The sequence below is a fragment of the Actinokineospora sp. PR83 genome, from assembly GCF_021056305.1.
Classification (GTDB): Bacteria; Actinomycetota; Actinomycetes; order Mycobacteriales; family Pseudonocardiaceae; genus Actinokineospora; species Actinokineospora spheciospongiae.
The window spans coordinates 1-115343 of record NZ_JAJCXD010000016.1; the positions used below are offsets into that span (position 1 = coordinate 1).

Sequence of the window (115343 nt, forward strand, 5' to 3'; positions counted from 1 at the left end):
GACCGCGGCGGCGAGCCTGCGCCGACCGCGGCCCGACAGGCCGGCCCGCCGGGCCGGGACCTCCCGCTCGCCCGCGAGCACGCGGGTGGCCTCGGCCGCGGTGGGGCGCTCGGCCGGGTCGACGCGCAGCAGGGCGGTGAGCACCGGGCGGAGCCGGTCGGCGTTGCGGAAGGGGTCGACCCGGCCCGCGGCGGCGCGGCGCATCTGCACGAACGGGCCGTCTTCCCCGGTGCCCCAGGGTGAATGCCCCTCCACGGCCGCGTACAGCGTCGCCCCGAGGGAGAACACGTCCGCGGCCGGTCCGGCGTCGTGGCCGTCGGCCACCTCGGGGGCCACGTAGCCGACGGTCCCGGTGAGCTGCGCGCCGCCGGTGCGGGTGACCTCCGCCCAGCGGGCGATGCCGAGGTCGGTCAGCTTCGCGGTGCCGTCCCCGGTCACCAGGACGTTGCCCGGCTTGACGTCGCGGTGCACGATCCCGCGCGCGTGCATGGCCGCCAGCGCGTCCGCCAGTTGCGCGCCGATGCGCGCCACCAGGTCCTCCGGCAGCGGCCCGTCGGCCTCGATCACCTGCTCCAGGCTGCGGGCGGGCAGGTACTCGGTGATCAGCCAGCGCTCGTCGCCGTCGACGACCGTGTCGAAGACGGTGACCACGTTCTGGTGCAGCAGCCCGGCGCCGATGCGCGCCTCGCGGCGGATCTGCCCGGTGTCGCCGTCCCGGGACCGCTTCAGCGCGACCGCGCGGCCCAGTTCCAGGTCGGTCGCGCACCAGACGACCCCCATCCCGCCCTCGCCGAGTTCTTCGTCCAGGCGGTAGCGGTTGGCGATGACGTGGTCGGCTCGCACCGGCCCAGTCTAGGCAGCGCCGGTACCCGGCGCGGTCGGGCCCGTGCCGGGGCACCTGAACGGACCACCGGGCACCGGGGACCGGTCCCGCGCGCCATGGGTAGAACCGGGGCGACGCCGGGAGTGCCTGCGTCGGAACAGGAGTGGTGATGCGGACACGAGCTTGCGCGTTGGCGCTGGTGGCGGTGGTGGTGCTGCCGGGCACCGGCTGGGCGACGACGGCGGTCGGGCGGGTCCTCTCGGTCGGTCCGGGCGCTCGGTACGCCACGCCGCAGGAGGCCGCCGACGTCGTGCGCCCCGGTGACACCGTCCGCATCGCCGCGGGCACCTACCCGGGCGGGCTCACCATCCGCACCGACGGCACCCCGCGCCGCCCCATCACCTTCACCGGCGTCGGCGGCCCCGCCGTCATCACCGGTGAAGGTGGGCCCGACGGGCTGCTCGCGGTGGGGAGCCACTCCTGGCAGCGGTTCCTGAACCTGACGGTGTCCGGCTCGCAGGGGTTCGGCGCCCACGCCGACGGCGGCCACGACCTGGTGTTCGGCGGCTTCACCGTCGACGGCTCCCTCGACGGCGGGCTGGTCCTGCTCGACACCTCCCGCGTCCTGGTGCACTCCTGCGACATTCACGGCACGAACGCGCGGGGCACCTCCGCCGATCACGAGGCGCTGAGCATCGCGTCCGGTTCCCGCGACGTCGAGGTCCGGCACTGCCGGGTCCACGACAACGGGGAGGAGGGCATCGACGTGAAGTACACCGAGCACGCCAGGGTGAGGATCCACGACAACGTGGTCACCGACAACCGCGGCCCCAACATCTACGTGGACTCCGCGACCGAGGTCGACGTCTACAACAACGTCGCCTCCGGGGCGAAGAACGACACCAAGTCCGGCATCGCCCTGGCCGTGGAGGACTACTCGAACACCAGGCGGCTGGCGAAGGTGCGGGTGTTCAACAACGTCTCCACCGGCAACGCCCAGGCCGGGCTGAGCCTGTGGGTGGAATCCACCGGCACGATGTCCGACGTCGAGATCGTCAACAACACCTTCGCCGGGAACCAGTACGGCTCGGTGGTCATCGACGCGGACCGCTTCCGCGGCCGCAACGTGCTGCGCAACAACATCTTCGCCGAGGGACCCGTCGACGCGGGCCCGTTCACCAGCGACCACAACACCACCGGCGACCCCGGCTTCGCCGACCCGGCCCGGGGCGACTTCCACCTCACCGCGGGCTCGGCGGCCGTCGACGCCGGTTCACCCCACCTGGCCCCCGCCTTCGACCTCGACGGCAAGCGCCGACCGGCGGGAGCAGGACACGACGCCGGTGCGTACGAGCTGGGCCGGGCAACCGGCCCGAGGTAGCCCTCGGGGCGCCTCCGGTTGTCCTCGTGGCCCAACCGCTGCGAGACCCGGCCTCCAGGTCTCGCAGCGGGCCCGCGCGGTCAGGTGGCAGCCGGTGGGTGGTGTTGCGGGCGGTGCCGACGAGCAGTTCCGCACCGTACTCGTCGTGGATGGTGCCCAGCACCGCGAGGTAGGCGGCTTGGGCGTGGTCGATGCGGGCGTGGTCGGCCTCGTCGCGGGTCGCGCCGGGAACGCCGTCGAGGTTGCCGACCCACTCCGGGTGCCCGTCGATGATCTGCTGCCGCTCGGCCTCCGACAGCGAGTCCCACCACCCGCGTTGTCGTGGGGCGAACCGTTCTCCGGCGGGCCGGTCGTCGACAGCCCGCCCCGGCGTCCACCGCCGCCTGGAGCGTGGTGGCCCCGCCGTCACCGCTCTCCCCGCGCTCGGCCCGGCGCTACCTCGTAGCCCACGGGCACACCGTGTTCTCCGCACGCGGGTGCCGCCGGGCGGTCAGGGGGCGTTCGGGTCGTCCACGAGGTCGAGGTCGAGCGGGACCAGCGTGGTGGAGGAGATCAGCTCGCGCAGCAGGTTGACCGTCAGGGTGAGACCGACCGGTTCGCCGACCTCCTCGCGCAGCAGCCCGTGCACACCGCTCGCGGCGAGGCGTCCGCGGACACCGGCGACGATGTGTTCGACGCGCTTGATCGTCCAGTTGGCCGCGGGCCGCAGTTCGCGGAGCTGGTCCGCGGCCTGCTGTCGGGCCAGCGGCTGCGGGTGCGGGTCGTGCAGCAGGTAGCGCTGGCCGAGGACGACCAGGGCGAGGCGTTCCTCCTCGGTGAGCCGCCAGCGCTTGGGCGGCTGGGTGATGTCGTTGGGGCGCGGGGAGAGCTGGCTCCCGGCCGCGTCGGCGACGTACAGCTCCACCAGGTGTTCGCGGCCCCGGGAACCGCGCAGGAACAGCGGCGTGTACCCGGGGGCGAGGGGGAGCGGTTCGCCGTCGCGGTGCAGCAGCAGGGAAGCGGGCAGGCGGATGGGGGAGCGACCGGTGTTGGTCACCCACCAGCGGCCGCCGCGGTGGTCGAGCACGCCGTGTTCGCGGCTGACGGACACGTCGTTCTCCCCGACGCACACCTCCACCCGCGGCCGGTTCCGGCCGAACCGGACCCGGTGGCCTTCGCGCGGCTCGACGGTGACCCCACCGGTCAGCGTGAGCGCGGACAGCCCTCCGGGCGGGACCCGTGCCGCGCCGAGTACCAGGCTCCGCGCGGCGATCGGTTCCACGGGCGCGAATGACATGGTGACCTCCCCAGGTGGTGCGTATTCCGACCACGATATTCCCGTTGCCCCGGGACCGGTCCCGAGTGGTGGACCGGTCGTGTGGAACCGTGACAGCCCAAGGCCAGTGCCCCTCGACCTGGTGGTGTCTGCTGTTACCTTTCGCTCATGCAGCGTGGGGACATGATCGCGGGGCGTTACCGGTTGGAGGAGCAGATCGGCGCCGGGGGGATGGGCGTCGTCTGGCGGGCCACCGACTCCGAACTGCGGCGGGTGGTGGCGCTCAAGCGCTCCACCGGCGGGGACGACGCGCAGTTGCGGCGGGAGGCGCAGGTGGCCGCCGGGTTGCAGCACCCGAACGTGGTCAGCATGTACGACGTGGTCGTCCACGGTGCCGACCGGTGGCTGGTCATGGAGTACTTCCCGGCGCGCAGCATCGCCGCCACCCTCGCCGCCACCGGCCCGCTGACGCCGCGGGCGGCGGCCGGGGTGGGCGCGCAGATCGCCGCCGCGCTCGTGGCCATGCACGACCGGCGGATGGTCCACCGCGACGTCACCCCGGGCAACGTGCTCGTGGCCGAGGACGGCACCGCGAAGCTGACCGACTTCGGCATCGCCCACTGGGCCGAGCTGACCAACACCGGCGACGCCCGGGTCGTCGGCACCCCCGCCTACATGGCGCCCGAGGTGGCCAACGGCACCCCGGGCGGACCGGCCGCCGACGTGTTCTCCCTGGGGGCCACCCTGTTCGCCGCGGTGGAGGGCCACTCCCCGTGGGGAGCGCCGACCCACGACCCCCACGACCAACAGCGGCGGGCGATGGTGGGCGACCGCTGCCCCACCACCCGCGCCGGGGAGCTCGAACCGCTGCTGTCGGACCTGCTGGCCCACCACCCCGACGTCCGCCCGACCCTGCGCGCGGCCAAGGTGCAACTGGAGATGATCTCCGGGATCACCATCCCGATCAACCCGGTGGCGGGCACGACCGGCGACGCGACCACCCCGGTCGGCCCGCCACCGCGCAAGCGGGGTGTCCTGCTCGGGTCGGCACTCCTGGCCGCGGCGGTGCTGGCGGGAGCGGTCGTCTACGCGAACAGCGGCTCGACCTCCCTCGCGTCCCCGCTGGTCGGGATGGGCAACGTGGGCAACGAGCGCACCGCCGACCCGTGCTCCCTGCTCGACACGAACTCACTCGGCCGGTTCGGCAACCGGGTCGTGCAGAAGGACACCGAGTACGGCGAGTTCAACCGGTGCGGCATGACCGTGCGGCTGGGCGAGGAGGACGACAACGTCGGCGAGGTGTGGGTCCAGATCCTCCACCCTTCCGAGTACGAGTCCGAACCCCACCCCAAGGGGGAACTCGGGCCACCCCAGTACCCCCTTGAGAACAAGGGCAAGTGCGAGCGCCCGATCCCGCTCCCGGACGGCAACCGGGTTGTCGTCACCGCCCGCAACAAGGGTGGGTACCCGTCCGAGCTGTGCTCCATGGCTTCCGAGGTGGCGGGAAGCGTGCTGGCCAAGCTCGGTCAAGCGGCGCAGATTCCCCGCCGCGCCAAGCCGTTCGATCCGCGGTCGCTGGCGAACGCCGACGCGTGCGCCACCCTCCAAAAAGAAGAGCTCGCCGCGGTGTTCACCACCCCGGTGACGCCGGAACCCGACTTCGGCCACTGGACCTGCTACTGGCAGACCGACTCCGTCGACCTCACGCTCGTGTTCAGCCGGGAGTGGCCCGAGAGCGCCGATGAGGGCGAAAACACCGTCTCCACCGGGGTCGGAGTGGGGTACGTCGGCCCCGAATCCGATGAGAGCAAAGGCAGCACGGGCTGCGAGATCGAACTCATCCACCGCACGTACGGCGAGCACACCGCGATCAACGACGACTGGATGGAGGTCGCCACGCTCACCCTGACCAGCCTGGACGGGAGCGTCCCGGAGGAAGCCCTGTGCGAGAAGGTGACCGCGCTCGGCCGGTTGATCGCTCCCCGGTTGCCCGGCCACTGAGCCACCCGGCAGCTCCGCCACCCCGATCGGGAGCAACGGCACCGAGAACGCGGCCACCCGGGTCAGCGCCACGTTCTCGGTGCCGGAGCCACGGACCGCTCGCGCCCGTCAGGAGTTGCCGACGACCTTGATCTGGTTCTGGTCGGCTTCGAGGTGGGCGCCCTGGCGGACGAGCTGGTCGGCGCCCTCCGCGGTGTCGATGCCCTCCGCGGCGGGGAAGTCCGCCCCGTGGGCGGTGACCCGGCCGGTGAGGTCGATCAACTGGCCCGGCCGCACCGTGACCGGGGATTCGGCGCCGGGGACGACGTCGGCGGGCAGGAGCTGCACCCAGACCCGGTCGGTCTCACCGGTGCCGACCCAGAAGCCCTCGTCGGCGGGCACCGACTGCACCGGCACCGCGGTGCCGGTGGCGGTCTGGCCCACCACCGAGGTCAGGGCGGCGCCGGGGTCGGCGACCACGCCGAACAGCGACGTGGTGCCCGCGACCAGCGTGCCCGGGGTGCCCGCGGCGGCGGACGGGACGCCCGTGCCCCCGTCGGCGGCGGCGCCGGGCGCCGGGGCGTTCGAGGTCGGGGCCGCGGGCGGGGCCGCCTGGTCCTGCGAACTGGTGCCGCACTGCGTCAGCGCCCAGATCAGCAGGCCCAGGATGATCAGCCCGGCCAGGGCCAGCAGGAGCCAACGCCCCCCGGGCTTGGGGTTGTCGGGACTGGTCGCACCGTGCGGTCCGGTGGTCTGCTGCCGACCCGCCCCCGCCCCCGTCGCCTTCCCGGTGCCGCTGCTCGTCACGTGGTCCTGTCCCGGACGGCTCATCTCCTGGCCACCTTCCCGTTCGCGTGTTCGTGGTGTGCTGAACAGGGGGCATACCCGGATGATCGCCGCGCAGCCGCGTTTCCCCGGGAACCGCCCTACCGGGCACTTCTCGCTCGTCCGCGGCCACTCGCATGTGCACTGTCCGATGTCGAACATTCGATCGTGTTCGCCGCGCCACCCCATGGTGACCAGAAGCGGAGTTGCGTCGCTACTGCGGGTTCAGGCCCGAACGGGGATTCGCCCGGCGCGATGCGGCAGGTGTCCGCTGGGGGGATTCGTCTCCGCGCGACGGTGACGGTGTAACGGAACGGCGGGTCCGGGCAATACCGGTGGCATGGGGGATGACTTCCGACCGGCGAACAAGTCCGGTCTCTTCGCACGCCACGGGAACACGATCATCATTTCCGTCCTCGCTGCGGTCACGCTGGTGGTGGGTGTGCTGTCCGTGCGGCAGACCCACCCGGAACTGCTGTCCGGGTTGTTCGGCACCGGTCCGGGCCCCGCGGTCGCCGCGGTGCCCGTGCCGCTGACGCCCACCGTCGACCTGGCCCACCCGTTCGCGGGCACCGCCGTGGAGGGCTGGGCCGATGGTGAGGCCGGGATCGTGGCGCCCACCGCGGCGCCGCTCGCCGGGTTCACCCGGGCGCAGGTCGCCGACGCGCTCGACCGGGCCCGCCGGGCGCTGATCAGCGCCCGGATCGACCCCCGGGTCCTGCACGGCACCGACGTGGGCCTGCTGGTCGACCAGTTCGCCGCACCGAAGCGGGCCGAGGTCCTCGCCTCCCCGCACCTGCGCACCGCGATCGCCGAGGGCAGCACCCTGCTGGAGGGGGTGCCGGTCAAGGCCACCGGCACCATGTCCGTCCACGCGGGCCGCCGCGGTGAGCTGATCATCGACATGAACCACTCGTTCGCCTACGCCTTCACCCCGCGCGACCGCGCGGTGCCAGCCGGGCCCATGCAGATCATCAGCGTCGTCCGGGCCCAGTCCCAGTACGGCTTCTACGGCCTGGCCGACTGGCCGGGCGTCGGGCGGGGGCTGATCCCCCTGGACCACTCGCGGTTCTTCTACTCGATGAGCTGCTCGGCCGCGGTCCGGGGCTACCTGGCCCCGGCGGACGCCGAGCGGGTCAACCCGGGCGGCGCCACCCCCGAGGAGGACCGCAAGCGGATCTTCGACCCCTCGCTGCCGATGCCCGACCCGAAGGGCACCTGCTGACCCACCGGCGGGTCGAAGCCACCCGGGTCCGGACGCGCCCCGTGCCCGGTGGTGACTGGTCACCACCGGGCACCGGATCGGCACGCCCCCCGCTGTCGCGGATCGCCTGCTGCGACCCGTCAGGCGCCGATCTGCTGTCGGATCCAGCCCAGGTTCGCCGCGATGCCGGTGTAGAGGGTGGTCGTGGCGCACTCGCCGCCGTTGTCGCCGGGGCCGTGGGTTTCGCCGACCAGGGTCCAGTTGCCCCGGGTGCCCACGACGGCCGGGCCGCCGGAGTCGCCGTGGCAGGCCGAGTGGGCGCGGTCTCCGGAGACGCAGATGTCGGTGGACGTGCCGCCACCGGCGGCGCACCGACCGGCGGGCAGCAGGGTCAGGTCGATCTCCTGCAGCGTGGTCGGCGTGGCGCAGGACGGCCAGCTCAGGCAGCCCCAGCCCAGCAGGCGCACCGCGCCGCCGGGGGCCGGGTTGGCGGTGGCCATCCGCACCGGCGCCTGGCGCGAGGCGGTGGGCAGGTGCATCAGCGTCAGGTCGGTCCCGGCCCGGTTGACCCGCCGGTCGACGCGCAGCAGCTCACCGCCGGAGTTCTTGTTGATCGAACCCACCCTGGCCTGGCTCGCGCTGCCGCAGTGGGTGGCGGTGACGATCCACTGCGGGGCCACCAGGCTGCCGCCGCATCCGTTGCTCAGCGAGACCATCCAGGAGTAGGTCTCGGTCGCGTTGTGCCCGCCGATGACGTTCGGCTGCACCCCGCCCGACGGTTCGGCCGAGGCCGAGCCCGCGATCGAGAGCACCGCCGCACCGGCGACGGCCAGGGCCGCGAGGAATCTGCGCATGAGAGCCTTCCAATCGGCGTGGGAACGCCGTGCAGGGGATGGACGAGGACAATTCGCGAAATGCCGGTCCAGTGGAAGTGGAATCACCCCGGGTGATCTCGCCTTCCGAATATGCACCCGTGCGCGATCCGGGCGCAAGGCCGTCAATCCCATTGCGTGGGAAGGATTTTCCCAGTTGGTCCGGGTGTTCGTCGAACTTATGGCACACCCTTATGGCTGGCGCGGCGGTCGGATTATCCGGTTCGATCGGCGATGTCGTCCACCCGGCGAAAGTAGTGTCGACACGTGCCCGGATGTGCACCGGAGCGCCTGTCCGCGGTGTGCCGATCCGCCTTTTCCGCACCACCTCTTTTGTGGATGTCGTTCGCGCCGATCACGCCGTCGTCGACGTCGCCCGGCCGAACCGCCTGCCCGCGATTACTGTGCAGGCATGCCCGCTCCCGACCAGTCGCCGTCTCCCGCCGCGTGCTCGTGGCCTGCGCCGAGGGGGGACCGCTGAGGTGGCCGGTGTCGTGGTGGTGGGGGCGGGGATGGGCGGGCTCGCCGCGGCCGCGCGCCTGGCCGCGCTGGGACACCGGGTGACGGTGGTGGAGCAGGGCGACACCCACGGCGGCAAGCTGGGCACCCTGCACCGGGACGGCTACACCTTCGACACCGGTCCGTCGCTGCTGACCATGCCGCAGGTCTACCGCGACCTGTTCGCCGCGACCGGGGCGCCCCTCGACACCGTGGTGGACGTGGTGCCGGTGGACCCGGTGTGCCACTACCGCTTCGCCGACGGCACCGAGGTCGGCCTGCCGCACGCCGAGGAGGACGTGCCCGCCGCCCTGGCGGCCGCGTTCGGCGAGCGGTCGGCCGCGCAGTGGCGCCGGGTCATGGCGGATGCCGCGCACCTGTGGGGCCTGGTGGGCGAGTCGGTGCTGCAACGCCCCCTGGGCGGGCTCGGCGACCTGGTGCGCCGCTCGGCCAACCCGCGGGACCTGGCCGCGATCGCGCCGTGGCGGACGCTGCGGGCGCTCGGGCGGGCCCGGTTCGACGACCCCCGGCTGCGGGTGCTGCTGGACCGCTACGCCACCTACAGCGGGTCGGACCCGCGCCGGATCCCGGCCGTGCTGAGCGTGGTGCCCTACGTCGAGCAGCACTTCGGCGGCTGGTACGTGCGCGGTGGCCTGCGGGTGCTGGGCGACGCGCTGGCCGACCGGTGCCGCGAACTGGGGGTGCGGTTGCGCTTCAACGCCCCGGTCGTCGGCATCGACGCCACCTCCGCGGGGGTCAGCGGCGTGCGGCTGGGCGACGGGGAGCGGATCGCCGCGGACGTCGTCGTGTCCGATGTGGACGCCGAGGTGCTCTACCGCGACCTGCTGCCCGCCCGGTCGGCGCGCCGCCCCCGGCGGGCGCTGCGGCGCGCGGTGCCCTCGCTGTCCGGGTTCGTGCTGCTGCTGGCCCTGCGCGGGCGCACCCCCGGCCCGCGCCACCACCACCGCGTGCTGTTCCCCGCGGACTACGACGCCGAGTTCGACGCGATCTTCGGCCGCGCGCCGCGGCCCGTGCCCGACCCCGCGGTCTACATCTGCTCACCCGACGACCCCGCCGTGGCGCCCGAGGGTGACGAGGCGTGGTTCGTCCTGGTCAACGCCCCGCGCCAGGGTCCGGTGGACTGGCGGGCGCCCGGACTGGCCGACGACTACGCCGACCGGGTCCTGCGGGTGCTCGCCGACCGCGGGCTGGACGTGCGCGACCGCGTCCGCTGGCGGGAGGTGCGCACCCCGGCCGACTGGGAGCGCGACACCGGCTCGGTCGGCGGCTCGATCTACGGCACGTCGTCCAACGGGCCCCGCGCCGCGCTGCTGCGCCCGCGCAACCGCGGCCCCGTGCCCGGCCTGTTCCTCGTCGGCGGGTCGGCCCACCCGGGCGGCGGCCTGCCGCTGGTGGCGATGTCGGCCGCCATCGTCGCCGGGCTCATCGGACCGGCCTGACCCGCCCGCGCCTCGCCCTGGCCGACCTCGGTGTCCAGTTCGGCCGGTCGGTCACCACCCTGCGCGAAGCCGTCGCGCTCCGGCGCGAACCGCACCGCGCCACCCGGACGAGTGAATCCTCTTCGGTCAACGGCCATCGCCCGGGAAAGCCTGCGGTTCTGTCGGTGGTGTGGTGCATCCTGGTTTTCCAGCTCAATCGGGGGAGTGAGATGTCCGCAATCGTCGAACAGCAGGCACAGCATCGAAAATGGATGCAGGCAGTGGCGTTCGCCGTGCTGGCGCTCGTGCTGCTGCCTGCGCGGGCGCCTGCCGCGTCCACTGCGGACAGGGCACCCGCCTACGACCACAGCCGGGCGAAGACGACCCGCGCGGCAGTTCCCGCAGACCCCTCCGCCACCGAGGTCGCCGTCAAGTTCCGCGCCGACCGCGCCGTGCGCATCCGGGACCGGCAACCGGTGGCCGGGGACCCGGGGGACGCCTCGGCCGTGCGGGCCGTGCTGAGCCGCCACCCCGGTGCGTCGATGCGCCCGCTGACGCCACTCCCGGAAGACGTCGTCACCGGGGAACGCCTCCGGCTGGAGCAGCGCGCCGACCGCGAACTGCCCGACCTCAACTCGTGGTTCACCGTCACCGCGCCCAGCGGCGCCGGGGCACTGGCGGACGACCTCAACGCCCTGCCCGCGGTCGAGATCGCCTACGCCCCGCTGCCGATCCGGTCACCCGCGGTCGACCCGTTCCGCCCGAACCAGGTCTACCGCAACACCGTCGGCGCGACCGCGGGCACCGGGATCGGCGCGGACGCGGCCAACGCGCGGCCCGGCGGCAAGGGCGAGAACGTCACGGTGACCGACATCGAGGCCGGGCACGCCGACCGGGTCGCGGTCCGCCCCGGCGCGATCGCGGCCGGGCGAACCCACTCGCTGGCGGTGATCAGCGACGCCGACGTGCCCGCGGCCGACCGCACGGTCCGCGCCTGGGGGGCGAACGGGAGCGGCCAGCTCGGCACCGGCACGACAACCGGCAGCCCGGTCTTCACGCAGGTCCCGGGCCTCGCGGGCGTCGAATCGGTGGCGGCGGGCGCCGATTTCTCCGTCGCGCTCAAGGCCGACGGCACGGTGTGGACCTGGGGGGCCAACGACCTCGGCCAGCTCGGCCTCGGCGACACGACGGCCAGGCTGACACCCGCGCCGGTCCCCGGGCTCGCAGGCGTCACGAGCGTCAGCGCGACCAACGCCCACGTGCTCGCCGTCCGCTCCGACGGCACGGTCCGCGCCTGGGGCAGCAACTCCCACGGCCAGCTCGGCGCACCGCCCAGCAGGGTGCCGTTCAGCACGACCCCGATCGCGGTCGGGGGCCTCTCCGGCGTCTCGACCCGGCCGGGCGGGATCGCCGCGGGCCGCGACCACTCACTGGCGCTGCTGGACGACGGCACCGTGCGCGCCTGGGGCGCCAACGGCAGCGGCCAACTCGGCGACAACTCCACCACCGGCAGCGCCACACCGGTCACGGTGGAGGGCCTGGGCACCGTCGCCCAGGTCGGCGCGGGCGGCGGGCACAGCGTCGCACGGCTGCTCGACGGGGCGCTGATGGCCTGGGGCGACAACTCCCACGGCCAAGTCGGTGACGGGACCACCACCGCTCGGCTCACCCCAGCCCATGTCGACGACCTCGACTCGGCGACCGGCGTGGCCGCGGGCGACCAGCACACCGTCGCCGTCGACGAGGACGGCGCGCTGTGGGCGTGGGGCGCGAACGGCAGCGGCCAACTCGGCACCGGCGGCACCTCGGACGCGTCCTCCCCGTCCGAGGTGCGGTTCCCACCGGGAGACACGGCGTCCCGGTCGCTGGTGAGCGCGGGCACGGAGTTCAGCCTGGGCGTCGGCGCAGACGGCGCGCTGTGGAGCTGGGGGGCCAACGGCAGCGGCCAACTCGGCGACGGGAGCACCACCGGCAGCCCGGTGCAGAAGCGCGCGGCGAACCTGCGCAACCTGTGGAACACCTGCCACGAGGACCTGGCAGGCCGCCCAGCACCGGTGCGCCTGCAGACGATGGTCTCCTCGCCGTGCACGCCCGCGGGCGCGCACGGCACCGCGGTCATCGGGGTCGTGTCGGCCCAGGCGGACAACGGCCTCGGCGTCGCCGGAATCCTGCCGCGGGCGCGGTTGCAGCTCGCCAGCGGCGCCGAACCCGGTTCGATGACCCTCGCCAGGCAGAACTCCGAACCCGGCGACGTGATCCTCGTCGAGATCTCGTCCTACGACCGCGAGACCGGCGGCTGGTACCCGTGGGAGGTGGACCCGGCGGTCTACGACGAGGTCGTCCTGGCCACCGCGGCGGGCATCACCGTCGTCGAGGCCGCGGGCAACGGCGGCAACGACCTCGACGACCCCGCCGACCCACTGGCCCGCACGATCATGGACCGCCCGGACTCCGGTGCCACCGTCGTCGGGGCCGGGGAGCCGCCCGACATCCCCGGTACGGCCGAGTGCGTGCCCGGCAGGCCCGCCGAGCGCACCTCGATGCCCTTCTCGACCCACGGATCGCGGGTGGACCTCCAGGCGTACGGCAGGTGCGTCGCCACCCTCGGCGGCGGTCTCGACCCGCCCCGGGACCTGACCCCGACCGAGACCGACCCGAACAGGGTGTACTGGAGCAACATGAACGGCACCTCGGGCGCCTGCCCCATCGTCGTCGGCGCGGTGGGCGCGGTGCAGAGCATCGCCCAGGAGTCCGGGCCCCCGCTGACGCCGGTACGGGTCCGCCAACTCCTCAAGTCCACCGGCGCCGCGCAACCGGCCGCCGACCCGCGCCACATCGGCCCGCAGCCGAACCTGGAGGCCGCCATCGCCGCCATGTAACCGGTGTCCACACTGGACAGTGAACACTCACGCCCGGGCATCCGCTCGCGGCCTGCCGTCCGAGGTGTCGTGCGGGGTCGAGCGCGATCCCGATCGCGTCCTCGCCCGTGGGCGGAGCGGCCTCGGGACGGTCACGCGCCAGGCGTGGTTTCGGTGCGGACCCCGTGGGGAATTCCGCCCGGCTCCCGGCCGTGCCCCGACGCCTTCGCGCGGGGGAGGACTCTGGCCGAGGCAGCGAAGGGCGTAGTCGAACGCCGCGTGCGGCTGGACAGCGGGGGAGTGGCCTGCGGAAGACCGAGACCCATCCCGGTACCAGCGAGTACCAGGGCGGCGCCACCCACTGGAGTGGGCCGCCGCGTCGAGGTGGCCACCATCGGTGTCCTGCAACAGTGCGCCATCGGCAACTCCGAGCTGCTCACGAGCAGTTGCAGACCGCGCTCGACAGCCGGGTCGTCGAACAGGCCGAGGGCATGCTCGCCGTCCACAGCGACACCACGACACCGGAACAGGCCTTCACCGCCCTGCGCTCCTGCGGCCGGGCCCGGCATCTGCGGTTGTCCGACCTGGCCAGGGGCATCGTCGACGGCACCACCGACCGCACGCCATCATCGCCGACGGCGCCACCTGAGCCCACGACGACCGGCACCCGACACCGCCAGGTCGATCGCGCCGACCAGGATCACCGCCAGGGCATTCCGGGCCGGGGCCGTTCAACACCACTGTTCAACACCACGGGGTCCCGTCATGTGAAAAGAACTCCGAACCCGACATGAATCGATCTTGGAGAAGTTCGCGGTGCTGTCCGGTCCCCGATGAAACCCCCCGATCGTGGTATCGGAAAATGAAAACATGTCCCTGTCTGCCTGGGATTGAGGGTGCGCAGACCGGGGTACACCACTGGCACAGAACCGGCGGACGGAATTGATCCCCCTCCGTCGACTCGCTTTCTCCACGACACTGGAAAGGAACCTGCGATGTCCGAAGCCGACGTCATGCCCCTGCGCACCGCCTTGGCCAAGGTTCGTGTCGCGAAGCCGCAGGACAAGCCGAAGGCGGCGTCAGACGCGGGCAGGCTCGCGATCGACGTGGTGCGGGAGATCGACGACAGGCGGGTCGCCAAGCAGTTCGTCGACCTGTTCGAACACGACCTCCGGGAGGTCGTCGAGGAGGACGGGATCGCGGGAGCGCCCAGGGCTACGGCCTGACCCCAGTGGTGTTCCCGCGGGTGGACGGAAATCTGGTTCGCGAAGGGGACCACCGAACGGAACTCGGATACAGGCCCCGATGTGCTTCTTCGTCATTGTGCTGAGAAGACTTTTCCTCGTCACGTCATCGGCTGTTCAGCAATCGTCGTAGGCGAGGTTGCCGAGGCGGCGGAGTTCCGCGTGCAGGCTGTACGGGGCGGTTTCGAGCAGTTGTCGGATCGTCTCCGCGGCGAGCGGGGAGTAGCGGAGCACGTCCTCGGCTGTGCGCTCCAGTTTCAGCAGCATCAGCAGCGCGGGCACGTGGTCCTGGCGGCAGGCTCGCGCGTGGGCCACCGCCAGGTGCAGGTCGGCCTGTTCGTCGGCCGGGTGCTGGTCGTCCACCCCGATCCTCTCGGCGAGGTCGACGGCGAGGTCGACGTGGCCGAGGCGGAGCATCGAGCGCACCTCGCTGATCTGCGTGGAGACCGGGCCGAACACCGGGTGGCTCGTCAAGACCTGCCGCTCGGCCATCTTCTCGGCCCTCCGCAGCATCTCCTGGCAGGTGTGCACGTCGTTGGCCTGGGCGGCGGCCTCGGCCGCCAGCAGGTGCAGCGCGCCTTCGACGGCGTAGCGCTGCCGGGCGGGCACCGGGGCGCAGGCGAGCGCTTCCAGCGAGGCCAGCGCCAGTCGCTCGGCGTCGGCGGCGAAGCCGAGGCCGAGCAGGGAGCGGGCCGCGCCGTGCTCGCCGACACCGGTCAGGACGGCGTCCTCGGCAGGCACGGTGAGCGCCAGGCACTGCGCCGCCGCGACGTGGGACAGCCAGTGCTCGTTGGTGCGGCTGAGTACCACGCGCGCGAGTTGCAGGGCCTGCCCGTGGGCCCGCCGCGCGCCGGGCAGCTCGCGCGGTTGTCTCCCGGCGCACCACGTCATGGCGTCGCGCGTCCCGTTCAGCAGCGAGGCGACGTCGTGCGCGATCGCCCCCAGGTTCCGGCCCGGCGCGTGCCACCGCGACCAGACACCGGTGACCCGGCGGTCGAGGACGGCCACGCCCACCCGGGGAGGCCCCGGGGTCCGCGGTCCTCCCTCCCGCACGCCGAGGAGCGACCGCCAGAGCAGGTGGACGAAGTCCGGGCGCCCGGCCGGTCGGGCGTCGAGGTCGAGGCCGGTCGGCAGGTCGACCAGGTCCGACCAGTTCTCCACCCGCAGCGCCTCGGCGATGCGACCCAGCGTCTGCAGGCTGTCCAGCGGGCGTATTCCCTTTTCGATCTGCCGGAGCCATTCCTGGCTCCGCCCGATCAAGCCGGCCAGCGTTCTCCTCGACAGTCCTTTCGACCGGCGACGCTGCTCGATCTTCCTGCCATTCGGCACAACGCGCATGGGAATGGGCCAACCCTCTACGGCGAGTGGGCGAGTTCGGTCGGAAAATCATCCTCCGCTGATCCGATGGTGCAGGCTAGCGCCCTAACGGGTGTCATCCTCGACTTATGGCCGACCCTGTCTCGCACTCGAACGCATAAAACGCGACGGTGAAGTATGAGGGAATGACAAGAGCGGGGTTTCCGATTTTAAACCTGTAACTCACCTCACAGCCTGCACTGATGTGCGAGCGCGGATCAATGCGCCAGCGGGGCCACCGAGCCCATTTTCGGTGCCCGGCGGCGTTCCCCGCCCGGGATCAGCCCGCCTGCCACAGCGCCGGGTCGTGGCGGAGGATCTCGGTCATCCGCCTGCGCAGCGCGGGGGAGGGTTCCAGACCCAGTTCCCGCGAGATGCGCTCGCGGTGGCCGTGGAACGCCTGGACGGCTTCGACCTGCCGCCCGCAGCGGTACAGGGCGACCATGAGCTGCTCGTGGAACTTCTCCCGGAACGGGAAGACCATCGTCAGCTCGCGCAGCTCGGCGACGACCTCCTGGTGCCTGCCGCTGGTCAGCGCGGTGTCGACCAGCGCCTCGAACAACGCCATCCGCGACTCCTGGAGCCGGGCACGCGCGAGGTGGCCGCGCAGCCCCAGGTCCAGCCCCTCGAAGGGTTCGCCGCGCCACAGCCGCAGGGCGGCCCTGGCCAGTTCCGGGACCTCGCTCGCGGCGGTGCGCCGCCGCCGGTGGGCGGTCGCGGCCAACCCCTCGTACTCCTCGACGTCGAGACCGATGCCGGTCATCCGGAGCCGGTAGCCGCCCTGCTCGGCCGCGACGTCGATGCGGTCACCGACGCCCCAGCGGGCCAGGTCCCGGCGCAGCCTGCTGACGTGCGCGTGCAACGAGCCCATCGCCCCCGCCGGGGGGTCGCTCGGCCACACCTCGTCGACCAGGCACTCCCGGGAGACGAGGTCGCCCGCGTTGACCACCAGCGCCACGAGCACCCTGGCCCGCAGGGACGACCGCACGACGACCTCCCGCCGCCCGGTCTCGATCACCATCGGGCCGAGACACCGGACCTGCATGGACACCCTCCTCCGCCTGCCCACCCGACCTCATCGTGGCGCGGTCCGCTGCCGTGGTGAGCCAGCACCGCGGCGGTGGTCGGCGGCAAGTGGACGTGGAACGAGATCCCAACGGCGCGGGTGTTCCATCACGGACAGTCGCCAGTTTCGCCCGCCTGTTCCCCCGTTCGCGCAGGTGAGAGGATGTCTGTCACCGAACGTGCCTGTCGGCGACGTGTCAGCGGGTGCGTCCGGATTTCGTCGGTCCGCCGTCGGAACCGTTCCCTAGCGTCGGAGCACGACCCCGACCGGAGTGCACCACCGGTGATCCGCGCGTTCGGGACGTCCCCGGACACCCGGGTGGCGCCGGACGCGACCGAGAGCGAAAGGACCCGACCGGGCATGAGCACGGATTCCACGCCACCCCCGCCCGCGCACCACCGCTCGGGCCACGGGCACCCCGTCGTGCTGATCCACGGCCTCGGCGGGACGTGGCCGATCTGGCGCCCCGTCCTGCGGCTGATCGAGGAGCACTGCGACGTCCTGGCGCCGACGGCGGCGGGGCACTGGGGAGCCCGGTGGCACGGCCCCGTGCGCTCGCCGATGCCGGAGGTCATGGCCGACGAGGTGGAGGCATGGATGGACCTGGCCGGGTTCCGGCAGGCGCACGTCGTGGGCCACTCCCTGGGCTCGTGGGTGGCGCTGGAACTCACCCGCCGCGGCCGGGCGCTGTCCACGACCCTCCTGTGCCCACCGGTGGCCTGGCAGGCGGCCTGGCACCGGGCGCGGCTGGTGGCCCAGCTCACGGCGATCTTCCTCACCGCCCACCTGACGATCCCGTACGCGCCGTTCCTGATGCGCTGGGCACCCGTGCGCCACGGCGTGTTCCGCGCGGTGGTGGAACGAGTGGACACGCTGTCCGCGGACGACGCGGTGGAGGTGCTGCGCGGGTTCGTCCGAGCCGACGCGTACTGGCCCGCCATCCGGGGGCTGGTCGGGTCGGCGGGCGTGCACCCGGTCGACGGCCGCGCCCACGACGTCCACGCCGCCTGGGCGCTGGAAGACAGGATGGCGCCCGCGGCGGTCTACGCCAAGCCGCTCATCGACCGGGTCGGGGTCATGACGCACAGCGTCATCCCGAGGAGCGGTCACCTGGCCCTGTGGGAGAACCCGCGCGCCGTCGCCGACCTGATCCTGGAGCGCGTGGGTGCGGTGTCACGGCGACCGCCGCCACTGCGCGGACGATGACCCCCGCCCGAGAACGACACGGGCCCACCGCGTTCACCCCCCACTGGCCGAAGGAGCGGACGTGCGCAGCAACCACAGCAGGAACGTCGTCGACAGCGGGAAAGTCGTCGACAGCAGGATGTTCGTCGACGAGGTCCCCCCGAGCGCGGACTCCGGGATGACCGGCATGGAGGCGGTCATGTGGCGCACGGGGCGCGAACCCCTGCTGCGCTCGCCCATCGTGCTGGTGCACGTCCTCGACTCGCTGCCCGACTGGTCCCGCCTGGTCGAGGAGTGGACCAGGCTGACCGTCCAGGTCCCCCGGCTGCGGGAGCGGGTGGTCGAGCCCGCGGGCGGGATCGGCACGCCGCGCTGGGCACCCGACCCGCACTTCGAGTTCGACCACCACCTGCACCGGGTCCGGCTGCCCGCCCCCGGCGACCTCCGGCAGCTGCTGGACCTGGCCCAGCTCATGGAGCACACCCCGTTCGACCCCTCCCGCCCGCTGTGGGAGGCGGTGCTGGTCGAGGGGCTCGACGGCGACCGGTCCGGGTTCCTCCTCAAGCTGCACCACAGCAGCATGGACGGCCTGAGCGTGCAGCGGATGCTGTCCCTGGTCTTCGGGCGCGCACCGGACGAGCGACCGGGACCCGGACGGCTCCGGGTGCTCGAACCGCTGGACGGCGAGGACCGCGAGCGGCACGGCCTGCTGGGGCGTTCGGCGGCCGTGCTGGACGAGGGGCGCAGGCTGGTCGGGCGGGCGCTGCGACAACCTTTCGGCACGCTCCTGCAAGCGCAGCGGCTGGTCGAGTCGGCGTTCCGCGTCCTGCTCCCCGGCCTGGGCGAGACCTCCCCGCTGCTGGCCCGGCGGAGCACCTCCCGGCGGTTCGACGTGCTCGAGGTCCCCCTGGAGGTGATGCGGGAGACCGCCGCGCACCACGGGGTGTCGGTCAACGACGTGTTCGTCGCCACGGTGCTCGGCGGGATACGGCGCTACCACGAGGGGCACGGCGTCCCCGTCGACACGCTCCCCGTGGCGATCCCCATCGCACTGCACAACGGCGCCCGGTCCAGCGGGAACAACTTCACCGTCAGCCGATTCTCCGCGCCGGTGGGGGAAACCGACAACGCCCAGCGGATGCGCGTGGTGAGCGACCTGATCGCCGCCGCCCGCGCCGAGGAGGCGGCAGCGGCCCCGGTGCACCTGGCCGAACTGCTCGTCCCGCTTCCCGCCCCGGCCGTCATCCCGCTGTTCCGCCGCGTGGCGGGTGCGCACGACGTGCAGCTCAGCAGCATGAACGCGTTCACCGAGCCGGTGTACCTCGCCGGGGCGCGGGTCCTGCGGCTGTACCCGTTCGGCCCGCTCCCCGGCGGCGCGATCTCGGTGACGATGGTCTGGTTCGACGGCAACTGCTGCATCGGGGTCAACCTCGACCCGGCGTCCGTCGCCGAGGCCGAGATGCTCGTCCGCTGCCTGGAAGTGGAGTTCGAGGCGGTGGTCGACGCGGTGCGCAAGACCGGGCGGTGACCCCACCACCCGCGTGAGCGGTTCCCGTCCACCCCGGCCGGGAACCGGAACGAGCCAGACCGATACGAGAGGTGCGGTGTGATGGCACAGTTCGACACAGGTGGGCGCACTCGCTGGGGGCGCTTCGCCGCGGTGTTCGGTTCGGGGCTGGTCGGGGCGGCGGTGCTGGTGCTCGGGATGGCCCAGGGCGCGGTCGCGGCGTCGTTCGCGGTGTCCGGCGTCAGCTTCAAGGTGAGCGCAGACAAGCTCGTCGGCGACGGGTTCGTCCAGCTCGTCGGGGTGGACCAGGGGTCGGGTGCCGCGCACCCGGTCGCTGTGAGCGGTTTCCGCAGCGCGGTGCTGGACAACTTCTGCCAGTCGGTGCTCCTGCGCTCGGTCCCCGTGGTCGGGGACATCACCCTGGTCATGGTCTCCGGTGGCCCGGGCGGGATGGCGGCCACGGACATGGTCATCGGCGTCGCCGGGCTCAGCGGCGACCTCACCCTGGTCAACCCGCAACTCGGTGTCGACGCGGCTCGCCTGGACAGGGGACCGGTCAAGGGCGCCGCGGGCAGCTTCGGCCTCCAGGCCGACCGGGCCACGATCGTGGGGCTGCGCCAGACGTCCTGGAGCACCAGCGCGCAGACGATCCGGTTGAAGAACATCGACCTCTCGCTGCGCAAGGGTGACCAGGGATGCTTCTGACCGGCGCGTGGACCCTCGCGGGACTGCGCCCGACCGCCCGCCGCTGGATCGCGGCGGCGGGCGGGCAGCGCAGCAGGTTCGCCCGCCGGCGACGGGAACGACCGTTCCGCGCGGGGGTGTTCCTGCTCGTGTCGGCGGTGGCCATCGCGGTACCGCCGTACGCCACCTTCCGCTTGGGCGACGCCGTGATCTCCATCAGGACCCTCGGCGGTGTCTCGGCGCTGCTGATCGGCGCCCTCATGGCGATCTGCGGCCTGTCGCTGTGGGTGCGACCGCAGTACCGGATCGCCGCGGGCACCACCGCGGCCCTGCTCTCGCTCATCGCGCTGGTGACCAGCAACCTGGGCGGGTTCCTGGTCGGCACCCTCAGCGGCCTCGTCGGCAGCGCCCTCGCCCTGGCCTGGACCGACCGGCCACGAGCGGCACGGGCGGCGGCCGGGCGGCGGTCGTCGGTGCCCAGCGCGCCGGAAGAGGACTGAGACCCACCCCCGTGCGAGGCGGGCGGTGAAGCGTCACAGAGTGCTGCGGCACAACGCGGCGTCGACTACGGTCAGTGCGTCAGGCTCGTGCCTGTGGTGTGCCGGGAAGCCTGGTCGGCGCCTGGATGACCGCACCCCTGGAGACGCCCGTGGCCGACGAGAACCCCACGCCCGAACCCGCGCCGGAGCGCCCGCACGCATCCGGTGCCACAGCCCGCGCGCTCGACCGGCGGTCCTGGCCCGAAGCCAGCCGCGCCGCCGACATCCTCCGCAAGGAGACCGTCGGCGGGGTGCTGCTGCTCATCGGTGCGCTCGTCGCCCTGGTCTGGGCGAACTCCGCGTGGGCCGACTCCTACACCGCCCTGCGCGAGCTGCGGGTGGGACCGGCGGCCTGGCACCTGAACCTGTCCCTGGGGACGTGGGCGGCGGACGGGCTGCTGGCGATCTTCTTCTTCGTCGCCGGGCTGGAGCTCAAGCGCGAGTTCGTCTCCGGCGACCTGCGCGACCCGCGCCGGGCGATCGTGCCGGTGGCCGCCGCGGTCGGCGGCGTCCTCGTCCCCGCCGCCGTCTACGCCCTGGTCAACCTCGGGAACCCGGGGGCACTCGGCGGCTGGGCGATCCCGACCGCCACCGACATCGCGTTCGCACTGGCCGTGCTCGCGGTCATCGGGCACAGCCTGCCCTCCGCGCTGCGCACCTTCCTGCTCACCCTCGCCGTCGTCGACGACCTGATCGCGATCGTCATCATCGCCGTGTTCTACACCGACGACCTGTCGGTCGGGCCGCTGCTGCTCGCCCTCGTCCCGCTCGCGGCGTTCACCGCGGCGGTGCAGCGGCGCATCCGCTCCTGGTGGCTGCTGCTGCCGCTGGCCGCCGCGACCTGGGCCCTGGTGCACGCCTCCGGTGTGCACGCCACGGTGTCCGGGGTGCTGCTCGGGTTCGCGGTGCCGGTGATCCGCCGCCGGGCCGGGACGGGACCGGGGCTGGCCGAGCACTTCGAGCACCGCCTGCGCCCCCTGTCGGCGGGCCTGGCGGTGCCGGTGTTCGCGTTCTTCGCCGCCGGGGTCACCGTCGGCGGGGTGAGCGGGCTGGTGTCGGCCGTGACCGACCCGGTCGCCCTCGGCGTCATCCTGGGGCTGGTGGCGGGCAAGGCGGTGGGCATCACCCTGGCCACCTACGCTGCGGTGCGCTTCACCCGCGCCGAACTCGACAGCGACCTGCGGTGGCTCGACGTGGTCGCGGTGGCGGTGCTCGGCGGCATCGGGTTCACCGTGTCCCTGCTCATCGGGGAACTCGCCTTCGGGCTGGGCACCCCGCGCGACGACGTCGCCAAGATCGCCGTGCTGACGGGGTCGGTGGTGGCCGCGCTGTTCGCCACGGTGCTGCTGCGCCTGCGGGTGCGGGCACACCGCCGGATCTGCGAAGAGGAATCCGTCGACGCCGACCACGACGGCGTACCCGACGTCTACCAGCGAGGCGACTGACCCCGGCCCGGGTTCCGTTCAGGCGCCCAACCACCGGTAGCGCAACCGAGGTCCGCCGACGGTCCCGTAATAGGGGACGACCAGCACCCGGACCGGTGCCGCGAGGCCGGGCACATGGTTCGACATTGTCGTCCCTATCAATTGTTAGGTCGACAATGTCGAACTGAATGTTGATTTGAGGAAACCGGTCCGATGTCCTTCACCATGGGCAAATCCCTGATCGCCCTCGCCTCCGCCGCCGCGGTGGGAGCGGGTGCCCTGACCGTCACGACCGGGGCGGAGGCGGCACCCGTCGCCGTCGCTCCCGCCGCCGTGCCCGTCCACGGTGTCGACCCCACGGATGCGAACCTGCGCAGGCCGGTCGGTGACCTGGCCTTCAGCAAGGTCACCATCGCGGATTCGCAGACCACCGGCTTCGGCGCGGCCACCATCCCGCGAGCGCGCACTGGTCGACGTCCAAGGTGCCGACCACGGCACCTTCTCCGGGAGAACGCCACGATCGGCAAGTACGCCACCGCCTGGCTCAAGCGCTTCGTCGACGAGGACACCCGCTACGACAAGTTCCTCTGCCCCGCCCCCACCGGAGGCGGACTGACCGAATACACCGCCTCCTGCCCCAACATCTGATCCCGCCGACGGCGGAGCGCACTGCCCGCCGTCAAGCGGAAGCGGGCCGGATCCGGAGATTCCAGTTGCTCGCGATGTCGGGTTGTCGGTCGCAGCCGAAGGAACAGCGGGGACCTCCGCACCCCGCCTGCACGACGGCGGGCGGAGTCGCCGTCCGCGACCGGTCGGGAAGGGTGCTCGCAAGCCGAACACGTGCCCTCGGCGTCGGACCCGTGTGGCCGGGGGCGGCGAGTTGCGCCTGCGCGCTCACCGACCCCGGCCGACCGGTGGACCTGTTGTGCTGCCAGGGATGTCCCGTGGTCACTTGCTGTCGTCGCCGTTCCCGCCACCACCGCTCATGGCCGATCACCTCCACCCGGACATGGACGGTCCGGGCGGTCGTGGTCGGCGGGAGGTGTACCGGGGCGCGGGTGGCCTCAGCCGGGAGAACCGAGCGCGCTGAGCCGTGCGCGCAGGTCGACGACCGCGGACCGGTGGTCGGAGTGCTCGACGGCGCTGCCCGAGGTCTGCTCCAACCACCGCTCGACCAGGCATACCAGTTCGTCCGCTCGACCGGTGTCCGCCCCGGGGTCCTCCGCGATCCCGTGCTCGACCGCCTGCAACAGGACCGGGGCGGCCCGCAGCGCGAACAGGCAGTCGTCCAGCGTGGGCCGCGGGTGGTGCACCTGGTGCAGCGGGTCGGCCAGCACCTGGTGCAGCCAGTTGTGGGCCCGGCGGACCCACTGCGCCGCCTCCGCGTGCTCGCCGCGGTCCGTCAGCAGGGAAGCGAGGCCGGAAGCGGCGTCCGCGGCGAGGTACCGGCTGCGGGCCAGCGGCCGGATGTCGCGGTCCCGGTTGTACAGCCGGGTCCGGCCCGGGATGACCGATGTGGTGAACAGGTGGAGGGCGGCGCGCAGGTCCTCGGCGCTGTCCTTGTTGGCGCCCAGGAAGGCCGCGTAGTTGTGCAACTGGAAACTGAGTCCGCTGTGGTCGGCACCGGGCGCGAACAGATCGATCTCGACGGTGGTCGCGAACGCGGCCCAGTACCGGCGCAGCGCAGCGCCGATGCCCCTGTGGCGCAGGCCGGTCGACCGCAGCGCGTTGAGCTCGATGCAGGCCACCACCAGCAGGTCGGCGAGCAGCCCGGGGTCGATCCGGTTCGCCGCCCCCGCGTCCAGGCAGGCGTCGGCGGCGGCCACCACCGCCGCCGCGGACCCGGGCGTGGTGCGCCCGGCGTGCCGCTCGGCGGCCGCCCGCTGCACCGCCAACCGCAGCCGGGCGTCCACCACGACCGGGTCGTCCGGGTCGAAGGCCTGGTCGAGCAGGTCGGACAGGGTGCCGACCAGGTCGGCGAACCCCGCCCCGGTCAGCCACGTCGAGGGGGCCAGCAGGCCCATCTGCCGGATGATCCCCATCGCCGCCAGCACGAACGCGCGCCGGGCGAGCAGAGGCACCGCGGCCAGCTCCGCGGGCGGGGGCAGCCGGAACGGCACCGCCATCGCCTCGGCCAGCGCGTCCCCGAACCCGTCCCGCCCCGGCAGTGGGCTCCGCCCGTGCGCCCAGGTCTCGACGAGTTCGCGGACCAGCCCGGACGACGGGACCATGGCGCACACCATCTCCTGGCCCGCGACCCGCTCGGTCACCCAGATGTGCGCGACCCCGTCGGGGGTCCCCATCTCCACCAGCAACTCGATCAACTGCTCGACCACCCGGTCTCCGACGCCGGTGCCCGAGCCCGCGGGCTCCTCGGTGCCCGCTCCCGGGAGCACCCCGGTGGCGTTGAGCCGGGCGGCGGCGATCCCGTCGAGGAACTCCAGGTCCCTCGGGCGCGTCACGGGGTCGGGGGTGCGCTCGGCCGCGACAGCGCCGATCTCGCACCGGGCCCGCGGCTGCCTGGCGATCCGCGGCGCCAGCGGGAAGCGCGGCGCGGCGAGCGACGCGCGCTGGATCACCCGCGCGGTCAGTGCCGCGGACACCAGGGCGGGCTGCGACCGGTACACCTCGACCGCCGCCGCGGACCACGCCGCGATCCACTGCACGGGCGGGAGTTCGCCGCCGTCGGTGGTGCGCAGCAGCCCCAGCCCGGTCCGGATGGCGTCGGCGGCCGGGGCGAGCAGCACGTTCGTCGCGGTCAGCACGACCGCAGCCTTGGTGTCCGGGCCGAACCGGTTGACCGTCGCCGGAACGATCTCGTTGGGCAGCGCCCCGCGGTCACCGGGGAGGACCGCGCGGTCGTGGACGGACCACTCGCCCTCGTGCTCCTGCCCACGCAGTCGGGCCGCCGCGGCCCTGGTCGGCAGCGGGGCGCCGCGCGCGATCTCCGAGACGGTGATCGCGGTGAAGTCGCAGACCCAGGTCAGCGGTCGGAACGGGTTGTGCTCGGAGGGAACGCCGAACAGCGGCGCGACCTTGCGGGCCAACCGGGCGGGCACCAGTTCCGAGCGCTTCTCGACCAACTGGGGCACTACCGCGGGCAGCAACACCATCCTGCTCTCCACCTCCGCTGGGCCAATGGTGTCACAGCGGGTGGTGGCGCCTGTGTGCCGAGCGGGCACCGTCATCCCATCTGTCACGGTTGTGTTGCTTCTTCGAATATAATCTTCTGCGAGTGTAGAAAACTCGACATGACCTCGACCTCACCTCTCCTCCGGTCCTCCGAACTGCCCACCGATGTGGTCCGCGCGGCCTTCGACGAGCTGCGCGAGATCCGGCAGCGGCTGCACGCCAGCCACCTCGTCGCCCACTGCGACCTGGGCCTGGTCCTGCGCGAGCTGCGCTGCGGCCCGGCTCCGCGCCGGGAGCCGGAGCCGCCCACCGGCCTCGTGCTCTCCGGGGAATGCCTGTGCCGGGACCTCGTGGCCGACGTCCTGCACGTCGTCACCACCTTCCTGACGGAGCACGGCGCCTCGATCACCAACCCGCCCGGCGCGGTGCGCGTCCACGTGCGCAAACGCGTCCACGACGTGCTGCGCTCCTACCGCTGCGCGCGCGGGGCCCAGGCCAAGCCCAAGCAGGCGCGCGGCAACCGGTACGGGCGGGCGCTGCCCGACGACGAGCACCGGGCGGTACTCGGGCACCTGGTCGACGAGGCGGGCTACTCCGCGCCGCTGCCGGGGGGCGGCTACCTGGTGCGCAGGCTGGCCGAGCGGTGCGCGGCCGAGTTCGGCAAACCCGTGCCGTACTACCTCGAACGGGTGCCCGCGATGGTGGACACCATCCGACGCGTGTGCAGCGCGGGCGCGCGGGTCAACGTCGGCACCCGCACCGCCCCCGAGTACACCACCTGGTACGACGCCTACATCGACCGCCCGCTGGGGCGCAGGCCCGACACGGCGGTCACATCCCTGTCCGGTGGCGGCACCGCGCTGTGGGGGAGCGACCACGTCGCCGACCCCGGCGCCGAGTCCGCGTTCACCGCCGTGGAGGTGTGGGACGCCGATCGCGACCCCGACTCGGTGGTCGTCGACACCGTCGTCGCCCGGTTGGCCGCCGTCCCGCCGAGCGCGCAGCAGGCGGGTCTGCGGTCGGCGCTGCTGGGGCTGGCCGACAGCGGTCTCCTGCCCCGGCAGCGGGCGGAGTCCCTGCTGTCCGACCCGGACGGGATGGACGACGTGGTGTCCCGGGTCCGGGCAGTCATCGAGACCAGGGAGGCGGAGGTGGACCGTGGCTGACACGCCCACCGCGATCCAGGACGCGACCCGCCTCGCCGCGCTGATTCGGCAGGACCCGGACCGCCTCGACCCCGCGACCGCGGCCGAGGCGGGGGTCGAACTCCTCACCGCGCTCGGCACCGGCACCGACGTCGAGGCCATGCGCCTGGTGGCCCACCTGGTCGGGTTCGCCGTCCGCGCCGCGCCCCACCACCCGTCGGCCCCGCAGTGGTGGGACGCCCTCGGCTTCGCGCACGGCAGGCTGGCGGAGGAGACCGACTCCACAGCCGAGTACGGCGTGGCGATCGCCTGCTCGCTCACCGCGGTGTCCTCGCCGCAGGCGCCCCCGGCGGTGGCCGAGCGGGCCGCGGTGGAGGCCGCGCACCTGACCGGTTCCCTGCTGTACCTGGGGATCGAGGAGCAGACCGTCACCGCCGGGCGCGCTCGGCAGCTGACGGAGGCGCTCGACGCGATCTCGCTGTCCTGGGACGACGCGGTGAACGCCACCCACTTCGCGGTCGAGCGGGCGCGGGCGCTGCGCTGGTCCCACCCGCTGACCGGCGACGTCACCGACCTCGAACGCGCCGCGACCCTCCTGCGCCGGGTGCTGGCCGAACCGGTTGCCGAGGAGGGGGGAGAAGACCGCGTCAACGCGTGGGAGCTGCTCTCCATCGTCCTCGCGGAGCTGTACGCCCTGGGTGGTGACCTCGACCTGCTGGCGGAAGCGCTCGCCGCCGCGGTGGAGGTGTGCGAGCTGCTGCCCGAGGACCACGAGTGGCTGCCCGAGGCGCACGGCTCCGCAGCGGCGATGGCCGCCGAGGTCTTCTGGAACAGCGACGGCGAAACCGGCGCGGTCCTGAACACGGCGCTCACGTCCTTCGCCGCCAAGCGCGCCGCGGTCGGCCTGAACGATGAGGAGGCCGTCTTCTACGCGCTGCTGCTCCAGGCCCGCGGCTGTGGACCCGAGGACGTCCCCGCCCTGACCGCGGCGGTGGAGGTCCTCGCGACGCCCGAGCGGGCGCCGGGGGCGGAGGTGGCGCTCGCGGGCCTGTACGAGATGCTGATCCACCTCGAGGACCCGCGGCACGCCTGGGACGCCCTCGACTGGGCGACCCGCGCGCTGTCGCGCACCGACCTGGACCCCGGGGTCGTCGTCCCCCTGCACGGCAGCAGGCTCATCGGGCTCGCGGCAGCGCTGGAGGCGTTCGGCGGCGAGGCGGTCGCGGCCCGGTGCGACGTCGACGCCGTCCTGGCCGGGGCCCGGATCGAGGCGCTGGCGGACGAGGACGTCGCGCGGGCGGAACTGGGGCTGCGGGCCGCCCAGCTGCGCGGCCGGTGGGCGGCCGACCGGTTCCCGGTGGACATCGACCTGTTCGCGGCCACCTCCGCGGAGGTGGCCGACGCCATGCTCCGGATGCGGGACCACGCCGACGGGGAGCGCGGGCCCAAGCTGGCCGCGGCCGCCTCCGTGCTCCGGGACATGGTCCCGGTGATCACGGGTGACCGGGACCCCGGGCCGCTCCGCGCCGCACTGCGGGACGAGAGCCTGCGGGACCTGGTCGACGTCGCTGGTCTGCTGAGGTTGGTGGAGCAGCGCAGCGCCCTGAAGGCGCTGGTCGACAGCGGCCAGCCGGTCGGGGTGCAGCTCCGGGAGCTGCTGGCCGACCTCGGCGCTGAGGCGGGGGACTCGGGGCGGGGGAGCGGGGTGGGTGCCCTCGCTCCCCTGATGAGCGCACTCGTCGAAACGGTCGACGTGGTGGAGACCGGTGATTCGTCCGCCCGGGCGGACGCCTATCGGAAGGGCATCCGGATGTGCGACGACCTGCCGGACGACATGGCGTCGAGCCCGTTCGTCCGGAGCATCCGGGGCTTCCTGGCCGCCCAGTTGGCCGTCGGTGGTCACGACCCCGACCAGGCGGGGCCCGCCATCGAGGACCTGGAGCGCGCGCTGGACCGCCCGGGAGGCCGTGCCGATCCCCAGATCGCCCAACGCCTCGGCCTGCTCCTGCGCGGGCGCGGCGGCCCCGGGGACGCCGAGCGCAGCAGGGAGGTGGGCCTGCGCGCGCTGGTCCGGCAGGTGTGGGACGTGTTGACCCACCCGGACCGGGCCCACGACCCGACGGCCTCCTCGCTCGTCCGCGAGGTCGGCGACTGGTGCGGGGAAGACGGTGCCCACGATGACCTCGTGCGGGTCGTGGAGGCTGAGCGCGGTGTGGCGCTGGCGCGCGGCGCCGGGGTCGAGTTGCTCCGGGCCCACCTCGTCGACACCGGCCGCGCGGCTCTCGCCGAGGAGTGGGCGGCCGCTCGCGGGGCCGGTGGCTCCTGGGCTGGGCGCCGCCTGGCCCCGGGGGCCTTCCTGTCCGAAGAGGACAGGCGGGCGCTGGCCGAGCCGTTGGGGCCGGAGGAGATCCGACCCCTGCTGCGCGACCGGGGCCTGGACGCCCTCGTGTACCTCGTGCCCGGCCGCCCGACGGCGGGCGGGGTGGTGGTCGTCGTCCCGGTCGAGGGCGCGGTGACCAGTGCCCGGCTCCCGCTGCTGACCGGGGAGTGGTTCACCAGGAACCCCACCGCCGACCCGGCCGCGCTGGACGCCTTCGGTGGCTGGGCGTGGCTCGCCGGTGGTGCGGCCGTGCTGGCAGCCGCCCAGGCCGCCGCGCCGGGGCGGGTTCCCCGCGTCGCACTTGCACCGGCAGGCGTGCTGGGTTCGGTGCCGTGGGCGGCGGCGTGGCGGGAGACCGGAACCGGTCGCAGGCACCTGGTGGAGGACGTCGAGATCACCCTCGTCCCCTCGGCGCGCCTGCTCGCCCGCACACCGCGGGCGGACGCGGAACCGGTGCTCCTGACCGGGTGCCCGGACCGCATGCCCGGGCCGGATTACGACGAGGCGCTCGAACCGTCGAGCACCTTCCTCGTGGAGGGCGCCCGCGCGGTGGTGCGCGGGGTGTGGCCGGTCGCGGACAGCTCGGCGCTGTTCTCGCTGGTGCGGCACCACCTCCGCGAGAACCCGGCGAATCCGGCAGCCGCGCTCCGCGAGGCGCAGCTACGGATGCTTCGCTCACCGCGGGTGCTCCCCGCCGGTGGTCGGGAGGACCCGACCGGCATCGCCTGTTGGGGCGGGTTCGCGCACCTGGGGGCCTGACCGGGACGGCTGTCCGTCAGACGGGGGTGTGGGGTGGAACACCGACGGGTTCGGGTGGATCGCGGCGGCGACCGCCGTGGCCGCGCTGCTGCTCGTTGGCGCGGCCAGGGCCGCCGCCGCGATCAGGCTCCGGCGGCACCGGGACCTGATCGCGGACGCGCTGGAGCGCATGTGCGACCAGGCGCCGGGCACCCGGCCGCGGCTGCGCGGCCTGGCCCACGACGTGGTCGCGGTGCTGGCGCGGCAGGACGGCGCGGCGGGGGCAGTGCGCGCGGGGGACACCCCGGCGGCGAGCGGAGCGGAGGACCTGGCCTTGTTGATCGCGGCGGACGCGGCGACCACGGCGGTCGAGTCGATGCGCGCGGACCAACCGGACGACAGCACCTGGGAGGAGGCCGCCGTGGCCCCACGCCTGCGCGAGCACCCACGACTTCGGGAGGTCACCGAGCAGATGGGACGCAGTTGCACCCGGCTGATCGCTGTGGGCCGGATGGTCCTCGGTGAGGGTGAGCGATTCGGACTCCCCGAGGGGGGCGCCAAGGAGTCGCTCGCGGCGGCGCTGGAGCGGGCGCGGCTCGCCGTGCGCGACGCCGAGCGCTTGGCCGAGGGCGGTGATCCGCTGGTCGTGCTCACCGCGCTGACAGCACTCGACATCCCCGTACCGGAATCGGGTTTCCCGGGTCAGGCGGTGGCGGATGAGCTGCGCACCCAGGTGAACGCCCTGGCCCGGTTGGGGCTCCGGCACCGCACCGCCCTGTCGGACCGGGGAGAGGTCGACACCCAGGAGGAACGGCGATGAACAGCCCCACCCGGGCAGAGGTCTACGGCAGCCGCGACCGGCGCACCGACAGGCGGCGCGGCCGCCGCGACGGTAAGCGGCGCATTCCCGCTTACAACGACGCGCACGCCATGGTCACCCGGGAAGGCGCGGTCACCGCGCCCTACCCCAGGCACCTCCAGAGCATCGCCCTGGACGACATGGCCGAGCAGTTGGCCGACTTCGTCAGGCGCACCAAACCGCGCCTGGAGGACCTCGAAGTGCTGCGCGGGCAATACGCCGACACCGCGGGCGACCTCGACCGCGCCACCGACGACGCCACCGCAGCGGAGATCCCGCTCACCGAGGAGGAACTGCTGCCGCGCAGCCGGGCCGAGGCCCGACCCGACCAGGCGGTCGTGCTGCGCAGCAGGCGGGAAGCCGCGCGGGCCAGGCGGATCGCGGCCGCGCACGGCGGGGAAGCCGCGATGCGCGACCGACTGGGCGAGCTGGGTGGTCGGATCGCCGCCGCGGAGCAGGCGATCCGCTCCGACTTCGTGCTCGCCCAGACCAGGGCCAAGCAGATCAGCGCCCGCAGCGCGATGCGGGTCAGCGCCTACTGGGAGCACCTGGTCCTCGCGCACGCCGAGGGGGCCTACCTGGCCCCGATGATCAGGTACACCGGTCAGGTCCTGCCCTCGTGGGTGTTCGAGCCCGCGACCGGTGAACCGAAGACCCTCGGGCAGGGCGACTACGAGCTGCTGCACGTCGTCGAGCGCCTCCACCCGTCGGGGCGGGAACCCGAAACCCGACACGATCCCGGCACCGGGCCGGGGGAGTACGAGGAATCCGCATGAGGATCTGGAAGCCCCGGCCGGAACGCGTCCCGCGTTGGATCGAGCAGCGGGTGCGGGACCTGGGGAAGCGGGCGGCACCGGCCATCGCGGTGGCGGGCCTGACGAAGGACATCGGCCGGAAGGCGGAGGTGTTCGGGCACGGGGTCGACCCGGCCGCGAGCATCGACGCCTACGTCACGGCGCACAAGGCCGAGTGGGCGCTGCGGGTCAAGGCCGAGCACAACGAGCTGCTGGCCGAACTCGGGGGCGTGGCGGCCGAGGCCCACGCGCTCGTCGCGTACCGCCGCGTCCTCTGCGAGGACCAGCGTGACCTGGTGGACGACTTGGACGTCGCGGTCGCGCACGCCCTGGAGCGGGTGACCGACCCGGACGCGCCGTACCACGAGCCGATCCGCAGGAGCGAGCGCAGAGGCGGGAAGCGATGACCGAGCCCAGGCGACCGGTGGCGGTCCTGTCGCAGCGCAGGCGGGTGATCCGCGGCGACGCCTCGCTCATCGTCGGCCTGCCGTGGACCACCGGGTTGCAGTACGTCGTGCTGCTGGCTGCCGCGGTGGTGGACGTCGTCGCGTTCAACCAGGTGCTGACGCAGGCGATCGACGAGTACGAGTGGGTGCTGTGGGGGTTCGTCGGTGGGTTCACCGTCGTGTGCCTCGCGCTCTCGCACACCGCGGGCAAGCAGTGGAAGGAGGTGTCGGTCCAGCGCCACGCGCCCAACGCGCGCTCCATCGCCGCGGTGTGCGCCGGGGTCTGGCTGGCACTGGGCCTGGCGGCCTTCTTCTTCCGCTGGCTCTACGTCGAACCCGCCGCCGCGGGCACCACCGTCGAGGTCGAGGACCAGGCGCAGGCGCAGGTGTCCGACAGCGCCGCTCAGGGCGACCACATGTCCGCGATCCTGTTCCTGGTGCTGTACCTGGGGACCGGGGTCCTGTCCGGTGCCGTGGCCTACAAGCTGCACAACCCGGCCGCCCAGCAGTGGGTGCGGGCGGTGGCCAAGCGCGCCAGGGCCGCCGCCCGGCTGGCCGAACTGGAGGCGGGGCTGGTGGCGGCGGAGAAGCTCACCGAGCGGGTCGAGGACATGCGGGTGCGGGCCGAGGAGGACATGGCGCTGTTCCTGGCCCTGCCGGACAGCCTGGCGGCCAAGGTCGTCGCCGACGCGGAGCTGATGATGCTCGGCCGCGGGACGGCCGTGAATGGGAACCGGCAGCAAATCCCCGGTGCCGACGAGGACGACCAGAACGGGAAGGACCAACGATGACCACTCTCCGGTTCCGCGGAGGCGGCGGACGCCCGCTCCGCGTCGTGGTGGCGGTCACCGCCGCCGCCCTGCTGACCGCGTGCGAGGCGGAGACCACCGCCGCCAGGGGGAGCGGTCCCCAGGTGGGCGAGTGCGTGCCCGCCGTGGACAAGCCGGTCAGCCTGGTCGTGGGTGCGCGGATGGGCAGCCAGCGGCCGGGCATCCCCGCGGAGGTGAAGGAGCTGATCTCCGGCGCGGTGCGGAACCAGCAGGACATCCAGGTGTTCCGGGTCGACGGCGAGCCGTCGCGCGCGATCAAGATCACCTCCGTGGTCGACGGCAAGAACGAGTCCCAGCGCGAGCAGCAGGTCGCGGCCGCCGTCCAGCAGATCACCACCGCCGTCAGCGGCCTCGGTCCGAAGAAGCCCGAGGCGGATGACCTGGCCGCGCTGTCCCAGGCGGGCAAGCTCACCGACGGCGGCGGCACGGTGGTGTTCATGGACTCCGGGCTCTCCACCGCGGGCGCGGTGTCGTTCCTCAACAAAGGCATGTTCGACGCCGACCCCGGCGAGGTGGCCGACTTCCTCGCGGGCAAGCAACTCTTGCCCGACCTGCGCGACAAGTCGGTGCTCCTGGTCGGGCTCGGCCTGACCGCCGAGCCGCAGCCCGCCCTCGACGACAACCTGCGGAAGCGGGTCACCGCGCTGTGGGAGGCCATCATCGCCAAGGCGGGCACCAGGTGTTCGGCGGTGGTGGAGGTCCCCAGCAGGCGCGAGGCGGTCAAGGCCGACCAGCCGGTCTCGCGGGTCGAGCTGCCTGCGCCGCCGGTCTTCCGACCGTGCGGTACGACGGTGTTGCAGGACAGCGGGGCGGTCGGCTTCCGCCCCAACACCGCCGAGCTGAGAGACGAGAACGCCGCGCGCAACACCCTGGGGGAGCTGGTCTCGCAGCTGAGCGGCGGTTCGCAGAAGGTGAAGCTGATCGGCAACACCGCCACCTACGGCTCACCCGAGGACAGCGTAACCCTGTCCAAGCAGCGGGCCGAGGCGGTGAAGGCGCTGCTGGTGCGAGCCGGTGTCGCGGCCGACCGCATCAGCACCGTCGGCGCCGGGCAGACCGGCGATCACCGCAAGCCCGACCTCGGGCCGGATGGGACGCTCGACCCGGTCGCCGCCGCGCAGAACCGTTCCGTGGTGGTGGAGTTGTCGTGCGCCGGGTAAAGCCCGGGGTGGTGCTGGGGTGACCACACCGGACGGTGCCCCGCCCACGGTATTCGACCCGGGGCGGGGCCCGGCGGCGGGGCCGGGTGGCCCGCCGACGGAACTGGACCCCGGCCGCGTCCCGCTGGACCGCGGCGCGCCGACCGAGGTCGAGCCCGGTCGCACCCGGCCGCACAGCCCGTCGCGGGGCCTGCCGCCCCGGCTCGCCGAGCGGTTCAAGGTGGTGCTCGACATCACCGGGTCCGGCAACCAGGGCGACGTGTACCACGTGGTCCGGCGCTCGGACGACGCGCAGCGGGTGCTCAAGGTCCACCGGCCCGGCTGGCGCCCGGACGACCGGGTCGTCGAATTCCTGCGGCGGGAGTGCCCGGAGCACGTCGTCGGCCACGAGGAGACCGGGGTGGACGACGACCGGTTCTACGAGGTCATGCCCCACCTGACCGGCGGCAACCTGCTGGACATGCGCGACCGGCACCCCTCCGGGATCGCACCGGACGTCCTCACCGAGGTGGTCCGCCAGCTCGCGGCCGGTCTGGTCGCGGTGCACCGGGCGGGCGTGGTGCACCGCGACGTCAAGCCCGCCAACCTCCTGGTCGGCGAGCAGGAGCCGCTGACGGTCGCGATCGCCGACTTCGGCATCGCCGTGTCCGTGCCCGCGGGCGAGGTCTACGCCGACAACCCCCGGGTCGGCACCCTGCCCTACACCCCACCGGAGTTCGTCGTCGGCCAGGTGCGCCCGGCGTTCGACTGGTGGTCCCTGGGCGTCTGCGTGCTGGAACTCGCCACGGGGCAGGCGTTGTTCCCCGGCATCGACGAGGCACACATCATCCGGTCCCGGATCATCTCCCGCCCCCTGGACACCGGCGCGGTCGCCGACGACGCCCTCCGGCTGCTGTGCGACGGCCTGCTGACGATCGACGTGGAAGCGCGCTGGGGCGCCGAGGAGGTGACCGCTTGGTTGCGCGGCGAACGCCCCGAGGTCAGCACGGCGGTCCCGACCGCGCAAACCCCCCGGGCGACGCGGTCCTACGCCTTCGCCGGACGTGACCACTGGGACCGGCGCGAACTCGCCGCGGACCTGATCAAGGACTGGGGGCTGTCCCTCGCCGTGCTGTGCGGGGATGACCGCGAACCGCGGGACCGGCTGCTCGCGTGGCTGGAGACCTTCCCCGACAACGGGATCCGCATCCCACCACCGCCGCGCCGCGCTCCCGCCGACGTGCGCCTGCTGCACCTCATCCGGATGACGGACCCGACGTTCCCGCCCTGGTACCGCAGGTGGAACATCACGCCCGGCCGCCTCGTGGAACTGGCGCGGGAGGGGTACGAGGGGACCATCCCGAGCGCGGAGGTCGTCACCGAGCTGTGGGACCACAACCTGTTCGAGCTGCTCAGCACCGGTGGTGCGACCGCGGACCTGACGAGCGGGCTCGGGCTCGTCGAGGTCCGCACCCGGTGGCAGCGGGAGCGGGAGCGGCTGCCGGCGCGCGTGGGCGCCGTCGAGGACACCGACGCGCGGCGGGCCGCCGAGGACTTCCTGCGCGAGGAACGGGGGCGGGCGCTGTCCCTGGCGCTGCTCGCCGCCACGGCCACCACCGAGACCAGGCGGGAGATCCGGCGCGGGCTCGACGAGCGGGCCCGCGCCTTCGGCCTTGGCTGGTTCTCCGCGCTCGTCGCCGATCCGGACAACCACTGGGTGGCCATGGCCCTCACCCCCCACGCGGAAGTGGAATCGGCGCGGCTCGCCGACGAGGAGCGGGCCCGGCGGGCGCACGAGGACTGGTTGCGCCGCACCGAGCGCCTGCGCGACTGGTCCCGCAGGCAGAACCGCCCCCAGGCGCTCAGCCACGCCGCCGCCGGGGTCGCCGCGGTCGCCGCCGTCCTGTTCGCCCTGGTCGGGTTCGGCGACGTCGTCGACGCGGCCTCCGACGCCCAGGTCGTCGACGCCTGGGTGGGTGTGGTGGCCGCGCTGCTGCTCGGGCTGGTGTCGGAGGGCGTGCTGGCCTGGGACAGCGGTGGCCGGTTCCACCCGGCGTACTCCCTGCTCGGCGCGGGCCGGGTGGTGCTGGGCAGGCTGGCGAGGAGCATCACCGCCCGCCGGATCGCCGGTCCCGCCTTCCTGGCCGCGCTGACCGCGCTGGCCGTCCTCACCGTCTTCGCACCCGTCGCCGCCCCGTTCCTGGTCGCGTTCCTCCTGCTCCCGTGGGCGGTCCAGCGGCACCTGGCGTGGCGGGCGCAGGACCGCCACGAGCGGGAGATCCTGGCGCGCCCCCGCGAGGACCGTCCGTCACCTACCCGTTGAGGAGGTAGCCATGAGTTCTGGAACGTTGGTCATCGCACCCGCCGGTCTCCCGATCGTCGCGGCCGGAGCAGTGGTGGCGGGAGCGCTCGCGGTGACAGCCGGGGCCGTGCTGGTGGCCAGGGCGGTCAACTCCGCCGCCGAGGGCGCGGTCCGCGCGATCGGCGAGTCCGGTGCCCGCCTGGAGGCCGACATCGCCGCGATCGAGGCGGCGCAGGAGGCCGGGCAGTGGCGCAGGCGCGCGGTGGCCGACGTCGTGGCGGTCAACGCCCGGCTGCGCCTGGTCCGCGAACGCGCCGGGGCGGCCGGGGTCGCGCTGCCCATCCCGCGCCCGCTCGCGCTCTCCGCTGAGGTCGACCCGGGCCGCGCGGTGCGCTGGGTGTCCGAGGTGGAGCTTGAGATCGCCCGGTTGAACAGGCAGTTGGACGCGGCCGCGCCGCCGCTGCTGGTCGCCGCCACCGGGAAGACCAGCCTGGCGGGCACCGACCTGTCGGCCGAACTGGACCGCCACCGCCGCGCCGCGGCCGACCGGCACACCAGGCGCCCCGCCGCGGTCGCCGCCTCGTCGATCATCGAGGTGATCGGCCTGCTCGACCCGGACGCGACCGCGCGGGAACGCGACGAGGTGCTGGCCCAGGCTGCCGCCATCCCGGGTCGCGGCGAGCAGTCCATGTACCTCAGCAGCCTGCGGTCGAAGGTCGTGGACAAGGTCAACCCCGGCGTCCGGCGGCGCAGGCTGGCCGCCACCTGGGTGTCCGCACTGGAGGACGGCCCGCTCGCCGAGGTCGTCGCCGACACCGACCCGCCCGCCCCGCTGCGCGGCACGGCCGAGGCCCTGCGCGAAGTGGTCGCGGGCACCCGGGAGCTGACCCCCGAACTGGCTGCCGAGGGCACCCGCCTGATGGCGTGGGCCGAGGACGTCGCCGGGCGCGCGTTCGTGCGCGACCTGGTCCGCAAGTGCCTGACCGAGGGGGGCCACGAGGTGCTGGAGACGTTCGAGGGCGAGGAGTTCACCGGGCTGCGCCTGGCCCACCCCGAGTGGGGCGACGAGCACTCCACGGTCGTCAGGGTGCGGGACGGCAACGTCATCGAGCACCACCTCGAAGCCACCCGCGCGCCCGTGGGCGACGGCGAGGAACTGATCGGCGAGGAGCGCTGCGCCGCCGCGAACGCGAGCATGCGGGCCGTGGCGGACGCGGCCGCCGCCGCCGGGGTGCGGGTGCGGCTCGCCGAGACAGCGCCGCAGGTGTCCGACCAGGCCACGGGGACCGAGGCCGCCCTCGCGGCCCCGCTGTACCGGCGCAAGGACGGCCGATGAGCACCGGACCCGCTCCGCAGCGAGGGGTCCCGGCCTTCGCGGGCGAGATCGCGGGCACGCTCGCCGTGCACTCGCAGTACGTGCTGCACGGCAACATCCGCGACTCCTTCCTGGTCGGCGACGGCGGCGCGGTGCAGGTCATGCCGGTGATCCGGCTGCTGTGGCACGTGTTGCGCCCGGTCGGGTTCGACGCGCTCGTCACCTACGACACCGTGTCCGGCCTCGGTGTCCACCCGGCCACGAACGAGGCGTGCCGGGCCGTGGAGCAGGTGCTGGGCAACAACGTGGTGGGCAGGCGCCCGTCCCCGGAACGGCTCCGCGCGCACCTGGCCAAGGTGGTGGGGGCGGCCGAGCAGCCACCCCCGGAAACCGACAGCGCCCGCCCCGCGGCGGGGGCGCGGGCCGCGGCGGCCTGCCGGCCCGCGGCCAGGGTGGCCTTCGTCGTCGACCACGCCTCCCGGCTGGTCCGCTCGCCCACCCAGCTCGACCAGGCCGAGCGCGACCTGTTCCTGTTCTTCCAGAAGCTCGCGCTCACCGCTCCCCGGTACGAGTACCCGGAACGGCCGCGAGCCCTGCACAACCCGGTCATCTGGCTGGTGGAGGGGGAGCGGGACCTGCCGGTCTGGTTCACCGCCGGGATCGAGGCCATCCGCACGGTGGCCGCCCCCATGCCCACCCTCGACGACCGCCAGGCCATGGCCCGGTTGCTGATCCCGGTGCTGCCGGAGGCAGGACCGGGACCGGGGCGGGTCCCGCCCGAGGACGAGTTCGCGGGCCTCACCGAGGGGATGACGCTCGCCTCCATGCTCAAGATCACCAGGCTGGCTGTGGACCGCGGGCTGGGTGCGGACCGCATCGCCGACGCGACCAGAATCTTCAAGCTCGGCATCGACGACAACCTGTGGCGGCGGACCAGCGTCCGCGAGCAGATCACCAGGGGCCAGGAGGTCATCGCGGAACGGGTCCTGGGGCAGGACCGCGCGGTCGGGAAGACCCTGGACATCCTCAAGCGCGCGGCCTTGGGCCTGTCCGGTGCCCAGGCGAGCACCTCCGGGCACCGGCCGCGCGGTGTGCTGTTCTTCGCGGGTCCCACCGGTGTCGGCAAGACCGAGCTGGCCAAGCAGGTCGCCGAGCTGCTCTTCGGCGACGCCCAGGCCTACCTGCGGTTCGACATGAGCGAGTTCGCCGCCGAGCAGGCCGCCGACCGGCTCATCGGCGCACCCCCCGGCTACGTGGGCTTCGAGGCGGGTGGTGAGCTGACCGGTGCGGTGCGCCGCAGGCCGTTCCAGGTGGTGCTGTTCGACGAGATCGAGAAGGCGCACCCGCTGGTGCTGGACAAGTTCCTGCAAATCCTCGAAGACGGCAGGCTCACCGATGGCCAGGGCGTGACCACCTACTTCTCCGAGTGCGTGCTGGTGTTCACCTCCAACCTGGGCATCATGAAGACCGACCCGGAGACCCGCACCACCTACCGCCTGGTCGAGCCCGGCACCCCGTACCCGGAGCTGGAGCGCAGCGTCCGCAACGAGATCCGGCACCACTTCACCACCGAGCTCAAGCGCCCCGAGCTGCTCAACCGGTTCGGCGACAACATCGTCGTCTTCGACTACATCAGCCCGGCGGTCGCCGTTCGGATCTTCGAGCTGCAACTGCGCAACGTGATCACCAAGGTGCGCGCCGAGCTGGGCGTCCGGCTGGAACTGGTGCCCGCGGCGCACGCGCACCTGGCCCGGTTGTGCTCCTCGGACCTGGAGAACGGCGGTCGCGGCGTCGGCAACCTGCTGGAGAGCAACCTGGTGAACCCGTTGGCCAGGGAACTGTTCGACGTGAACGCCGGGCAGGGCGACCTGGTCGAGGTCCTCGGGTTCCAGCCCGGCGACGGGGACCGGGGTCCCACCCTGACCGCGCGAACCACGTCGGGCGGTGCCCGGTGAGCCGGGTCTGCTCCGAGGACAGCTCCGAGGTCTTCGGCGACGAGGTCTCCCTGTGCCCCGAGCACCTGTGCCCCCTGGTGGAGGCGACCGTCGAGGTGCAGGTGCCGTCCGCGCCCGACCCGACGCCCAACCGGGTGCCCGATCGCGCGGGGGTGCCCGGCCCGGGCACCGAGCGGCGGCAGGCGTGGAGCCGTGACGTGTGCTGGCACTGCGGGCGGGAGGCCGCCGCGGGCAACACGCGGTGCGCGAACGCGGTCTGCGGTCGTGCGCTGACCCCGCCCGCCCTGCACATGAGGTTCGCCCGTGGTGAGGTCGAGCTGTCGGAGGGCGACCGCGTCGAACTCGGCAGGTCGGGCGCCCACCAGCGCGTCTTCCGCGACCACCCGAACGTCTCCCGCGCCCACGCGGTCGTGCGGGTCGACCCCGACGGGTCGGCCTGGGTCGAGCCGCTCGCCACCCCGAACGGGACCTTCCTGAACGACGTCGAGATCCAGCCCGCGCTGAGCAGGCGCCTGGCCTCGGGCGACCGGGTCAGGTTCGCCCGCGACGCCGAGGGCTCGATCACCCTCTACGAGCGCTGACCAGGAGTGCACGCTGTGACCCATCCCCCGCAGAGCCCGCTCCGGGCGTGGGTGCCCGGACGCCGCGGGCCGGTCGCCGAGCCCGAGCCGCGGCTGCCCGTCCCCATCGAGGAGCCGCGCACCCCGGCCGCGGTGCTGATCGCCGAGGCGAGGGCGCGCGGGGAGGCGGACGCCCGCGGGCACGTGCGCGACGGGTGGTCGTTCACCGACCCCTTCGCCGCCGCCCAGGACGCCGAAGCGGGCAGGGAGGACTACGTGAACGTCCTGCGCCTGCGCTGCGCGGCCGCGGTCGCGTCGGCGCGGGACCGCCACCTCGCGGTGGTGCAGCAGACCGCGCCGCTGCGGGAGCGGCGGGAGGAGGCGCGGCAGCGGATGGCGGCCGCGCAACGGATGATGGGCCTGCTGGCGGGACGGGAGGCGTGGCTGCGGGAACCCGACCTGGACCGGCCGCCCGCCGCCGAGGGCGAACAGCCCACCGAGGAGGTGCCCGCCGACGACCCGGTCTGGGAGGGGGAGACCACCGCACTCGGACTCCCGTGGCGCGCGCTCATCCTCGCCGGGCTGGTCGCCGTGCTCGGCCCGCTGCACTTCCTGGTCTTCCACCACTTCCTGAGCGGCACCCTGCCCCCGGTGGCGACCTGGGCGCTGGGGCTGTCGTCGGCGGTGCTGATGGTGCTGGGACCGCACGTCACCGCGCTCATGCTGCGCTCGGGCCGGGCCACCGGCAGCGACCGAGCGCTCAAGCCCGCTGCGGTGGTCCTGGCCGTCGCGTGGGCCACGATGGCGGTCTTCCTGGGCATGGTCGCGGCTGCCGTCGTCGGCGTCGACCGCGTCCGCCTGTCGTCCCTGGACATCACCGGCACCACGCTGGTGCTGGTGTTCATCGCCGGGCTGCTGGTCGGCGGGTCCGTCTCGTTCATGATCGGCTTGGCCCGCAGGCACCCGTTCCAGGAGGCGTACGCCCAGGGCAGGGAGCGGTTCGAGGAACTGGACGCGCGGTTGCAGGCCACGACCCTGCGGCTGGACCCGGGCTTCGCGGACTTCGCCGCGGTCATCCCGGAGAACGGCGACCGCCAACCCGAGACCCTGATCGAGGCCATTCGTTCCGCCTACCGCGCGGCGGAGCACGCCTACTTCGACGCCCTGTCCGCCACGATGGGCGACCCGACGTTCACCGAGGCCGTCGAACACCGGCTGGTCCTGCTGCGCCGGGAGGGCGTCACATGAGCGCGCGGTTGCGGATCAGCCGGACGCACTACCCCGTCCACGCCCTGGGGCCGGGGAATCGGCTGGTCGTGTGGGTGCAGGGCTGCACCCTGGCCTGCAAGGGGTGCATGTCGCGGGACACGTGGCCCGCCGAGGGCGGTACCGAGGTGCCGGTCGGGGACCTGGTCGAGCTGTGGCGGTCCGCGGTCGAGCGCGGTGCCGACGGGTTGACGGTGAGCGGTGGGGAGCCGTTGCAGCAGCCGGAAGGTCTGGCCGCCTTCCTCACCGCCGCGGACGAGGTCCGCCGAGGCGCGGACCGGGAGCTCGACTTCCTCGTCTACACCGGTTACGACGAGGCCGAGCTGGACCGGTCCCACTGGGACGCGGTCGTCCACGCCGACGTCGTGGTCTTCGGCCGGTTCGACGTCACCGAGCCGACCGACCTGGTGTGGCGGGGCTCGGCGAACCAGCGGATGACCCCCAGGTCCGACCTGGGCAGGCGCCGCTACGCCGACCTCGTCGACCACGCACCCGAGCGGGGACCGCTCCAGGTGGAGGTGCGCGGCGGCGACCCCTGGATCATCGGCACACCCCGCGTGGGAGCCCTGCGCGACCTCGACCGGTCGATGAGGGGTCTCGGGCTCCGGGTCACCGATGTCACCTGGCGGCCCTGAACCGGTCCGGTCGCACACCGGTCCATTCCACGGCACCGAGGCGGTCCACCGCCGTACCGGGGTAGTCGGTTGTCATCATTTCCCGGTCGGTCCATCGAAAGCGCAGAAAACGGCTCCTAGCTTCGGGTTCACCGAAGCAATCCTGACGTGCAGGAGCCTCCCCATGACTGATGACGACTTCTTCCGCACCACTCCCGAGCAGGTCCGGCAGCTGGCGAGCCGGGGAGAACTGGCCGACCGCGCGGCCGAGGCCCGAGGGAACGCCCGCCGGAGCCTGCGGGCCTCGGTCTTCGAGATCGCCCAGCCGATCGTGTTCTGGAACCTCACCAGGAAGCTGGAGCTCAAGCGCGGCCACTACCGCTGCGCCACCGCGGTCCGCCACCTCGACGACCAGTGCCTGGACCGGTTCCACGACGACATGGACGCCGTCGTCGACGACGTGTTCCGCAACGCCCGCGTCCCCATCACCTCCCTGGAGGGCTGGCTCCGCAGCCGCCTGACCCACGCCACTGTCGACGGCTACCGCCGCAGGCGCAGCGAGCGCGGCGCCCTGCAACGCCCCAGGGTTCCCCGCTGGCTGGCCGCCGAACTGGGCGACGACCCCGCGCTGCTGGCGCTCGCCGTTGACGTGCTGGACTTCGTCGGCACCGACACCGCCCTGGGCCCGGGGATCTGGCCCACCGAGCAGTGGGTCGAGCGCCGGGTGGCCTGCGGCGCCGACCCCGCGACCGCCCACCGGGTGATCGCGCGCGAGACCGAACTGGTGCTGTCGGCCATGCGCGTGCGGCCCAAGTGGTACGCGGACTACGTGGAGCGGCCACTGGGGCACAAGCGGCAACTGCCGGTCCCGCTGCCGCGCTCCTCGTCGGAGAACGGCGCGGACCTCTTGGAACCGGTCTTCCGCCAGGAGGAGCCCGACCCGCTGGTGGAGCGGGCGGCCGTCGCGGTGGCGGCGATCGGCAGTCGGATCGCCGGGGGAGAGGAGCCCGAAGCCGTCGTGGTGGACGTGGTGTCGTCGGTGTTCGACGACGAGCCGTGGTCCACCGAGCCCGCGGCGGTGGACCGCATCCTCGCGGCCCTGACCGCCCACTGAGGAGCCGCCCGTCCGTCAGGAAAGAGCAGGACACGGTCGAGGAGGTGGCGGTGGAGCAGGAAGTCGACGTCCCGGGGGTCGTCAGACGGTGCCGGAAGGTGCTCGACGGGGTGGCCGCGGGCGCGGTGGAGCCGCACGACGTGTCGTCCTTCCTCTCCGACCTGGGCGAGTTGCCGCCCGGACACCCCCGGCGCGGGGAGTTCGCGGCCACGATGGTGACACTGCTGACCCGCGGTGGCGGCGCACCACCGATGGCGGTCATGGGCGACCTCGGCGCACTGCTGGACATGGTGGACACCGCCCCTCCGCACCTGCTCGCCTGGCCGCGGGCACGGGATGCGGCCCGCGCCTTCCAGTTGACGGTCGAGGTGCAGGAGCGGGCGATCACCGCCGCCTCGGCCACCGCCGAGTTGGACGAGCTGGCGACCCGGCACCCGGACTTCCCGCCGACCCTGGCCGCGATCGAGACCGCCCGCATGGGGGTGCAGCTCAGCACCGCCTTCCAGCGCGATGACTGGAGCAGCATGATCGGCCTGACCGGGCTGATGGGGCAGATGGCCGACAGCTTGGGCGATGCGCCTGCGTCCGGGCCCCTGCGGGATCTGAGTGCCGCGATGCGGGAGTTTTTGCGGGCTCAGCAGACCAAAGACTTCGGTGTGGTGCCGGACCTGCTCGACCGGATGCGCGACTCCGCGGTCGCGGCGGGCGTGAACCCGGCCGCCTTCTCGGTGCCTACGGAGGGTGAGCCGCTGCTGCGGCTGCTGACCGACCCCGAACCCGGATCGGGTGGATTGTCCACCGACGAAATCATTCGGACGTACGCGGGCGGTGACACGGGGGTCTCGGGCAAGCTCGCCGCCAGTTACGTCCTGATGGACGCAGGCTTGGAGACCGACCTCGACCGCATCGACCGCGCCGTGGAGCTGACCAGGGAAGCAGCCGCTGAGCCCGGTCCCATGCAGGACATCGCCCGCAACGCCCTCGCCATCTACCTGTGGCGGCGGGCGGAGGTCCTCGGCACCACCGAAGGACTCGACACCGTACAGCGGGTGCTCGAGGACCTCGTCGGCGACCTGCGCGGGCGCGGTGGTTCGGCGCACCCGCTGTGGACCGACGTCAACAGCCTGCTGGCGCAGGTCAAGCGGCGGGTGGGCGACCAGCACGGGTCGGGCGCTGCCGGTTCGGAGGCCATGTTCCGGTTCGCCCACCAGGCCCTGATGGAGTCCGATCCGGCGACCGCCCGGACCAGCCTGCGCGAGGCCGCCGCACTGGGCATGGACTTCGCCCGCCACCGCGTGCTGGCCGGGGACTACACCGGTGTGCTGGAGGCACTGGACACCGGTCGCGGCCTGATGCTCTTCGCCGAGGTCGAAGTGCTCGACCTCGCGCCCAGGCTGCGGGCGGCAGGCCGCGACGACCTGGCCCGCAGGTGGGAGGCGGAGGGGCCGACGACGCCGGGGCTGCGCGCCGAGGCCATCGAGGTGCTGGTGGCCGCCGAGGGGGGGATCGGCCGGCTGCTCAGGCTGCCGTCCCCGGCGGACATCCGGGCCGCGCTGGGCACCGTGGACGCCGACGCCCTCGTCTACCTCGTGCCCGCCGACCAGCAACAGCCCGGGATGGCCCTGGTGGTGCCGCGCGAGGGGCCGATGGCCTACCTCCCGCTGACCCACCTGAGCGTGCGCCAGGAGGCCGGGGTCGAGGGGTACCTGGCCGCCCTGTCGCACCTGTCCCGGGAGCTGGCCCCGGCCGCGCGGGCCCCCTTCGCCGACCGCCTGGACGACTTGTGCGAGTGGGCCTGGCGGGTGGCCATCGGCCCGCTCCTGGACCGCTACTTCGCCCGGGGTGCGCGGGAGCGCGGCCGGGTGCCGCGGATCGTGCTCATCCCGATGGCGGAGCTGGCGGCCATCCCCTGGCAGGCCGCGCGCAACCGCGAGGGCACCTACGCCGTGGAACTGGCCGCCTTCTCCCAGGCGGTGTCGGCGCGCGAGTTCTGCGTCAACGCCGCACGGCCCCCGGTGCGGCTGACCTCGACCGGTCTGGTCGTCGGGGACCCGCACACGCAGGGCCCCGCGCAGGACCTGCCCGCCGCGCGCTTGGAGGCGTTCGAGGTCCACCGGGCGTTCCTGCGCTCGGCGAAGTACGTGGGCCGCCGCCCGAACGGCTCGGTGAGCCCGTCGGGAGCGGGCACCGCCGAGCAGGTGCGGGCCTGGTTGACCGCCGACGGGCCGCACGCGGGCGCGGTGCTGCACCTGGCCTGCCACGGCCAGTTCACCTCCGACGAGCAGTCGGCGAAGGCGTGCCTGCTGCTGGCACCCGACGCCGCGGGCACCCCGGGGGAGCTGGCCGCGGACGAGATCGTGCGCCTGCTGCACAGCACCCCGGACCGGCGGATCGGCCTGGTGGTCATGGCCGCCTGCCACACCGGTCGGTCCATCCACGGCTACGACGAGGCGTACAGCCTCGGCACGGCCTTCCTGGCAGGCGGTGCCCGCACGGTCCTCTCCACGCAGTGGGCGGTCCCGGACGGTGCCACCTCGATGCTGATGTACCTGTTCCACCACTACCTGCGCGCGGAGAAGCTGCCGCCGTGGCAGGCGTTGCGCACCGCCCAGCTCCACATGCTCCACCCGGACACGCCCCTGCCGGACAGCCTGCCCGCCCACCTGCGCGAACTCGTCGGCGACCGTGAGCACGCAGGCGTCGTCGGGTGGGCTGGATTCGTCCACGGCGGCCACTGACCACCTCGACCGGAGGAGAGACAACCGGATGCCCCAGAGCACCGAGACCATCGACGAGTTGCGCGCCCGGCTGGCGGGCCTCACCGGCCCGGCCAGGGTGGAGCCGCTGAGCAGCCTGGCGCAGAAGCTGTTCCACCGCGTGACGACCACACCGCTGGAGTCGCCCTCGGCACGGGCCGACCTCGACGAGGCGATCCGGTGCACCGACGAGGTCTACGGACACCACCGCGACGGCGACCCGCAGCGCCCGCAGGTCGCGGCCCTCCTGGGATTCATGCTCAGTCTCCGCGAGATGCAGGTCCGAAGCGGCGATGACCGGTCGAGGGCCGTCGCGCTGATGGAGGAGGCCCTCGCGCACGGGAAGTTCGCTGCCTCTTACCTGTCGGTGCTGCGCGTGCTGCTGGCGATGCTGCTGGTCGCAGGCATGCAGGACCGGCTGATGGGCATGGTCTCCCTGTCGCCGATCGACATGATGGCGGGCAGGCGCGCACCGGCGGCGGTGCCGGACCTCGGCCGGGCCGAACAGCTCCTGCGGACCGTGGGTGAGACCCCCGGGGTGTCGACCGACGTCGCCGACATGGCGGACCTGATGTTGCAGATGTGCGACCTGATGAAGACCATGCTCGGCCTGGGCACCAGGCCCATGGACCTGTCCTCGATGCAGGGCCTGTTCACTCGGCTCGCCACCCTGCAGAGGCGGTTCAACGCCGGTGGCGCGGGGGTCTTCGGGTGGATGCGCACCGCGCTGGAGCCGGGGGCGGGGATTCTCGACGTGCCGCGCGCGGAGGTGCCGGTGGTCATCATCGAGGAGGACACCGCGGGGCACGTCGACGCACCGCGCGAGCAGGTCGCGGTCGCCGCCCCGCCGCAGCCCACGCAGAGCGACCTGCTGCGTTCCCTGGTGGAGTTGCTGTCCCTGGAGCGCAACGGCCACAGCGCCTGGGACACCGCTGCCCGGCTCCTGCTGCCGGACTCGGAGGCGCCCGACGTGGAGACCGTCGACACCGCGATCGCCCTGGCAGGCGAGGTGCTGGAGAGCGACGACCCCGACCTGTCCGACGAGGACACCGCCCTGGCCCACTTCGTCTACGCCACCGCACTGTGCCTGCGGCACCGCGCGGACCCCACCGAGGACGGCGCCGACTGCGAGTTCGGCGCGCAAGCCCTGCTGTCCGCCGTGCGCGCGCTCCCGGCCGACCACCCCGACCAGCCCGTCGTGCTGCGTTCGCTGGGCGCGTTCCTCGTCCCCCAGCGGCCGCTGGCCGGGCTGGACGCGCTCGCCGCCGGGTTCACCGGGCGCCTCGACGCCCTGCTGGCCACCGGCAACCTGCCCGAGGACCGCAGGGCGGAGCTGCACGCCCTGCGCTGCGCCTGCCGGGCGGCGTTCGCCGCGAGCGAGCTGCGCAAGGCGGTCGCGGCGTTGCCCGCTGACTACCCTTGGCCCGTGTCGCTGAAAGCCGCGGCCCAGCTGCTCGACTGAGCGACCACGGCAGGGAGGGGGCACCGCGGTGGTGAACGGGTTCTTCGGCCGGGTCGCCGAACTCAGCCTGCTCGCGGAGCTGCTGGCGGGCGCGGCGCGGGGGCTGCCCGCGGCCGTGGTGCTCGACGGCGAGGCGGGCACCGGCAAGACGCGGCTGCTGCGGGAGTTCGCCCGCACCGCCAGGGAATCCGGCGCGTTCGTGCTGGCGGGCGGCTGCCTGGAGCTGGCGGGCGACGGCATCCCGTACGGACCGCTGACCGAGGCGCTGCGGGGCCTGGTCCGCGCCGAGGGGGAGCAGCGGGCCCGGGAGCTGGCCGGACCGGCCTGGTCGGAACTGGCGGACCTGATCTCCGACTTCACCGCCGGTCCCGGACCCGCGCCGGGGTACGGCGCCCAGACCCGGGTGTTCGGCGCGGTCTCCCGCTTGCTCGACCACCTCGGTGGCCGCAAGCCGCTGCTGCTGGTGTTCGAGGACGTGCACTGGGCCGACACCGCAACCCTCGACCTCATCGCCTACCTGGTGCTCACCAAGACCGACGAGCGGCTGATGCTCGTGTGCAGCCACCGCTCGGGGCTGCGCACCGGGCACCCGCTGCGGGTCCGGCTGACCGAGCCGGAATTCGTCCGCCGGACCAGGAGGGTGACGCTGCAACCGTTCAGCCGCAAGGAACTGCGGTCCTTCGTCGCCGCGTTGACCGGCGAGGACGTCAGCCCCGAGCGGGCCGACGAGTACTTCGCGCTGTCGGAGGGCAACCCGTACTTCACCGAGCAGCTCGTCGCCGAGTCCGGCTCCGGGGCCACTCGCATCCCCCCGTCCCTGGACGACCTCATGCGCGAGCGCCTCGCCCGGCTCGGTCCCGACGCGGGCGGGCTCACGAAGGTGGCGGCGGTGGCGGGCCGCCGGGTCGGCGACGCCCTGCTGGCCAGGGTCGCCGGGCTCGACGACCGGGCGCTCGACGCCGCGCTCACCGAGTGCCTCGCACAGCGCGTGCTGGTGGAGGACGAGGACGACGAGTCGTACCGGTTCCAGCACGCCCTGCTCCGCGAAGCCGCCTACGGGATGGTGCTCGCCCGGGAGCGCAAGCGCCTCCACGCCCAGTTCGCCGAGGCACTGGCCGAGGAGGCGCCCGCGAACCCCCGCCTGCTCCCCGAACTCGCCTACCACTGGTTCGCCGCCGACAACGCGCCCCGGGCGCTGCACGCCTCCGTCGGCGCCGGTGACCTGGCCATGCGGCTGCGGGCGTTCACCGAGGCCGAGACCCAGTACGCCCGCGCCCTGGAGCTGTGGTCGCGGCTGCCCGACGCCGAACAGGTGGCGGGCACGACGCTGGTGCGGGTGCTCGAGGTGGCCGCGAACGCCGCCCGCTGGGCCGGGCACCTGCGCCAGTGCGTGACCTGGGCCCGCCGGGCGGTGCGGGCCGCGGGCGGTGGGGACCCCGTCGTGCTCGGCGGCCTGCACGAGCGCCTGAGCAGCTACCTGTGGGAAGCGGGCTACGACGAGGAGTCCCTGGCCGAGCTGCACTCCGCCGACCGCCTCCTGGCCGGTGCCCGGCCGAGCGCTGCGGGCTCCCGAGTCCGGTCCGCCCTCGCCACCGCGGCGGTGAAGTCCGGCCGGTGCGCGGAGGCGCTCGACCTGGCCCGGCAGGCGGAGGCGGAAGCCGAGGCCGCGGCCGCGAGCCCGGAGGTCGGACGGGCGCGCAACAGCCGGGGGCTGGCGCTGTCGGGTCTGGGCAGGCACGACGAAGCCGTCGCGGCTGTGGCGGACGCGCTGGGCATCGCCGAGGCCGAAGACCAGCTGGAGGACCAGTTGCGGGCGCGCGGCAACCTCGGCGTGTGCCTGGAGCGCGCGGGTCGGGTCGCCGAGGCCGCGGCGCAGTTCCGGGCGGGCCTGGAGAAGACGAGGGAGTTCGGGCTGCTCGACTCCCGGCAGTCGGCGCTGCTGGCCAACAACGCCTGCGCCACCCTGTTCCAGGTCGGCGAGTGGGAACAGGCCGTCGTCCTCGTCGAAGAGGTGCTGCGGTACCACCCGGCGCGGGAGACCACGTTCCAGCGGCTGACCAAGGCGGAGGTCGACCTGGCCACCGGCCGGTTCGACGAGGCCGAGCGATTGCTGCGGAGCGTGCGGAACCTGCCCAGCGCGCAGCCGCGGTTCTTGAGCCCCCTCTACCGCTGCCTCGCCGAACTGGCCGCGGCCCGCGGCGACCTGGAGGGTGCGCTGGGCACTGTGCGGCACGGCATCGAGGCGGTCGCCGCCTGCGAGGACGCGCTGTTGGTGTTGCAGCTGTGCGCCTGCGGGCTGCGCCTCGTCGCCGACTGGCCGGAGCCCGGTCCACCACCGGACCTGCGAGCCCTCGCCGACGACATGGCCGCGCGGGCGACCGGCGACGGCGACCCCGAGACCCGGGTGCTCGCCGCCCTCTGCGCGGCCGAGCGGGCGCGGGCCACCGGTGGGGACAGCCCGCGGGTGTGGACCGACCTCGCCGAGTCGTGGTCCGGCCTGGAACGGCCCCACGCCCAGGCGTACGCGCTGGCCCGCGCCGCGGATGCCGCCGCCAGGGCCGAGGACAGACCGGCCGCGGTCGCGGCGGCGGCCGCGGCCGCGCAGATCGCGGACCGACTCGGGGCCACGCCGCTGGCCGGGCTGGTCCGGCGGATCAGCCGGGCGCACAAGCTGTCGGGCAGGCCCCCGGCCCGACCGAAGAGACCGTTCGGCGTCGCCGACCGCGAGCTGGAGGTCCTGGTCCTCGTCTCCCGGGGGCTGACCAACAGCCAGATCGCCACCCGGCTGCACGTGGCCACGTCCACCGTGGCCAACCAGCGCGCTTCGGTGATGCGCAAGCTCAACGCCAAGAACGCCCCCGACGCGGTGCGGATCGCCCGCGAGAACGGGTTGCTGGCGGACTGACGGTGCGTGGGAGCAGGCCCGGGGCCACGCCCCGGGTCTGCTCCCACGCACCCGTACCCAGGAGGGAACATGGCACGCAGAGCACTGCTGATCGGATCGGAGACCGGAGGTCTTTCCGGGCCCGGCCACGACACCGCCGCGATGGCGACCACCCTGGCGCGCTGGGGGTTCACCCCAGTGGTGTGCGAGGGGGAAAACGCCAGCAGGGCGGGCATCCTCGACGCGTACGAGCGGCTGATCAGCCAGTCGCGGCCCGATGACGCCGCCGTCGTCTACTACAGCGGGCACGGGGCCTACGCCAAGGACCCGTCGCTCGCCGAGGGGATGCCCGGACCGGGGGTGGTCCAGTTCATCATCCCGACCGACTTCGAGGAGTCCTGCGAGGACGACTTCCGCGGCATCGCCAACGTCGAGCTGTCCGTGCTCCTCGACCGGCTCACCGCGCGCACGCCGAACGCCGCGGTCGTCCTCGACTGCTGCCACTCCGGCGCCATGTCACGGGACCCGGAGACCGGCGCCGTGCCGAAGGTGTGGCCGCGCGCCGTACCCGGTCACCTGGCCCGAGCGCACCTGGACTCGCTGCACCGCGGCGGCGCCGACCTGCGGGGCCTGCACCCCGGGGGCAACCAGAACGCGGTCCGGATCGTGGCCTGCGCGATGAACCAGCGGGCCTACGAGGCGCCCAACGCGGACGGTGTGTCCATGGGCTACCTCACCGACGCGCTGACGCGCGCGCTCGACACGCTCGACCCGGAGGTCGGGCGGTGGTCCTGGGCGACCGTCGTCGACCGGGTCCGCATGCTCGTCCTGGACCGGTGCGGGGTGCAGCGCCCGGAGGTGGAGGGTCCGGGGGAGCGGGAGCTGTTCGGGACCGAACCGGTGGAGCAGGTCGCGTCCCTGCCCGCCTCTCGGCAGCGCCAGTGGGTCCGCATCGCGGGCGCCCGGCTGCTCGGCTACGGCGCGGGCGACGAGTTCGCGATCCACCACCACGACGTCCCGCTCGGCGCGGTGGTGGTGGAGTGGACGGACGGTCACGCGGCCTTCGGCAGGCTGCGCGGGCCGGACCCCGAGCTGGAGCTCCCCGTGGGCGCCCGGGCGCAGCTCGTCGCGACGAGCGTGCCCACGCTCCCGGTGTCCCTCGGTGCCGGTCTGGAGTCGTTGGCGCAGGACGTGCTGGCCGATCCGGTGCTGCGCCTGGCCTCGGCGGGGGAAACCGCGCCGGTGCGGGTGGTGGCCGACTCCGAGGGGGTCGCCCTGCACGACGCCGTGGGCCCGCTGAGCCGGTCGAAACCCGCCGCACACGACCTGCTGGGAGACCTCAGGCGGGTGGCGCGGGCGCGGGCCGTGCTGCGGTTGTCCGAGGACCCGGGCATGGCGTTGCCCGCCCGGGTGCGCGTCGAGCTGGCCAGGGTCGTCGACGGCGTCGCGCACCCGCTGCCCGCCTGCGGCGCGGTGCTGCACCCCGGCCAGGCGGTGTGCGTGGCGGTGCGCAACGAAGGTGAGCAGTACCTGTACGTGTCGCTGCTGGACATCGGTGTGTCCTCGCAGGTCACCCTGTTGAACCCGGCGCACCCGAGTGGCGTGCCCATCGCACCCGGCAAGCAGTACGTCTTCGGCGGGGATGACGTCACCGGTGCGCTGCCCGGCATGGAGCTGAGCTGGCCGTCGTCGGTGCCACCGGTGGGCCCCCGCCGGGAGAGCATCGTGGTCCTGATCAGCGAGGAGCGCGCCGACGCGGTCCTCCTTCAGCAGGGGGGCGTGCGCGCTGGGCGGCCGCTGAACCGGCTGGAGCAGCAGCTCTGGCGGTTGGGTGCCCAGAGCAGCAGGGAAATCACCCCGATGCTCACGCGATCGGTGCGCTTCGCGGTGCGGACCGTCGACTTCGACGTCGTCCCCACACCCGCGCCGTATTCGGAGAAGGCGGTCTTCGAGGTCGACGACCGCCCGGACTCCGCCACCCCGCCGGGTGAGGTGGGGGAACCGACCAGGGTCGTCCTGCGCATGCCCACCCTGGTCTTGCACCACAACCGCTCGTTCCGCAGCCAGGACTTCCGGCTCGACACGCTGGTGGTGACCACCGGCGCGGACGGGGAGATCCGCCACCACAACCACACCGCCCGGTTCACCGGCACCGTCGACGGAACCCGCCTCGTCATCGGGGGCGATCCGGTGTTCGAGGGCGACGTCCGGGAACGGCTGGACGTCGCCGTGTGGGTGTCGTCGGCCCGCGGGGAGGGAGCGGACCTCTCGGCGGTGACCGGGGAGTCGACCGCCAGGGTCGTCGACGCCACCGAAGCCCTGCTCGCAGCGGGGGCGGACAGGGTCATCGGCCTCTACCGGGCGGGGTTCCGGGCAGATGAGCGGTTCGGGGCTGCTCGGCTGGGGGCGGAGAGCACGGTCCGGACCGCGGACTTCACCTTCGACCTCACCGTCGAGGAGGTGCCCGCCCGCGGTCCGTCAGTTCTCCGGTAGCGGCACAACCGCCAAACGGAAGGACATGGCAGTGCGAACCAAGCGGATCAAGCTCGGCGATCAGGTGTGGAAGGTGAGCGGGACCGAGGCGGACTCGGTCGAGGCCGCCGTCGAAGCCGCCATGACCGAGGGCAGGGTCATCAAGCTCACCCTCCTCAACGGCGACGACACCCCGGCCACGGTCATCTTTAACGGCAAGGCGGCCCTCCTCGCCGTCATCGACGACGGAGCGGTCCCCCGACCGACCGAGATCTCCGGTTCCATGGAGTGAAGTGGCATCACCTCGCAGGTGCGGGCAGTGGTCCCGCGGACCGGCGGCACACCACGGACCACCCGTCAACCGGTGTGCCGAGTCGAACACCCACCGGTCCCCGACCGAGGCTGGAGCTCGGTGAGCGCGGTCTGCCCACGAGCGAACCCGGTTCGCGCGCAACGAGTCGTGCGAACCGGGTTCTCCGCAGCGGGGACAGGACTGGCGGATTCGTCTGACGGGGCCCATCCGACCTCGCCAACGCACATCTCCCGCGTCCGCACCCGCCCCAGCCCGCGCGACCGCACCCAGGCGGCTGTGTAGGCACGCGACCACGGGATCACCTGAGGTGTGTCGATCGCTACGTCGGCGGTCGGGTGCGAACCCGTGTCGCGGTCACCGGAGCGGGATGTCGTGGCCGCGTTCGTCGTCGGGGCGGGGGCCGAACCAGCGGCGGTCGGCCTCGCTGATCGCCACGTCGTTGATGCTGGCCTCGCGGCGGGACATCAGGCCGGTTTCGGTGAATTCCCACAGTTCGTTGCCGTAACTGCGCCACCACTGTCCCTGGTGGTCGTGCCACTCGTACTGGAACCGCACCGCGATCCGGTTGCTGCGGAAGGCCCACAGGCTCTTGCGCAGCACGTAGTCCTGCTCGCGCTCCCACTTGGCGGTCAGGAACTCCACGATCGCTTCCCGGCCGGTGACGAAGGTGTCGCGGTTGCGCCACACCGAGTCCGGTGTGTACGCGAGGGCCACCCGGCCGGGGTCGCGCGTGTTCCACGCGTCCTCGGCGGCCTGGACCTTCCGCAGGGCGCCTTCCTCGTCGAAGGGCGGGAACGGGGGACGGGATTCAGGCATGGTGGTGTTCCTGCTCGGTCCGGGGGAATCTAACGGTAACCCACTGCAACTTCCGTTAGGAGGTTAACCGCGGTGATCGAGTGGTGTCAACGGGTGAACTGCGATCCACCCGTTAGAAGAGCTAGGGTGAGGCATGGCCGCCGATCAGCTCACCCTGCCCCCGCTGCTGGGACAGGCAACGCCGATCGAGCTGATGAACACCGTCTGGGCGGACCGGCACGGCATCCACGACTCACTGGCCACTCTCCGGGATGCCCGCCACTGGCTCACCGCACTGGCACCGCGACTACCGAACCCGGCCACCGCGGCGAAGCTGTCCGAGAACGGACTGCTCCGCCTGCGCGACCTGCGTGACGCACTACGGCGACTGGCCGCCGAGCGAACCGACGACCCGCGCTCCCGGGCCGCGTCCGCGATGACCTCCCTCGACACCGCGATCCACACGGTCAACCACAACGCCCGCGCGGCACGAACCTGGCAGGCACTCGAACTGACCGACGACGGGACCGTGACCGAGAGGTCACACACCTCCGGCTCACCGGACGACCTGCTCCTGCGCACCCTCGCCACCCAGGCCGTCGCCCTCTTCGGCCGGTGGGACGACCTGGACCTGCGCGTCTGCCTCGCCCCGGGCTGCGTGCTCTACTTCCTCAAGGACCACCCGCGCCGAGAGTGGTGCTCGACCGCCTGCGGCAACCGCGCCCGCGCGGCCAGGCACTACGCCCGCCACGGCCGAACCCCCGCAGGCGAATAGCCCCGGCGACCTATTTGGTCGGTCTGGAGAGAGGTTCCACTTTGCCGTGAACTGTTGCGTCGCCGCCGAGGGGATGTCGGGTCAGGGACTCGACTGCGGGGGGACGTTGCGCAGGCGTTCGATGGTTTCGTCTATCCAGTCCACCCAGGTTTGGGACATCATCTCGCCTGCGCGGCGGACGGAGTCGACGATCAGGGGGTCGAGGTCGTCGCCGGTGTGGTGGGCGGTGGCGGTGGCGATCTGTTCGCGGAGTTCGGTGGCGAGTCGGTCGCGGTCCTTGGTGTGCAGGTCGCGCATCACCTGGAGTTGGGTGATGGTTTCCTGGGGTGGGCGGGCGCCGTAGAAGAAGAAGCGGACCATGAACGGGACGCGGACCGGGTCCAGTTCGGTGACCAGTTCGCCGGTCCAGGCCTCGAACGCCGTTCGGCCCGCGTCCGTCACCGAGTAGACCCTGCGGTCGGGGCGGCTCTGTTGGGGTTCCACCTCGGACACCACCAGGTCGTCCTTCTCCAGTTGGCCCAGTGTGCGGTAGATCTGGCTGAGTTGGGCGGGCCAGACGAAGTTGATGCTGTTCCTGATGGCCGAGGCCAGGTCGTAGCCGGTCATCGGGTGTCGGAGCAGGAAGCCGAGCAGGGCGAACTTCAGCATCGGGCTCCTTCCGGCGGGCGCAGGCAGGAGGGTACCAACCGTCACCCGGCGTCCGCGTGCCGCGCGAACCAGGTTTCGAGTAGGGCTGTCACCTGTTCGGGGTGTTCGCGGTGCGGCCAGTGCCCGGCGTCGAGCCAGTGCACTTCGGACTGGTCGCAGTGGGCGGCGCTGGGGTTGACGAGGCGGGTGCTGAACGCGCCGTCGCGGTGGCCCCAGATGAGTTGGGTGGGCACGCGCACCGGGGTGTCGGGTTGGGTGCGGATCGAGGCGGGCAGCGCCCGGAACATCGCCCGGTACCAGAACAGCGGTCGCTGGATCGCGCCCGGGTGGCGCCAGACGGCGCGGTGCTTGTCCAGGTCGGACTCGCCGAGGTGGGCGCCGTGCCTGAGCATCGCCGCCAGGACCGCGCCGCCGCGGGCGCCGAGGACCGCCTCGGCCAGGCCGGGGATCTGGAGGGCCACCATGTACCAGCTCCGCGCCATCTGGGAGGGCATCCGCGTGAGGGCGCGGGCGAACACCCGCGGGTGCGGGCAGTTGACGACGGTCAACGACCGGAGCAGGTCGGGCCGCTCGATCGCCACCGCCCAGGCGACCGCGCCGCCCCAGTCGTGCCCGACCAGGTGCACCGGGGCCAGGCCCTGGCGTTCGATGAGCAGCACGATGTCCTTGACCAGCAGGGGCATCCCGTAGTCGGCGACCGCCGCGGGTTTGGACGACAGGCCGTAGCCGCGTTGGTCCGGCGCGACCACCCGGTGCCCGCGCCCGGCGAGCGCGGTCATCTGCTCGGCGAAGCTGAGCCACAGGTCGGGCCAGCCGTGCAGGAACAGCACCGGGGGACCGTCCGCCGGGCCCGCGGTCTCGACGTGCAGCAGGACGTCGTCGACGTCGACGAACTGGGGCTGGAACACCGGTTCTCCTCGCTCGGGTTCAGGCGGTGCCGAGGACGGTGGCGACCGTCGCCGACAGGGGACCGGGGTCGCGGTCCCGCAACGGGCGCAGGACCCGCCGGGCGATGCGCGGGGAGCCGAGCGACGACACCGGCCGGTGGAGGTTGAGCACGTCGTTGAACGCCGACGCCACCTCGGGGTCCACCGCCGCGGCCCGCTCCAGCCGGTCGCGGTAGCCCTGTCCGAGGCGCGTCGGCCACGGTGTGCGGACGCCTTCGGTGCGGCACCCGTGGCGGAGGTCTTCCCCGAGCGCGAGGCGCCAAGCCTCGACGGACGTGGCGGCGACCGCTCGCGCCGCGCGGCGCTCGAACCCCGGCGCTGCGCCCTCGGCGGCCAGGACCCGGCCGAGGGCGACCGCGGAGAGCGCCGCCACGCTCATCCCCTGGCCGTAGACCGGGTTCGACGCGCTGGCCGCGTCGCCGAGCGCGACGACACCCCGCGGTGCCTCGCGCAGGCGGTCGTAGTGGCGGCGGGTGTTGCTGCGGACCCGGAAGGCGCGGACCGGGCCGACCGGGTTCGACCGCCGCAGCGCCTCGGCCAGGACCGGCGCGGCCATCCGGTCGGCGAAGTTGCGCAGTTCCCCGATGCCGGTCGGTATCGGCGGGCCGCCGCCGACCGAGCCGAACGAGATGTGCAGCAGGCCGTCCTCGATGCGCAGCGCCACGCCGCCCACCGACGAGCCGGACTCGGCCTGGCCGCTGAGGACCGCCATCCACTCCGGCTCGAACGACGGGTCCGGTTCGGTCACCACGCTGGCGTACCGGACGTCGGAGTGCACCACCGACACCGGCGGCGGCCGGTGCCCGACCTGCTCGAACCACTGCGGCAGCGACGAACCACGGCCCGACGCGTCGACGACCAGGTCAGCGCCCAGGTCGCCGCCTGCTGTCCGCACCCCGGTGATCCGGCCGCGAGTCCGGTCGGTCACCAGCCCGAGGACCGCCGTCCGGTCGCGCACGGCGACGTTCGGCAGTGCCCGCACCCGGCTGCGGACCGCGTGTTCGACGAGGACCCGACTGGCGGCGAAACCCGCGCTCCACCAGGAAGGTATCCGGATCGTCGTGTCGCCCCGGACCACGAACAGCGAACGGTCGCCCATCGCCGGATCACCTGAACCCGGGGTGATCGCCCCCTCTGCCGCCAAGTCCGCGCTCAGCCCGGGGAACAGGCCGACCAGCGCCCGCCGACCGGAGCCCAGGAGACCGTGCGCGTGGTGCGACTGGGGCACGAAGCGCCGGTGCGCGGGACCGTCCGGGAGTTCGTCGCGTTCGACCACGACCACCTCGTCGTAGTGCTCGGCCAAGACCCGGGCGGCCACGAGACCTGCGATCCCGGCACCGAGCACCACGGCCTGGCCCTGCCTGTCATATGCCACTGCTCATATATAACTTGTTGAATAAGCCGGGTCAACCCCCGTCCGCTGCCACCGAACCGCCTCGGAAACGTGCACAAACGACCAGCGCCGCCACCGGGAAACCGGTGGCGGCGCTGGTCGATGGGGTATGGGGTTACCGGTGAACCGCGCCCCTGCGGCCGTACAGGCCAGCGGCCAGGGCCACACCCGCACCCGCCAGGGCGACCTGGAACACGATCTCGATCCAGTCGATGCCCCGGGTGTCGCCGACGCCGAGGGCGTTGGCCAGGAAGGTGCCGATGATGGCGGCCACGATGCCGATGCCGATGGTCAGCCAGATCGGGATGTGCTGCTTGCCCGGCACGACGAGCCTGCCGAGCGCCCCGATGATCAGACCGACGACCAGTGCGCTGATGATCCCTGAGACAGTCACGTCCACTCCTTCGACGAAGTTCGCCTTGCCGGGGAAATACCCCGCCCGGCCGTCGCTCAATCGGCCCAACGCCGAATTCGCCCGCGATCACCGCCACACCGGTCCGGTGCCGCGTGAGCGCGCAGGTGGGGCAGTACGTTCGTGCGGGAGGAGGGCGGTGGACCGATGTCTTCACACGACGGGCCGGGCGACCCGGCGAGGACCGGCCGGGGCAGGCGCACGCAGGCCGAACGCCGCGCCGAGACCCGGCGGGGACTCGTGGAGGCGGCGATCGCGCTGTGGGCGGAGCACCCGGTCGCGGACGTGTCGCTGGACCGGCTGGCCGCCGCCGCGGGCTGCACGCGCGGGGCCTTCCACGGCAACTTCGAAGACCGCGCCGAGTTCGTCGACACCGTGCTGGCGGCGATCGTCGCCGAGGCGGGGCACCGGCTCGCCGCCGCGGTCGCCGCGGCTCCCGATCCGCTCGCGGGGCTGACCGCCTACATCGTGGAGAGCGTCCGGTTCGTCGCGGACGAACCCGCCAAGGCGGGCGCCCTGGCCGCCATCGTCCGGCACCGGGAGGCAGCGGGCGATGGCGGGTACGCCGACCTGGCCCGCGACGGGTCGGTGGGGCTGGTCGCCCTGCTCCGGGACGGGCAGCGGGCGGGACTGGTGCGCGACCTGGACGTGGAGCTGGCGGCCGGGGCCATCCGCGTCACGCTCGACACGCAGATCCGGTCCGGCCGGGTCGCCGACGCGGCGGCGGCGGATCGGGTCGGCGCGGAACTCGGCGCGTTCTTCGACGCGGCGGTCCGCCGATAACCAAGGGACAGGTTTGATACGGCGTCGTATGTTAATGCGCATGATCACCACCGGTGCGCGTGAACTGGCCGCCGCCGTCCGCGCGGGGACGGTCTCGGCGGCCGACGTGGTTCGCGACGCCCTCGCCCGGATCGACCGGGTGAACCCGACCGTCAACGCGATCACGCAGCGGGCGGAGAACGCCGTGGGGGAGGCCGAGGCGTTGGACGCCCGGCGGGCGCGCGGTGAGGACATCGGCCCGCTGGCGGGGGTTCCGTTCACCGTCAAGGAGAGCATCGCCGTGGGCGGCCTGGCCACCACGCACGGCGCCCGGTTCCTCGCGCGCAACGTCGCCGAGCGGGACGCCCCGCCGGTCGAGCGCCTGCGGCGGGCGGGCGCGGTGTTCGTCGGCCACACCAACATGCCGACGCTGACGATGGCGGGCATGCACTCGCGCAGCGAGCTGTTCGGCGGCACGGCGAACCCGTGGCGCCTCGACCGCACGCCCGGCGGTTCCAGCGGTGGCGACGCCGCGGCCGTGGCCTCGGGCATGGTCGTGCTCGGCCTCGGCAACGACGCCGGGGGCTCCCTGCGGTTGCCCGCGAACTTCTGCGGCGTGGTCGCGCTGAAGCCCACGGTCGGCCGCTACCCGGCCGACCACCGGATCGGCTCGGACGAACCGTCCCTGGCCTCGCAGCTCTTCCCGGTCGACGGCCCCATCGCCCGAACCGTCGACGACCTGGCCCTGGTCCACGAGGTGCTCTGCGGTCCGGATCCCCGGGACCCGCGCGCGCTCCCCGTCCCCGCGCGGCTGGGGGACGGCCCACCCCGGCCGGTGGCGCTGGTCCGAGACCCCGGCGGGGTCGGCATCAGCGCGGCGGTGTCGGCGGCACTGGACCACGCCGCCGACGCGCTGGCCGGGGCTGGCCACGAGGTCACCGAGGTCGGGGCGCTGCCCGGCCTCGACGAGGCCCTGGCCGCCTACGGCGTGCTGGTCAACACCGAGTTCGGGCTGATCTGGGACCGCATCGCCATGGTGTTGTCCGAAGAGGACAGGGCTTACCAGCAGCTTGCCATGGACCGCAGGCCCCCGGCGACGCTGCCGGAGTACATCGCCGCGACCGCGTCGCTGCTGGCGGTCCGGAAGGCGTTGGCGCGGTTCGGCGAGCAGTTCCCGCTCGTGCTGGGCCCGGTGTACGACCGCCTCGCCCCACCGCCCGACCTGGAACGGGCCGACGCCGGGGCGAACGAGCGCTACGGCCGGGCCATGGCGCTGAACGTGGCGACCACCTTCGCCGGGCTCCCCTCCGTCGCGGTGCCCACGGGACTCGACGACGGACTGCCCGCGGGCGTGCAGATCATCGGCCGCGCGTACCGCGAGGACGACTGCCTCGCCGCGGCCGCGGTCGTCGAGGCGTCACGTGCCCCGCTCGTCCCGCCTGTCGACGCGTGACCGGGGGACCAGTCCCACCTCGTCCTCCGACAGGGTCGCCGACCTGCCGGGTGATCAGCGCCCGGGCACCACGTCGAGGTGGTCCCAGAGGCGGGTGTCGGTGGTCAGGGCGAGCAGCACGGCCTCCAGCCCGCGCAGGGCGCTGTCGTCGAGCGGGGTGCTCCAGTCGGGGGCGGCGCTGATGCCGTCGGCGGCGGCGGCGACCAGGGCGGTGATGTGGTCGGGGAGGCCGTCGCCGCGCAGGTCGTCGCGCCAGCGCCGGGCGTCGGCGCGGGCGATCTCGGCGACCTCGGGGATGGTGGACAGGTGGCTGATGAGGGGCTGGATCTCGCGCACGGCCACGTCGTCGCGGGCGAACTCCACGCAGACGCGGACGTAGGCGCGGGTGAGCGCGCCGGGGCCGGTGTCGGCCGGGTCGACCGCGGCGGTGACGTCGGCGCGGAAGCCTGCGAGGAGGTCCTCGGCGAGGGCGCGCACGAGTTCGTCCTTGGAGGCGAAGTGGTGCAGCAGCCCGCCCTTGGACACCCCCGCCTGCCTGGCGATGTCGTCCAGGCTGGCGGAGACGCCGCGGGCGCGGACGGCCGCGCCCGCGGCGTCCAGGAGCGCGCGGCGGGTGTCCTCGGCGCTGCGCCCGGCTTTGCGCGGCATGTGCGTCACTCCTCGCCCTGGTCGGTCGTGGTCGGGGTCTTCCTACCGGAGGGGATGGTGCGCCAGGCGACGAGGGCGGCCACGGCGGTGACGGCGGCGGCCAGCACGGAGGTGACCTGCATGGCGGTGGTGAACGCCTCCTGCGCCGCGGTGGCCGGGCCGGAACCGGGCTCGACGGCGTTCAGGGCGGAGGCGAGGGAGTCCGCCACGGCGGCGCGCACCGGGTCGGGCAGGTCGGCGGGCAGCTCCAGGGCCGACCGGTAGGCCAGGGTCACGCCGGAGCCGAGCAGGGCGATGCCCAGGACCGCGCCGAGTTCGTACGCGGTCTCGGCGATCGCCGACGCGGCCCCGGCACGCCGGGGCGGCACGGCGGAGACCACGGCGTCGGTCGTCAGCGTCATCGCGACCCCGATGCCCAGGCCCACCGGGACCAGGGCCAGGCCCAACCACAGGTACCGGTCAGAGCCCTCGGCGACGGCGACCAGGCCCAGGCCGACGGCGGCCACGGCGAGCCCGGTGCCCACGGCCCGCCCGGTGCCCAGGCGGGCGACGAGCACACCGACGACCCCGACCGCCAGGATGGCCGCCGCGGTGGTGGGCACCTCGGCCAGGCCCGCGAGCAGCGGGCTCATGCCCCGGACCAGTTGCAGGTACTGGGAGAAGAAGAACAGCAGCCCGCTGAGCGCGAAGATCGCGATGACGTTGGCGAACACCGCCCCGCTGAACGCCTTGTCGGCGAACAGCCCCACGTCGATCAACGGCGTGCGCAGGCGGCGCTGCCTGCGCACGAACACCACCCCGGCGACGACGCCCACCGCGGTGGCGAGCAGGGTCGCCCCGTCCACACCGGAGCCGACGGTGTGCTTGACCGCCCAGACCAGCGGCACGACCGCGGCCAGAGACAGCGCCGCGGACGGCAGGTCGAAGCGGCCGGGCCGGGGGTTGCGCGACTCGGGCAGCAGGAAGGCGCCCGCGACGAGGAACACCACCACGAGCGGCACGTTGATCAAGAACACCGAGCCCCACCAGAAGTGCTCCAGCAGCGCCCCGCCCAGCAGCGGCCCCACGGCCATGCCGCCGCCGGAGGCCGCCGACCAGATCGCGATGGCCCTGGTGCGCTCGCGGTCGTCGGGGAACAGGTCGCGGATGATGGACAGGGTCGAGGGCATGATCGTCGCCCCGGCCACGCCCAGCAGCAGCCGCGCGGCGATGAGCGTTCCCGCGTCGGGGGCGAACGCGGCCAGGGCGGAGGCGACCCCGAAGGCGGCGGTGCCCGCCAGCAGCACCCGCTTGCGCCCGAGCCGGTCGGCCAGGGTGCCGGTGGTGATCAGCAGTCCCGCCAGCGCGAGCCCGTAGACGTCGCCGATCCACAGGACCTGCTCGGCGCTGGGCGCCAGGTCCGCCACCAGCGACGGCACGGCCAGGTACAGGACGGTGCCGTCCACGGCCAACAACAGCACGGCCCCGACCAGCACGCCCAACGCAGCCCACCGCCGCCGGTCCGGCGCCTGCGACGGCTGTGCCGCGCGGGCGGTGTCGTCCTGGGTCATGCAGTTACTATACCGTCTGGACGGTACAATAAATCAACTGCCGGGGTCGTCCGGGTCGCACCGCTGGATCAGGTCCGACGCACGCGTTCCCCGACCGCGAGCGCGGCGGCGAGCAGGTACGGGCCGAGCAGCACCGCCGCGCACAGCAGGCCGTACCGGAAACCCCCGGTGAGCGGTCCGGCCGCCACCTGTCCCGCGGTCCAGCGCAGCACGGTCACCAGCACCGGCACGACGAACACGGCGAAGCAGGCGAGCACGCCCGCGAAGCCCGCGAGCCACAGCCAGCGGAACCAGCCCGCGGCGCGGCGGTCGGCCTCGGACGCCCCGGCGAGTTCGGCGGACTGCTCGGCGGTGAGCCCGCCGAACGCCTCGCGCGGCCGCAGGGTCTTGACCCGCCAGAGGTTGTGGCAGCCCAGCAGGTTCACCAGCACCGCGTGGAAGTCGGTGTGCAGGAACACCATGCACTGCCACAGCAGGCCCGCCGGCTCCAGGTAGATCCCGACGGCCAGCACCGCGTCCACCACGGGCGCCGCCGACCACGCCCCCATGTGGATCAGCAGCCGCCCGGTCAGCAGCAGGGCGAGCAGCACGACGTCGAGCGCCATCCCGCCCGGGAGCGGGCCGTACCGCCTGCGGCGCGGCACGCTCCACAGTTGCGTCAGGTCGGTCTCGAAGACCAGCAGCATCATCCGCCGGTTCACGCCGAACCGGGCGCGCAGGCCGATGGCGCGGGCGGCCAACCAGTGCCCGCACTCGTGCAACGCCATCGTCAGCACCGACAGCGGGGCAGGCAGCACCGCGCTCAACCCGGTGTCGCCGAACGCGAACGCGTCGCGCGACGGGGCCGGGAACAGCGCCGGGACGGCGGCAAAGGCAACCGCGCACGCCAGGTCGAGCACCACCTGCGCGCCCGCCGCGCGCGGTGGTTCGAAGCCGCTGAGGTAGCGCAGCGCCTCGTAGGCGATCAGCGACCCGAGCCGCATGGCGATCGGGCCGATGAGCGCGTTGGTGAACCGCAGCGACCTCGACAGGCGCTGCGCCACGCCCGCGGAGCCGGGGTCGCCCGGGTCAGGTCGGCCGCGGGCGCGCGGTGTCCGGCCGGAACGCGGTGCCGCCGCGAGTTCGCCTCGTGAAGGTACGGCCGCGTATGGGTGGTGGGGAAGAATCGCGACGTGGAGTCGGTGGAGCGTGGAGCGGGTGTCGTGAACACGATGGCCGGTGCCCTGCCAGGGGTCGCCGTGCAGGCCGCAGTGGTGCACGGCGGTGTGCACCTCCACGGCGGGTCCGGCGACACCGGCGGTGGTGTCGCGGTGGTCACCGCCCTCAGCGCTGCCGATCGCGAGAACGCCGGTCAGGTGTTCGTGGGTCGGGCCGCGGAGTCGGACCGGGTGCTCGCCGCGCTGGCGCCGGGTGGAGTCGGCGGGCCCGTGGTGGTTTCGGCGCTCGCGGGGATGGGCGGGATCGGCAAGACCGCGTTGGCCCGCCACGCGGCCGCGGTCGCCGTGGGGCGGGGTTGGTTCGCGGGCGGGGCGTTCTTCGTGGACCTGCGCGGTTACCAGGCCGACGTCGGTCTGTCGGCGGAGTCGGTGTTCGCGCCGCTGCTGCGGCGGTTCGGGTTGTCGGGCGAGCGGATCCCGACCGGCGCCGGTGAGCAGGCCGCTGTCTACGACCAGGTGTTGCGCGACCTGGCCGACCAGGGCAGGCCGGTGCTGCTGGTACTGGACAACGTCGGGACCGCTGAACAGGTGCGCGGACTGGTCCCGGCCCCGGGGATGTGCTGCCACCGGGTGCTGGTGACCACGCGCGACACGCTTGCGCTGCCCGGCGCCCAGCGCACGGCCCTCGACGTCCTGAGCCGGGTCGAGTCGGTCGAACTGCTCGATCGGGCGTTGCGCGAACACATGTACACCGACTCCCGTGTCGGCGACGACCCGGGGGGCGCTCTTGACCTCGCGGCGGTCTGCGGTGGTGTGCCGCTGGCGGTGCGGATCGCGGTCGGGTTGCTCGCCGACGACGAGGACCTGGTGCCCGCCGAGTTGGCGGCCGAATTGGCTGAGGCAGGCACGGATGCCTTCGCGCACGGGGAGACCGCTCTGGGGACGGTATTCGCCGCCTCGTACGACCGGCTGATGGCGCGGGACCCCGTGGCCGCCGGAGTGCTGCGCCTGATCGCGCTGAACCCGGGACCGGACGTGTCGACTGAAGCGGTGGCAGCCCTGGCGGGCCTCCCGGTCCCGGTGGCGCGCACCCGGCTGCGGGCCTTGCAGCACGCCCACCTGATCACGAGGGTGGACCGGCGGTGGCGCGTGCACGACCTGATCTGCCGCCACACCCACGACCACGCGCCCATCGAGGTCGACGACACCGCGGTGGCGATCACCCGGTTGCTCAGCCACTACACCGCGGTCACCCACGCGGCCGACGAACACCTCCGCGCGTGGGCGGGGCACCCGGTTCCCGATCGGTTCGCCGACCGCGCCGGTGCTTTGGCCTGGCTGGACCGCGAGCACCCTGCCCTGGTCGGAGCGGTGCGGCTGGCAGTGGTCACCGGTCACCACTTCCACGCCACCCGCCTGGCGCAAGCCCTGACCGCCTACCTGTCCTGGCGCCGTCACCTCACGGACTGGCTGGTCGTCGCCCAGTGCGCACTGGGCGCGGCCGAGTGCCTCGGGATCAGCACCACCACCGCGGCCGCGTGGGACAACCTCGGCCTGGCACTGGGGGAGGCACGTCGTTTCGACGAGGCCATCACCGCTCACGAGAATGCCGGGGATCTCTACCGCGAGGTCGAGGACCGCTACCGGGAAGGCGTGGTGCTCAACAGCCTGGGCGCGGCGTTGGCCCAAGTCCGGCGGTACAGCGCGGCGACCACGGCCCACCGGCGGTCGGTGGACCTGCACCGCGAGGCGGGCGACCGCCACGGCGAAGCCCTGGCCCGCAACAACCTGGGACTGGTGCTGCGGCGGACCCGGCGGTTCGACGAAGCCATCGTCGTCCACGAGCAGGCGTGCGACCTGCTCAGAGCTGTCGGCGACCGCCACAGCGAAGCTGTCGCGTGGAACAACCTCGGTCTGGCACTGCGCGAGACGGGCCGCCTGGACGACGCCATCCGCGCCCACCGGCGGGCCCGCGACCTGCACCAGCGGATCGGCGACCACCACGGCGAAGGCAGTGCGTGGAACAACCTCGGAATCGCGCTGCGGCAGGCAGGGGCCACTGCCTCCGCCATCACGGCCCACCGCACCGCGATCACGCGGCAACAGCGAGCCGGGGACCGCCACCACGAGGGGACCGCGTTGACCAACCTCGGCCTGGCGCTGCACCGCGCCCAACGGCGGGATGAGGCGCTCGACTGCTGGGAGCAGGCCGCGGAGGCGTTCCGCGACGTCGGTGACGACGAACTCGTCCGGCAGGTCGACATTCTCATCCAGAGCTCGGCTGTTGTTCGCCGTGCCGAGGGGAGCGCCCGCGAATCGGAGTGATCGTCCCGCTCCGCGGGTGGCGATCGCGGGCTGATCCGGTGGTTGCTCACGCGCACCGGATGACGAGCCGCCGTGGCGTCGAGGCCATCGAGTGACCGGTTCGGTTCGTCAGACCGGCTGCAGGGGCGTGTGCGGGGTGGCGGGCACCTGGACGCGGATGGTGTCGCCGGGGCGCACGTGGCCGCCGACCAGGACCACGGACATGATCCCCGCCTTGCGCACGACACCGCCCTGCTCGTCGCGCCCGACCACGTGGCGGAGCAGGCTGTCCTGGAAGGCGTCGATCTGCGGGCAGGGGTTGCGCAGGCCGGTCACCTCGACGACGGCCTCCTCGCCCAGGTGCAGGAGGGTGCCGGTGGGCAGGCCCAGGAGGTCGACACCGCGGGTGGTGACGTTCTCGCCGAGTTGGCCCGCGGACACGGGGAAGCCGAGGGCGGCCAGCTCGTCGTGCAGCTCCGCGTGGATCAGGTGCACCTGCCGCAGGTTGGGCTGGGTGGGGTCGCGGCGTACCCGCGACCGGTGCTTGACCAGTTCCCCGGCGTGGGCGTCACCCTCGACACCGAGTCCGCTGAGCAGGGTGATGCCCTCCTCGGTGGGCTTGGTGAACGAGTGCCTGTCACTGCGGCTCACGGCCTCGACGGTGCCCATGACCTGAACCGTACCGACGGGGCGGGCTGCGTGGTCGTGTTCGCTCCACCACAGCCATCCCGATCGCCTCCCGGGAAACCCGAGGCTCCATCTGAGAAAGCCGGGCGCCACTACTCCACCCGAGTGATGACGCTGCGTGCTCGTTGCACGTCCACAACGTTCCTGATCGGGCGTATGTCCAGTTCACCAGGGTCGGGGCCGCCGGTGCGGAGCCCTCCGCCTGCTCCTGATCGGCGAGCGCGCCGGTAACGGCCGTGGACGGGTCGCCGAAGCGGCTCCCAGACCTGCGGATCAACGAGGGAGTGTCGCCGTGGCCGTGTGGCGTGCGCGCAAGGGCAAGTCGGTGGCGGCACTCGGGGTGGTCTTGACCCTAGTGCTCTCGACGCTCACCCCGACGGGAGGGTTGAGCGGGACCGCGGGTACCGGGTCGTCACCGGGGGCCGGGGCCTCGGACGTGCCGGACCACCCGGAGGGGTCGTCGTTCAACCCCAACCAGCTCAAGGGGATCACGGCCGCCGACCCCGGGGCCAACGTCGAACTCGTCTCGGCGCCCTCGGCCAACAACAGCGGCGACGCGCGGCTGTCCTACCCGATCGAGGTGCCGCCGGGGCGGGCGGGGCTGGCCCCCTCGCTCGCGGTCCAGTACACCTCGGCGGGCGGGAACGGTTGGGCGGGCGTGGGTTGGGACCTGGCGCTGCCCGCCCTCACCCTCGACACCCGCTGGGGCGTGCCGCGCTACGACGGTGGCCTCGAAACCGAGACCTACATGTTCAACGGGGAGCAGCTGACCCCGGTCGCCCACCGCGGCGAATTGGTGCCCCGCACCGCGGAGAAGGTCTTCCACACCCGGGTCGAGGGCCGGTTCGAGCGGATCGTCCGGCACGGTTCCACCCCCGCCGACTACTGGTGGGAGGTCACCGACAAGTCCGGCACCCGGATGACCTTCGGCGGCGCGCAGGCCACGACGCTGACCGACGCGGCGGGCAACATCGCCACCTGGGCGCTGCGCGAGACCCGCGACACCAGCGACAACTTCGTGAAGTACGAGTACTCCCGCGTCGAGGACGGCGGTGTCGCCGGGGCGACCGTGCCGGGCAGCAACCTCTACCCCGAGCGGATCTCCTACACCGGGCACGGCGGCGCCGCGGGCCGCTACTCGGTGACCTTCGACCGCGACCGGGAGCGCGGCGAGCCCCGGCGCGCCGACGTGCAGATCGACGCGCGCTCCGGGTTCAAGCGGGTCACCGCCGACCTGCTGCGCCGCGTCGAGGTGCGGCTCGACGACCAGCTCGTGCGCGCCTACGAGCTCGGCTACCGCGGCGGCGCGTTCGCCAAGACCCTGCTGGCGTCGGTGACCCAGTTCGACTCGACGAACTCGGTGTTCACCTCCCACTCGTTCGACTACTTCGACGACGTCCGCGACCAGCAGGGCGGTTACGACGCCTTCGCGGCGGCGTCCGGCTGGACCGTGCCGGACGACGGCCTCGGCGCCGACGTGCGCGACGGGGAAGCGGGCGCCCTCGGCGCCAGCACCTCCACCGGCGGCGGCGGGCACCTCTACGTCGGCTACAACCCGTCCTCGCCGACCAAGAGCAACTCCGCGGGCGTCAAGGTCGGCTTCTCCACCAGCTCCTCGGAGGGCCTGCTCGCGCTGACCGACGTCAACGGCGACAACCTCCCCGACAAGGTGTTCCGCACCGGCAGCGGGATCTTCTACCGCCCCAACCAGTCCGGCCCCGGCGGGCAGCCCCGCTTCGGTGACACGCCGATCAAGCTGGAGGGCCTGCCCGGCATCTCGAAGGACCGCACGAACTCCGGCACCGTCGGCGTGGAGAGCTACTTCGGCGTGGCCGCGCAGCTCGACTACGTCGCGGGCAGCACCACCTCCGACCGCTACTTCGCCGACGTCAACGGCGACGGCGTGACCGACCTGGTCAACAACGGCGGCGTGCTGTTCGGCAAGCTCGGCACCGACGGCAAGACCACCTACACCGCCGACAGCGCCGCGACCGGTGTGCCGGTCGGCACGGGCACCGCCTCCGGCACCGTCGTGGGCGACCGGACCGCCGAGTTCGAGAAGCAGGTGGACACGTTCCCGCTGCTCGACAGCGTCCGCCGCTGGGTCGCGCCGTTCGACGGCACGGTCAAGGTCGAGGGCGGGGTGCGGCTGCTCGCCGACAACAGCCCCGAGCGCGCGGCGCACACCAAGGCCGACGGCGTCCGCGTCACCGTGCAGCACCAGGGCACCGAGCTGTGGGCGCAGCGCATCGGACCCGACGACCACGGCACGCACACCCCCGCGGGCACCGGCTCGATCACCGTCCACAAGGGCGAGGCGCTGTTCTTCCGCGTGCAGTCCGTCCTGGACGGTCGCTTCGACGCGGTGTCCTGGGACCCCAAGGTCACCTACCTGGGGATGCCTGCGACCACCGACGTCAACGGCCTGTCGAACACCGAGTACCTGGCCTCGCGCGACTTCACCCTCGGCGGGCGCCCGTCGCTCGTCACCGCCCCGGTGACCGGCACGCTGCACCTGTCCGGCGACGTCAGCAAGACCGGGCCGACCACCGACGACGTCACCGTGGTCATCTCCCGCAACGGCACCGACGTGTACTCGCACGCGCTGGCGCGTGGCGCCGCCGGGACCGCGACCGTCGACCTCGACATCCCCGTCACCGCCAACGACACGCTGTCCTGGCGGCTGCGGGTCGACTCGCCGATCGACGCGGGCACCCTGCACTGGGCGCCCCGCGCGCACTACACCGCCGCCGACGGCGTCGAGTCCGTCGTGGACGGTCAGGGCAACCCGACCCTGGTCATCTCCCCGCCCTACGACCTCGACCTGTACCCGCAGACGACGCTGACCGCGCCGCAGGGCTCGTACACGGCCACGCAGGACGGGCAGATCACCGTGCGGCCGACGCTGGCGGTGAACTTCGCGGGCGAGCAGCGCGACACCCGCGCGGTGTTCACCGTGAAGAAGGCGGGCGCACTGCTGGCCAAGCGCGTCATCGACATCGTCGACGGGCAGATCCCCGGCCCCGACGCGCTCGCCGTCACCGCCCAGGTCAGCCAGGGCGACCAGTTGCACTTCGACTTCTCCACCACCGACCCGACCCTGCTGCCCAGGCTCACCAACCAGTCCGCGACCCTGAGCTACGACGGATCAGCGGGCTCGGCGGTGCCGACGGCCCTGCACGCCTCCGCCGAGCAGGGCGCTTTCGCCCAGCCCCACCGCGGCTGGGGCAGCATCGGCTACCAGGGCAACCGCGACCGGGCCGCCGCCCCGATCGCACTGTCCGACCTGGTCCTCGACGAGAGCTACAAGGACTCCCTGCCGGACGGCCCCACCGAGGCCGACGTCCCCGGCTTCGAGGACAACCCCGCCGCCCCGGCGCCGCGGGTCGTCGTGTTCGCCCCGCAGCCCGCGCTCGACCGCTGGGCCGGTGGTGACGAGGGCACCTGGGTCGCCGCCGACACCGCGTCCAGCTCCCGGCTGGGCCTGGACACCATCGACGTGCTGACCGACGCAGACCTCGCGGGCGCGACCGGCGTGGCCAGGCGCGGCAGCACCGAGCAGGTCTCCACCTCCCTGGGCGTCAGCGTCCCCGGCATCCCGATCGGCGGTGGCGCCAGCGTTGCCAAGGGCTCCAACACCGGCGAGGTCGACTTCATCGACCTCAACGGCGACCGCTTCCCCGACGTCGTGGGCTCCGCGGGCGTGCAGTACTCCGACATGGTCGGCGGCCTGGGCGCCAAGCACGGCTCGATCGGCGGCGACGTGCGCGAGGGCGACTCGCTGGCCTACAGCGTCTCGGCCAACGCGGGCAGCCCGGCGCGCACCAGCGGCACCGCCCGCGGCCTCGACGCGCCCTCCGGCGGCCGGTCGGCGGCCGGGGCCAAGTCCGGCGCGGAGATGCCGTCGCTGGGCATCGGCGGCAACCTCGGCGGTGGCGAGTCCGACACCGGCCACGACCTGATCGACATCAACGGCGACGGGCTGCCGGACAAGGTGTTCGCCGACGGCAGGGCCGCGCTCAACCTCGGCTACTCCTTCGCCGACCCCGAGCCGTGGCCCGGCGGTCCGGTCAACGCCGGGACCACCACCAACGGCGGCGTTAACCTGGGCTTCAACACCCAGTACTACGGCTTCGCGGGCGGTGTCTCCGCCGCCCTGGGCTCCTCGGTGACCGACGCCAGCCTCCAGGACATGAACGGCGACGGCCTGGCGGACCGGGTCTTCAAGAACGACGGCCAGCCGGTCGGCGTGGCGATCAACACCGGCAGCGGGTTCACCGCGCCCACCCCGTTCCGCGGCAGCCTCGGCGACATCGCCAAGGACGGCAACGCCTCCCTCGGCGGCGGCGTGTACTTCACCTTCGGGTTCTGCTTCGTCTTCGGGTGCATCGTGTTCAACCCGGGCGCGGACGTGAACACCGGCATCGGCCGCACCGAGGTGGCGCTGCGCGACGTCAACGGCGACGGCTACGTCGACCACGTGCGCTCCGGCAGCGACGGCGAGCTGGTCGTGGCGGAGAACCGGACCGGCCGCACCAACCTGCTGCGCGCCGTCACCCGGCCGATGGGCGGCAAGATCGACCTGGACTACGCCCGTTCGGGCAACACCCCCGAGCAGCCCGACTCCAAGTGGGTGCTCGCGCGGACCAGCGTCCACGACGGCCACCCCGGCGACGGGCAGGACACCCAGGTCAACACCTTCCGCTACGAGAAGGGCCGCTACGACCGGCTGGAGCGGGAGTTCCTCGGCTACGGCACCGTGGTCACCGAGGAGCGGGACGCGGGCGCGGGTGACGCGCTCTACCGGTCCAAGACCGCCGAGTACCGCACCGACAGCCACTACACGCGCGGCCTGGAGACGCGGTCGGTGACCGCCGACGCCGCGGGCAAGCGGTTCGTGGAGAAGGTCAACACCTACGAGCTGCGCGACGTCGGCACCGGCGGACCGGGCAACCCGGCCGCCACCGCCGAGGCGGTGTTCCCGTTCCTGTCGCGGACGGACACGCACTTCTACGAGGGCCAACCCAACCCGGGCAAGTCCACGCGGACCGAGATGTCCTACGACGAGCTGGGCAACCTGGTGCGGTCGTTCGACGCCGCCGACGACGGCCCCGGTGACGACGTGGTGGCGGTGTTCGGCTACTCCGGTTCGGTGGCGGCCTGCCGCGACCGGCACATCGTGGGGGTGCCCACCTCGCTGCGCGAGGGCGGCAGCTCACCGGCCACGACGCTGCGCCACCGCGAGACCGTGCTCGACTGCGCCACCGGCGACGTGCGCACGGTCCGCGAGCACCTGGCCGACGGCACCGCCGCGGTCAGCGACATGGAGTACTTCCCGAACGGCAACCTGCGCTCGTTCACCGGGCCTGCCAACAAGGGCGGGCAGCGCTTCCGCCTCGACTACGGCTACGACACCGTCGTGGCCACGCACGTCGAGCACGTCAAGGACAGCTTCGGGTACGTCTCGACCACCACGCACGACCTGCGCTTCGGCCTGCCCGCCCTGTCCACCGACCAGAACGGGCAGCGCCAGCTCACCACCTACGACCCCGCGGGCCGGGTCGACACCGTCACCGGACCGCACGAGCTGGGCGGGCCCCGGCCGACGATCGACTTCGAGTACCACCCGGAGGCGCCCACCCCGTACGCGGTGACCCGCCACCTCGACCGCACCGCCACCGGCGTCCGCGAGGACACCATCGACACCGTCCAGTTCTCCGACGGCATCAAGCGCCAGCTCCAGACCAAGCAGGACGCCTCGGTGTCCACCGCTCCGGGGGTCGCGCCGGAGACGGTGATGATCGTGTCCGGCCGGGCCACCTACGACCTGGTCGGCCGCGTCGCCGAGCAGTTCTACCCGGTCACCGAGCCGAAGGGTGCGGGCAACACCGCCTTCAACGCCACCTTCGACTCCGTGCCGCCCAGCAGGCTCAGCTACGACGTGCTCGACCGCACCCTGCGCTCGGAGCTGCCGGACCAGTCGGCGTCCACCATGGCCTACGGCTTCGGCCAGGACCGCTCCGGGGCGACCCGGTTCGAGACCACCGGCACCGACGCCAACGGCAAGCAGCGGCGCACCTTCGCCGACACCCGCGGCCTGACCACGTCGGTGCGCGAGGTGAACGCGGGCACCCCGATCTGGACCAGCTACGGGTACGACCCGATGGACCAGCTCACCTCCGTCGTCGACGACAAGGGCAACACCACCCTCGCCGAGTACGACAACCTCGGCCGCCGCACCGCCCTGCACACCCCGGACCAGGGCCGCACCGAGACCCGGTACGACCCGGCGGGCAACGTCGTCAGCAAGGCGACCGCCAAGCTCCGCGCGGCGGGCAAGGCCATCGAGTACGACTACCAGTACAACCGCATCGCGGGCATCCGCTACCCGGTGTTCACCGGCAACGACGTCACCTACACCTACGGCGCTCCCGGGGCGCCGGACAACGGGGCCAACCGCGTCACCCAGGTCCGCGACGCGGCGGGCACGGTCACCCGCGCCTACGGGCCGCTGGGGGAGACGGTCCGCGAGACCCGCGCGGTCACCGCGCTGGTCACCCCGGCCCGCACCTACACCACCGAGTACCGCTACGACGCGTTCAACCGGGTCCTCGGCATGACCTACCCCGACGGCGAGGTGCTCACCTACGACTACGACTCCGGCGGCCAGGTCCACCGGGCCACCGGCACCAAGGGCGGGTTCGACTACACCTACCTCGCCCGCCTCGACTACGACAAGTTCAGCCAGCGGCTGCTGCAGGAGACCGGGACCGGCGTGCGCACCACCTACGCCTACGACCCGGAGGACCGCCAGCTCGCCGCGCTCAAGTCCCAGCTCCCCGACGGCCACCGGTTCCAGGACCTGTCCTACAGCTACGACAAGGTCGGCAACGTCACCTCGGTGACCAACACCGTGCCGCTGCCGCACGGCAAGCCCATCGGCGGGCCGAGCGTGCAGACCTACGGCTACGACGACCTGTACCGGGTCACCTCGGCCAGCGGCAACTACCGCAACAAGGACAACAAGCTCGACCGCTACAGCACGACCCTGGCCTACGACTCGATCAACAACCTGACGGCCAAGAACCAGCGGCACGAGATCGTCGTCAACCCGACCAGCTCGCCGGTCGCGGTCCAGGAACCCCCGGCCACGCTCGTCGACGAGCCGATCACCGACCCGGCCACCGGTCAGCCGCTGGGCCCGATCGAGCCGCCCGACGAGCCGGTCTACCAGCCCGCCGCCGCGCAGCCGGGCGAGAACGCCCAGGTCCAGAAGGACACCACCTACGACTACAACTACGCCTACGCCAGCGGGAAGCCGCACGCGCCCAGTGCCATCGGCCCGATCAACCAGGCCTACGACGCCAACGGCAACCTGATCGACACCGTCAACACGCTGCCGCCCGCCCCGGGCAAGCGCAGGCAACTGGTGTGGGACGAGGAGAACCGCCTCGCCTGCAACCAGGACCACAATCGCAACACCACGATCCCGCAGGACCCGAGCAGCTGCACCTCGCCGAAGCAGCCCGCCACCGTCCGGTACGTCTACGACGCCGACGGCAACCGGGTGGTGAAGAACGCCGGACCGCAGCACATCTACCCGAACCGCGCCTACAGCGAGCGCAACGGCACCAGCTACAAGCACGTGTACGTCGGCGACATCCGGATCGCGACCAAGACGGTCAAGCCGGACTCCACCTACGAGAACCACCACTTCTTCTTCCACGCCGACCACCTGGGCTCCTCCGGGTTCGTCACCGACGAGCACGCCAACCTCACCGAGCACACCGAGTACTTCGCCTTCGGCGAGAGCTGGGTGTCGGAGCACCCGGCCCAGCCCACCCCGGTGCCGTACCTGTACGGCTCCAAGGAGTTGGACGAGGAAACCGGCTTCTACTACTACGGCGCGCGCTACTACAACCCGCGCACGCAGCTGTGGCAGAGCCCGGACCCCGCGATGGAGGACTACCTGGCCGGGTCTCCCGGCGGGGGCGTCTACCAGCCGTTCAACCTCTCGACCTACACCTACGCCCGCAACAACCCGATCAAGTACACCGACCCGAACGGGATGTGGGTCGAGAGCGCCTGGGACGCGATCAGCCTGGGCATGGGCGTGGCGAGCTTCGTCAGCAACGTCAAGGAGGGCAACGGCTGGGCCGCCGCGGTGGACGCGGTGGGCATCGTCGCCGACGGCGCCGCGCTGGTGCTGCCGGTGGTGCCAGGCGGGGCGGGCGCGCTGATCAAGGCGGGCCGCGCGGCGGAGAAGGGCGTCGAGGTCGTCAAGGCGGTCGACCGGGCGCACGACGCCGAGCGCGCCCTGTCCGCGGCCCAGTCGACGGCCAAGGCGGTCGACAAGGGCACCGACGCGGCCAGGGCGGCCGAGAACACGGCCGACACCACCAAGAAGGTCACCTCCAACCTGCCGTGCCCGGTCGCCAACAGCTTCCTGCCGGACACCCCGGTGCTCATGGCCGACGGCACGCGCAAGCCGATCGGCGAGGTGCGGGTCGGCGACCTGGTGTGGGCCACCGACCCGGTGACGGGCCGCGGCGGCCCGAGCCCGGTCACCGCCCTGATCACCGGCGACGGGGCCAAGGACCTGGTCGACGTCACCGTGGACACCGACGGCGCGGCGGGCGACGCCGAGGGCCTGGTGGTCGCCACCGACGGGCACCCGTTCTGGGTGGTCGACGAGGGCGACTGGGTGGCCGCCGAGGACCTCGACGTCGGTGACGTGCTGCTCACCCCGAGCGGCCCGGTCACCGTGACCGCACTGGGCGAGCGCACCGCCCAGGCCAGGGTCCACAACCTGACCGTCGACGGCGCGCACACCTACCACGTCGCCGCCGGGACCAGCGACCTGCTGGTGCACAACTGCGGCGGCGGCAAGCCCGGCCCGAAGCCCGCGGGCACCGGACCGCACAACCAGAAGATCGCCGAGGTCGCCGACAACCTCCCGCCCGGCCACAAGGTCGTCGCGGGTGGGCAGCGACCGGGCCTCAAGGAGGCCGTGATCCCGACCCCCGGCGGGGCGAAGGGCAGCCGCCGCCCGGATATCCTGGTCGAACGCCCCGACGGGTCCCGCTACGGCGTCAACGTCGGCAAGCGCTACCAGACCACCGGGCAACCGGTGAAGCGCGAGGTCGCGGCCATGAAGGACCTGGAGGAGAAGGCAGGTCTGGAGATGCACTTCCACCCCTACAACTGACGGCGAGCACCCGGTGACCAACCAGCAGTGGCAGTTCCACGCCGACCCGCGCGAACTGCTCGGCTGGGCCCAGCGCTGGGTCACCGACCACGGGCTGCACGCGGTGGTCCAGGGCATCACCCCGGACCACCGCGTGCGGCCCGCCGCGGACGGCGACGTCGCTGCCGCTGCGGCGGCACTGGGAGCGCGGGTCGACCGCGTCTGCCTGCACCCCGCCCCGCCGGTGCTGGGCGCCCCCGCACCGCACCTCTACCTGGCCGCCAACCCGGAGGTCCTGGTCCTCGACCTCGCCCACCCCACCCCGGGGGGTCTGCGCCAATCCGTGCTGGGCCTGGAATCCGAAGACGAGGAGACCCTCAAGCTCTGGCGCAAGCTCCTGCGCCAGGCGAAGGCGGGGACCCACGCCGGGGCGAGCATGATCGGCCCGCAGGGGGACACGGCCCCCGCCCGCTCCAGCAGGCACACCCCCGGCGCCCACGACCTGGCCGCCTCGGGCGTGCCCATGCTCGCCCTCGCGGGCACCGTCCGCTTCGTCTTCGACGACGTGGCCTGAGACGGTCCACACCCGACTCGACGCGGGTTCGTCCGAATGGGGCCTCACGTTCCGGCTCCGGCGGACGATTGTGATCAGGACAGTCGCTCGCGACGAGCGGCCCCGAGCAGCGAAGAGGGATTGACGGTGGAACCCGACTTCTGGTTCGACTCCTGGCGCGAAGGCGGCACCAAGACCAGCTTCCACGTCCCCGCCGTGCACCCGCACGCCCGCTGGCTGGCCGAGACCGGCCTGCTGGCGGACGCGCGGGTGCTCGTGCCGTTGTGCGGCAAGACGGTGGACCTGCTGTTCTTCGCCGAGCACGCCCGCGAGGTGGTGGGCGTGGAACTGGTGGCGGCGGCGGTCGAGCAGTTCTTCACCGAGAACGGGCTGACCCCGGTCGAGGAGTCGCCAGGGGTGTTCCGCGCGGGCAACGTCGTGCTGCGCAACCAGGACCTCTTCGCATTGACCACCGAGGAGGTCGGCCCGGTCGACGTGGTGTTCGACCGGGCCTCGCTCATCGCGTTCCCGCCCGACATGCGCACCCGCTACGTCGAGGCGGTCACCCGGCTCGTGCGGCCCGGGGCGACGTGGTTCCTCAACACCCTGGAGTACGCGCCGGTGCTGCCCTCGCCCCCGTTCTCCGTCGGGCTGAGCGAGGTGGCGGAGCGGTTCGGCGGGGCCTTCGACGTGGAGCAGGTGTTCGCCGAGCCCAAGCCGGAGCACCGGATGGCGCAGAAGTTCGGGCTCACCTCGTTCCAGGAGAACGGGTTCCTGCTGCGCCACCAGCCCCGGCACAGCGACGCCGACCGCACCGGGGTGCCCCTGGCGACCCGGGCGGACTGCGTCAGCGCGTAGCCGACGGCGTCCCGACCGCGCGGTTCCGGGGCCGTCAGGAGTCGATGTCCACCACGACCTTGCCGACGGCGCCCGCCTCGACCGCGCGGTGGGCGTCGGCGGTGCGGTCGAGGGGGAAGCGGACCAGCGGGAGGCCGTGTTCCTCGCCGACCGGCAGTGCCCCGTCGCCGACCGCGGCGGCGACGTCCTCGGCGCCCGCGGTGAGCGCCTGCTGCCCCACGGTGTAGAGGACGAGGAACTGGTAGCGGGTGTTGAGCATCATGTTCTGGCGGACGTCGAGCCCGACCGGCTTGTCCCCGTCGTTGGCATAGGTCGAGATCGTTCCCCGGGTGCGCAGGACGGCCAGGTCGAGGTCGAGGTTCGCCCCCAGCGCCACCTCGGCGACGAGGTCGACCCCGTCCGGGGCGAGGGAGCGGATCCGCGCGGCGGGGTCGCCCTCCCGGTAGTTGACGACGTGGTGGGCGCCCGCCGCGGTGGCCAGCCGGGCCTTCTCCGGGCCGCTGACGGTGCTGATCACCGTGGCCCCCGCCCACCGGGCGAGCTGGATCACCGCGTGGCCGACCGCCCCGGCCCCACCGGCGGCGAGCACCACCCTGCCGTCGAGCGCGCCGGGGTGCAGGCGGGTCGGCCCGTCCTCGGCCACGGTGAGGGCGCGGTGCGCGGTGAGGGCCGGGACGCCGAGCGAGGCACCGAGGTCGAACCCGGCGCCGTCGGGCAGCGGCACGGCCGCGTCGGCGGGCACCACGGTGAACTCGGCGGCGGTCCCGGTGGGGCGACCGGCGGTGGCCATGAACAGCCACACGCGCTGCCCGACCCGACCCCCGTCGACCCCCGCGCCGACGGCGTCGACCACGCCCGCGCCGTCGAGGTGCGGGGTGACCTCGGGGAACAGCTTCGGGTTGGTGGCACCGGCGCGGGTCTTCCAGTCGGTCGGGTTGACCCCCGACACCGCCACCCGGACCCGGACCTCGCCAGGACCGGGCTCGGGGAGGTCGCGGTCGACCAGTTCCAGGACCTCGGGGCCGCCGTTGTCGCGGTAGACGATCGCCTTCATGATCCGCCCTTCTCGGTTGCTGCTCTCATCGGGTCGAACAAGGGCCACCTTGCGTTTATTCACCCGTTCGGCGATCCTGCCGGGCTGGCGGTATCGCCCGGGGGCGTTGGTGTGGATCATCGGTCTGTTCTGGAGCCCTCCCCACCGACGAGAGGCGTGATCTGCTGTGACCGCGGAAACCGAGATCCCGGCCCTGCCCACGGGGCGGCCGACCGGGTGCCCCTTCGACCCGCCCGAGCTCTACTCCCGCCTGCGGGAGGACGACCCGGTGGCGAAGGTCCGCTGCCCGGGCGGCATGGACGCCTGGCTGGTCACCCGCTACGGCGACGTGCGGGCACTGCTCGCCGACCGGTCGATGAGCTCGCGCGGCGGCGCGTCGGTGCACGTCAACGCGGGCGGCGACCCGAACGAGGAACCCCCGCCCGGGTCGATCATCCAACTCGACGGCGAGGCGCACTCCCGCGTGCGCAAGCTGGTGGTCGCGGAGTTCACCGTGCGGCGGGTGGAGACCATGCGCGCCTACGTCCAGCAGCTCGTCGAGGACCACATCGACGCCATGCTGGCCAAGGACGGGCCGGTTGACCTGGTGGAGGACTTCGCGCTGCCGATCCCGTCGCTGGTGATCTGCGAACTCCTCGGCGTCCCGTACGCCGACCGCGGCCGGTTCCAGACCCAGAGCACGGTCCTGGTCAGCACCGACATGACGCTCGAAGAGGGCCAGCAGGCGTTCGGTGAGCTGGCGGGCTACCTCGGCACCCTGTTCGAGGGCAAGCTCCGCGACCCCCAGGACGACCTGATCAGCAGGATCATCGCCAGGGCCGAGGCCGCGGGCGACCCGCTGACCATGCCGGAGCTGATCATCCTCGGCCTCAGCCTGCTCGTCGCGGGCCACGAGACCACGGCCAACATGATCGCGCTGAGCACCCTGGCCCTCCTGGACCACCCGGAGGAGCGCGACACGGTCCTCGCCGAACCGGAGAACGCCATCGAGGAACTCCTCCGCTACCTGTCCGTGGTCCAGTTCGGCGTCCTGCGCTACGCCACCGAGGACACCCGCGTCGGCGACCGGGCGGTCAAGGCGGGCGAGTGGCTCGTCGCCGCCCTCAACTCCGCCAACCGCGACGAAGCCCAGTTCACCGCCGCCGACAAGCTCGACTTCCACCGCGAGGCCCCGCGCAAGCACATCGCCTTCGGCTTCGGCACCCACCAGTGCGTCGGCCAGCAGCTTGCGCGGGTGGAGTTGCAGGAGGCCCTGACGCGCCTGTTCCGCCGCATCCCCGACCTGCGCCTGGCAGTCCCGCGCGAGTCGGTGCGCTACAAGGACAACACGCTGGTGTACGGCGTCCGCGAATTGCCGATCACCTGGGGCTGACCGGGCAGGGCGCCAGGAACGCACAAGCCTGTCTGAGCTCAGCAACCCCGGACAGCAACGAGCCGGGTCGGCCTCATCCCGTTCCCCACCACCGCGGTGACCACGGGTGGGTCGATGACCACCGGCCGCACGGCCCGCGTGACGTCGTCCCCCCTCGGACTCGGTGCGTTCGGTCGCCGCGGCCCGTTGGGACGTGCACGCTGCGGAGGTGCACGAGGGTGGTCGTGCCGCCGCTGCCCCTCGGTTCGAGGTGGCGCTCGAAGTCTGGCCGGAGCGGGTGGCGGGCTGCGCGGCAGCGTTTCGCCGTCAACCTGGCGCACCGCGCCGGGCGGTGAGGCTCAGAGGTGCTGGAGGAAGTCGTGGCGCAGGTGAACGCTCGCGGCGACGGCCAGGGTCCGGACCGTGACAACGGTGGTGGGTCGTGGTAGCGGGAGCCGGCGGCCGTGCGTGGGCCAGGACGTCGTCGGGATCGCCCCCGACCGCCGTCCGCGCCGGGCAGTGCGGGGCAGCCTGCCCACACCGCGGGTGAACTGGTCGTGGACTGCCGCGGCGTGGTGCTTTCGCCGGAGCCGGTGGTGCGCATGCGTCGATCGCGCTGATCTCGGCGCCGCCGGGTCGGCGCGAACCGTCACTGTCCGGCAGCAACGCCCGCGACCCGGTCACGGGCGTTGCTGCCGCCGCTCGGGCGTGGGTGGCGTTCGCGGGGGTCCGGAAGCGCCCGCCGCGGTGAGTTCGGGTCAGTCGGTGGGCACTGCCTCGATGATGCTCAGCGGCGACCCGGTGGCCACCGTCCGCGTCGGGCGGAAACCGGTCTCGGTGAGCAGCGCGGTGTATTCGCTCGCGGTGCGCTCCCGCCCTCCCAGCAGGACCAGCATGGCCAGGTCGAACGCCTTGGACGGGTGTGGCGCGTCGCCCTCCGGCAGCACCCGCTCGACCACGAGGAGGGTGCTGCCGGGGCCCATCACCCGGCGGCACGAGGTCAGGATCGTGCGCGCGTCGTCATCGGACCAGTCGTGCAGCACGGACTTCAACAGGTAGGTCCGACCACCGGGGGGCACGTCCGCGAAGAAGTCCCCGCCGATCGCCGTGCACCGGTCCGCCACCCCGTGCTCGGCGAACCGCCGCCCGGCCGCCTCGGCCACTTGCGGCTGGTCGAACAGCACGCCCCGCAGTGCGCGGTGCCGTTGGGCGATGGCCAGGAGTTGGGCGCCATTGCCGCCTCCGACATCGATCAGCGGACCGGCTGCCGCGAAGTCGTGCGATTCCAGTACCGCGGTCGCCTCGATCCGACTCTGCTCGGCCATCCCGGCGGCGAACAGCGCCCCTTTTTCCGGGTGCTCGCGGAGATACTGAAAAAAGGGCTGACCGAATTCCTCGTCGAAGGCGGGCTTGCCAGTTCGGAGGCTGTACTCGACATTGGTGAAAACGCTCGCCAGAAAACCGTTCATCGCTACCTTGGTGCGCACCGAAGAAGGGTGGTCGGTGGTGAGCCGCTCACCGAGGTTGGTGAGCGAAAAAATCCCGTAACTCTGCTCGGTGAAAATCCCACACCCGGCGAGCAGTCGCATCAACCGGTACAGCGCATCCGGGTTCGTCCCCGTTTCCCCGGCCAGTTCCGCTGCGCTGCGAGGGCCGTCCACGAGCAGGTCGGCCAGGTCGAGCTTCGCTGCCAGGTGTACGGCGCGTGCCTGTAGGTAAGCTCCGCTGAGTTGTAACAAACGCACGCTTTCGGTGTCGGTTCGAAACTCGTCCATGACTGGCCCCCTCGGTGGAAAAGGTATTGGGAGTAAGGCGAAGAATCGGGTGTCACTGAGGTCGCCACGACGACCCGAGGCCGAAGGTGGCCAGCTCGACCGTCTGTCCGGCAGGATACCCTATCCAGTGGGTGGAAACCACTGGATAGGTGTCGATCCACTCGCCTACAATCTTCGCCGGGAGTACGACAACGAGATGGGGGAAGCGTTGCCGCTCGATCCTCAGGTGCGCCTGATGCTGACCCAGGCAGCCGCCGCCGGAATCCGGCCGGTGGAACAGTTGACCGTTGCCCAGGCGAGATTGGCGGCCTGGGAGTTCCTGCCTTTGCAGGGCCCCGTCGAACCGGTCGCCCGGATAGTTCGGCACGAGGTCGACGGCCCGTCCGCTCGGGTACCGGTGCGGGTGTACTACCCGGAGGGCGCAGGCCCGTTCCCGTGCCTGGTCTACTTCCACGGCGGCGGCTGGGTCACCCTGTCGGTGGCCGCCTGCGACCCGACGATCCGCGCCCTGGCGAACAGTACCGGGTGCGCGGTGGTCGCGGTTGCCTACCGCAAGGCGCCTGAGCACCGGTTCCCGGCCGCGGTCGACGACGCTTGGGCCGCCACCTCGTGGGTTCGCCTGCACGCGGACGAGTTGCGGTTGGACCCGGAGCGGATCGCAGTGGTGGGTGAGTCGGCGGGCGGCAACCTCGCGGCGGTGACGGCGTTGCGCGCCCGGGATGAGCCAGGGTTCGCGCTGAGGTGCCAGGTCCTGGTCTGCCCGGTCACCGATACGGGCACGGAAACGCGGTCCTACCGCGACCACGCCGAGGGGTACCTGCTCCAGCGGGAGTCGATGCGCTGGTTCTTCGGGCACTACCTCGGGAACTCCACCGACGCCGACGACCACCGGGTTTCGCCGTTGCGCGCGGCGGACGTCGCGAACCTGCCGCCCGCGTTCATCGCCACGGCCGAGTACGACCCGCTGCGCGACGACGGTCGTCGTTACGCGGAGCGACTGAGAGCGGCGGGCGTGCCGACGGAGCACCGGGACTACCCCGCGGTCCACGGGTTCGGGCTCATGCGCGGGGTCCTGGGTGTGAGCGACCTGCTGTACCGGGACATCGCCGCGGAAGTCCGGCAAAGAATGGCCTGACCGCGGCTCGGACACGCGTGCCGCCAATATCGGCGGTGCGCGTTCTTTGTTGCGCCCCTCATGGTCTCCATTGTGTGTGCATCGGCTCGCGAAATTACGATTTGCTCCGTTCCCTCGGAAGAGGGGTGTTACGGAGATCGATGGCTGGTAGATTTGCGCTGAACCCGTCGGAGAACGGAGGCTTCATTCATGCGCGAGTTCGCACAGATTCTGGTAATCGGTGGGGGTCCCGCCGGTTCCACGGCCGCAGGCCTTTTGGCGCGGGAAGGCTTTGAGGTCACCGTGGTGGAGCGGGAGAAGTTCCCCCGCTACCACATCGGTGAGTCGATCCTCCCTTCCTCGTTGCCGATCCTGAATCTCCTGGGGGCACGGGAGAAAATTGAGAAGCACGGTTTTCAGGTCAAGCGGGGGGTGTTTTTCCAGTGGGGGCCGGACGAGTGGTCCCTGTCCTTCAACGAGTTGGGCGACACCACCGCGTACGCCTGGCAGGTCGTGCGCTCGCAGTTCGACGAGATCCTGCTCGACCACGCGGCCGAACTCGGCGCCGACGTGCACCAGGGGGTGACCGTGCGCAAGATCGAGTTCGACCGCGGTGGACGGGCGGTCGCGGCCGAGTGGGTCGACTCGACGGACTCCGCCCGCTCGGGGCGCATCGCCTTCGACTACGTCGTGGACGCCTCGGGTCGGGGCGGCGTCTTCGCCAACCGGTACCTCAAGAACCGTCGGTACAACGACAGGTTCAAGAACATCGCGGCTTGGAAGTACTGGAAAGGTACAGGTCAGCTGGCTGGCAACCTGGAGGGGGCGACCGGTGTCTGCTCAACGCCCGGCGGTTGGTTCTGGGTGATCCCGCTGCACGACGGCACGGTCAGCGTCGGCTACGTCTCCAACCGCGACCGGTTCAACGAACGCCGCGCCGAACTCGGCGGCAACGACGCCGTGTACGACGAGGCGGTGGAGCAGTGCCCCGGTGTCAAGGAGCTCCTCCGGGGCGCCGAGGCGATCTCGGACATCCGGCTCGAACAGGACTACTCGTACTCCGCCGAGTCGTTCACCGGGCCGGGTTACGTGCTCAGCGGCGACGCCGCCGCATTCCTCGACCCACTGCTGTCGACGGGCGTCCACCTCGCCACCTACAGCGGGATGGTGGCCGCCGCGAGTTTGAGCAGCGTGCTGCGCGGCGAGTTGACCGAGGGCGAGTCGTTCGGCTTCTACCAGCGGATGTACCGGCGGGCGTACGAGCGGATGGTGCTGTTGGTTTCGGCGTTTTACGAGAGTTACCGCGGGAAGGATTACCATTTCTACCACGCGCAAGGTCTGTCGGCTCGCGAAAAAGACGAGCTGAGCCTCCATGACACCTTCCTCCGGATTATTTCCGGGATCGAGGACATGGAGGACGCGAAGGAGGCCGCGTACGACTTGGTGGTGTCCGACCTCACCGGCAAGCGGGGTGGTGATCGGAACCCCTTCAATCATCTACAGCGCATGCGTGACGAACCGGTGGCACCGGAAAAGGCGGTGGACGGCTTATACCTGACGTTCACCCCGAGACTCGGGCTGATGCGTGTGACTCCGACGCGGTAGCGGGAGCAGTCGGGGTCGCGACGGGATCGCCGCGACCCCGGACCCGCGTTCAGGCCACCTCGGGCGTCGTCACGCCGTGTGTTCGCGCGCGTTGTCGCTCCTCATGGGTGTGCTCGACCCTCGCCATGGTGAACCGCAGTAGCGGCGGGGCCATCGTGGAGGTGACGATGGCGATCAGGACGATGATGGTGTACATCTCCGGACTGAGGACCCCCAGGCGCAGCCCGACCATCGCGATGATCACCTCGATGACCCCGCGGGCGTTCACACCCGCGCCCATGGCGAGCCCTTCCCAGTGGTTGAACCCGCTCAGCCGGGCGCCCAGGTAGCCGCCCGTGAACTTCCCGATCACCGCGCACAGCAGCACTGCCAGGCCGGTGAGCAGAACGGGGGGCCGCACCAGGGCGGTGAGGTCCATGCGCAAGCCCGCCGTGGCGAAGAAGATCGGTGCCAGCACCGCGAGCACCCCGGTCCGCATCGGCTCGAGTCGGGCGACGGCGACCTCGCCCGTGCTCTTGACCGCGATGCCCATGACGAACGCCCCGAAGACGGCCTCCAACCCGGCCGCCTGGGCCCCGGCGGCGCCCAACAGCATCAGCAGCGCCGTCACCGCGACCTGTTGGCCGCCGGCCTGGTTGCCGCCCCCGGCAGTCCGGAGCACCGCGCGCAGCACCGGGCGCAGCAGCCACGCGCAGGCGACGACGAGCAGCACGCTGCCCACCGACAGGGCCACTCCGCCTGTCGTGACGGTCCCGACGGCCAGTGCGGTCACCACCGACAGCAACAGCCAGCCGACGGTGTCGTCGATCATCACCGCGCACAGCGTCACCTGGCCGATGTCGCGGTGCAACAACCCGAGGTCCATCAACGTCTTGGCCAGGACCGGGATGGCGCTGACCGCCAGTGCGACACCCAGGAAGAAGGCGAACACGCTCCGATCGGTGCCTGCGGGCACCAACGCGGCGGGCAGGGTGTACCCCGCTCCGATACCCAGGCCGAGGGACAGGAGCAGGCCGGAGGCGCTGATCCGCGCCGCCGCGGTCGCCTTGCGCCGGATGAAACCGAGATCGATGTGCGTGCCGGTGTAACCGACGAGCAGGAGCAGCCCCACCTGCCCGACCGCGTCGAGCAGGTGGAACTGCGCGGGGTCGGCGGCGAACAGCCACCGACTCGCCGACGGCGCCAGGTGCCCCAGCAACGATGGTCCGAGGACGACACCGGCGCACAACTCGCCGACCACCCCGGACATGCCCAGGCGCACCGCCAGCCTGCCGAGCAACACGGCCAGTCCCAGCAACGCGCACAGTTGCAACAGGAACACCAGCAGTGGATGACCGCCGATCGGCGCCACCGCGGACGCGGAGTGCACCACCTCAACCCCCGGCGGGCGCGTGGGGTTCATCGGCCGCTGCCTCGAAGATCTCCCGCATGCCGGTCAAGCCCGACAGAACGGTCGCGAAGTCGGCTTGGCGGGAGCGGACCTTCTCCGGGTCGACGGTCTGCTGTGCCTTGTCCCAGTAGTCCTCCTTGCTGAAGGACTTGTTGTAGAAGAACCGCACGAAGTCCAACAGCGAGTCGAGAAAGGCGCGGTAGTCGTCCTCGTACCGGGCCAGCACCGCGAGTTCCCGATCGGGCTCGGTCAACGCGGTGTGCGCGGCCTCGAACAAGCCTGCGGCACCGCGCATCGCCAGCGTCACGCCCGTGGACAGAAGTGGATCGATGAAGGCCGCGGCGTCACCCACCATCGCCCAACCGGGTCCGTGGAACCGCGTGCAGGTGTAGGACCAGTCGCGGATCGTGCGGAAGCCGCTGGCGCGGAAGGCCCCGTCGGTGAGCTTGGAGACCTCCTTCGTCCGGGCCATCTCCGATTCGTAGAGCTCCTCCAGGCTCATGCCGGACTGCTTGTACCGCTCGACAGGGGTGACGTACCCGACGCTCACCGTGCCGTCGGACAACGGGATGAACCAGAACCACCCGTCCGGTCGGTTCTCGGTGAGGATGTCGCCCGCGTGGTTGCCCGCCGTGTAGCGCTTGCAGCCCTGTAGGTAGCTCCACACAGCGATGTTGCGCAAGTCCTCGTGCCATTGGACGCAGTCGAACTCCCGGCCCAGCACGTGTGCCTGGCCGGAGGCGTCGACGAGCAACCGGCACTTGGCCGTGCGGCGCTCCTGCCCGTTGCGCTGCCCGTAGGTCACGCCCACCACGCGGTCGCCATCGAGGACCGGCGCGTGGAAGGTCGTCTCCTCCAGCACCTGGGCACCGAGCTCGCGGGCGCGGGCGAGCACCAGCGCGTCGAAGTCCGCACGGCGCACCTGGTAGGAGTGCTCGTACTTGGACGCCTCGGCGAACCGGAACCCCCACGTCTCGGGGCCGGGAGCCCCTTCGGCGGGCTCCTCGGACCTCTGGGCGTTCGGCGGGTTGTTCTTGCCCCACAACAGGGTTCCGCCGTACTTCTTGGTGAATCCGAGTTGGTCCATGCGGTCGAGCAGGCCCAGGTCCTCCAAGGTGGGCAGCGCGCCGGTGATCAGTGACTCGCCGATGTGGTAGCGGGGGAACTTCTCCCGCTCGAGCACGAGGACGCGGTGTCCTTCCCGTGCCAGCAATCCCGCGGTGGCGGCGCCTCCAGGCCCGCCACCGATGACGATCACGTCGAAGTCGTCGCCTGATTTGATCAACTGTGCTCCTCAAAGCCCCCGGTGGAATGCGCACGCCGAGGCTCGACGGGTCGCTCCCGCCTGCGGGGCAGGGGTGAGCCTGCTCGCCGTCAATGGGGTTGCGAAGTCGAGCGGTAAAGAAATGCCAAAGCTGGCTCGTGTCGGCGTCCGCGGCGTGGAACAAGATCATGTTCTGCTCGCTCGACATCTCACGCTACCAGTCGGGAAGTAATCAGGAAAGAGACTCGTGACGGAGGGTTGCCTGCCGAGGGCGGTCTGTGGCATCCTCGGTCGAGGCCTGGGGTGAAACCCTCACAACAGTGCCGCTGGGCTGGGGGGCCAAACTTCGGCCTATGGTTGACATATCTGGGGGATCTGTCACCTCAACGTTGAGTGGCAATTCTTGGTCTATGTCTTCTTTTCGTTCGGTCCTTTTGTGTGCACGTGCCGCGAACTGGTGTGTGACGAGTAGCATGAATTTATCGGGATGTTGTGCCAAATGGGGGATTTCGCATGACCGACAAGACTGGCGCGGCCTCGGGGATGAGCCCTGTGGCCGGGCTGTTCGACCCGCTGTCAGATGAATTCGTCCGTGATCCGTACAGCCGGTACGCGCGCATCCGCGACGCGGGGTCGTTGCACCACCACCCCAGGTTGAACGGGTGGCTGGTGAGTCACCACGCGGATGTGGACGCGGTGCTGCGCGACAACTCCCTGGGCCGGTCCGAGCAGAAGCGCTTCTTCGGCAACTTCGTGCCCGAGTCCTCCGTCGACCTGGCGTCGCGCTCCTGGCTGCTCGGCCTGGACCCGCCGGAGCACACGCGCATCCGGCGCCACTTCTCCCGCGCGTTCACACCCGCGCGGGTCGAATCGCTGCGCCCGAGGGTCGAGCGGAAGGTCGACGCGCTGCTCGACCGGTTCGCAGCCGACGGCGGCGGTGACTTCATCGCCGCGGTGGCGCAGCCGCTGCCGGTCGCGCTGATCTGCGAGATGCTCGGTGTGCCCGAGGCGGACCACGTGACCTGCAAGGATCACTCCACGGCGTTGCTGCCGCTGCTCGACCCGGTGATCAGCGAGGCCGCGCTGCGTCGCGCCGAAGAGGCGTGCTCCTGGTTCCTCGACTACTTCGACCGACTGGTCGGACTGCGCCGCGAGGAGCCGGGCGACGACCTCCTGTCCGCGTTGGTGCCGACGGCGGATGAGGGCGAGTTGGCACACCACGAGCTCGTCAACAACATCATCTTCCTGTTCTCGGCGGGCCACGAGACGACGTCGAGCATGCTCGGCAACGGGTTGCACGCCCTGATCACGCACCCGGACCAGTACGCGGCGCTGCGCGCGGACCCGGGCCTGGCGGGCAACGCCGTGTCGGAGGTGCTGCGCTGGGACGCGCCGGTCCAGTACTTCGGCCGCCGCGCCTCGGCCGACGTGCGCATCGGCGACACGACCGTCGAGCGCGGCCAGATGGTGATGGGACTCATCGGAGCCGCGAACCGCGACCCGCGGCGATTCGACGCGCCGGATGACTTCGACATCCGCCGTCGCGGTGGTCAGCCGCTCTCGTTCGGTGGTGGAATCCACTACTGCCTCGGCGCGGTGCTGTCCCGGATGGAGGGCGAGGTCGCTTTCCGGCGGATCGTCGAGCTTTTCGGTGACATCGGCTTGGTCGCTGAGCCGGAGCGCTCCAAGGGGCTTGCGGTGCGTGCTTTCACCGAATTGAAGATCGCAGTCTGACCCACGCGGTTCCGCCGGTTCGGAAGAGTCCTCGAATTCCAAGAAGGACATGGGAAGATCGTGGGGTGACGCATGGTCGTACTGATGTTTCCCGGGCAGGGATCACAGCGAAAAGGCATGGGGAAGGCGTTGTTCGACAGGTTCCCCGATGAGGTCGGACAAGTCGGTGAAATCCTTGGCTACTCCCTGGAAAAGCTGTGCCTGGAGAACCCCAACCGGTTGCTCGACGAGACGCAGTACGCGCAGCCCGCGATCTTCGTGGTGAACGCGCTGCACCACTTGGAGCGCAGGCGCAACGGCGAACCCGCGCCCGCGTACGCGATCGGGCACAGCCTCGGCGAGTACAATGCCCTGTTCGCCGCCGAGGTGTTCGACTTCGCCACCGGGGTGCGCCTGGTGAAGAAGCGCGGCGAACTGATGGGCCGGATCGGCGGCGGGGGGATGGCCGCCGTGGTGGGGCTGACCCGGGCGGAAGTGGCGGAGGCGCTCGACGCCCACGGACTGACCGAGCAGGTCGACATCGCCAACGACAACGCGCCGACGCAGGTCGTGATCTCCGGACCGCGCCAGGCGGTGGTGGCCGCCAAGCCCTTGTTCGAAGCGCTGCCGGGCGGGATCACCTGCACGGTGTTGCGCACCAGTGGCGCGTTCCACAGCCGGTACATGGCCGACGCGCGGCACCGGTTCGAGGCGTACCTGGCCGAGCACGACTTCCCGTTCGCCCCACCGAAGATCCCGGTGCTGGCCAACGCCACCGCCGAGGCGTACGACCACAGCTCGGTGGCGCGCAACCTGGTCGACCAGATCACCGCCCCGGTCAGGTGGGCGGAGACCGTGCGTCGACTGCTCGACCACGGCGAGACGGAGTTCACGGAAGTGGGTACCGGCCGGGTCCTCACCTCCCTGCTCGACCGCATTCGCCCGGCCGTCGCCGCGGGTTGACCGCGCACACAGCACAGACACGAGACGATCGAGGGGGCAGCACGTGGTTCTCGCTGGCATCGAGGCGATGAACGTGTTCGGCGGGACCGCGTTTCTCGACGTCATGGGGTTGGTCGAGCACCGGGGTCTGGACGCCGCGAGGTTCGCCAACCTGCTGATGCGGCAGAAGGCGGTGGCGCTGCCCAGCGAGGACCCGGTCACCTTCGCCGTCAACGCCGCCGCGCCGATAGTGGCCGCGATGCCGGAGGAGGAGCGTGACCGGATCGAGGTGCTGATCACCTGCACCGAGTCCGGCATCGATTTCGGCAAGTCGCTGAGCACCTACGTGCACCACCACCTCGGCCTGAGCCGCAACTGCAGGTTGTTCGAGGTCAAGAGCGCCTGCTACTCGGGCACCGCTGGGTTCCAGACGGCGGTGAACTTCATCCTGTCCCAGGCGTCACCGGGCGCGAAGGCGTTGGTGGTCGCCACCGACATCTCGCGGTTCACCGTGGTGGAGGGTGGGGACGCGCTGACGGAGGACTGGTCGTTCGCCGAACCCAGTTCCGGTGCGGGCGCGGTCGCCATGCTGATCAGCGACACCCCGGAAGTCTTCCAGGTCGACTCCGGGGCCAACGGCTACTACGGCCACGAGGTGATGGACACCTGTCGTCCCACCGCGGACAGCGAGGCAGGCGACGCGGACCTGTCCCTGATGTCCTACCTGAACTGCTGCGAGCAGACCTTCCTGGAGTACCGGCGACGCGTCGCGGACGTGGACTACCGGAAATCCTTCCACTACCTGGCGTTCCACACGCCGTTCGGCGGCATGGTCAAGGGTGCGCACCGGACGATGATGCGCAGGCTGACCGGTGCCGCGCGCGGTGACATCGAGGAGGACTTCGAACGCCGGGTCCTGCCCGGCATCCGGTACTGCCAACGCACCGGCAACGCCATGGGCGGCACCGTGTTCGTCTCGTTGGCGAGCACCATCGACAACGCTGAGATCGACCGACCCAAGCGGATCGGCGTCTTCTCCTACGGTTCGGGCTGCTCCTCCGAGTTCTACAGCGGTGTGGTGACACCGCGAGGACAGCAGCGGCTGCGGGCCGCGGGCATCGCGGAGGCGCTGGACAGCCGGTACCCGCTGTCGATCGACGAGTACGAGCGGCTGCTGACCGGCGAGGGCGCGGTGCGATTCGGCACCCGCAACTGGAAGCTGGACGAGTCGCTGATACCCGCCCAGGTGCTGGAACCGGGGCGGACCGAACGCCTCGTGCTCCGGCAGATCAGTGAGTTCCACCGCGAGTACGCGTGGCTGCGGTAAGCCGTGGTCACGGCGGGAAAAGTGGGGAGATGAGCGAGTTGGACCGTGCTGATGTGCTCGAAGCAGTGGTTGCGAGCATCCACGAGGTCTTGCCGGACCTGGCCGGGAGGCAGATCGAGCCGACCGACCGACTGGTCGACCTCGGCGCGAACTCCGTGGACCGCGCCGAGATCACGATGCTGGCCATGGAGGCGTTGTCGATCGAGGTCGAGCGGACCCGGTTGGCCGGGGTCAAGGACATCGGCGGCCTGGTGGACACGTTGCACGCCAACGCACGTGGGCGGTGAACCGGTCGTGACCGGTTGCGGTGTGATCAGCGCGATCGGTCAGGGCAAAGAGGCCTTCCTCGGCGCGCTGCTGCGCGGCGACCACTCGTTCGGCCCGCTGGTCCGACCGGGGCGCGTCGCCGCGACCGCGTTCATCGGTGCCGAGATCCCCACCCCGGTGGTCCCGGAGCGGTTCTCCCGCAAGCTGCTGCGCGGCGTCGGGCACTCCGCGCTCGCCGCGCTCGTGGTGCTCCAGGAGGCGTGGGACGACGCACAGCTAGCGGGTGCCGACCCCGAGAGGGTCGGGCTCGTCGTGGGCGGCTCGAACGTACAGCAGCGGGAGTTGGTGCTCAGGCACGAGGCGTACCGGGACCGACCGGGCTACCTGCCGCCGACCTACGGGATGTCCTACCTGGACACCGACCTGTGCGGGCTCGGCACCGAGCAGTTCGGCATCCGCGGCCCGGCCCACACCGTCGGCGGGGCCTCGGCCAGCGGGCAACTCGCGGTCATCGAGGCCGCCCGGCTGGTGCGCTCCGGCGAGGTGGACGCCTGCATCGCGTTGGGCGCGCTGGCCGACCTCTCGCACTGGGAGCTGCGAGCCCTGCGCGCGCTCGGTGCGATGGGCTCCGACCGCTTCGCCGACCGACCGGACCTCGCCAGCAGGCCGTTCGACGCGGATCGCGACGGGTTCGTCTACGGCGAGGCGTGCGCCGCCGTGGTCGTCGAGCGAGCCACCGCGGCCGAGGCACGCGGCGCCCACCCGTACGCGGTGATCACCGGCTGGGCGGTGGCGGCGGATGGCAACCGCAACCCCGACCCGTCGGTCGCGGGCGAGGCGAGAGCCGTGCGCGGCGCACTGGCCATGGCCGGGCTGCCGCCGCGGCGGGTCGACTACGTCAACCCGCACGGCACGGGGTCCGGGCTGGGCGACGAGGTCGAGGTCGCCGCGATCCGCGCAGCGGGACTGGCACACGCCCGGATCAACGCCACGAAGTCGTTGACCGGGCACGGGTTGAGCGCCGCGGGCGCTGTCGAGCTGGTCGCGACGCTGTTGCAGATGCGTGCGTCGACCCTGCACCCGACCCGGAACCTGGACCGGCCGATCGACCCGGCCCTCGGGTGGGTGCGCGGACGACCGGAGCGGCACGGGATGACCAACGCGGTGACGCTCAGCGCGGGCTTCGGCGGGCTGAGCACGGCGCTGTGCCTGCGGGCGGGCGCGTGAGGAAGGGAGATGAGGTGGATCCGGTCGGGATCGAGGCGATGAACGCCTTCTGCGGCACCGCCTGCGTCGACGTGCGCGAGCTGATGGTGCACCGCGGACTGGACACCGCGCGGTTCGAGGAGTTGCTGCTGGACCGCAAGACCGTCACCATGCCCTGGGAGGACCCGGTCACCTTCGGCGTCAACGCGGCCAAGCCGCTGCTGGACGCCCTCCCGCCCGCGGAACTGGACCGGGTCGAGATGCTGATCGCCTGCACGGAATCCGGCCTGGACTTCGGCAAGCCGCTCGCCGCCTACCTGCACCACTGGCTCGGGCTCAACCGCAACTGCAGGCTGTTCGAGCTCAAGAGCGCCTGCTACTCGGGCACGGCGGGGTTGCAGGCGGCCGTGTCGTTCGTGCTGTCCCGCACCTCACCCGGGGCGAAGGCCCTGGTGGTCGCCACCGACGTCGCGCGCGGCGCGGCGACGGACGACCCGTGCGCGGTGACGATGGACTGGGCGTTCAGCGAACCCAGTGGTGGCGCAGGCGCGGTCGCGCTGCTGGTCGGCGAACACCCCGGGGTGTTCGGCTTCGACGTCGGCGCCAACGGCTACCACGGCCACGAGGTGATGGACACCTGCCGCCCGACGCCCGACGGCGAGGCGGGCGACCCGGATGTGGGGCTCATGACCTACCTCGACGCCTGCGAGCAGACCTTCCGCGCCTACCGCGAACGCGTTCCGGGCGCCGACTACCGCACCTCGTTCGACTACTTGGCGTTCCACACGCCCTTTGGCGGCATGGTCCGCAGCGCACACCGGACGATGATGCGCAGGGTGGCCAGGGTGCCCGCTGCGGAGATCGAGCCCGATTTCCGCCGACGGGTGCTGCCCGGCATCTGCCACACCCGGCAGACGGGGAACACCATGGGTGCGGGCGTGTTCCTCTCCCTCGCCGGGACCATCGAGGCCGCCGATCCGGCAGGCGGGCAGCGCGTGGGGTGCTTTTCCTACGGGTCGGGGTGCTGCGCCGAGTTCTACAGCGGCGTGGTGGCACCGGGCGCGTCGGACCGGGTGGCCGCCCTGGGCATCGGCGCGCGGTTGGCCTCCCGGCGCAGGCTCCGCCCGGCCGAGTACGACGGGGTGGCCCGTGCCGGGCTCCGCTTCGGCACCAGGAACGCGGTGGTCGACCCGGGCGAGGACGAGCCGGGGCGGCTCGTCCTGCGCGGTGTCCGCGAGTTCCGCCGGGAGTACGCGTGGACGTGACCGACTACCAGACCGTGCGGGTGACCGTCGACGGTCGCGTGTGGCGCATGAGGCTGGACCGGCCGGAGGCGAGGAACGCCATCGACGACCGGCTCCTGGACGAGTGCCTGGAGGTGCTGGACCAGTGCGCCGAGTCGGCGGCCGTTGTGGTCCTGGAGGGCGGGGCGGAGTACTTCTGCTTCGGCGCTGACTTCGAGCGCGCCGGGGCGGCGGCAGTCACCGAGCAGGACGTCCGCGGGCGGGCCGACAAGCTGTACGAGCTGTTCCTGCGGCTGGCCAACGGCCCCTACGTCTCGGTGGCGCACGTGCGCGGCGTGGCCAACGCGGGCGGTGTCGGCCTGGTCGCCGCGTGCGACGTGGTGATCGCCGACGACACCGCCCGGTTCAGCCTCTCGGAACTGCTGTTCGGCTTGTACCCGGCGTGCGTGCTGCCGTTCCTTGCCCGCCGCTGCGGTACGCACAACGCGAACTACCTGGCGCTGACGACGACGCCGGTCGACGCGCGGGACGCAATGCGCCTGCACCTGGTCGACGCGATCGGTCCGGACAGCACCGCGGTGGTGGACAAGCACCTCGTGCGGCTGCGGCGCCTGCCCAAGGACGGCGTGGTCCGCTACAAGCGCTACGCGCAACGCCTCGACGACGCGCTGGAGCGGGCGCGCGCGATCGCCGTGGACGGCAACGCCGAGGTGTTCACCGACCCGGTGAACCTCGAGCGCATCCGCCGGTACGTCGAACGGGGGGTGCCGCCGTGGGAGCGGTGACCGGTCCGGTGGTGCAGGTGCGCGCCGCCTCGCCCGGCGTCGTCCTGGTGACGATGCGGGACGAGGTGCACAAGAACGCGTTCACGCCGGAACTCGTCGACGGGTTGACCCGGGCGTTCGCGGGTGTCCGCGCCGACGGGGACTGCCGGGCGGTGGTGCTGACGGGGTACGGCACCTACTTCGCGTCCGGCGGTACCAGGGAGGGGCTGATCGCCATCCACGAGGGGCGCAGCAGGTTCACCGACCTGAACCTCTACAGCCTGGCCCTGGAGTGCGACGTACCGGTGATCTCGGCCGTGCAGGGTCATGCCATCGGTGGTGGTTTCGCGCTCGGTCTGTACGCGGACCTGGTGCTGCTGAGCCGAGAGAGCGTCTACACCGCGAACTTCATGCGCTACGGGTTCACGCCGGGCATGGGCGCGACGCTCGTGCTGCCCGCCAAGCTCGGCCCTGCCTTGGGGCACGAGATGTTGCTCAACGCGAGCAACTTCCGCGGCGCCGAACTGGCCGCCCGGGGGGTGCCGTTCCCGGTGCTGCCGCGGGCGGAGGTGCTGCCCAGGGCGCTGGAGCTGGCTGCCGAGCTGGCCGAGAAGCCCGCGGTGTCGCTGCGGGCGCTCAAGGAGCACCTGGCACGCCCACTGCGCGAGGCGCTGCCCGGTGTGCTGCGGCAGGAGCTGGCCATGCACGAGCTGACCTTCCACCGCACCGAGGTCGGGCAACGGGTTGAGGAGCTGTTCGGCCGATGAGGGGGACACATGCGGGTGCGTGAGCTGCTGCTCGACCTGCGCTCCGGCGGGATCGGGGTCGAGGAGGCGAAGGCGGTGCTGGCGGTCGGACCCGTCGAGGCGACCGCTCCGGCCGCGGCGGAACCCCTCGGGAGCACGCCGGAACCGATCGCGATCATCGGCATGGCAGGCCGTTACCCCGGCGCGGGCGACCTGGACGCCTTCTGGGCCAACCTCCGCGACGGGCGCGATTCGGTGGTGGAGGTCCCCGCGGGCCGGTGGGGCGTCGCCGCCCACGACGCCCCGCGGCCCCCGGACCACCGCCGCCGGGTGGGAGCGCTGAGCGGGGTCGACCTGTTCGACGCGGACTTCTTCGGGATTCGCGCCGAGGACGCCCACGCGATGGACCCGCAGCAGCGGCTGTTCCTCCAGGAGGCGTACCGGGCGTTCGAGGACGCGGGTTACGGCCCGGACGTGCTGGACGGACGTTCCTGCGGCGTCTACCTCGGTATCGCCGCCCAGGAGTACGGCGCGGAGCTGACCGACCGGCAACCCACCGCGGCGCACGTGACCGGGACCAGCGCGGCCGTCGCGGCGGCCCGGATCGCCTACCACCTCAACCTCCTCGGGCCTGCGCTGGCAGTCGACACCGCGTGCACGTCGTCGTTGGTCGCGGTGCACCTGGCCTGCCAGGCGCTGCGGGCCTGCGAGGTCGACCTGGCGCTGACCGGCGGCGTCAGCCTCTACCTGGGTTCCGAGCGCCACCTGACGATGAGCGCCGCGGGCATGCTGTCCCCGACCGGGCGCTGCCGCCCGTTCGACGACGGCGCCGACGGGTTCGTGCCCGGCGAGGGCGTCGGCGCACTGGTGCTCAAGCGCCTGTCCGACGCCGAGCGCGACGGCGACGCCGTCCACGGGGTCGTCCTCGCTTCGGGCGTCAACCAGAACGGCAGCACCAACGGCCTCACCTCGCCGAGCAAGCGTCGCCAGACCGCCCTGCTGCGGCAGGTGTACCGGCGGCACGGTGTGGACCCGGCGAGCATCGGCTACGTGGAGGCGCACGCCACCGGGACCCTCCTCGGCGACTGCATCGAACACGATGCGCTCGCCGCGGTGTTCCGGGAAGCGGGCGTACCCGTGGGTGGCTGCGCGGTTGGCTCGGTCAAGGGCAACATCGGCCACGCCACCGCCGCCGCGGGTGTGGCGGCGGTGCACAAGGCCCTGCTGTGCCTGCGCCACGGCGAGCTGGTGCCGACACCGCACTTCGAGAAGCCGAACCGCCACCTCGACCTCGCGGCTTCGCCCTTCACCGTGACGACGCGCACCACGCCCTGGCGGGCGCCTGCGGGCGGGCGTCGCCGGGTCGCCGTCGGCGGGCTGGGTTTCAGCGGCAGCAACGCGCACCTGGTAGTGGAGGAACACCGCGCGCCCGCGACCCCGGTGGAACCCGACCAGCCGCGGCTGTTCGTGCTCTCCGCCGCCGACGCCGACCGTTTGGACCGCGCCATTTCGCGGCTGGCCGACTTCCTGCGCGCAGAGCCGGGAGTGGATCTGGCGTCGGTGGCGCACACCCTGCAGGTCGGGCGCGCGGCGCTGCCGGAGCGGGCGGCGTTCGTCGCGGCGACGCGGGATGAGTTGCTCGGGGCGCTGACCGCACGGCGTTCGGCACCCGCGGGCGCGGTGCCCGCCGCAGCGGAGCTGCGCGCCCTGCTGGCCGCCGGTTCGCTGGACCGGGTGGCGCGGGCCTGGGTCGGTGGTGCCGACCTGTCGCCCGAGGACTGGGCGGTGACCCACGCCGGACGGCCACCTCGCCGGGTGCACCTGCCGTCCGACCCGTTCGCCGCGCGCAGGTACTGGTGGACCGAGCTGCCCCCGCGGGCGGTCGTCCCCGGTCCGGTGGGGCTGCCCACCGGAGACCGCGCGGCAGTGGCGGGAGCGGGAGTGGCGGGGCCCGCCATCGAGTACCGGGCCGATGACCCCTTCGTGCGCGAGCACGTGGTGCACGGCGTGCCCGCGCTGATCGGCATGGTGTACGCGAGCCTGGCCGTCGACTGGTACTCGACGTCCTTCCCGGGCGCGGCCGGGGTCGAGGTGCGCAGGCTGCGGTTCCTCAAGCCGCTCACCGTCGGCCCGGACGAGGTGGTCGAGGTGCGGGTCGAGCCTGCCGACACCGGCTTCCGGGTGAGCCACCGCGACGGCGGGGACTGGAGCCCGGTCGCCGACGGCGCCATCCGCGAGGGCACGCCCGTGGCCCGAGAGATCCCGCAGGCCGGTGCGATCACCGCGGTGGACACCGTCGCCGTCTACGCGCGCAACCCGGCCGTCGCCGTCGGACCCACCTATCGGACCTTCACCGAGCTGTCCGCGGGCCCGGACCTGGTCCTCGCCACGGTCGACGCGACCGCGGCGGTCCGGCGCGATCCGCGGCACCACCTGCTCCACCCGCTGCTGACCTACAGCGCGTTCCAGGCGGCCCTGCTGTTCCTGGCGGCGGGCGAGGCGTTCCTGCCGCTGGCGATCGACGAGCTGCGAGTGGCGCGCGACGTGCCCGACGGCCCAGTGCGGCTGGCGGTCGTGCTGCGCAGGCGCGGCGACGAGGTGGTGGTGTTCGACGCCGACCTCGCCGACGAGCACGGGAGGGTGTTCGCGACGTTGACCGGGTGCTCGTTGAAGCGGGTTCGCGCGCGGCGGGCGGAGCCGCGGGAGGGCGCGCGGGACCTGGTGACCGGCAAGGTCGCCGCGCTGCTCGGTGTCGCCGAGGACGAGGTGGACCCCGGGGTGAACCTCATGGACATGGGCGCGACCTCTGCGCAGCTCGTCGCGCTGACCGATGACCTCGGGCGGGAAACCGGCTTGGAGTTGAGCCCGGCCCTGCTGTTCGAGTACCCGAACGTCCAGGCGCTGGCCGACCACCTGCACCGCGACCACGGGCTCGCGCCCGCCCGGCAGCCGTCCCGGGAGCCGCGGCCCGCCCGCACGGCCCCGGTCGACGGGTCACCGGCCGACGACCACGACATCGCCATCATCGGCGTGCACGCCGCCGTTCCCGGAGCGGCCGACCTCGACGAGTTCTGGCGCAACCTCCTCGCGGGCCGCAGCGCCGTCACCGAGGTACCGCTCGACCACTGGGACGTCCGGCCGTGGTACGACCCGCAACCAGGCGCGGTGGACAAGACCTGCTGCAAGTGGGGCGGTTTCCTGCCCGACGTGGCCGCGTTCGACGCCGGGTTCTTCCACGTCTCACCGCGCGAGGCCGAGTGGATGGACCCGCAACTGCGGCTGGTGTTGCAGAGCGCCTACGCGGCGGCGGAGGACGCGGGCGTGGCAGGCCGCCTGCGCGGCAGCGACACCGCGGTCTTCGTCGGTGTGTGCTGCCACGACTACCTCGACCGCGTCAACGAGTTGGGCGGCCCGGTCGAGCCGTACGCGGGACTGGGCAACAACCACACGGTGCTGGCCAACCGCATCTCCTTCGCGCTGGACCTGCGCGGCCCGAGCGAAGCGGTCGACACGGCCTGCTCCTCGTCGTTGGTGGCGCTGCACCGGGCGTGCGGCGCGCTGCGTGCGGGCGAGGCGGGGATGGCGATCGTCGGTGGGGTGAACCTGCTCCTGTCGTCCCACCACTACCGGTTCTTCAGCGGGGTCGGCGCGTTGTCGCCGACCGGCGGCTGCCACACGTTCGACGAGTCGGCCGACGGGTACGTCCCGGGTGAGTTCGTCGGCAGCGTGGTGCTCAAGCCGCTGCGGCGAGCCGAGGTCGACGGTGACCGCATCCACGCGGTGATCAAGGGATCGGCGGCGCTGCACGGTGGGTACACGGCCTCGTTCACCGCGCCCAGCGTCCCCGGCGAGGAGAACGTCATCCTGCGGGCGTGGCGGGACGCGGCCGTCGACCCCGCGACCATCACCTACGTCGAAGCCCACGGCACCGGCACCAGGCTCGGCGACCCGATCGAAGTCAAGGCGCTGGCGGGCGCGTTCGCCCGGCACACCGACCGCGAGGGCTTCTGCGCCCTGGGTTCGGTGAAGACCGCCGTGGGTCACACCGAGGGCGCCGCGGGCCTGGCGAGCCTGGTGCGCGTCCTGCTCCAGTTCCGCCACCGCGCCATCCCGCCCGCACCGCTGCCGACGGGCCGCAACCGGCTGATCCGGCTGGAGGGCACCGCGCTGCGGCTCGACGGCTCCGCCCGCGAGTGGACGACCCCGGACGGCGTCCCGCGGCGCGCGGGCATCAGCTCGTTCGGCATCTCCGGGGCGTACGCGCATGTGGTGGTGGAGGAGTACCGGCACGGGGCGGCCCCGGCGCACGACGGCGCACCCGTGCCGATCCTGCTGTCCGCGCGCGACGGGGACCGCTTGCGTGAGCGGGCGGCCCAGCTTGCCGACGCGCTGGGCGCGTTCGGGGACGGGGACCTGGCCGACATCGCGCACACGCTCGCCACCGGCCGCGAGGGGATGCGCGAACGCCTGGGCGTGGTGGTCGGTTCGGTGGCCGAACTCGCCGGAGTGCTGCGGGCCGTGGCGGCGGGCGAGTTCCCGCAAGGGGTGCACCACGGCGCCGCGCGCGTCACGGCGGACGCCGTGGCGACTGCCCCGCCGGGCGCCGTGGCTCCCGGCGCCGACGCACTCGACCTCGCCCTCGCCGCCTGGGTCACCGGTGCGGAGTGGACCGTGCCGTCCACGGGGCGGATCGTGTCGCTGCCGACCTACCCGTTCGCCCAGGAGCGCTACTGGCTGCCAGAGCCGGTCGAACGACCGGGGCGGGCACCCGGCGCCGCGGTGACCGCCCCGGCCGCGCGGCACCCCCTGCTGACCGTCGACCAGCCGGTCGAGCGGGTCGGCGACGAGGTCCGCGTGCGGACCTCGTTCACCGGGGAGGAGTTCTTCCTCACCGACCACCGGGTGGCGGGCAGGCCCGTGCTGCCGGGCGCCGCGCACCTGGAACTGGTCCGGGCGGCGGTGTCGCGCGCCTGGCCCGGCTACGGCGGTCCCGCAGGCCACGTGCGGCTGTCGGAGGTGGTCTGGCCCGCTCCGCTGGACGTGGGCGACAGCCCGGTCGCCGTCGAGGTCGTCATGACCCGGCGGGGTGACGAGGTGGCGTTCGAGGTGCGTGTCGGCGACACGACCTGCTGCCGGGGTGCGGCGCACCCCACGGCCGGTGACGACGGCACACCGGTGGACGTCGCGGCGGTGTCCGCGGCCTGCGACCGGCTCGTGCTGCCCGCCGACGCCTGCTACCGGGTCTTCGACGCGGCGGGAGTGGACTACGGGCCCACGTTCCGCTGCCTGCGGCGCATCGCGGTCGGGACGGGGGAGGTGCTGGCGGAACTGGCGCTCCCCGCGGGCACCCCCGGGCCGGACGAAGGTCTCACCCTGCACCCCGGGCTGTTGGACTCGGCGTTGCAGGCCACCGTCGGGTTGCTCCCCGACCTGTCCGAACCGCTCCTGCCGTTCGCCGTGGACGCGGTGGACGTCCTCGGTCCCTGCACCGGCTCGATGTGGGCGTGGGTGCGCGACGCGGGCGGGGGCGGCGGGGTGCGCCTGTTCGACGTGGACCTGTGCGACGCGGGCGGCGAGGTGCGCGTGCGGGTTCGGGGCATCTCGGCGCGAGCCGCGCGAACCGATCACGAGGAGATGACGACAATGCTGGCGGTGCCCGTGTGGGACATCGTCCGACCGTCCGCCGACCCGGTGGTCGAGTCGGGGCCGACGGTGGTCCTGGGCGGTGACGCGACGGCCCGCGTGCGGCTGGCCCGCGCATTCCCCGGTGCCCGACTGCTCGACCTGTCGGGGTGCCGGGTGGTCGAGGACCTGCGCGCGCTGCTCGCCGCGCACCCCGACGTCGACCACGTGGTGTGGTCGACGCCCGCCACCGGAACGTGGCCGCCCGCCGAGGACTCCGGGCCGAACGGGGTGCTCCAGTTGTTCCAACTGGTCAAGGCACTGCTGGCGCTCGGCCACGGCGACCGGGCGCTGCGCTTGACCGCCGTGACCGCCCAGGCGGTGTCGACCGGTCGGCACGACCCCGTCGTCCCCACCCACGCCGGGATCCACGGCTTGGCGGCATCGGTGGCCGCGGAGCACCCGGACTGGGACGTCCGCGTCGTGGACCTGCCGATCGGCGAACCGTGGCCGGTCGAGCAGTTGCGCGCGGCACCCGCGGGCGGTCTGGTGCACGTCTGGCGATCCGGTCAGTGGCGGCGGCGCAAGCTCGTCCCGGCGCGGTCGCGGTCGGGCCGCAGGCCCACCGGTTACCGGCACGGCGCCCTGTACGTCGTCATCGGCGGCGCGGGCGGCATCGGGCAGGCGTGGACGGAGTATGTGGCACACGCCTATGGCGCCCGCGTGGTCTGGATCGGCAGGCGGGAGCGCGATGCCCGCATCGATGAGGCGATCGACCGGGTGGCCCGATTCGGGCCTGCGCCGTACTACCTGCGGGCAGACGCCCGGGACGAGCGGCAACTGCGACGCGCCCTGGCGGCCGTGCACGCCCGGTTCGGGGAGGTGAACGGCGTCGTGCACGCGGCCATCGCACTTCGCGACCGGACCGTCGCGGAGATGTCGGAGGAGCGGTTCCTGGAGGCGTACTCGACCAAGTTCGACGTGGCCGCGGCCCTGGGGGCTGTGTTCGCCGGGGAACCGCTCGACTTCGCGCTGTTCTTCTCCTCGGTGGTGTCGCACCTGACCGCGCCCGGCCAGGCGAACTACGCCGCGGGGTGCACGGCCAAGGACGCGGTGGCCGAGCGGCTGGCCCGCGACTGGGCGTGCCCGGTCAAGGTCGTGCACTGGGGTTACTGGGGCGGTGTCGGGGTGGTCGCCACATCCCGCTACCAGGAGCGGATGGCCCGCGCGGGCATCGGCTCGGTCGAGCCGGACGAGGCCATGGCCGCACTGGAACTGCTGCTGCGCTCACCGGTCGACCGGCTCGCGGTGGTCCGCGCGTTCCCGTCCGCGGTGCCGTTCATCGACCGCTCCGAAGAGGTGGTGCTGGATGCGCCCGCTTGGGCCGGGCGCGTTCCGGGCGACGTGCCTGCCCTGCTGGACGAGCTGCGGGACCTGGCCAACGAGCAGGTGGGCGGCAAGATCCGGTCATCGGACGAGGTGCGGCAGCTCAGCGACTACGGGTTGGCGCCTGCGGACCTGGCCGAGCTGGCCCGTCGGGTCGGGGACAGGTACCGGGTGAACCTGGCGCAAGCGGTGTTCATCGACCACCCGACGCTGCCCGACCTGGCCCGCCACCTGGTGGGCGCGCTCGGCGGGCGGGCGGAGGACGACGGGGGAGGGCGGCGGTGACCGAGAACGAGTTGCAACGGGTCGAGAACCTGCTGGTGCGGCTGCTGGCCGACCGGCTGCGGACGATGGGCGCCCGGTTGTCGGGGAGCCCGGGAGTGGATCAGGTGATGGCCGAGACCGGCATCGCGGAGGAGCACCGGGAGTGGCTCCGGGAAACCCTGCGCGTGCTGGCGGCGGGTCCGCCACCGGACCCGGACCCGACCGCGTGGGCCGACTGGGAGGCGGGCGTGGTCCGGTGGCGGTCGGAGCCGGGGGTGCGGGCGAAGGTGGCGCTGCTCGACCGCGCGCTGCGTGGGCTGCCCGCCGTCCTGACCGGCGCGCAGCCCGCGGTGGAGGTGCTGTTCCCCGACTCCTCGATGGACCTGGTCGAGGGCGTGTACCGGGACGACCCCGCGGCGGACGCCGGTCGGACCGCCCTCGCCGCGCAGGTGGCGGCCGAGCTGACCGCGCGGGCGGGACGCGAGCCGGAGCTGCGGGTGCTGGAGGTCGGCGCGGGCACCGGGGCGACGACCGACGCGGTGCTGGCGGCACTGGCGCCCCTGCGGGACCGCGTCGTCGAGTACGCGTACACGGACGTGTCGCATGCCTTCCTCCGCCATGCCGAGCGCCGGTTCCAACCGGGTTTCCCGGCGCTGAGCCGCCTGTTGTTCGATGTGGAGCGCCCGCCCGCCGAACAGGGGTTGGTGGAAGGCGGTTACGACGTGGTCGTGGCGGCCAACGTCCTGCACACCACCAGGTCGATCCGGGAAGCCCTGCGCAATGTCAAGGCGCTGCTCAAGCCCGACGGCGTGCTGCTGGCCAACGAGCTGGTGGGCGGGTCGCTGTTCGCGCACCTGACGTTCGGCCTGCTGGAGGGCTGGTGGCGGGCCGAGGACGTCGAACTGCGCCTGCCCGGCGGTCCGGCGCTGGCACCGGCGACGTGGGCGCGCGTGCTGGACGAGGAGGGACTGCGCCCGTTGGCACTGCCCGAGGTGCCCGGCGCGGAGCCGGGACAGCGACTCCTCGGCGGCCGCGGCGACGGCGTGGTCCGCCGTGCGGTGCGGCCGGTGGTGCGGCCCGGTCCGCCCGGTGCGCACGCCGTCGTCGTGCCCGTGCGGGCGGGCGACCTGGTCGACGGTTGCGCGGCGTACCTCACGGGGCTCGTGGCGGACGCGCTCAAAATGCCCGCGGACCGGATCCGGCCGGACGAGCCGCTGCACACCTACGGCTTGGACTCGTTGCTCGTGGTGCAGCTTACCGCTGAGCTGCGCCGGGGGCTGGGCAAGGTGAGCGGCACGGTGTTCTTCGAGCACCCGACGATCGCCGAGCTGGCCGCGCATCTCACCCGCACCAATCCGGCCGAGCTGGCGGCGCTGACAGCGGTCTCGGAGACCGCGGCGACGTCGACCGAGCCGGGGACGGCGGCGTCGGCGGGTGTCTCGGCGCACCCACCGGTGCGGTCGGCGCCTGCCGAACCGCGGACCGCGGCCCACCCGGTGACTTCGACAGCTCCGGCACCGCGCTTCCCGGTCGCGGTCATCGGCCTGGCCGGGCGGTATCCGGGCGCGGCCGACGTGGACGAGTTCTGGGCCAACCTGCGCGCAGGCCGCAACTGCGTCACCGAGATCCCGTCCCAGCGCTGGGACTGGCGGGCACACCACAGCGCGGGCCCGCTCGAACCCGGCGCCGTCCACACCAGGTGGGGCGGGTTCCTCGACGACGTCGACGCGTTCGACCCCCTGTTCTTCCGCGTTTCCCCGGCCGAGGCGGAGACGGTGGACCCGCAGGAGCGGCTGTTCCTGCAAACCGCGTACGCCGCCGTGGAGGACGCCGGGCACACACCGCGGTCGCTGTCGCCCGACCGGCGGGTCGGCGTGTTCGTCGGCGTGATGAACGGCAACTACCCGACCGGCGCGCACCACTGGTCGGTCGCCAACCGGGTGTCGTACTCGCTGGACCTGACCGGGCCGAGCATGGCGGTGGACACGGCTTGCTCGGCGTCGCTGACCGCGATCCACCTCGCGATCCAGAGCCTCGCCTCGGGCGAGTGCGACACCGCGATCGCGGGCGGTGTGAACCTGATCGTCGACCCGGTGCACTACCAGCGGTTGTCCTCACTGGCCATGCTGGCGGCCGACGACCGCTGCAAGGCGTTCGGCGAGGGCGCCGACGGGTTCGTGGACGGTGAGGGCGTCGGCGCCGTCGTGCTCAAGCCGCTGACCGCCGCGCTGGCCGACGGCGACCACGTCCACGGCGTCATCACCGGCAGCCGGGTCAACTCGGGAGGCCGCACCGGCGGCTACACCGTGCCCAACCCGAAAGCCCAGGCGCGGCTCGTCGCCGAGGTCCTGGAGCTGGCGGGGCGCGATGCGCGCTCGGTCAGCTACGTCGAGGCGCACGGCACCGGCACCGCGCTGGGTGATCCCATCGAGATCGCGGCGTTGACCAGCGCGTTCCGCCTGGACACCGCTGACACCGGGTTCTGCGCGATCGGCTCGGTGAAGACCAACATCGGGCACGGGGAGAGCGCCGCGGGCATCGCCGGGCTGACCAAGGTCCTGCTACAGATGCGGCACGGCGAACTGGTGCCGTCCCTGCACGCCGAGCGGACGAACCCGGAGATCGACTTCCCGGCGACCCCGTTCCGCCTCCAGCGCGAGGTGGCCCCGTGGGAACGGCCGAGGACGGTGGTCAACGGCCGCACCGCCGAGGCGGTCCGCGTGGCGGGCGTCTCGTCCTTCGGCGCGGGTGGCTCGAACGCGCACCTCGTGGTGGAGGAGCACCGCCCGACCCCGACCCGGCTCGGCACCGGACCCGCGCTGGTCGTGCTGTCGGCCCGCACCGTCGAGCGGCTGCGGCAGCGCGCCGTCGCGCTGCGCCGTGTGGTCGGGAGCGCGGGCGACCTGCACGACATCGCCTACACGCTCCAGGTGGGCCGCGAGCCGATGGAGGCCAGGGTCGCGTTCGTGGTCCGCTCGACGGCGGACCTGGGCCGCGCGCTCGACTGCTACCTGTCGGGTGGGGTGGATCCGGGGCGTCACGAGGGGCGGGCGGACCGGGGCGGTGGAACGGGGTGCTCCATCAGTGGTGGCACCTCCCGTGCCGAGGTGGAGGGGTGGTTGCGGAACGGGCAGTTGGCCGCGGTCGCCGACGCGTGGGTGCGCGGCGAGGAGGTCGACTGGAACTCCGGCGACGTGGCGGGTCGCCGCCGCGTGCCGCTGCCCACCTACCCGTTCGCGAAGCAGCGGTTCTGGCTGACGCGGTCCGAGGCCGCGGCCCTGGGGCTCGCCGTGCCCGCGGGACCGGCCGACCGCACCACCGCACCTGCCGGAGCTCCCGATCCGGCTCCGGTGCCGGTCGGTGACCGGGTGGCGCGTCCGGTCGGGGCCACCGCCCAGGGGTCGGCGTCGGACACCGAACCGGCCACGCCGACCGCACACGCGACCCCTCCGACGACCGCACCGACACAGGGGGATGCCCTCCTGCTCGTGCGGCGGTGGTCTGAACGCCCGGTGGGCCCCGGCCGTCGCCTCGACGGGTTCAGCAGGCACGTGGTGCTGCTGTGCGGTGATTGGCCCGCCGACACCGGGAGCCTGCTCGCCGAACGATCCGTCCCCGGCGGCCCGCCACTGGAGGCCGTGGTGCTCGGCTCCACCGAGCCCGCCCACGACCGCCGGTTCACCGACCACGCCGTGCAGCTGATCGCTGAGCTGTCGGAGTTGCTGCGCGGCGGTATCACCGGTCGCACCCTGGTCCAGCTGCTCCTGCCCGCGGAGGGCGCCGACGAGGAGCTGTCCGGCGCACTGCGCACCGCGACCCTGGAACACCCGCGCCTGGTGACCCAGCTGATCGTGGCCTGCTCCGAGGTCGGCAGACCCGCCGAGCTGGCCCTGGAGAACGGCGCCAGCCCCGACGACTTCCACGTGCGCTACTCGAACGGCCGCCGCCTGGTCGCCGAGCACGTGCCCGTCAACGAGCCGACCGCCGGGTCGACACCCACCGCGCGGTGGCGCGACGGTGGCGTCTACCTGGTCACCGGCGGTGCGGGCGGACTGGGCGCGCTCGTCGCTGTCGACATCGCCCGCCGCGTGCGCAGACCTACCCTGGTGCTCGTCGGCCGGTCGGCACCCGACGCGCGGACCCGTGCGGCGGTCGCGGCGGTCGAGGTCGCGGGCGCGACCGCCGAGTACCACGCGGTCGACATCGTGGACCCCGCGGCGGTGGGCGCGCTGGTGGCGGACCTGGGGAGCCGCCATGGCGGCCTGACCGGGATCGTGCACTGCGCGGGCGTGCTGGCCGACGGGTTCATGTTGCGCAAGCACGCGGCGGACGTGCGGCGGGTGCTCGCGCCGAAGGTCACCGGGCTGGTCAACCTCGACCTGGCCACGAAGGACGTGGCACTGGACCTGGTGGTGCTGTTCTCATCGGCCTCGGCTGCCCTCGGCAACGCGGGCCAGGCGGACTACGCCGCCGCCAACGGGTTCCTCGGCTTCTACGCCGGGTACCGGAACCGGCTGGCGGTGTCCGGGGAACGGCACGGTCGAGCGGTGGCGATCGACTGGCCGCTGTGGCGGGACGGCGGCATGGCGGTGGACGAGGTCACCGAGCGGGGTTTCGAGGCGACCGGCGTTGTCGCCCTGGAGGCGGAAGCCGGGTTGGGAACCCTCGACCGGGTGCTGGCGACCGGTGCAGACCGCGTGGTCGTCCTGCCGGGTGATCGGGAGAAGATCATGGCACGCTTGCGGCCCCGCATCGGCCCGACGGGAGCTCGCGCCAACACCGGCCCCGACCCGGACGTGGTGCGAGACCGGGTGGTCGACCGGCTGGTGGCCCAGCTGGGTGCGATCACCAAGCTCAGCCCGGAGGAGATCGACCCCGCTGAGCCGCTGGAGCTGTACGGCATCAACTCCGTGATGATCACCCGCTGGAACGGGGTGCTGGGGGAGGTGTTCACCGAGTTGCCCAAGACCCTGTTCTTCGAGCAGCGCAGCATCGCGGAGGCGGCGGACTACCTGCTCGCGGAGCACGAGGGGGAGTGCTCGACCTGGGTGGGCACTCCCACCGCCGCACCGCCGGAGCGACCGGTGCACCAGGAGCGACTCGTGATCCCGGACCGTTCCGCCGCACCCGGTGTCGGCACGGCTCGAACGGCGCGGACCGACCGCGAACCCATCGCGATCGTCGGCATGGCGGGCCGGTACCCGATGGCCGATGACCTGGACGCGTACTGGGAGAACCTCGTCAACGGCAGGGACTGCATCTCCGAGATCCCGCGCGAGCGGTGGCCGTTGGAGGACTTCTACCACCCCGACGCGAACGAGGCCGTCGCACGCGGTGCGAGCTACAGCAAGTGGGGCGGGTTCGTGGACAGCTTCGCGGAGTTCGACCCGCTGTTCTTCCACATGTCGCCGCGCGAAGTGGCCACGATGGACCCGCAGGAGCGGCTGTTCATCGCCACCTGTTGGGAGGCCATGGAGGACGCCGGGTACACCAAGGACGAGTTCGCCCGCCGCCACCGCGGCGAAGTCGGTGTGTTCGCGGGCGTCACCAAGACCGGTTTCAACCTCTACGGGCCGGAGCTGCGCGGCGCGGGCAGGCGCGGTGAGCCGCACACGTCCTTCGCTTCCGCCGCGAACCGGGTCTCCTACCTGCTCGACCTGCGCGGGCCGAGCATGCCGGTGGACACGATGTGCTCGTCGTCCCTGGTCGCCGTGCACGAGGCGTGCGAGCACATCCTGAGCGGCGAGTGCTCCATGGCGTTCGCGGGCGGGGTGAACCTGTACCTGCACCCGTCCAACTACGTCGGCATGTGTGCGCACCGGATGCTGTCGGTGGACGGCCGGTGCAAGAGCTTCGGGAGCTCGGCCAACGGCTACGTGCCCGGCGAGGGTGTCGGCGTCGTGCTGCTCAAGCGCCTGGCCGACGCGCTGGCCGACGGTGACCACGTGTACGCGGTGATCAAGGGGACCAGCGTGAACCACGGCGGCCACACCCACGGCTACACGGTGCCCAACCCCGTCGCGCAGCGCGACCTCATCCGCCGCACCCTGGACAAGGCCGGTGTGGACGCCCGCTCGGTCACCTGCATCGAGGCGCACGGCACCGGCACGGACCTCGGCGACCCGATCGAGATCAGCGGTCTGACCCAGGCGTTCCGCGCCGACACGGCGGACAACGGCTTCTGCGCCATCGGGTCGGTGAAGTCGAACATCGGGCACCTGGAGGCCGCCGCGGGCATAGCCGGGCTGATGAAGGTGGTCCTCCAGATGCGCCACGGTGTGCTCGTGCCGAGCCTGCATTCGACCACCACCAACCCCAACATACGGTTCGAGCAGACGCCGTTCACCGTGCAGGGTGAGTCGGCGCCGTGGGTTCGGCCGACCGTCGAGCGGGACGGCGGTCCGGTGACCGCGCCGCGCGTGGCGGGGGTGTCGTCGTTCGGGGCGGGCGGTGTCAATGCGCACGTCCTGGTCGAGGAGCACGTGCCGGTCCACGAACCGGTCGACTCGGATGTGCCCGCCCTGGTGGTGCTGTCAGCGCGCACCGGGAAGCAGCTGGAGTCCGTGGCGGCCAGGTTGCTCGCCGCGGTGGAGAACGGCGGTATCACCGACGTCAACCTGGCTTCCGCCGCCTACACGCTCCAGGTCGGCCGCGAGCCGATGGGTGAGCGGCTGGCCGTGGCCGTCTCGGACACGGCCGAGCTGGCGGACGTGCTGCGCGCCGTGGCCGCGGGCCGCGACGCGGCGGTGCACCGGGGTGCGGTGAAGTCGGGCAGGTCGGTGCTGGCCCTGCTCGCCGACGGTGACGCGGGCCCGTCGATCCCGACCCTGTTCGCCGAGCAGAAGTACGACTCGGTACTGGCGCTGTGGGTCATGGGTGCCCCGGTGGACTGGCACCTGCTGCACGGCGAACGCCCGCCGAGGCGCCTGAGCCTGCCGACCTACCCGTTCGCGCGTGAGCGCTATTGGGTGCGCGACGAGAACGGCGCGCTGATCACCGGCGCCGCGCCCGCTCCCGTACCGGACGCGCAGGCCCCCGCACCCGCCGCGCCCGTCACCGGGACGTCGGAGGCCGCGCGCCCGCGGTCCGGGACACCGGTGCGGGATGTCGGGGTGCCCGGTCGAGATCCCGTGACCGCAGTCGCATCGCCGCGGCTGCCCACGGCCCCGATCGCGGAACCCGCACCGCCCCCGGCGGCGAGGCCGTCGACGGCGCAGCTAGGGGAGGAGCTGGTCGACAGCCTCTCCGACATCCTCTCCATCCGCAGGGAGGAGATCGATCGCGACGAGACCTTCGTCAACCTCGGGCTGGACTCGATCATCGGCGTCGAGTGGGTCCAGTGGCTCAACGGCCGGTACGGGCTGGATCTCACGGCGTCGAAGATCTACAGCCACCCGACGGTCCGCGAGTTCGCGATCTTCCTGGGGGAAGAGGTGAACCGCACGGCACCGGCGCCGCGGGTGACCGGGGAGGACGACGCGCTGCGGACGCTGATCGAGCAGGTGCGACGAGGTGACGTGGACGTGGACCAGGCCGACAGCGTGTTCCGGCGACTCGGAGTCGGGGGGAATCGGTGAACCCGAGAGACGTGTTCGCGGCGTTGGGCGCAGGTGAGATCGACGCCGAGGAGGCGGAGCGCAGGCTCGCCGCCCTGATCACCACCTCGCCCCCTCCGGGTGGGGAGTCGGCGCGGACCGCGCCGACGCCCGCCGCGCGGGCAGCCGCGTCACCACCCGGCACGCCGACACCGGCGGCCGATGTCGCAGCCTTCGCGGCACCCGTCTCCGGTGGTCGGCAGGCGGGTCCGATCGTGCTGCGCCCACCGGACGCGGTGGCCCGCACCCGGACCACCGCCCCGGCGGCAGCCCGGGTCCGGCTCACCGACCCGGCCGACGTGCCCGCGATCCGACCGGCAGGCGAACCGCCCGACGAGCGGGTCGTGCGGTGGCACGAGGTGCAGCCCGGCGTCGCACTGGTGGTCATGGCCGACCGCGAGCACAAGAACACCTTCTCGGACGCGCTGGTCTCCGGTCTGGGCGCCGCGTTCCGGGAGATCGCCGCCGACGAGAACCTGCGCGTGGTCGTGCTCACCGGGTACGACCGGTACTTCGCCTCCGGCGGTACGAAGGAGGGTTTGCTGGCCATCCAGGAGGGCCGGGTCAAGTTCACCGACATCGATGTCTACACCCTGGCGCTCGACTGCGAGCTGCCGGTGATCGCGGCGATGCAGGGGCACGCCGTCGGTGCGGGCTGGGCCATGGGCATGTTCTGCGACTTCGTGGTGTTCAGCGCGGACAGCTACTACGCCAGCAATTACATCGAGTACGGCTTCACCCCCGGCGCGGGAGCGACGCAGGTCTTCCCGGAGCGGTTGGGCGCGGAGCTCGCGCGGGAGATCCTGTTCACCGGCCGCCGCTTCCGGGGCGCCGAGTTGGCGGAGCGCGGCGTGCCGTTCCCGGTGGTGCCGCGCGGCGAGGTGCTGCCGACCGCGTTGGCGCGCGCAGGCGAACTGGCCCGTTCGCCGCGCGCGGCCCTGATCGGACTGAAGAACCTGCTCTCGGTCGAGGTGCGCGAGCGGGTGTCCACCACGTTCGACCGCGAGTTGCGCATGCACGAGCAGACCTTCGTCGCCAACGCGGAGGTGCGGGAACGCATCGACACCCGCTTCCTCGGCGCCGCACCCGTCGACCCGCCCCCGCCCCGGACCGACCGCGGGGAACCCGTGGACGGGCGCGCGCCGTCGCGACCGAGCTGGGACACGCCCATCGCGGTCATCGGCATGGCCGGTCGGTTCCCGATGGCCGACGACGTGGACGCCTTCTGGGACAACCTCGCCGCGGGCCGCGACTGCGTCTCCGAGGTGCCCCCGTCCCGCTGGCCGGTCGACGCCTTCTTCGACGAAGACCCCAGGACGCCCGGCCGCACCTACAGCCGCTGGATGGGCGTGCTGGACGGTGCGGACTCGTTCGACCCGCTGTTCTTCAACATCTCCCCGGCCGAGGCCGAGCAGATGGACCCGCAGCAGCGGGTGTTCCTGTCCGCCGCCTGGCACTGCATCGAAGACGCCGCCATCGCGCCGTCCACGCTCTCCGACAGCCGGTGCGGCGTGTTCGTCGGCTGTGGACCGGGCGACTACGGTCAGTTCCTCATGGACCACGGCGAGAGCGCGCAGGGCTTCACCGGGGCCGCCTGCTCGATCCTCAGCTCCCGCATCTCCTACTTCCTCAACCTCAAGGGCCCCTGCCTGGCCATCGACACCTCCTGCTCGTCGTCGGCCGTTGCGATCGCCGAGGCCTGCGACAGCCTCGTGCTCGGCACCAGCGACACGGCCCTCGCGGGTGGGGTGTGCGTGTTGTCGGGGCCGTCCACGCACCTGATGACCAGTCGGGCACGGATGTTGTCCAAGGACGGGCGGTGCCGGACGTTCGACGACGCCGCCGACGGGTTCGTCCCGGGCGAGGGCGTCGGGGTGGTGCTGCTCAAGCGCCTGGACGACGCCGTGCGCGACGGCGACCCGATCCGAGGCGTCATCCGGGGTTGGGGGGTCAACCAGGACGGCCGCACCAACGGCATCACCGCACCGAACGGCGCGTCCCAGACGCGGTTGGAACGCGAGGTCTACGAACGGTTCGGCGTCGACCCGAACACCATCACCATGGTGGAGGCGCACGGCACGGCCACCAGGCTGGGCGACCCCATCGAGTTCGACGCGTTGGTCGACGCGTTCCGCGGCCACACCGACCGGACCGGCTACTGCGCGCTCGGCTCGGTCAAGAGCAACATCGGTCACCTGCTCTCCGCTGCGGGAGTCGCAGGCGTGATCAAGGTGTTGCTGTCCCTGCGGCACCGGATGATCCCGCCCACCATCAACGTCAGCCGGGTCAACGAGCACATCCGGACCGACGGCACGCCGTTCCGGGTCAACACCCGGCTCCGGCCGTGGGAGGCTCCCGACGGGGTCCCGCGCCGGGCGACGGTCAGCTCGTTCGGATTCAGCGGCACGAACGCGCACCTGGTGTTCGAGGAGTACGAGCCCGCCGTCGAGGTGGGCTCGCCGACCGCGCCGACCGCGCCCGCTGTCGTCGTGCTGTCCGCGCAGAACGAGGAGCGCTTGCGCCGGGGTGCGGCTCGCCTGAAGGAGCTGCTTGAGCACTCCGACGGCCTCGACCTCGCAGACGTCGCCCACACGCTCCAGGTGGGGCGGGACGCGATGGCGTTCCGGCTGGCCGCGGTCGTGGGGTCGCGGGCGGAGGCGGTGGACGCGCTGGCCGGGTACCTCGCCGGGGCGGACGGTGCTTGCCGCACCGGGCACGTGCGCTCGCGCCACCCCGACCCGGCCGTGGCGGCGCCCGCGGGGGCGGGGCCGGTCGAGGTGGCGTGGCACGCGGTGGACGAGTGGCTGGCGGGGCGGGCTCCGGACTGGTGCCGCCTGGCAGGCGAGGCGAAGCCGCAACGCCTGAACCTGCCGGGCTACCCGTTCGCGGACGAGCGGTACTGGTTGCCCGCCTTCCGCGATTCCTTCGGCACGGGAACCGCGGTCGACGAGCGGGCGCGCCCATCCGCGCCCGTCGTCGAGAACGGCGTGGCGCCCCGGCAGGCGGCGACCGCCGCGCAGGCCCCGGTCGCCCCACCACACCCGGTCGCCTCAGCGAGGTCGACGGAGCAGGCGCTGGACCTGCTGGTCGGCGAGCTGTCACGCCTGCTGCGCATCCCGCCGTCCCGGCTCGACGCCGACACCGCCTTCGCCGACATCGGCGTCGACTCCCTGGTCGTGGTGCGGTTGGTGGAGAGCCTGTCCGAGGTCCTCGGAGACATCCCCCCGGAGACCTTCTTCCGCCACAGGACAGTCGGTGCGCTGGCCGACCACCTCGGCCGGGAGCACCGGGCGGCGCGACCTCGCGCGCAGTTCGCCGCGACGTCATCGCCACCAGCCGCGCCGCCCTGGGACGCCGAGCCCCACCACGAACCGGCCCGGCGCGGGGACGTGGCCGTCATCGGTGTCAGTGGTCGCTACCCGAAGGCCGACACCCTCGCGGAGTTCTGGACCAACCTGGAGTTCGCCCGCGACTGCGTCGTCGGCATCCCACCGGACCGCTGGTCCGTGGACCCGGCCCCCGTGGCCGGAGCGCGCAAGGCGGATGGCGCGTACTGCCGGTGGGGCGGCTTCCTGACCGACGTCGACCGCTTCGACGCCCCGTACTTCAAGGTCTCACCGCGCGAGGCGAAGTTCATGGACCCGCAGGAGCGGCTGTTCCTGGAGACCGCGGCGGCCTGCTTCCAGGACGCCGGGTACTCGCGGGCGCGGTTGGACGACCCCGGCGCCGCCGATGGGCGGGCCTCGGTCGGCGTCTTCGTCGGCGCCACCTACAACAACTACCAACTGCACCAGTACGCGGCAGGCGGCGGGGGACCGGTCAACTCGCAGATGTTCTCGATCGCCAACCGGGTGTCCTACTCGTTCAACCTGCGCGGGCCCAGCATGTGCGTGGACACCGCCTGCTCGTCGTCGCTGCTGGCGCTGCACCTGGCGGTGGAGAGCGTGCGGCGTGGTGAGTCCGCGATGGCGCTGGCGGGTGGGGTGAACCTGTCGCTGCACCCGAGCAAGTACCTCTCGCTGTGCGCCGCGCAGTTCCTGTCCAGCGACGGGTACTGCCGGACCTTCGGCGAGGGTGGCGACGGGTACGTGCCCGGTGAGGGTGTGGGCGCTGTCCTGCTCAAGCCGCTGCACCTGGCGGAAGCCGACGGCGACCACATCCACGGGGTCATCCGCGGCACCGCCACGAACAACGACGGCCGGACTTTCGGCTACAGCGTGCCCAACCCGGCGGCGCAGGCGGAGGTGGTCCGGGAGGCGCTGGACCGGGCCGGGGTCGACGCGCGGACGATCAGTTACGTCGAGGCGCACGGCACCGGCACCAAGCTGGGCGACCCGATCGAGATCAGCGGCCTGACCGAAGCGTTCCGCCACGACACCGCGGACGTCGGGTTCACCGCGATCGGCTCGGTCAAGGCCAACATCGGGCACCTGGAGGCCGCGGCGGGCATCGCCGCGCTCACCAAGGTGCTGCTCCAGATGCGGCACCGGGTGCTGGCTGCGTCGCCGACCCACACCGAGCAGCTCAACCCCGCGATCGACTTCGCGTCCACACCGTTCCGCGTGCAGCGGGTGACGGGCCCGTGGACCCGCCCCGTGGTGTCCGTCGACGGGCGTGACACCGTCGTGCCGAGGCGGGCGGGCATCAGTTCCTTCGGCGCGGGCGGCGTCAACGTGCACGTGATCGTGGAGGAGCACCAGCCCCCGGTGTCCGCCCCCGCCGACGGAGGTCCGGTGGTCATCGCGCTCTCGGCGCGCGAACCGGACCGCCTGACCGCCGCCGCGAGCGCCCTGCGCGAGCACTTGGCCTCCACTGTCTTCCCGCCGTCGCCCGCGGACTTGGCGCACACCCTGCTGCGGGGGCGGGACGAGCACCCGAGCAGGCTGGCCTTCGTGGCGCGGAGCCGGGACGAGGTGCTGCGCGGGCTGGACGCGTTCCTCACTGGCGCCACGGCGGGCACGCCGACCCCGCACACCGGGGCGGTCGAGCCGACGGGCGAGCCGCCCGCACCACCGGAGCCGGGGGCGGGACTGGAGGAGTTGGTCGCGGCGTGGGTACGCGGCGCGCGCGTCGTGCTGCCCGATCCACCCGGCGCGCGGACGACGCCCCTGCCCACCTACCCCTTCGCCGGTGGCCGCTACTGGCCCGGGTCGCCCGTGAACGGGGTGGTCCCGGAACCGCGACCGACCACCGACCAGGTGCTCCGGCCCGTCCAGGTGGACGACCGCCCGACCGTGTCGACGTCGGCGGGTGGCCGGACTCCGATCACCACCCGCACCGGGGGCGACACACATCGGTCGGTTCCCGTGCCGGGTGGTCGAACCGCCGAGGACCTCTCCGGCCGGGTTCGGCCGGAGCGCCCACCGACACGCGTACCCGCCGCGAGCCCGCTGCTGAGGGCGTTGGCCGACGTCGTCGTCGACGAACGCGCCGAGGTGCTGGGGCGGTTCCTCCAGGAACGGGTTGCGGAGCTGCTGGAGTACCCGTCCGAGGAGCTGCCCGACTCGCGGCAGGGGTTCTTCGACCTGGGCATGGAATCGGTGATGGTGGAGAAGTTCCGCCGGGCGATCGAGGGCGAGCTCGACATCGAGGTCGCGGACACCGCGATCTTCGACCACCCGACGGTCGAGGACCTGACCGCGCACCTGCTCGACCTGGTGGCGTGGGACGCGCTGGACGGGCAGGTGCCGATCGAGCAGGTGCCGGTCCCGTCGCCGCCCGTCGGACCGGTGCCCGCCGGAGCGGGAGCGCACACCGGCTCGGGGTTGACCCGTGTCGCGACCGAATTGCGCGAGCTGCTGGTGCGGCTCGGCGAGATCAGCTAGAGGAGGAAGGAACACGCGATGCCCGTTCACCTGCGACCGGACGACTACGAGGCTCTCCTCTCGCACTCGTTGGAGACCATCAAGAAGCTCACCGCACAGGCGGAGGACGCGCAGCGGACCAGGGAGCCGGTCGCGATCATCGGC

Annotated in this window: 74 protein-coding genes (1 of these 74 running past the window's edge); 54 read left to right on the top strand and 20 right to left on the bottom strand. The window is 72.7% G+C overall.

Annotated elements, in window-relative coordinates:
- Positions 1 to 843: serine/threonine-protein kinase (locus L6E12_RS05210; RefSeq protein ID WP_236226731.1), on the bottom strand; the 843-nt coding region annotated here is incomplete at its 3' end.
- 149 nt (positions 844 to 992) lie between these two features.
- Here L6E12_RS05210 and L6E12_RS05215 point away from each other — a divergent pair.
- Positions 993 to 2204 (top strand): right-handed parallel beta-helix repeat-containing protein, encoded by a 1212-nt coding sequence (locus L6E12_RS05215; protein WP_236226732.1) that lies wholly within the window; start codon positions 993 to 995, stop codon positions 2202 to 2204.
- Between the two features lie 490 nt (positions 2205 to 2694).
- Here the strand turns inward: L6E12_RS05215 and L6E12_RS05220 are convergent, their stop codons facing one another.
- A complete protein-coding gene (locus L6E12_RS05220; protein WP_236226733.1) occupies positions 2695 to 3480 on the bottom strand; it encodes an FHA domain-containing protein in 786 nt (261 codons plus the stop codon).
- A gap of 162 nt (positions 3481 to 3642) precedes the next feature.
- Between L6E12_RS05220 and L6E12_RS05225 the strand changes: the two genes are divergently transcribed.
- Complete coding sequence (locus L6E12_RS05225) at positions 3643 to 5460, top strand: serine/threonine-protein kinase (RefSeq protein WP_236226734.1); 1818 nt, start codon at positions 3643 to 3645, stop codon at positions 5458 to 5460.
- Between the two features lie 108 nt (positions 5461 to 5568).
- On the opposite strand, the gene L6E12_RS05230 is transcribed toward L6E12_RS05225, so the two are convergent.
- Positions 5569 to 6270: a hypothetical protein gene (locus L6E12_RS05230; protein WP_236226735.1), complete on the bottom strand. Its 702-nt coding sequence runs from the start codon at positions 6268 to 6270 to the stop codon at positions 5569 to 5571.
- Between the two features lie 334 nt (positions 6271 to 6604).
- Here L6E12_RS05230 and L6E12_RS05235 point away from each other — a divergent pair, with 334 nt between their 5' ends.
- Complete coding sequence (locus tag L6E12_RS05235; protein WP_236226736.1) at positions 6605 to 7489, top strand: hypothetical protein; 885 nt, start codon at positions 6605 to 6607, stop codon at positions 7487 to 7489.
- A gap of 119 nt (positions 7490 to 7608) precedes the next feature.
- Here the strand turns inward: L6E12_RS05235 and L6E12_RS05240 are convergent, their stop codons facing one another.
- Positions 7609 to 8322: a trypsin-like serine protease gene (locus L6E12_RS05240; protein ID WP_236226737.1), complete on the bottom strand. Its 714-nt coding sequence runs from the start codon at positions 8320 to 8322 to the stop codon at positions 7609 to 7611.
- Positions 8323 to 8822: 500 nt separating this feature from the next.
- Here L6E12_RS05240 and L6E12_RS05245 point away from each other — a divergent pair, with 500 nt between their 5' ends.
- The 4 genes from L6E12_RS05245 to L6E12_RS05260 all read left to right on the top strand — a co-directional run bounded on the left by L6E12_RS05245 (position 8823) and on the right by L6E12_RS05260 (position 14361).
- Positions 8823 to 10298, top strand: a complete 1476-nt coding sequence (locus L6E12_RS05245) for an NAD(P)/FAD-dependent oxidoreductase (RefSeq protein WP_236226738.1) — start codon at positions 8823 to 8825, stop codon at positions 10296 to 10298.
- A 251-nt stretch (positions 10299 to 10549) separates the two neighbouring features.
- Positions 10550 to 13156 (top strand): S8 family serine peptidase, encoded by a 2607-nt coding sequence (locus tag L6E12_RS05250; protein ID WP_236226739.1) that lies wholly within the window; start codon positions 10550 to 10552, stop codon positions 13154 to 13156.
- Positions 13157 to 13581: 425 nt separating this feature from the next.
- Positions 13582 to 13929, top strand: coding sequence for an ANTAR domain-containing protein (locus L6E12_RS05255; RefSeq protein WP_236226740.1), 348 nt, complete (start codon positions 13582 to 13584; stop codon positions 13927 to 13929).
- A gap of 201 nt (positions 13930 to 14130) precedes the next feature.
- Positions 14131 to 14361 (top strand): hypothetical protein, encoded by a 231-nt coding sequence (locus L6E12_RS05260; RefSeq protein ID WP_236226741.1) that lies wholly within the window; start codon positions 14131 to 14133, stop codon positions 14359 to 14361.
- Positions 14362 to 14496: 135 nt separating this feature from the next.
- Here L6E12_RS05260 and L6E12_RS05265 read toward each other — a convergent pair whose 3' ends face one another.
- Together L6E12_RS05265 and L6E12_RS05270 are read right to left on the bottom strand one after the other, a co-directional pair.
- Positions 14497 to 15717 carry a helix-turn-helix domain-containing protein gene (locus L6E12_RS05265; protein ID WP_255683063.1) on the bottom strand — a complete coding sequence of 407 codons (1221 nt, stop codon included), beginning with the start codon at positions 15715 to 15717 and terminating at the stop codon, positions 14497 to 14499.
- 298 nt (positions 15718 to 16015) lie between these two features.
- Positions 16016 to 16780, bottom strand: coding sequence for an AfsR/SARP family transcriptional regulator (locus L6E12_RS05270; RefSeq protein ID WP_236226743.1), 765 nt, complete (start codon positions 16778 to 16780; stop codon positions 16016 to 16018).
- A 381-nt stretch (positions 16781 to 17161) separates the two neighbouring features.
- On the opposite strand from L6E12_RS05270, the gene L6E12_RS05275 reads away from it, so the two are divergent.
- From L6E12_RS05275 to L6E12_RS05300, 6 genes are all read left to right on the top strand, one after another.
- Positions 17162 to 18007 carry an alpha/beta fold hydrolase gene (locus L6E12_RS05275; protein WP_236226744.1) on the top strand — a complete coding sequence of 282 codons (846 nt, stop codon included), beginning with the start codon at positions 17162 to 17164 and terminating at the stop codon, positions 18005 to 18007.
- 61 nt (positions 18008 to 18068) lie between these two features.
- Positions 18069 to 19514: a wax ester/triacylglycerol synthase domain-containing protein gene (locus L6E12_RS05280; protein ID WP_236226745.1), complete on the top strand. Its 1446-nt coding sequence runs from the start codon at positions 18069 to 18071 to the stop codon at positions 19512 to 19514.
- A gap of 81 nt (positions 19515 to 19595) precedes the next feature.
- On the top strand, positions 19596 to 20198 hold the full coding sequence (locus tag L6E12_RS05285; protein ID WP_236226746.1) for a DUF6230 family protein: 603 nt from the start codon (positions 19596 to 19598) through the stop codon (positions 20196 to 20198).
- Entirely contained in the window at positions 20189 to 20677 is a 489-nt protein-coding gene (locus L6E12_RS05290; RefSeq protein ID WP_236226747.1) for a DUF6114 domain-containing protein, read from the top strand. Before L6E12_RS05285 ends, L6E12_RS05290 begins: the two co-directional genes overlap by 10 nt.
- A gap of 125 nt (positions 20678 to 20802) precedes the next feature.
- Positions 20803 to 22161 carry a Na+/H+ antiporter NhaA gene (nhaA, locus tag L6E12_RS05295; protein WP_236226748.1) on the top strand — a complete coding sequence of 453 codons (1359 nt, stop codon included), beginning with the start codon at positions 20803 to 20805 and terminating at the stop codon, positions 22159 to 22161.
- Between the two features lie 192 nt (positions 22162 to 22353).
- Positions 22354 to 22788 carry a hypothetical protein gene (locus L6E12_RS05300; RefSeq protein WP_236226749.1) on the top strand — a complete coding sequence of 145 codons (435 nt, stop codon included), beginning with the start codon at positions 22354 to 22356 and terminating at the stop codon, positions 22786 to 22788.
- Positions 22789 to 23204: 416 nt separating this feature from the next.
- Here L6E12_RS05300 and L6E12_RS05305 read toward each other — a convergent pair whose 3' ends face one another.
- Complete coding sequence (locus tag L6E12_RS05305) at positions 23205 to 25253, bottom strand: hypothetical protein (protein WP_236226750.1); 2049 nt, start codon at positions 25251 to 25253, stop codon at positions 23205 to 23207.
- Positions 25254 to 25391: 138 nt separating this feature from the next.
- Here L6E12_RS05305 and L6E12_RS05310 point away from each other — a divergent pair, with 138 nt between their 5' ends.
- From L6E12_RS05310 to L6E12_RS05405, 19 genes are all read left to right on the top strand, one after another.
- Positions 25392 to 26438: a hypothetical protein gene (locus L6E12_RS05310; protein ID WP_236226751.1), complete on the top strand. Its 1047-nt coding sequence runs from the start codon at positions 25392 to 25394 to the stop codon at positions 26436 to 26438.
- Entirely contained in the window at positions 26431 to 29556 is a 3126-nt protein-coding gene (locus tag L6E12_RS35275) for a CHAT domain-containing protein (RefSeq protein ID WP_308074178.1), read from the top strand. Before L6E12_RS05310 ends, L6E12_RS35275 begins: the two co-directional genes overlap by 8 nt.
- Before the next feature lie 28 nt (positions 29557 to 29584).
- Positions 29585 to 30355 (top strand): hypothetical protein, encoded by a 771-nt coding sequence (locus L6E12_RS05325; RefSeq protein WP_236226837.1) that lies wholly within the window; start codon positions 29585 to 29587, stop codon positions 30353 to 30355.
- Positions 30352 to 31170 carry a hypothetical protein gene (locus L6E12_RS05330; protein ID WP_236226752.1) on the top strand — a complete coding sequence of 273 codons (819 nt, stop codon included), beginning with the start codon at positions 30352 to 30354 and terminating at the stop codon, positions 31168 to 31170. The genes L6E12_RS05325 and L6E12_RS05330 overlap by 4 nt, the downstream gene beginning before the upstream one ends.
- Positions 31167 to 31595 carry a hypothetical protein gene (locus tag L6E12_RS05335; protein WP_236226753.1) on the top strand — a complete coding sequence of 143 codons (429 nt, stop codon included), beginning with the start codon at positions 31167 to 31169 and terminating at the stop codon, positions 31593 to 31595. Before L6E12_RS05330 ends, L6E12_RS05335 begins: the two co-directional genes overlap by 4 nt.
- Positions 31592 to 32425 (top strand): hypothetical protein, encoded by an 834-nt coding sequence (locus L6E12_RS05340; protein ID WP_236226754.1) that lies wholly within the window; start codon positions 31592 to 31594, stop codon positions 32423 to 32425. Before L6E12_RS05335 ends, L6E12_RS05340 begins: the two co-directional genes overlap by 4 nt.
- A complete protein-coding gene (locus tag L6E12_RS05345) occupies positions 32422 to 33624 on the top strand; it encodes an OmpA family protein (protein ID WP_236226755.1) in 1203 nt (400 codons plus the stop codon). Before L6E12_RS05340 ends, L6E12_RS05345 begins: the two co-directional genes overlap by 4 nt.
- 19 nt (positions 33625 to 33643) lie before the next feature.
- Positions 33644 to 35926: a protein kinase gene (locus L6E12_RS05350; protein WP_236226756.1), complete on the top strand. Its 2283-nt coding sequence runs from the start codon at positions 33644 to 33646 to the stop codon at positions 35924 to 35926.
- 10 nt (positions 35927 to 35936) lie between these two features.
- The gene (locus L6E12_RS05355) at positions 35937 to 37241 is read left to right on the top strand and encodes a hypothetical protein (RefSeq protein ID WP_236226757.1); all 1305 of its coding nucleotides are present in this window, start codon (positions 35937 to 35939) and stop codon (positions 37239 to 37241) included.
- Entirely contained in the window at positions 37238 to 39175 is a 1938-nt protein-coding gene (locus L6E12_RS05360; protein WP_236226758.1) for an AAA family ATPase, read from the top strand. The genes L6E12_RS05355 and L6E12_RS05360 overlap by 4 nt, the downstream gene beginning before the upstream one ends.
- On the top strand, positions 39172 to 39756 hold the full coding sequence (locus L6E12_RS35280) for an FHA domain-containing protein (RefSeq protein WP_236226759.1): 585 nt from the start codon (positions 39172 to 39174) through the stop codon (positions 39754 to 39756). The genes L6E12_RS05360 and L6E12_RS35280 overlap by 4 nt, the downstream gene beginning before the upstream one ends.
- 15 nt (positions 39757 to 39771) lie before the next feature.
- Positions 39772 to 40983, top strand: a complete 1212-nt coding sequence (locus L6E12_RS05370) for a hypothetical protein (protein ID WP_236226760.1) — start codon at positions 39772 to 39774, stop codon at positions 40981 to 40983.
- Positions 40980 to 41636 (top strand): 4Fe-4S single cluster domain-containing protein, encoded by a 657-nt coding sequence (locus L6E12_RS05375; protein WP_236226761.1) that lies wholly within the window; start codon positions 40980 to 40982, stop codon positions 41634 to 41636. The genes L6E12_RS05370 and L6E12_RS05375 overlap by 4 nt, the downstream gene beginning before the upstream one ends.
- Before the next feature lie 163 nt (positions 41637 to 41799).
- Positions 41800 to 42729: a hypothetical protein gene (locus L6E12_RS05380; protein ID WP_236226762.1), complete on the top strand. Its 930-nt coding sequence runs from the start codon at positions 41800 to 41802 to the stop codon at positions 42727 to 42729.
- A 50-nt stretch (positions 42730 to 42779) separates the two neighbouring features.
- Positions 42780 to 45467, top strand: a complete 2688-nt coding sequence (locus tag L6E12_RS35285) for a CHAT domain-containing protein (RefSeq protein ID WP_308074184.1) — start codon at positions 42780 to 42782, stop codon at positions 45465 to 45467.
- A 28-nt stretch (positions 45468 to 45495) separates the two neighbouring features.
- Complete coding sequence (locus L6E12_RS05390; RefSeq protein WP_236226763.1) at positions 45496 to 46947, top strand: hypothetical protein; 1452 nt, start codon at positions 45496 to 45498, stop codon at positions 46945 to 46947.
- Between the two features lie 31 nt (positions 46948 to 46978).
- Entirely contained in the window at positions 46979 to 49852 is a 2874-nt protein-coding gene (locus L6E12_RS35290; protein WP_236226764.1) for an AAA family ATPase, read from the top strand.
- Between the two features lie 69 nt (positions 49853 to 49921).
- A complete protein-coding gene (locus L6E12_RS05400; RefSeq protein ID WP_236226765.1) occupies positions 49922 to 52324 on the top strand; it encodes a caspase family protein in 2403 nt (800 codons plus the stop codon).
- A gap of 25 nt (positions 52325 to 52349) precedes the next feature.
- The gene (locus L6E12_RS05405; RefSeq protein ID WP_236226766.1) at positions 52350 to 52595 is read left to right on the top strand and encodes a hypothetical protein; all 246 of its coding nucleotides are present in this window, start codon (positions 52350 to 52352) and stop codon (positions 52593 to 52595) included.
- Positions 52596 to 52970: 375 nt separating this feature from the next.
- Here L6E12_RS05405 and L6E12_RS05410 read toward each other — a convergent pair whose 3' ends face one another.
- On the bottom strand, positions 52971 to 53432 hold the full coding sequence (locus L6E12_RS05410) for a nuclear transport factor 2 family protein (RefSeq protein WP_236226767.1): 462 nt from the start codon (positions 53430 to 53432) through the stop codon (positions 52971 to 52973).
- A gap of 133 nt (positions 53433 to 53565) precedes the next feature.
- On the opposite strand from L6E12_RS05410, the gene L6E12_RS05415 reads away from it, so the two are divergent.
- Positions 53566 to 54186 (top strand): CGNR zinc finger domain-containing protein, encoded by a 621-nt coding sequence (locus L6E12_RS05415; protein WP_236226768.1) that lies wholly within the window; start codon positions 53566 to 53568, stop codon positions 54184 to 54186.
- Positions 54187 to 54267: 81 nt separating this feature from the next.
- Here the strand turns inward: L6E12_RS05415 and L6E12_RS05420 are convergent, their stop codons facing one another.
- The 4 genes from L6E12_RS05420 to L6E12_RS05435 form a co-directional block, all read right to left on the bottom strand.
- The gene (locus L6E12_RS05420; protein ID WP_236226769.1) at positions 54268 to 54834 is read right to left on the bottom strand and encodes a PadR family transcriptional regulator; all 567 of its coding nucleotides are present in this window, start codon (positions 54832 to 54834) and stop codon (positions 54268 to 54270) included.
- A 41-nt stretch (positions 54835 to 54875) separates the two neighbouring features.
- On the bottom strand, positions 54876 to 55742 hold the full coding sequence (locus tag L6E12_RS05425; protein WP_236226770.1) for an alpha/beta fold hydrolase: 867 nt from the start codon (positions 55740 to 55742) through the stop codon (positions 54876 to 54878).
- A gap of 19 nt (positions 55743 to 55761) precedes the next feature.
- On the bottom strand, positions 55762 to 57156 hold the full coding sequence (locus tag L6E12_RS05430; RefSeq protein ID WP_236226771.1) for an FAD-dependent monooxygenase: 1395 nt from the start codon (positions 57154 to 57156) through the stop codon (positions 55762 to 55764).
- A gap of 133 nt (positions 57157 to 57289) precedes the next feature.
- Entirely contained in the window at positions 57290 to 57568 is a 279-nt protein-coding gene (locus L6E12_RS05435) for a GlsB/YeaQ/YmgE family stress response membrane protein (protein ID WP_035282621.1), read from the bottom strand.
- 165 nt (positions 57569 to 57733) lie between these two features.
- Here L6E12_RS05435 and L6E12_RS05440 point away from each other — a divergent pair, with 165 nt between their 5' ends.
- On the top strand, positions 57734 to 58369 hold the full coding sequence (locus L6E12_RS05440) for a TetR/AcrR family transcriptional regulator (RefSeq protein WP_236226772.1): 636 nt from the start codon (positions 57734 to 57736) through the stop codon (positions 58367 to 58369).
- A gap of 40 nt (positions 58370 to 58409) precedes the next feature.
- On the top strand, positions 58410 to 59801 hold the full coding sequence (locus L6E12_RS05445; RefSeq protein WP_236226773.1) for an amidase: 1392 nt from the start codon (positions 58410 to 58412) through the stop codon (positions 59799 to 59801).
- Positions 59802 to 59855: 54 nt separating this feature from the next.
- On the opposite strand, the gene L6E12_RS05450 is transcribed toward L6E12_RS05445, so the two are convergent.
- The 3 genes from L6E12_RS05450 to L6E12_RS05460 all read right to left on the bottom strand — a co-directional run bounded on the left by L6E12_RS05450 (position 59856) and on the right by L6E12_RS05460 (position 63042).
- A complete protein-coding gene (locus tag L6E12_RS05450; RefSeq protein ID WP_236226774.1) occupies positions 59856 to 60449 on the bottom strand; it encodes a TetR/AcrR family transcriptional regulator in 594 nt (197 codons plus the stop codon).
- Between the two features lie 5 nt (positions 60450 to 60454).
- On the bottom strand, positions 60455 to 61999 hold the full coding sequence (locus L6E12_RS05455; RefSeq protein ID WP_236226775.1) for an MFS transporter: 1545 nt from the start codon (positions 61997 to 61999) through the stop codon (positions 60455 to 60457).
- A gap of 68 nt (positions 62000 to 62067) precedes the next feature.
- A complete protein-coding gene (locus tag L6E12_RS05460; protein WP_236226776.1) occupies positions 62068 to 63042 on the bottom strand; it encodes a hypothetical protein in 975 nt (324 codons plus the stop codon).
- Positions 63043 to 63210: 168 nt separating this feature from the next.
- Here L6E12_RS05460 and L6E12_RS05465 point away from each other — a divergent pair, with 168 nt between their 5' ends.
- Positions 63211 to 65481 carry a tetratricopeptide repeat protein gene (locus tag L6E12_RS05465; RefSeq protein WP_236226835.1) on the top strand — a complete coding sequence of 757 codons (2271 nt, stop codon included), beginning with the start codon at positions 63211 to 63213 and terminating at the stop codon, positions 65479 to 65481.
- Between the two features lie 108 nt (positions 65482 to 65589).
- Here the strand turns inward: L6E12_RS05465 and L6E12_RS05470 are convergent, their stop codons facing one another.
- Positions 65590 to 66129: an MOSC domain-containing protein gene (locus L6E12_RS05470; RefSeq protein WP_236226777.1), complete on the bottom strand. Its 540-nt coding sequence runs from the start codon at positions 66127 to 66129 to the stop codon at positions 65590 to 65592.
- 310 nt (positions 66130 to 66439) lie between these two features.
- Here L6E12_RS05470 and L6E12_RS05475 point away from each other — a divergent pair, with 310 nt between their 5' ends.
- From L6E12_RS05475 to L6E12_RS05485, 3 genes are all read left to right on the top strand, one after another.
- A complete protein-coding gene (locus tag L6E12_RS05475) occupies positions 66440 to 75355 on the top strand; it encodes a SpvB/TcaC N-terminal domain-containing protein (RefSeq protein ID WP_236226778.1) in 8916 nt (2971 codons plus the stop codon).
- A 13-nt stretch (positions 75356 to 75368) separates the two neighbouring features.
- Positions 75369 to 75908: a hypothetical protein gene (locus L6E12_RS05480; RefSeq protein WP_236226779.1), complete on the top strand. Its 540-nt coding sequence runs from the start codon at positions 75369 to 75371 to the stop codon at positions 75906 to 75908.
- Between the two features lie 126 nt (positions 75909 to 76034).
- Positions 76035 to 76745, top strand: a complete 711-nt coding sequence (locus tag L6E12_RS05485) for a thiopurine S-methyltransferase (RefSeq protein WP_236226780.1) — start codon at positions 76035 to 76037, stop codon at positions 76743 to 76745.
- Between the two features lie 34 nt (positions 76746 to 76779).
- On the opposite strand, the gene L6E12_RS05490 is transcribed toward L6E12_RS05485, so the two are convergent.
- Complete coding sequence (locus L6E12_RS05490) at positions 76780 to 77799, bottom strand: NADPH:quinone reductase (protein ID WP_236226781.1); 1020 nt, start codon at positions 77797 to 77799, stop codon at positions 76780 to 76782.
- A 166-nt stretch (positions 77800 to 77965) separates the two neighbouring features.
- On the opposite strand from L6E12_RS05490, the gene L6E12_RS05495 reads away from it, so the two are divergent.
- On the top strand, positions 77966 to 79171 hold the full coding sequence (locus L6E12_RS05495) for a cytochrome P450 (RefSeq protein WP_236226782.1): 1206 nt from the start codon (positions 77966 to 77968) through the stop codon (positions 79169 to 79171).
- A 737-nt stretch (positions 79172 to 79908) separates the two neighbouring features.
- Here the strand turns inward: L6E12_RS05495 and L6E12_RS05500 are convergent.
- Complete coding sequence (locus L6E12_RS05500) at positions 79909 to 80925, bottom strand: acetylserotonin O-methyltransferase (RefSeq protein ID WP_236226783.1); 1017 nt, start codon at positions 80923 to 80925, stop codon at positions 79909 to 79911.
- 397 nt (positions 80926 to 81322) lie between these two features.
- On the opposite strand from L6E12_RS05500, the gene L6E12_RS05505 reads away from it, so the two are divergent.
- Together L6E12_RS05505 and L6E12_RS05510 are read left to right on the top strand one after the other, a co-directional pair.
- Complete coding sequence (locus L6E12_RS05505; protein ID WP_236226784.1) at positions 81323 to 82060, top strand: alpha/beta hydrolase; 738 nt, start codon at positions 81323 to 81325, stop codon at positions 82058 to 82060.
- 189 nt (positions 82061 to 82249) lie between these two features.
- A complete protein-coding gene (locus tag L6E12_RS05510) occupies positions 82250 to 83644 on the top strand; it encodes an NAD(P)/FAD-dependent oxidoreductase (protein WP_236226785.1) in 1395 nt (464 codons plus the stop codon).
- A gap of 49 nt (positions 83645 to 83693) precedes the next feature.
- Here the strand turns inward: L6E12_RS05510 and L6E12_RS05515 are convergent, their stop codons facing one another.
- The gene (locus L6E12_RS05515; protein ID WP_236226786.1) at positions 83694 to 85046 is read right to left on the bottom strand and encodes a cation:proton antiporter; all 1353 of its coding nucleotides are present in this window, start codon (positions 85044 to 85046) and stop codon (positions 83694 to 83696) included.
- Positions 85018 to 86319, bottom strand: coding sequence for an NAD(P)/FAD-dependent oxidoreductase (locus tag L6E12_RS05520; protein WP_236226787.1), 1302 nt, complete (start codon positions 86317 to 86319; stop codon positions 85018 to 85020). Before L6E12_RS05520 ends, L6E12_RS05515 begins: the two co-directional genes overlap by 29 nt.
- A gap of 492 nt (positions 86320 to 86811) precedes the next feature.
- On the opposite strand from L6E12_RS05520, the gene L6E12_RS05525 reads away from it, so the two are divergent.
- From L6E12_RS05525 to L6E12_RS05580, 12 genes are all read left to right on the top strand, one after another.
- On the top strand, positions 86812 to 88032 hold the full coding sequence (locus tag L6E12_RS05525) for a cytochrome P450 (RefSeq protein ID WP_236226788.1): 1221 nt from the start codon (positions 86812 to 86814) through the stop codon (positions 88030 to 88032).
- Between the two features lie 84 nt (positions 88033 to 88116).
- Positions 88117 to 88974 (top strand): ACP S-malonyltransferase, encoded by an 858-nt coding sequence (fabD, locus tag L6E12_RS05530; protein WP_255683069.1) that lies wholly within the window; start codon positions 88117 to 88119, stop codon positions 88972 to 88974.
- Positions 88975 to 89017: 43 nt separating this feature from the next.
- Positions 89018 to 90280, top strand: a complete 1263-nt coding sequence (locus L6E12_RS05535; RefSeq protein WP_236226790.1) for a hydroxymethylglutaryl-CoA synthase — start codon at positions 89018 to 89020, stop codon at positions 90278 to 90280.
- 29 nt (positions 90281 to 90309) lie between these two features.
- On the top strand, positions 90310 to 90567 hold the full coding sequence (locus L6E12_RS05540; protein ID WP_236226791.1) for an acyl carrier protein: 258 nt from the start codon (positions 90310 to 90312) through the stop codon (positions 90565 to 90567).
- 7 nt (positions 90568 to 90574) lie between these two features.
- Positions 90575 to 91774: a beta-ketoacyl synthase N-terminal-like domain-containing protein gene (locus tag L6E12_RS05545; protein ID WP_308074216.1), complete on the top strand. Its 1200-nt coding sequence runs from the start codon at positions 90575 to 90577 to the stop codon at positions 91772 to 91774.
- Positions 91775 to 91788: 14 nt separating this feature from the next.
- The gene (locus L6E12_RS35295) at positions 91789 to 93018 is read left to right on the top strand and encodes a hydroxymethylglutaryl-CoA synthase (protein ID WP_236226793.1); all 1230 of its coding nucleotides are present in this window, start codon (positions 91789 to 91791) and stop codon (positions 93016 to 93018) included.
- Positions 93009 to 93782 (top strand): enoyl-CoA hydratase/isomerase, encoded by a 774-nt coding sequence (locus tag L6E12_RS05555; protein WP_236226794.1) that lies wholly within the window; start codon positions 93009 to 93011, stop codon positions 93780 to 93782. The genes L6E12_RS35295 and L6E12_RS05555 overlap by 10 nt, the downstream gene beginning before the upstream one ends.
- Positions 93770 to 94528: a polyketide synthase gene (locus L6E12_RS05560; RefSeq protein ID WP_236226795.1), complete on the top strand. Its 759-nt coding sequence runs from the start codon at positions 93770 to 93772 to the stop codon at positions 94526 to 94528. The genes L6E12_RS05555 and L6E12_RS05560 overlap by 13 nt, the downstream gene beginning before the upstream one ends.
- Positions 94529 to 94537: 9 nt before the next feature.
- Positions 94538 to 101800, top strand: a complete 7263-nt coding sequence (locus L6E12_RS05565; RefSeq protein ID WP_236226796.1) for an SDR family NAD(P)-dependent oxidoreductase — start codon at positions 94538 to 94540, stop codon at positions 101798 to 101800.
- Positions 101797 to 109356, top strand: a complete 7560-nt coding sequence (locus L6E12_RS05570) for an SDR family NAD(P)-dependent oxidoreductase (RefSeq protein ID WP_236226797.1) — start codon at positions 101797 to 101799, stop codon at positions 109354 to 109356. The genes L6E12_RS05565 and L6E12_RS05570 overlap by 4 nt, the downstream gene beginning before the upstream one ends.
- On the top strand, positions 109353 to 115199 hold the full coding sequence (locus tag L6E12_RS05575) for a beta-ketoacyl synthase N-terminal-like domain-containing protein (RefSeq protein ID WP_236226798.1): 5847 nt from the start codon (positions 109353 to 109355) through the stop codon (positions 115197 to 115199). The genes L6E12_RS05570 and L6E12_RS05575 overlap by 4 nt, the downstream gene beginning before the upstream one ends.
- Positions 115200 to 115217: 18 nt before the next feature.
- On the top strand, positions 115218 to 115343 hold the 5' end (the start) of the coding sequence (locus tag L6E12_RS05580) for a beta-ketoacyl synthase N-terminal-like domain-containing protein (protein ID WP_236226799.1). The gene runs 4422 nt beyond the window's last position; only the first 126 of its 4548 coding nucleotides appear in the window; the start codon lies at positions 115218 to 115220; the stop codon falls past the right edge of the window.

Bases quoted from the DNA above. Each gene is read 5' to 3' on its own strand.
- L6E12_RS05445 (WP_236226773.1), top strand. From the start codon at position 58,410: ATGATCACCACCGGTGCGCGTGAACTGGCCGCCGCCGTCCGCGCGGGG.
- L6E12_RS05285 (WP_236226746.1), top strand. From the start codon at position 19,596: ATGGCACAGTTCGACACAGGTGGGCGCACTCGCTGGGGGCGCTTCGCC.
- L6E12_RS05390 (WP_236226763.1), top strand. From the start codon at position 45,496: ATGCCCCAGAGCACCGAGACCATCGACGAGTTGCGCGCCCGGCTGGCG.
- L6E12_RS05470 (WP_236226777.1), bottom strand. From the start codon at position 66,129: ATGGGCACCGTCGAGGCCGTGAGCCGCAGTGACAGGCACTCGTTCACC.
- L6E12_RS05290 (WP_236226747.1), top strand. From the start codon at position 20,189: ATGCTTCTGACCGGCGCGTGGACCCTCGCGGGACTGCGCCCGACCGCC.
- L6E12_RS05450 (WP_236226774.1), bottom strand. From the start codon at position 60,449: ATGCCGCGCAAAGCCGGGCGCAGCGCCGAGGACACCCGCCGCGCGCTC.
- L6E12_RS05275 (WP_236226744.1), top strand. From the start codon at position 17,162: ATGAGCACGGATTCCACGCCACCCCCGCCCGCGCACCACCGCTCGGGC.
- nhaA (WP_236226748.1), top strand. From the start codon at position 20,803: ATGACCGCACCCCTGGAGACGCCCGTGGCCGACGAGAACCCCACGCCC.
- L6E12_RS05525 (WP_236226788.1), top strand. From the start codon at position 86,812: ATGACCGACAAGACTGGCGCGGCCTCGGGGATGAGCCCTGTGGCCGGG.
- L6E12_RS05410 (WP_236226767.1), bottom strand. From the start codon at position 53,432: ATGCCTGAATCCCGTCCCCCGTTCCCGCCCTTCGACGAGGAAGGCGCC.
- L6E12_RS05310 (WP_236226751.1), top strand. From the start codon at position 25,392: ATGACCTCGACCTCACCTCTCCTCCGGTCCTCCGAACTGCCCACCGAT.
- L6E12_RS05265 (WP_255683063.1), bottom strand. From the start codon at position 15,717: ATGCGCGTTGTGCCGAATGGCAGGAAGATCGAGCAGCGTCGCCGGTCG.
- L6E12_RS05420 (WP_236226769.1), bottom strand. From the start codon at position 54,834: ATGCTGAAGTTCGCCCTGCTCGGCTTCCTGCTCCGACACCCGATGACC.
- L6E12_RS05240 (WP_236226737.1), bottom strand. From the start codon at position 8,322: ATGCGCAGATTCCTCGCGGCCCTGGCCGTCGCCGGTGCGGCGGTGCTC.
- L6E12_RS05260 (WP_236226741.1), top strand. From the start codon at position 14,131: ATGTCCGAAGCCGACGTCATGCCCCTGCGCACCGCCTTGGCCAAGGTT.
- L6E12_RS05330 (WP_236226752.1), top strand. From the start codon at position 30,352: ATGAACAGCCCCACCCGGGCAGAGGTCTACGGCAGCCGCGACCGGCGC.
- L6E12_RS05220 (WP_236226733.1), bottom strand. From the start codon at position 3,480: ATGTCATTCGCGCCCGTGGAACCGATCGCCGCGCGGAGCCTGGTACTC.
- L6E12_RS05515 (WP_236226786.1), bottom strand. From the start codon at position 85,046: ATGAACCCCACGCGCCCGCCGGGGGTTGAGGTGGTGCACTCCGCGTCC.
- L6E12_RS05305 (WP_236226750.1), bottom strand. From the start codon at position 25,253: ATGGTGTTGCTGCCCGCGGTAGTGCCCCAGTTGGTCGAGAAGCGCTCG.
- L6E12_RS05375 (WP_236226761.1), top strand. From the start codon at position 40,980: ATGAGCGCGCGGTTGCGGATCAGCCGGACGCACTACCCCGTCCACGCC.
- L6E12_RS05345 (WP_236226755.1), top strand. From the start codon at position 32,422: ATGACCACTCTCCGGTTCCGCGGAGGCGGCGGACGCCCGCTCCGCGTC.
- L6E12_RS05400 (WP_236226765.1), top strand. From the start codon at position 49,922: ATGGCACGCAGAGCACTGCTGATCGGATCGGAGACCGGAGGTCTTTCC.
- L6E12_RS05455 (WP_236226775.1), bottom strand. From the start codon at position 61,999: ATGACCCAGGACGACACCGCCCGCGCGGCACAGCCGTCGCAGGCGCCG.
- L6E12_RS05235 (WP_236226736.1), top strand. From the start codon at position 6,605: ATGGGGGATGACTTCCGACCGGCGAACAAGTCCGGTCTCTTCGCACGC.
- fabD (WP_255683069.1), top strand. From the start codon at position 88,117: ATGTTTCCCGGGCAGGGATCACAGCGAAAAGGCATGGGGAAGGCGTTG.
- L6E12_RS05490 (WP_236226781.1), bottom strand. From the start codon at position 77,799: ATGAAGGCGATCGTCTACCGCGACAACGGCGGCCCCGAGGTCCTGGAA.
- L6E12_RS05335 (WP_236226753.1), top strand. From the start codon at position 31,167: ATGAGGATCTGGAAGCCCCGGCCGGAACGCGTCCCGCGTTGGATCGAG.
- L6E12_RS05415 (WP_236226768.1), top strand. From the start codon at position 53,566: ATGGCCGCCGATCAGCTCACCCTGCCCCCGCTGCTGGGACAGGCAACG.
- L6E12_RS05380 (WP_236226762.1), top strand. From the start codon at position 41,800: ATGACTGATGACGACTTCTTCCGCACCACTCCCGAGCAGGTCCGGCAG.
- L6E12_RS05540 (WP_236226791.1), top strand. From the start codon at position 90,310: ATGAGCGAGTTGGACCGTGCTGATGTGCTCGAAGCAGTGGTTGCGAGC.
- L6E12_RS05440 (WP_236226772.1), top strand. From the start codon at position 57,734: ATGTCTTCACACGACGGGCCGGGCGACCCGGCGAGGACCGGCCGGGGC.
- L6E12_RS05465 (WP_236226835.1), top strand. From the start codon at position 63,211: ATGGCCGGTGCCCTGCCAGGGGTCGCCGTGCAGGCCGCAGTGGTGCAC.
- L6E12_RS05565 (WP_236226796.1), top strand. From the start codon at position 94,538: ATGCGGGTGCGTGAGCTGCTGCTCGACCTGCGCTCCGGCGGGATCGGG.
- L6E12_RS05340 (WP_236226754.1), top strand. From the start codon at position 31,592: ATGACCGAGCCCAGGCGACCGGTGGCGGTCCTGTCGCAGCGCAGGCGG.
- L6E12_RS05510 (WP_236226785.1), top strand. From the start codon at position 82,250: ATGCGCGAGTTCGCACAGATTCTGGTAATCGGTGGGGGTCCCGCCGGT.
- L6E12_RS05405 (WP_236226766.1), top strand. From the start codon at position 52,350: ATGGCAGTGCGAACCAAGCGGATCAAGCTCGGCGATCAGGTGTGGAAG.
- L6E12_RS05230 (WP_236226735.1), bottom strand. From the start codon at position 6,270: ATGAGCCGTCCGGGACAGGACCACGTGACGAGCAGCGGCACCGGGAAG.
- L6E12_RS05225 (WP_236226734.1), top strand. From the start codon at position 3,643: ATGATCGCGGGGCGTTACCGGTTGGAGGAGCAGATCGGCGCCGGGGGG.
- L6E12_RS05270 (WP_236226743.1), bottom strand. From the start codon at position 16,780: ATGCAGGTCCGGTGTCTCGGCCCGATGGTGATCGAGACCGGGCGGCGG.
- L6E12_RS05250 (WP_236226739.1), top strand. From the start codon at position 10,550: ATGCAGGCAGTGGCGTTCGCCGTGCTGGCGCTCGTGCTGCTGCCTGCG.
- L6E12_RS05215 (WP_236226732.1), top strand. From the start codon at position 993: ATGCGGACACGAGCTTGCGCGTTGGCGCTGGTGGCGGTGGTGGTGCTG.
- L6E12_RS05300 (WP_236226749.1), top strand. From the start codon at position 22,354: ATGTCCTTCACCATGGGCAAATCCCTGATCGCCCTCGCCTCCGCCGCC.
- L6E12_RS05355 (WP_236226757.1), top strand. From the start codon at position 35,937: ATGAGTTCTGGAACGTTGGTCATCGCACCCGCCGGTCTCCCGATCGTC.
- L6E12_RS05500 (WP_236226783.1), bottom strand. From the start codon at position 80,925: ATGGACGAGTTTCGAACCGACACCGAAAGCGTGCGTTTGTTACAACTC.
- L6E12_RS05360 (WP_236226758.1), top strand. From the start codon at position 37,238: ATGAGCACCGGACCCGCTCCGCAGCGAGGGGTCCCGGCCTTCGCGGGC.